Origin of the sequence: Achromobacter spanius, assembly GCF_029637605.1 — a bacterium.
Lineage (GTDB): Bacteria > Pseudomonadota > Gammaproteobacteria > Burkholderiales > Burkholderiaceae_B > Achromobacter > Achromobacter spanius_E.
Map to the genome: position 1 here is coordinate 1,311,001 of NZ_CP121261.1, position 115,343 is coordinate 1,426,343.

90 protein-coding genes and 2 pseudogenes (2 of these 92 only partly in view) are annotated in these 115,343 nt (G+C 61.9%); 43 read left to right on the forward strand and 49 right to left on the reverse strand.

All coding sequences use genetic code 11. The annotated features are described in order from the left end of the window. Positions 1 to 496, forward strand: partial view of a DMT family transporter gene (locus tag P8T11_RS05770; protein WP_268077837.1) — the 3' portion only. It extends 413 nt beyond the left edge of the window; only the last 496 of its 909 coding nucleotides appear in the window; its start codon lies beyond the left edge, outside the window; its stop codon occupies positions 494 to 496. 35 nt (positions 497 to 531) lie between these two features. On the opposite strand, the gene P8T11_RS05775 is transcribed toward P8T11_RS05770, so the two are convergent. Both P8T11_RS05775 and P8T11_RS05780 read right to left on the reverse strand, forming a co-directional pair. Continuing rightward, on the reverse strand, positions 532 to 1,170 hold the full coding sequence (locus tag P8T11_RS05775; protein ID WP_268077836.1) for a glutathione S-transferase family protein: 639 nt from the start codon (positions 1,168 to 1,170) through the stop codon (positions 532 to 534). 3 nt (positions 1,171 to 1,173) lie between these two features. Beyond that, complete coding sequence (locus P8T11_RS05780; protein WP_268077835.1) at positions 1,174 to 2,271, reverse strand: PQQ-dependent sugar dehydrogenase; 1,098 nt, start codon at positions 2,269 to 2,271, stop codon at positions 1,174 to 1,176. A 210-nt stretch (positions 2,272 to 2,481) separates the two neighbouring features. Between P8T11_RS05780 and P8T11_RS05785 the strand changes: the two genes are divergently transcribed. Beyond that, the gene (locus P8T11_RS05785) at positions 2,482 to 3,093 is read left to right on the forward strand and encodes a glutathione S-transferase family protein (protein WP_268077834.1); all 612 of its coding nucleotides are present in this window, start codon (positions 2,482 to 2,484) and stop codon (positions 3,091 to 3,093) included. 45 nt (positions 3,094 to 3,138) lie between these two features. On the opposite strand, the gene P8T11_RS05790 is transcribed toward P8T11_RS05785, so the two are convergent. Then, positions 3,139 to 4,113, reverse strand: coding sequence for a LysR family transcriptional regulator (locus P8T11_RS05790; protein ID WP_268077833.1), 975 nt, complete (start codon positions 4,111 to 4,113; stop codon positions 3,139 to 3,141). A gap of 120 nt (positions 4,114 to 4,233) precedes the next feature. On the opposite strand from P8T11_RS05790, the gene P8T11_RS05795 reads away from it, so the two are divergent. From P8T11_RS05795 to P8T11_RS05805, 3 genes are read left to right on the forward strand one after another with little or no spacing between them, the layout of a single operon-like run. Next, entirely contained in the window at positions 4,234 to 5,211 is a 978-nt protein-coding gene (locus P8T11_RS05795; RefSeq protein WP_268077832.1) for a Bug family tripartite tricarboxylate transporter substrate binding protein, read from the forward strand. Positions 5,212 to 5,247: 36 nt separating this feature from the next. Continuing rightward, positions 5,248 to 6,729 carry an N-acyl-D-amino-acid deacylase family protein gene (locus tag P8T11_RS05800; RefSeq protein ID WP_268082436.1) on the forward strand — a complete coding sequence of 494 codons (1,482 nt, stop codon included), beginning with the start codon at positions 5,248 to 5,250 and terminating at the stop codon, positions 6,727 to 6,729. 1 nt (position 6,730) lies between these two features. Beyond that, positions 6,731 to 7,474, forward strand: a complete 744-nt coding sequence (locus P8T11_RS05805) for an aspartate/glutamate racemase family protein (RefSeq protein WP_268077831.1) — start codon at positions 6,731 to 6,733, stop codon at positions 7,472 to 7,474. A gap of 94 nt (positions 7,475 to 7,568) precedes the next feature. On the opposite strand, the gene P8T11_RS05810 is transcribed toward P8T11_RS05805, so the two are convergent. The 7 genes from P8T11_RS05810 to proC all read right to left on the reverse strand — a co-directional run bounded on the left by P8T11_RS05810 (position 7,569) and on the right by proC (position 14,342). Then, entirely contained in the window at positions 7,569 to 8,270 is a 702-nt protein-coding gene (locus P8T11_RS05810) for an ABC transporter ATP-binding protein (RefSeq protein ID WP_268082435.1), read from the reverse strand. Further along, positions 8,270 to 9,037: a high-affinity branched-chain amino acid ABC transporter ATP-binding protein LivG gene (gene livG, locus P8T11_RS05815; RefSeq protein ID WP_268077830.1), complete on the reverse strand. Its 768-nt coding sequence runs from the start codon at positions 9,035 to 9,037 to the stop codon at positions 8,270 to 8,272. Before livG ends, P8T11_RS05810 begins: the two co-directional genes overlap by 1 nt. After that, a complete protein-coding gene (locus P8T11_RS05820) occupies positions 9,034 to 10,269 on the reverse strand; it encodes a high-affinity branched-chain amino acid ABC transporter permease LivM (protein WP_268077829.1) in 1,236 nt (411 codons plus the stop codon). Before P8T11_RS05820 ends, livG begins: the two co-directional genes overlap by 4 nt. Further along, positions 10,269 to 11,195, reverse strand: coding sequence for a high-affinity branched-chain amino acid ABC transporter permease LivH (livH, locus tag P8T11_RS05825; RefSeq protein ID WP_050444678.1), 927 nt, complete (start codon positions 11,193 to 11,195; stop codon positions 10,269 to 10,271). The genes P8T11_RS05820 and livH overlap by 1 nt, the downstream gene beginning before the upstream one ends. Positions 11,196 to 11,384: 189 nt before the next feature. After that, positions 11,385 to 12,500 (reverse strand): high-affinity branched-chain amino acid ABC transporter substrate-binding protein, encoded by a 1,116-nt coding sequence (locus tag P8T11_RS05830; protein WP_268077828.1) that lies wholly within the window; start codon positions 12,498 to 12,500, stop codon positions 11,385 to 11,387. Between the two features lie 457 nt (positions 12,501 to 12,957). Then, positions 12,958 to 13,512, reverse strand: a complete 555-nt coding sequence (locus tag P8T11_RS05835; protein ID WP_268077827.1) for a queuosine precursor transporter — start codon at positions 13,510 to 13,512, stop codon at positions 12,958 to 12,960. Further along, positions 13,509 to 14,342, reverse strand: a complete 834-nt coding sequence (proC, locus tag P8T11_RS05840) for a pyrroline-5-carboxylate reductase (RefSeq protein ID WP_268077826.1) — start codon at positions 14,340 to 14,342, stop codon at positions 13,509 to 13,511. Before proC ends, P8T11_RS05835 begins: the two co-directional genes overlap by 4 nt. 193 nt (positions 14,343 to 14,535) lie before the next feature. On the opposite strand from proC, the gene ugpB reads away from it, so the two are divergent. The 4 genes from ugpB (at position 14,536) to P8T11_RS05860 (ending at position 18,940) form a co-directional block, all read left to right on the forward strand. Continuing rightward, positions 14,536 to 15,849: a sn-glycerol-3-phosphate ABC transporter substrate-binding protein UgpB gene (ugpB, locus tag P8T11_RS05845; protein WP_268077825.1), complete on the forward strand. Its 1,314-nt coding sequence runs from the start codon at positions 14,536 to 14,538 to the stop codon at positions 15,847 to 15,849. A 198-nt stretch (positions 15,850 to 16,047) separates the two neighbouring features. Then, complete coding sequence (ugpA, locus tag P8T11_RS05850) at positions 16,048 to 16,929, forward strand: sn-glycerol-3-phosphate ABC transporter permease UgpA (RefSeq protein ID WP_050444673.1); 882 nt, start codon at positions 16,048 to 16,050, stop codon at positions 16,927 to 16,929. 21 nt (positions 16,930 to 16,950) lie between these two features. Next, positions 16,951 to 17,802, forward strand: a complete 852-nt coding sequence (gene ugpE / locus P8T11_RS05855) for a sn-glycerol-3-phosphate ABC transporter permease UgpE (protein ID WP_100855851.1) — start codon at positions 16,951 to 16,953, stop codon at positions 17,800 to 17,802. 49 nt (positions 17,803 to 17,851) lie between these two features. After that, positions 17,852 to 18,940, forward strand: coding sequence for a sn-glycerol-3-phosphate import ATP-binding protein UgpC (locus P8T11_RS05860; protein ID WP_268077824.1), 1,089 nt, complete (start codon positions 17,852 to 17,854; stop codon positions 18,938 to 18,940). Positions 18,941 to 19,087: 147 nt separating this feature from the next. Here P8T11_RS05860 and P8T11_RS05865 read toward each other — a convergent pair whose 3' ends face one another. Further along, complete coding sequence (locus P8T11_RS05865; protein WP_268077823.1) at positions 19,088 to 20,215, reverse strand: branched-chain amino acid ABC transporter substrate-binding protein; 1,128 nt, start codon at positions 20,213 to 20,215, stop codon at positions 19,088 to 19,090. Between the two features lie 268 nt (positions 20,216 to 20,483). Here P8T11_RS05865 and P8T11_RS05870 point away from each other — a divergent pair, with 268 nt between their 5' ends. The 7 genes from P8T11_RS05870 (at position 20,484) to P8T11_RS05900 (ending at position 36,484) form a co-directional block, all read left to right on the forward strand. Next, positions 20,484 to 21,080, forward strand: a complete 597-nt coding sequence (locus tag P8T11_RS05870; protein ID WP_268077822.1) for an RBBP9/YdeN family alpha/beta hydrolase — start codon at positions 20,484 to 20,486, stop codon at positions 21,078 to 21,080. A gap of 681 nt (positions 21,081 to 21,761) precedes the next feature. Next, entirely contained in the window at positions 21,762 to 29,441 is a 7,680-nt protein-coding gene (locus tag P8T11_RS05875) for a type I polyketide synthase (RefSeq protein ID WP_268077820.1), read from the forward strand. A gap of 20 nt (positions 29,442 to 29,461) precedes the next feature. Continuing rightward, the gene (locus P8T11_RS05880) at positions 29,462 to 30,793 is read left to right on the forward strand and encodes an aminotransferase class I/II-fold pyridoxal phosphate-dependent enzyme (protein ID WP_418910339.1); all 1,332 of its coding nucleotides are present in this window, start codon (positions 29,462 to 29,464) and stop codon (positions 30,791 to 30,793) included. Positions 30,794 to 30,889: 96 nt separating this feature from the next. Continuing rightward, positions 30,890 to 32,911 (forward strand): capsular polysaccharide biosynthesis protein, encoded by a 2,022-nt coding sequence (locus P8T11_RS05885; protein WP_268077816.1) that lies wholly within the window; start codon positions 30,890 to 30,892, stop codon positions 32,909 to 32,911. Then, complete coding sequence (locus P8T11_RS05890; RefSeq protein WP_268077814.1) at positions 32,908 to 34,143, forward strand: capsule biosynthesis protein; 1,236 nt, start codon at positions 32,908 to 32,910, stop codon at positions 34,141 to 34,143. Before P8T11_RS05885 ends, P8T11_RS05890 begins: the two co-directional genes overlap by 4 nt. Before the next feature lie 150 nt (positions 34,144 to 34,293). Further along, on the forward strand, positions 34,294 to 35,646 hold the full coding sequence (locus P8T11_RS05895; protein WP_268077813.1) for a glycosyltransferase family 2 protein: 1,353 nt from the start codon (positions 34,294 to 34,296) through the stop codon (positions 35,644 to 35,646). A gap of 193 nt (positions 35,647 to 35,839) precedes the next feature. Beyond that, entirely contained in the window at positions 35,840 to 36,484 is a 645-nt protein-coding gene (locus P8T11_RS05900; protein ID WP_268077812.1) for a CatB-related O-acetyltransferase, read from the forward strand. 98 nt (positions 36,485 to 36,582) lie between these two features. Here P8T11_RS05900 and P8T11_RS05905 read toward each other — a convergent pair whose 3' ends face one another. The 12 genes from P8T11_RS05905 to P8T11_RS05960 all read right to left on the reverse strand — a co-directional run bounded on the left by P8T11_RS05905 (position 36,583) and on the right by P8T11_RS05960 (position 52,279). After that, positions 36,583 to 40,449 carry an FkbM family methyltransferase gene (locus P8T11_RS05905; RefSeq protein ID WP_268077811.1) on the reverse strand — a complete coding sequence of 1,289 codons (3,867 nt, stop codon included), beginning with the start codon at positions 40,447 to 40,449 and terminating at the stop codon, positions 36,583 to 36,585. 57 nt (positions 40,450 to 40,506) lie between these two features. Then, positions 40,507 to 41,166, reverse strand: coding sequence for an ABC transporter ATP-binding protein (locus tag P8T11_RS05910; protein ID WP_268077809.1), 660 nt, complete (start codon positions 41,164 to 41,166; stop codon positions 40,507 to 40,509). Then, positions 41,163 to 41,987, reverse strand: a complete 825-nt coding sequence (locus P8T11_RS05915; protein WP_268077808.1) for an ABC transporter permease — start codon at positions 41,985 to 41,987, stop codon at positions 41,163 to 41,165. The genes P8T11_RS05910 and P8T11_RS05915 overlap by 4 nt, the downstream gene beginning before the upstream one ends. Continuing rightward, a complete protein-coding gene (locus tag P8T11_RS05920; RefSeq protein ID WP_268077807.1) occupies positions 41,974 to 43,077 on the reverse strand; it encodes a polysaccharide biosynthesis/export family protein in 1,104 nt (367 codons plus the stop codon). The genes P8T11_RS05915 and P8T11_RS05920 overlap by 14 nt, the downstream gene beginning before the upstream one ends. Before the next feature lie 16 nt (positions 43,078 to 43,093). Further along, complete coding sequence (locus P8T11_RS05925; RefSeq protein ID WP_268077806.1) at positions 43,094 to 44,200, reverse strand: ABC transporter permease; 1,107 nt, start codon at positions 44,198 to 44,200, stop codon at positions 43,094 to 43,096. A 186-nt stretch (positions 44,201 to 44,386) separates the two neighbouring features. Next, positions 44,387 to 46,012 carry an LTA synthase family protein gene (locus P8T11_RS05930; protein ID WP_268077805.1) on the reverse strand — a complete coding sequence of 542 codons (1,626 nt, stop codon included), beginning with the start codon at positions 46,010 to 46,012 and terminating at the stop codon, positions 44,387 to 44,389. Beyond that, a complete protein-coding gene (locus P8T11_RS05935; protein ID WP_268077804.1) occupies positions 46,005 to 46,799 on the reverse strand; it encodes an SDR family NAD(P)-dependent oxidoreductase in 795 nt (264 codons plus the stop codon). The genes P8T11_RS05930 and P8T11_RS05935 overlap by 8 nt, the downstream gene beginning before the upstream one ends. 249 nt (positions 46,800 to 47,048) lie before the next feature. Next, the gene (locus tag P8T11_RS05940) at positions 47,049 to 47,552 is read right to left on the reverse strand and encodes a Dps family protein (RefSeq protein WP_268077803.1); all 504 of its coding nucleotides are present in this window, start codon (positions 47,550 to 47,552) and stop codon (positions 47,049 to 47,051) included. Positions 47,553 to 47,706: 154 nt separating this feature from the next. Then, complete coding sequence (locus P8T11_RS05945; protein WP_268077802.1) at positions 47,707 to 48,657, reverse strand: LysR substrate-binding domain-containing protein; 951 nt, start codon at positions 48,655 to 48,657, stop codon at positions 47,707 to 47,709. 82 nt (positions 48,658 to 48,739) lie between these two features. After that, positions 48,740 to 50,830 carry an ATP-dependent DNA helicase RecG gene (recG, locus tag P8T11_RS05950; RefSeq protein WP_268077801.1) on the reverse strand — a complete coding sequence of 697 codons (2,091 nt, stop codon included), beginning with the start codon at positions 50,828 to 50,830 and terminating at the stop codon, positions 48,740 to 48,742. A 39-nt stretch (positions 50,831 to 50,869) separates the two neighbouring features. After that, the gene (locus P8T11_RS05955; protein ID WP_046804923.1) at positions 50,870 to 51,256 is read right to left on the reverse strand and encodes a Rid family detoxifying hydrolase; all 387 of its coding nucleotides are present in this window, start codon (positions 51,254 to 51,256) and stop codon (positions 50,870 to 50,872) included. 108 nt (positions 51,257 to 51,364) lie between these two features. Beyond that, the gene (locus P8T11_RS05960; RefSeq protein WP_268077800.1) at positions 51,365 to 52,279 is read right to left on the reverse strand and encodes a LysR family transcriptional regulator; all 915 of its coding nucleotides are present in this window, start codon (positions 52,277 to 52,279) and stop codon (positions 51,365 to 51,367) included. A 95-nt stretch (positions 52,280 to 52,374) separates the two neighbouring features. On the opposite strand from P8T11_RS05960, the gene P8T11_RS05965 reads away from it, so the two are divergent. Genes P8T11_RS05965 through P8T11_RS05975 form a run of 3 tightly spaced genes read left to right on the forward strand, consistent with a single transcriptional unit; the run spans position 52,375 to position 55,128 of the window. Then, positions 52,375 to 53,733 (forward strand): acyclic terpene utilization AtuA family protein, encoded by a 1,359-nt coding sequence (locus P8T11_RS05965; protein ID WP_268077799.1) that lies wholly within the window; start codon positions 52,375 to 52,377, stop codon positions 53,731 to 53,733. Beyond that, positions 53,730 to 54,119 (forward strand): AtuA-related protein, encoded by a 390-nt coding sequence (locus P8T11_RS05970; protein WP_268077798.1) that lies wholly within the window; start codon positions 53,730 to 53,732, stop codon positions 54,117 to 54,119. Before P8T11_RS05965 ends, P8T11_RS05970 begins: the two co-directional genes overlap by 4 nt. Before the next feature lie 43 nt (positions 54,120 to 54,162). Beyond that, positions 54,163 to 55,128, forward strand: coding sequence for a Bug family tripartite tricarboxylate transporter substrate binding protein (locus P8T11_RS05975; RefSeq protein ID WP_268077797.1), 966 nt, complete (start codon positions 54,163 to 54,165; stop codon positions 55,126 to 55,128). A gap of 104 nt (positions 55,129 to 55,232) precedes the next feature. Here the strand turns inward: P8T11_RS05975 and P8T11_RS05980 are convergent, their stop codons facing one another. After that, entirely contained in the window at positions 55,233 to 56,009 is a 777-nt protein-coding gene (locus P8T11_RS05980) for a ferredoxin--NADP reductase (RefSeq protein ID WP_268077796.1), read from the reverse strand. A 265-nt stretch (positions 56,010 to 56,274) separates the two neighbouring features. Here P8T11_RS05980 and P8T11_RS05985 point away from each other — a divergent pair, with 265 nt between their 5' ends. From P8T11_RS05985 to P8T11_RS05995, 3 genes are all read left to right on the forward strand, one after another. Next, the gene (locus tag P8T11_RS05985; protein ID WP_268077795.1) at positions 56,275 to 57,318 is read left to right on the forward strand and encodes a Fe(3+) ABC transporter substrate-binding protein; all 1,044 of its coding nucleotides are present in this window, start codon (positions 56,275 to 56,277) and stop codon (positions 57,316 to 57,318) included. Between the two features lie 113 nt (positions 57,319 to 57,431). Beyond that, positions 57,432 to 59,114, forward strand: coding sequence for an ABC transporter permease (locus P8T11_RS05990; RefSeq protein ID WP_268077794.1), 1,683 nt, complete (start codon positions 57,432 to 57,434; stop codon positions 59,112 to 59,114). 5 nt (positions 59,115 to 59,119) lie between these two features. Beyond that, positions 59,120 to 59,896 (forward strand): ABC transporter ATP-binding protein, encoded by a 777-nt coding sequence (locus P8T11_RS05995; RefSeq protein WP_268077793.1) that lies wholly within the window; start codon positions 59,120 to 59,122, stop codon positions 59,894 to 59,896. A 25-nt stretch (positions 59,897 to 59,921) separates the two neighbouring features. Here P8T11_RS05995 and P8T11_RS06000 read toward each other — a convergent pair whose 3' ends face one another. Both P8T11_RS06000 and P8T11_RS06005 read right to left on the reverse strand, forming a co-directional pair. Then, positions 59,922 to 60,827: a pirin family protein gene (locus P8T11_RS06000; protein ID WP_259247743.1), complete on the reverse strand. Its 906-nt coding sequence runs from the start codon at positions 60,825 to 60,827 to the stop codon at positions 59,922 to 59,924. Positions 60,828 to 60,928: 101 nt separating this feature from the next. Continuing rightward, positions 60,929 to 61,627, reverse strand: a complete 699-nt coding sequence (locus P8T11_RS06005; RefSeq protein ID WP_100855875.1) for a pirin family protein — start codon at positions 61,625 to 61,627, stop codon at positions 60,929 to 60,931. 178 nt (positions 61,628 to 61,805) lie between these two features. Here P8T11_RS06005 and P8T11_RS06010 point away from each other — a divergent pair. Beyond that, positions 61,806 to 62,719 (forward strand): annotated as a pseudogene (locus tag P8T11_RS06010) (LysR family transcriptional regulator). Positions 62,720 to 63,512: 793 nt separating this feature from the next. Next, positions 63,513 to 64,490, forward strand: coding sequence for an IS110 family transposase (locus P8T11_RS06015; RefSeq protein ID WP_268077791.1), 978 nt, complete (start codon positions 63,513 to 63,515; stop codon positions 64,488 to 64,490). Positions 64,491 to 64,783: 293 nt separating this feature from the next. On the opposite strand, the gene ntrC is transcribed toward P8T11_RS06015, so the two are convergent. From ntrC to rdgB, 5 genes are all read right to left on the reverse strand, one after another. Beyond that, positions 64,784 to 66,286 (reverse strand): nitrogen regulation protein NR(I), encoded by a 1,503-nt coding sequence (gene ntrC, locus P8T11_RS06020; RefSeq protein ID WP_268077790.1) that lies wholly within the window; start codon positions 66,284 to 66,286, stop codon positions 64,784 to 64,786. Then, a complete protein-coding gene (glnL, locus tag P8T11_RS06025) occupies positions 66,286 to 67,350 on the reverse strand; it encodes a nitrogen regulation protein NR(II) (protein WP_268077789.1) in 1,065 nt (354 codons plus the stop codon). The genes ntrC and glnL overlap by 1 nt, the downstream gene beginning before the upstream one ends. 191 nt (positions 67,351 to 67,541) lie before the next feature. Continuing rightward, the gene (gene glnA, locus P8T11_RS06030) at positions 67,542 to 68,954 is read right to left on the reverse strand and encodes a type I glutamate--ammonia ligase (protein WP_050446877.1); all 1,413 of its coding nucleotides are present in this window, start codon (positions 68,952 to 68,954) and stop codon (positions 67,542 to 67,544) included. Between the two features lie 185 nt (positions 68,955 to 69,139). Beyond that, positions 69,140 to 70,360, reverse strand: a complete 1,221-nt coding sequence (gene hemW / locus P8T11_RS06035; RefSeq protein WP_268077788.1) for a radical SAM family heme chaperone HemW — start codon at positions 70,358 to 70,360, stop codon at positions 69,140 to 69,142. Between the two features lie 5 nt (positions 70,361 to 70,365). Further along, entirely contained in the window at positions 70,366 to 70,989 is a 624-nt protein-coding gene (rdgB, locus tag P8T11_RS06040; RefSeq protein ID WP_268077787.1) for an RdgB/HAM1 family non-canonical purine NTP pyrophosphatase, read from the reverse strand. 188 nt (positions 70,990 to 71,177) lie between these two features. Between rdgB and P8T11_RS06045 the strand changes: the two genes are divergently transcribed. Then, the gene (locus tag P8T11_RS06045; protein WP_268077786.1) at positions 71,178 to 73,031 is read left to right on the forward strand and encodes an EAL domain-containing protein; all 1,854 of its coding nucleotides are present in this window, start codon (positions 71,178 to 71,180) and stop codon (positions 73,029 to 73,031) included. Between the two features lie 165 nt (positions 73,032 to 73,196). Here P8T11_RS06045 and P8T11_RS06050 read toward each other — a convergent pair. Next, a pseudogene (locus P8T11_RS06050) lies at positions 73,197 to 74,672 on the reverse strand (methyl-accepting chemotaxis protein); the annotation flags it as partial. Between the two features lie 187 nt (positions 74,673 to 74,859). On the opposite strand from P8T11_RS06050, the gene P8T11_RS06055 reads away from it, so the two are divergent. Continuing rightward, positions 74,860 to 76,020 (forward strand): acyl-CoA dehydrogenase family protein, encoded by a 1,161-nt coding sequence (locus tag P8T11_RS06055; protein ID WP_050446881.1) that lies wholly within the window; start codon positions 74,860 to 74,862, stop codon positions 76,018 to 76,020. Between the two features lie 16 nt (positions 76,021 to 76,036). After that, positions 76,037 to 77,410, forward strand: a complete 1,374-nt coding sequence (locus P8T11_RS06060; RefSeq protein ID WP_268077785.1) for an MmgE/PrpD family protein — start codon at positions 76,037 to 76,039, stop codon at positions 77,408 to 77,410. An 896-nt stretch (positions 77,411 to 78,306) separates the two neighbouring features. Here P8T11_RS06060 and rph read toward each other — a convergent pair. Further along, positions 78,307 to 79,041, reverse strand: a complete 735-nt coding sequence (gene rph, locus P8T11_RS06065) for a ribonuclease PH (RefSeq protein ID WP_277550765.1) — start codon at positions 79,039 to 79,041, stop codon at positions 78,307 to 78,309. A 181-nt stretch (positions 79,042 to 79,222) separates the two neighbouring features. On the opposite strand from rph, the gene P8T11_RS06070 reads away from it, so the two are divergent. Together P8T11_RS06070 and P8T11_RS06075 are read left to right on the forward strand one after the other, a co-directional pair. Further along, positions 79,223 to 80,155 (forward strand): YicC/YloC family endoribonuclease, encoded by a 933-nt coding sequence (locus P8T11_RS06070; RefSeq protein ID WP_277550763.1) that lies wholly within the window; start codon positions 79,223 to 79,225, stop codon positions 80,153 to 80,155. A gap of 135 nt (positions 80,156 to 80,290) precedes the next feature. After that, the gene (locus tag P8T11_RS06075) at positions 80,291 to 81,187 is read left to right on the forward strand and encodes a LysR family transcriptional regulator (RefSeq protein ID WP_268077784.1); all 897 of its coding nucleotides are present in this window, start codon (positions 80,291 to 80,293) and stop codon (positions 81,185 to 81,187) included. 52 nt (positions 81,188 to 81,239) lie between these two features. On the opposite strand, the gene P8T11_RS06080 is transcribed toward P8T11_RS06075, so the two are convergent. After that, positions 81,240 to 82,727 (reverse strand): amino acid permease, encoded by a 1,488-nt coding sequence (locus tag P8T11_RS06080; RefSeq protein WP_278072177.1) that lies wholly within the window; start codon positions 82,725 to 82,727, stop codon positions 81,240 to 81,242. Between the two features lie 203 nt (positions 82,728 to 82,930). After that, positions 82,931 to 84,430, reverse strand: a complete 1,500-nt coding sequence (locus P8T11_RS06085) for an AMP nucleosidase (RefSeq protein ID WP_418910248.1) — start codon at positions 84,428 to 84,430, stop codon at positions 82,931 to 82,933. A gap of 229 nt (positions 84,431 to 84,659) precedes the next feature. On the opposite strand from P8T11_RS06085, the gene P8T11_RS06090 reads away from it, so the two are divergent. The 3 genes from P8T11_RS06090 (at position 84,660) to P8T11_RS06100 (ending at position 88,019) form a co-directional block, all read left to right on the forward strand. Then, the gene (locus P8T11_RS06090) at positions 84,660 to 85,013 is read left to right on the forward strand and encodes a hypothetical protein (RefSeq protein ID WP_268077782.1); all 354 of its coding nucleotides are present in this window, start codon (positions 84,660 to 84,662) and stop codon (positions 85,011 to 85,013) included. A 66-nt stretch (positions 85,014 to 85,079) separates the two neighbouring features. Further along, positions 85,080 to 87,179, forward strand: coding sequence for a TonB-dependent receptor (locus P8T11_RS06095; protein WP_268077781.1), 2,100 nt, complete (start codon positions 85,080 to 85,082; stop codon positions 87,177 to 87,179). Between the two features lie 243 nt (positions 87,180 to 87,422). Continuing rightward, positions 87,423 to 88,019: a C40 family peptidase gene (locus tag P8T11_RS06100; protein WP_268077780.1), complete on the forward strand. Its 597-nt coding sequence runs from the start codon at positions 87,423 to 87,425 to the stop codon at positions 88,017 to 88,019. A gap of 132 nt (positions 88,020 to 88,151) precedes the next feature. Here the strand turns inward: P8T11_RS06100 and P8T11_RS06105 are convergent, their stop codons facing one another. Then, positions 88,152 to 88,922, reverse strand: a complete 771-nt coding sequence (locus P8T11_RS06105; RefSeq protein ID WP_050446890.1) for an SDR family oxidoreductase — start codon at positions 88,920 to 88,922, stop codon at positions 88,152 to 88,154. 231 nt (positions 88,923 to 89,153) lie between these two features. Here P8T11_RS06105 and P8T11_RS06110 point away from each other — a divergent pair, with 231 nt between their 5' ends. The 5 genes from P8T11_RS06110 to P8T11_RS06130 all read left to right on the forward strand — a co-directional run bounded on the left by P8T11_RS06110 (position 89,154) and on the right by P8T11_RS06130 (position 94,112). After that, positions 89,154 to 89,858 carry a c-type cytochrome gene (locus P8T11_RS06110; protein ID WP_268077779.1) on the forward strand — a complete coding sequence of 235 codons (705 nt, stop codon included), beginning with the start codon at positions 89,154 to 89,156 and terminating at the stop codon, positions 89,856 to 89,858. Then, on the forward strand, positions 89,855 to 90,799 hold the full coding sequence (locus tag P8T11_RS06115) for a c-type cytochrome (RefSeq protein WP_268077778.1): 945 nt from the start codon (positions 89,855 to 89,857) through the stop codon (positions 90,797 to 90,799). Before P8T11_RS06110 ends, P8T11_RS06115 begins: the two co-directional genes overlap by 4 nt. Before the next feature lie 114 nt (positions 90,800 to 90,913). Beyond that, a complete protein-coding gene (gmk, locus tag P8T11_RS06120) occupies positions 90,914 to 91,546 on the forward strand; it encodes a guanylate kinase (protein WP_268077777.1) in 633 nt (210 codons plus the stop codon). Between the two features lie 45 nt (positions 91,547 to 91,591). Further along, positions 91,592 to 91,795, forward strand: a complete 204-nt coding sequence (gene rpoZ, locus P8T11_RS06125; protein WP_006219679.1) for a DNA-directed RNA polymerase subunit omega — start codon at positions 91,592 to 91,594, stop codon at positions 91,793 to 91,795. Between the two features lie 22 nt (positions 91,796 to 91,817). Beyond that, positions 91,818 to 94,112, forward strand: coding sequence for a RelA/SpoT family protein (locus P8T11_RS06130; RefSeq protein ID WP_100855892.1), 2,295 nt, complete (start codon positions 91,818 to 91,820; stop codon positions 94,110 to 94,112). An 82-nt stretch (positions 94,113 to 94,194) separates the two neighbouring features. Here the strand turns inward: P8T11_RS06130 and glnQ are convergent, their stop codons facing one another. From glnQ to glnH, 3 genes are all read right to left on the reverse strand, one after another. Beyond that, positions 94,195 to 94,923 (reverse strand): glutamine ABC transporter ATP-binding protein GlnQ, encoded by a 729-nt coding sequence (glnQ, locus tag P8T11_RS06135; protein ID WP_268077776.1) that lies wholly within the window; start codon positions 94,921 to 94,923, stop codon positions 94,195 to 94,197. Further along, positions 94,920 to 95,576, reverse strand: a complete 657-nt coding sequence (glnP, locus tag P8T11_RS06140) for a glutamine ABC transporter permease GlnP (RefSeq protein ID WP_050446898.1) — start codon at positions 95,574 to 95,576, stop codon at positions 94,920 to 94,922. The genes glnQ and glnP overlap by 4 nt, the downstream gene beginning before the upstream one ends. Before the next feature lie 97 nt (positions 95,577 to 95,673). After that, a complete protein-coding gene (gene glnH, locus P8T11_RS06145) occupies positions 95,674 to 96,426 on the reverse strand; it encodes a glutamine ABC transporter substrate-binding protein GlnH (protein WP_268077775.1) in 753 nt (250 codons plus the stop codon). A gap of 167 nt (positions 96,427 to 96,593) precedes the next feature. Here glnH and P8T11_RS06150 point away from each other — a divergent pair, with 167 nt between their 5' ends. Continuing rightward, entirely contained in the window at positions 96,594 to 97,628 is a 1,035-nt protein-coding gene (locus P8T11_RS06150) for a C45 family autoproteolytic acyltransferase/hydolase (protein WP_268077774.1), read from the forward strand. A 245-nt stretch (positions 97,629 to 97,873) separates the two neighbouring features. Here P8T11_RS06150 and P8T11_RS06155 read toward each other — a convergent pair whose 3' ends face one another. From P8T11_RS06155 to nudC, 3 genes are all read right to left on the reverse strand, one after another. Beyond that, positions 97,874 to 101,500 (reverse strand): hydantoinase B/oxoprolinase family protein, encoded by a 3,627-nt coding sequence (locus P8T11_RS06155; RefSeq protein WP_268077773.1) that lies wholly within the window; start codon positions 101,498 to 101,500, stop codon positions 97,874 to 97,876. An 80-nt stretch (positions 101,501 to 101,580) separates the two neighbouring features. Further along, complete coding sequence (locus P8T11_RS06160; protein WP_268077772.1) at positions 101,581 to 102,090, reverse strand: winged helix DNA-binding protein; 510 nt, start codon at positions 102,088 to 102,090, stop codon at positions 101,581 to 101,583. Positions 102,091 to 102,247: 157 nt separating this feature from the next. Beyond that, positions 102,248 to 103,018, reverse strand: a complete 771-nt coding sequence (nudC, locus tag P8T11_RS06165) for an NAD(+) diphosphatase (protein WP_268077771.1) — start codon at positions 103,016 to 103,018, stop codon at positions 102,248 to 102,250. 280 nt (positions 103,019 to 103,298) lie between these two features. Here nudC and P8T11_RS06170 point away from each other — a divergent pair, with 280 nt between their 5' ends. From P8T11_RS06170 to P8T11_RS06185, 4 genes are all read left to right on the forward strand, one after another. After that, positions 103,299 to 104,273, forward strand: a complete 975-nt coding sequence (locus tag P8T11_RS06170; protein WP_268077770.1) for a TRAP transporter substrate-binding protein — start codon at positions 103,299 to 103,301, stop codon at positions 104,271 to 104,273. 7 nt (positions 104,274 to 104,280) lie between these two features. Beyond that, positions 104,281 to 104,781 (forward strand): TRAP transporter small permease, encoded by a 501-nt coding sequence (locus P8T11_RS06175; protein ID WP_268077769.1) that lies wholly within the window; start codon positions 104,281 to 104,283, stop codon positions 104,779 to 104,781. Further along, positions 104,774 to 106,075, forward strand: a complete 1,302-nt coding sequence (locus P8T11_RS06180; protein WP_268077768.1) for a TRAP transporter large permease — start codon at positions 104,774 to 104,776, stop codon at positions 106,073 to 106,075. Before P8T11_RS06175 ends, P8T11_RS06180 begins: the two co-directional genes overlap by 8 nt. Before the next feature lie 347 nt (positions 106,076 to 106,422). Then, on the forward strand, positions 106,423 to 107,496 hold the full coding sequence (locus tag P8T11_RS06185; RefSeq protein ID WP_268077767.1) for a porin: 1,074 nt from the start codon (positions 106,423 to 106,425) through the stop codon (positions 107,494 to 107,496). Positions 107,497 to 107,572: 76 nt separating this feature from the next. Here the strand turns inward: P8T11_RS06185 and P8T11_RS06190 are convergent, their stop codons facing one another. The 7 genes from P8T11_RS06190 to P8T11_RS06220 form a co-directional block, all read right to left on the reverse strand. Continuing rightward, positions 107,573 to 108,379, reverse strand: a complete 807-nt coding sequence (locus P8T11_RS06190; RefSeq protein ID WP_268077766.1) for a putative hydro-lyase — start codon at positions 108,377 to 108,379, stop codon at positions 107,573 to 107,575. Between the two features lie 39 nt (positions 108,380 to 108,418). After that, entirely contained in the window at positions 108,419 to 109,768 is a 1,350-nt protein-coding gene (locus tag P8T11_RS06195; RefSeq protein WP_268077765.1) for an amidase, read from the reverse strand. 99 nt (positions 109,769 to 109,867) lie between these two features. Next, positions 109,868 to 110,551 (reverse strand): DUF2848 domain-containing protein, encoded by a 684-nt coding sequence (locus tag P8T11_RS06200; protein ID WP_268077764.1) that lies wholly within the window; start codon positions 110,549 to 110,551, stop codon positions 109,868 to 109,870. Between the two features lie 72 nt (positions 110,552 to 110,623). After that, positions 110,624 to 111,907, reverse strand: coding sequence for a TRAP transporter large permease (locus P8T11_RS06205; protein WP_268077763.1), 1,284 nt, complete (start codon positions 111,905 to 111,907; stop codon positions 110,624 to 110,626). Further along, positions 111,904 to 112,524, reverse strand: coding sequence for a TRAP transporter small permease subunit (locus P8T11_RS06210; protein WP_268077762.1), 621 nt, complete (start codon positions 112,522 to 112,524; stop codon positions 111,904 to 111,906). Before P8T11_RS06210 ends, P8T11_RS06205 begins: the two co-directional genes overlap by 4 nt. An 82-nt stretch (positions 112,525 to 112,606) precedes the next feature. Next, a complete protein-coding gene (locus tag P8T11_RS06215; RefSeq protein ID WP_268077761.1) occupies positions 112,607 to 113,653 on the reverse strand; it encodes a TRAP transporter substrate-binding protein in 1,047 nt (348 codons plus the stop codon). A 411-nt stretch (positions 113,654 to 114,064) separates the two neighbouring features. Beyond that, positions 114,065 to 114,970 (reverse strand): LysR family transcriptional regulator, encoded by a 906-nt coding sequence (locus P8T11_RS06220; protein ID WP_268077760.1) that lies wholly within the window; start codon positions 114,968 to 114,970, stop codon positions 114,065 to 114,067. 67 nt (positions 114,971 to 115,037) lie between these two features. Between P8T11_RS06220 and P8T11_RS06225 the strand changes: the two genes are divergently transcribed. Next, positions 115,038 to 115,343: the 5' portion of a DMT family transporter gene (locus P8T11_RS06225; protein WP_268077759.1), read on the forward strand. 654 nt of this gene lie beyond the right edge of the window; only the first 306 of its 960 coding nucleotides appear in the window; it begins with the start codon at positions 115,038 to 115,040; its stop codon lies beyond the right edge, outside the window.

Below are 115,343 nucleotides of genomic sequence, written 5' to 3' on the forward strand. Positions count from 1 at the left end.
GCTGGCCGGTTTTATCGGCGTGCTGATCGTGGTGCGCCCGGGCTCGGCGGCATTCCAGGCGGCCACGCTGTATCCGCTGACCACGGCTCTGCTTTACGCGGTCATGATGATCACCGCGCGCGGCATCAGCCGGGGCGAAGGCATGTTGACGACCACGTTCTACATCGTGCTGGGCCAATTGCTGTGCAGCGCGGTGGGCTTGCCCTGGGTGTGGCAAACACCCACTGCCGAGCACCTGCCTTACTTTGGCGGCATCGCACTTTTCAGCACGCTGGGTCTGGCCTTGATCACGCAGGGCTTTCGAATCGGCCCCGCTTCGGTGGTGGCGCCGTTCGACTACACCGGCCTGATCTGGGCCACGATACTGGGCTGGATCTTCTGGCGTGAAGCGCCTGATGCGTACGCCTATCTGGGGGCGCTTTTCATCGCGGGCAGCGGCGTGTACATCGCCGTGCGCGAGGCCCGGGCAAAGGGCAAACGCCGCGGCAAGGCATAAGGCCGCGGGCCAGGCGTTGCGCCCAACGGGAATAGCTATTCGGTAGGCGCGGGAAAATTGCGGGCCAATACCCGTGCCACATTCGGTTCCAGCGCCGCCTGGCTGGCCACCGCCGCCAAGGCCGGGCATTCCGCCTGGAACCACGCCTGCCCCGGACGCCAACGTGTCATCACCGTCACATACAGGTCCAGCGCGGAAAATCGCCGGCCCAGCATATGGGGCGACCCGGCCTGCTGCTCAAGTTCCTTCCAGAGCTCCGCGCGCCGGGTATGGACGCGCTCGCGCAGCAGGTCCGCCGCCGCGCCCTCGCCCGCCCATTGCGACGGAATATCCCCGTACGTGAACGTCGGGTACACCGCGCCGACCAGACGCAGCAGCACGTTCAGAAAGTATGCCCGTTCAGGCTTGTCGGCTCCCGGCGCCAAGCCGGCCTGGGGCGCCACGTCGTGCAGGTGCAGGATCATCGCCGCGCTTTCTGTCATGACCTCGCCTTCGGGCGTGATCAGCGTCGGCACCTGCCCCAAGGGGTTCAGTTGCAGCAGGCGGTCGCGTTCGGGCCCGGGTTTCAGATAGGGCACGTCCGTCAGCGTGTGCGGCACGTTGGCCAGCACCAGCGCCATCTCGACAATGGCCGACCCGCACCCGGCCGATCCGATCAACTCGTAGGTCTTCATCGCTTACCCTCCAGATTCCGCCGGCGCCAGCCGCAGCAATTGGCCGGGCGAGGCGTCGGTCAGCACATACACATAGCCGTCCGGCCCTTGCCGCACGTCGCGTATTCGGCTCTTGCGGTCCACCAGCAGCCATTCCTGGCCCACGACACGGTTGCCGTCCAGCGTCAGGCGGATCAGGTTCTGATTACCCAAGGCACCGATGAACACCGAGTTTTTCCAAGCCGGAAAGCGGTCGGCATCGTAGAAAGCCATACCACTGATGGCGGGCGACTTTGCCCACCAGAACAGCGGCGGTTCCGTGCCCGGCGCGGTTTCGCCCTTGGCCTCGGGGATGCGCAGACCAGAATAATTGATGCCATGCGTGGCCAACGGCCAGCCGTAGTTCTTGCCCGGCTGAACCAGGTTGATCTCATCGCCGCCGCGTGGGCCGTGTTCGTTTTCCCAAAGATCTCCCGACCACGGGTTGATCGCCATGCCCTGCGGGTTGCGATGGCCGTAGGACCAGATCTCGGGCCGCGCGCCGGTCTTGCCCACAAAGGGGTTGTCTTCGGGCACCGAGCCATCCAGCTTCAGGCGCACGACCTTCCCTTGCAGTTTGTCCAGATCCTGCGCGGTGGGACGCTGGTTGTTTTCACCCAGGGCAATGAAAAGATGCCCCTTGCCGTCGAAGACCAGGCGCGAACCGAAATGCAGGCCGGACGACAGCTTCGGCATTTGCCGGAAAAGCACCTTGAAATCTTCCAGGCCACTGGCATCGTCGGACAGCCTGCCCCGGCCAACCGCGGTGCCGCTCTTGTCGCCATCGGATTCGGCGTAGGACAGATACACGTACCGGTCTTTCGCGAAGTCCGGCGACAGCGCCACATCCAGCAAGCCGCCCTGCCCGCGCGCCGCCACCTTCGGCACACCGGTCAGCGGCTTTGATAGCCCGCCCGGCGTGCGCAACAGGCGTAGCGTGCCGGGCCGCTCCGTGATCAGCACCCCGCCGTCAGGCAGGAACGCCATGGCCCAGGGATGGTCCAGCCCACCCACCACCGGCGTCACGCGCGCGGCCACCGAAGCGGGTTCCTCGGCCGCCTGCGCGGGCTTGGTCCACAACATGGCGCCCGCCATGAGCAGCGTTGAAACCGAAAAAAGTGAGATTGCGCGTGTGCTCGCGGCGGTGCTTGACTGCATGGACATCTCCGGCGGCAAAGGGCTGAATGCGAGTGCGGGGGCGATGACAAGCTGGCGCGTAGCGCCTGGCGGGTGGCGTACCATAGCGCCCAGGGACGGGAACCTTCCGTTCTTCCTTTCCGGAGACCCCATCGCATGAAACTGTACTACATGCCCGGCGCGTGCTCGCTCGCTTCCCACATCGTTCTTGAGTGGGTCGGCCAACCCTACGAAACGCACCAGCTCAGCCGCGAAGCCCTCAAGGCCCCTGAATTTCTGAAGGTGAATCCGCTAGGCGCCGTGCCCGCGCTGACCGATGGCGATTGGACCCTCACCCAGAACGTCGCCATCCTGGAATACATTGCCGAACAGGCGCCGCAAAGCAAGCTGCTGGGCGACGGCAGCGCGCGCTCGCGGGCCGATGTGCGCCGCTGGCTGGGCTTCATCAATTCCGACATCCACAAGACGTTCTCGATGATCTTCGGCGCGTCCCGCTTCCTGGGCGACGAAGGCGCGCAGAAGGAACTGGCCGGCTCGGCCTCCAAGCTGCTGACCAAGCTGTTCTCGCAACTGGATGCGCAACTGGCGGGCAAGTCGTACCTGGCGGGTGATGCGCCTTCCATCGCCGATGCGTATCTGTATGTGGTGCTGCGCTGGGCGCGCGCCAAGGAAGTGGACCTGGCCGGCCAAGACAATCTGGCGGCGTTCGAAAAGCGCATGGAAGCCGACAAGGGCGTCCAGGCCGCGCTGAAGGCCGAAGGGCTGTAAGACGGCCTAAGCCAAAACGGGGGGAAGCCCGGGCCGGACTCAGGCTCAGCCCTCCTCTGCTTCCCCTTCGAATGGCTTCCCGTCCACGCTATTCGCTTCCAGCGTCTTCTTCACCGCCGCCAGGAACCGCCGCGCCAGCAGCGGCGGTGCGCTCAGGTTCGAATACGTGGCCCATACCTCGACATTGGCTTCGGGCGCGATGGGCCGCAACACCATATGCGCCGACTGCTCGGTCGATACGCACCAGGTGTCCACCAAAGCCGGCCCCAGGCCTTGCTGCACGAACGAACACGCCGTGACCGGTGAATGCACTTCGATCGCCGCGGCATGGCGCGGCCCGTCGCCAAAAAACGCTTGCAGCGCGCGCCCCAATGGTGTGTCGCGGGGGTAGCCGATCCAGGCGGCGGACGAAAAATCCTCGGGCAGCACCACCTTGTGGCTGGTCAAGGGATGGGCTGGCGGCATCACGCACATCACGGGCACCTGCGCCAAGCGCACCGACGTCAGGTTGGGATGATCGGGCGGCTGCATCGAGATGCCGATATCCGCCTGCCCCGACAAGAAGTACGCCGCCAACTCGTCGAACGTGACGCTGCGGTAGTCCACCCGCGCGCCTGCGTTGCGGCCGCGAAAGCGTTCAAGCGCCATCGGAATCAAGCGCTGCCCGAAGCTGGCGCTGGCCACGATCTTCAACATGCCCGCGCCCGACTGCCCCAGGCTGGCGGCCAGATCGTTCACGCGCTGGATGCCGCCGTACACCTGCTCGACTTCCGCATACAGCCGACGCGCCTCTGCCGTGGGCGACAAACGGCTCTTGACCCGTTCAAACAAGCGATAGCCCAAGCGGCTTTCCGTCAACGCCAGCACCCGGCTGACCGCCGGCTGCGACACATGCAGCATGCGCCCCGCGCTGCTGATGGACCCCGACATCATGATGGCCCGAAAGACCTCGATCTGACGCAGGTTCAACGGCCGCCCCGCGCTGGGGCCGACCTCGTCGGCGTAGCCTTCCACATCCATTTTTATTCCCCTTGACCAATAACGGCGGATTATAGGATTGCCACATTTTTCGATGATGCAGTGCCGCAACGCGGGTGTAATCTGCGCCCGTCACCACAACAAAACAAGGGGAATACCACCATGCATCGCACCATCTTCCGCAGCGTATCCGCGCTGGCACTCAGCGCGGCCCTGATCGGCACGGCCTCGGCCGCCGCTTATCCCGACAAGCCCATCACCTTCGTGGTGCCGTCGGCCGCGGGCGGTTCGCCCGATGTGCTGTCGCGCCTGATCACCACCCAAATCGCCAAAGACACCGGCGCCACGATGGTGATTGAAAACCGTCCCGGCGCCGCCGGCAACATCGGCATCTCGCTGATCAAGCGCGCCGCCGCCGACGGCTATACCGTGGGCTACGGCAACATCAACACGCTGGCGGTAAACCGCTCGCTGTTCAAGCGCCTGCCCTACGACGTGGACCAGGACCTGACCCCGGTCGCGCACATGTTCGACCTGTACAACGCCCTGATCGTGCCGGCCGAATCGCCCGTCAAAAGCGTGCAAGACCTGATCGACCGCGCCAAGAAGGAACCCGGCCGCCTGTCCTACGGCGCCTCGGGCGTCGGCACCACCGGCCACATGGGCGGTGAACTCTTCAAGAGCATGGCCAAGGTGGACGTCATGTTCATCCCGTACAACGGCGGCCCCGCCGCCATCCAGGACCTGCTGGGCGGCCGCCTGGACTACCTGTTCGTCAACACCTCGGAAGCCGCGCCGCTGGTCGCCAGCGGCAAGGTGCGCGCCATTGGCGTCAGCAGCCTGAAGCGCCTGGCGCTGATGCCCGACGTGCCCACGCTGGATGAGTCCGGCCTGAAGGGCTACGAAACCGTGGCCTGGGGCGGCGTCGTCGCCCCCAAGGGCACGCCGCCGGAAGTGGTGACCACGCTGAACGCCGCCATCCAGAAAGCACTGCAGGCCCCCGAAGTGCGTACCGGCCTGGCCACGCTGGGCGCCGAACCCGCCACCGGCTCGCCGCAGGAATTCAAGCAATTGATCGACCGCGAAACCGCCAAGTGGAAGCACATCATCGACACCGCTGGCATCGAAAAGCTGGACTAAGCACTCATGACCTTGCCCACCTTGCAGGCTGACTTCATGCAGGCTGACTTAATGCAGGCTGACTTCATCGTGGCGGGCGCCACGCTTATCGACGGCTCGGGCGGCCCCGCCCAGCCGGGCGACCTGGCCGTGCTGGGGGATCGCATCGTGGCGATGGGCAGCTTTGCCCACCCCGCGGGCGTGCCGGTGATAGACGGGCGCGGCCAGGTGCTGGCGCCCGGCTTCATTGATTCCCACACCCACGATGACGGCTACCTGCTGGCGCATCCCGACATGCTGCCCAAGGTGTCGCAGGGCATTACCACTGTCGTTACCGGCAACTGCGGCATCAGCCTCGCGCCGCTTCAGCGCGACAACATTCCGCAGCCGCTGGACCTGCTCGGCCCCGCCGAGCTGTTCCGCTTCGCCACGTTCCGCGCCTGGATGGACGCGCTGCGCGGCACGCCCGCCGCGGTCAACGTGATTCCGCTGGTGGGCCACACCACCTTGCGGGTGGCCGTGATGGACGACACCTCACGCGCCGCCGACGCCGCCGAACGCGCCGCCATGCGTGGCCTGCTGCAAGAAGCGCTGGACGCGGGCGCCTTCGGCGTGTCCACCGGCACCTTCTACCCGCCCGCCAGCGCCGCGACCACCGATGAAATCATCGACGTTTGCCAACCCTTGAAAGCCGCCGGGCAATCGGGCCGCCCCGGCCTGTACGCCACCCACCTGCGCGACGAGGCCGATCACATCGTGCCCGCCATGGAAGAGGCGCTGCTGATTGGCCACGAACTCGATTGCCGCGTGGTGTTCTCGCACCACAAGCTGGCCGGCGAACGCAACCACGGCCGCACCCGTGAAACGCTGGACCTGATCACCCGCGCCGCCGCCGCCCAGCCCGTGTGCCTGGACTGCCACCCCTACCCCGCCACGTCCACCATGCTGCGGCTGGACCGCGCGCGCCTGGCCAGCCGCACGATGATCACGTGGTCCAAGGGCTACCCCGAGGCCACCGGCCGCGACTTCGCCGAGCTCATGCAGGAATTGGGCCTGGATGACGAAGCCACCGTCGCCCGCCTGGCGCCCGCCGGGGCCATCTACTTCCTGATGGACCCCGCCGACGTCAAGCGCATCTTCGCGCATCCGCTCACCATGGTCGGCTCTGACGGCCTGCCCTTTGACCCCCACCCGCACCCACGCCAATGGGGCACCTTCACCAATGTGCTGCGCACGATGGTGCGCGAACAGCAACTGCTGTCCCTGGAAGCGGCCATCCACAAGATGACCGGCCTGGCGGCTGACCAATATGGCATCGCCGGGCGCGGTCTGCTGCGCCAGGGTTATCATGCTGACCTGGTGCTGTTCGACCCCGCCACCGTGACGGATGTGGCGACGTTTTCAGCGCCCATTCAGGCAAGCCAGGGCATCCACGCAGTGTGGGTCAACGGCAAGCAGGTCTGGGACGGAAAACAAACCAGCACGCAACGCTCGGGCCATGTGTTGACGCCCGGTGATGCATTAGTTCGGAGTAATTAAAGTGAAGACGATTTCCCAGGGCTGCTACCTGGGTGTATTGGGCGGTATGGGCCCCATGGCCGGCGCGGCCTTTGCCCTACGCCTGGCGGCGCTGACGCCCGCCGCGATTGACCAGCAACACATCCCCACCTTGCTGCGCAACGACCCCCGCATTCCCGACCGCTCCAGCGCCTATATGGCCGGCGGTGAAAGCCCGCTGCCCCATATGGTCCAAGGCGTGCGTTTTCTGGAAGAGGCTGGCGCGCAGCTGATCGCCATCCCCTGCAACACCGCGCACCTTTGGTACGCCGATATCGCAGCCAGCACGGCCGTGCCGGTGCTGCACATCATTGACGCGGTCATCGATGACCTGCGCCGCCTTGGGCTGCCGCGCGGGCGCATCGGCCTGATGGGCACGTCCGCCACGCTGAAACTGGGCTTGTACCAGCAGCACCTTCAGGCGCAAGGCTACGAGTGCATCGTGCCCGACGACGACGAGGTCGAACGCTACTGCATGGGGTCCATACGCGCCGTCAAAGGCAACCGCCTGGAAGAGGCCTTAGCCCCCGCCGCCGAGTGCATCGCCCGCCTGAAAGCGCGCGGCGCCGACGCCGTGGTGCTGGGCTGCACCGAACTGCCGCTGGCCGTGCCGCATGCGCTGCGCCCCAGCCTGGGCGTGACGCTCACGGATTCGATCGACGCGCTTGCCCGCGCGGCCATCGCGCATTACGAAGCCGACCTGGCCAAGCAACGCATCGCCGCCTGACCGGCAACGCGCAACCCCTGGCCGAAGGCGAAAAAAAAGCGCATCTTTCGATGCGCCCGAATTTCCCTTCGCGGGGAAGCCGTCAACGTGATGCTTATCCGCCCAGGTAGGCCTTGCGGACTTGATCGTTGACCAGCAAATTGGCGCCCGTGTCTTGCAGCACGACGCGACCGTTTTCCAGCACATATCCGCGATCGGCCACGCCCAGCGCCTTGTTCGCGTTCTGTTCCACCAGGAACACCGTCACGCCTTGTTCGCGGATCTCGCGGATGATGTCGAAGATCTGCGCGATCACCAGCGGCGCCAGGCCCAAGGTGGGTTCGTCCAGCAACAACAAACGCGGCCGCGTCATCAGCGCGCGGCCGATGGCCAGCATCTGCTGCTCACCGCCCGACATCAGCCCGGCGCGTTGCGCCGCGCGCTCTTTCAAGCGCGGGAACAAGCCGTAGACGTGGTCGATGCCCGCCTCGATTTCCGAGCGCTTCGAAAAGAAGCCGCCCATCATCAGGTTTTCAGCCACCGTCAGGTCTTTGAACACCCGCCGGCCTTCAGGCGAAATGGCGATGCCACTGCGCATGATGTGGTGCGTGTCCTTCTGGGTGATGTCTTCGCCATCAAACGTGATCGTGCCTTCACGCGCGCGGGGGTTGCCGCACACCGTCATCAACAGCGTTGTCTTGCCGGCGCCGTTGGCCCCGATCAGCGTGACGATCTCGCCCTGGTTCACTTCCACCGACACGCCGTTCAATGCCTGGATGGCGCCGTAGTAGGTGTGTATGTTTTCCAGCTTAAGCATCATTCCTCCCCCAGGTACGCTTTGATCACGCGCTCGTCGTTGCGCACCGCATCGGGGGTGCCCGTCGTGATGGGCTTGCCGTGTTCCATGACGAGGATACGGTCCGAAATGCCCATGATCAGGCTCATGTCGTGCTCGATCAGCAGCACGGCCACGCCGAATTCGCGCCGAAGCTGGTCGATAAGCGCTTGCAGATCGCGCTTTTCCTGCGGGTTCAGGCCAGCCGCCGGCTCGTCCAGCATCAGCAGACGCGGCTTGGTGATCATGCAGCGCGCGATTTCCAGGCGTCGCTGGTGCCCGTACGCCAGGTTGCCCGCCTCGCGGTTGGCGAATTCACGCAGCCCCATGAAATCCAGCCACTGCGCCGCGCGCGCCAGCGCATCGGTTTCCGACTGCCGATAGCCCTTGAGCTTCAACAGGCCCGGCAGCAGCCGTGATTCCACCTGGGTGTGCTGGGCCACCAGCAGGTTTTCCAGCACGGTCAACTGCTTGAACAGCCGCACGTTCTGGAAGGTGCGCACCAGTCCGTGGCGGGCGACCTTGTGGCTGGGCAAACCGTTGATCGGCTTGCCGTCCATGATGATCTCGCCCGCGGTGGGCGCATAGAAGCCGCCCACGCAGTTGAACACGGTGGTCTTGCCGGCCCCGTTGGGGCCGATGATGGCGAACACCTCGTCGGATTTGACTTCGAACCCCACGCTGTCCACGGCCAAGAGGCCGCCGAACCGCATCGTGAGCCCGGATACTTTCAGCAATGCCTCGCTCATTTAGACAGCTCCACGTGGGGACGCTTCATGGGCAACAACCCCTGCGGACGCCACATCATCATCAACACCATCACCAGACCGAACATCAGCATCCGGTATTCGGCGAACTCGCGCGCCAGCTCGGGCAGGACGGTCAGCAAGATGGCCGCCAGAATCACGCCCACCTGCGAACCCATGCCGCCCAGCACCACAATGGCCAGAATCAGCGCCGATTCAATGAAGGTGAACGACTCCGGGTTCACCATGCCCTGGCGGGCCGCGAAGAACGCGCCTCCAAAACCGGCGAACGTGGCGCCCAGCGTGAATGCCGACAGCTTGATGCGCGTGGGATTCAGCCCCAGCGAGCGGCAGGCGATTTCGTCTTCGCGCAAGGCTTCCCAGGCGCGGCCGACCGGCATGCGGATCAGGCGCGTGGATACGGCAAGCGTGATCAGCGCCAGCAGCAAGGCCATCAGGTACAGATAGATCACCATGTGCTGGTTGTCGAACGTCAGGCCAAAGTAGTCATGGAACGTCGTGGCGCCTTCCGTGCTGGCGCGACGCGTCATTTCCAGGCCGAACACCGTGGGCTTCGGAATACCGGAAATGCCGTCAGGGCCACCCGTCAACGTGTTCAGGTTGATGAGCAGCAGGCGGATCATTTCGCCAAAGCCCAAGGTCACGATCGCCAGGTAGTCACCGCGCAGCCGCAACACCGGAAAGCCCAGCACGAAACCGAACAAGGCCGCCATCGCCCCCGAAAACGGCAGCGCTTCCCAGAAGCTCCAGCCACCCCAGTGATACAGCAAGGCATACGTGTACGCGCCCACCGCATAGAAGCCGACAAAGCCCAGGTCCAGCAGGCCGGCAAAACCCACCACGATGTTCAGCCCCAGGCCCAACATCACGTAGATCAGCACCAGCGTGGCAATGTCAACCGAGCTGCGGCCCGAGAAGAATGGCCACACGACCGCTATCGCTAGCAGCAACAGCATCAGCCCTTTGTGGGTCTTGGCGGGTGCGGCCGGCAAAGTCGGCAGCGACGTCTTCAGCTTGCGGAACGGCGCGGCAAGCCAGGGCCGCAGCATCTGGAAGGCGAACACCACGGCCGCGGCAAGCGCCACCAGCCCCCAGTTCGGTTCCATCGACGTGCGCGCGCCCTGACGGATCAGTTGCAGGCCGAACACCGGCGTAACGATCACTGCCGTCAGCACGGCAGCCATCGTGGCGTTTTTAAGATTGTTCTTAGACATCAGACTTTTTCCACCTCAGGTTTGCCCAGCAGCCCGGTGGGACGGAACAGCAGAATCAGGACCAGCAGCGAGAACGCCACGATGTCCTTGTACTGTGACGAGATATACGCGGCCGCGAAGGTTTCGGCCAGGCCCAGCAGCACGCCGCCCAGCATGGCGCCGGGGATGCTGCCAATGCCGCCCAGCACCGCCGCCGTAAAGGCCTTGATGCCGGCCAGGAAGCCGATGAAGGGATTCAGCTTGCCGATGGTGATGGCGATCAGCACGCCACCCACCGCCGCCAGGATCGCGCCCATCACGAACGTGAACGAGATCACGCGGTTGGTGTCGATGCCCAGCAGGTTGGCCATGTGCATGTCTTGCGAGCAGGCGCGCGAGGCGCGGCCCATGCGGGAATACTTGATGAACAGCGTCAGGGCGATCATCAGCACCACCGTCACCACGATGATCATGATGCGCGAATACGGCACCGTCACGTCGAAGTCGGTTCCCATGTGGAACTGCACGGCGCCGGATATCAGCGAGGGCACGGCCATGTCGCGCGCGCCCTGGCCCAGGGCCACCCAGTTCTGCAGGAAGATCGACATACCGATCGCCGAGATCAGCGCCACCAGGCGGGGGCTGCCTCGCACTGGCCGATACGCAACGCGCTCGACCGAAAAGCCATATACGCCGGTCACGGCAATGGCCACGAGCAACATGGAGGCAATGATGAACGGCATCGGCAAACCGCTGTTGGTGCCGATGGCTGTCAAGGTGACCAGGCCGACATAGGCGCCGATCATATAGATTTCGCCGTGGGCGAAGTTGATCATCCCGATGATGCCGTAGACCATTGTGTAGCCGATGGCGATCAACGCGTAGATCGCGCCCAGGGACAATCCGTTGAAGAATTGCTGGGTAAGTTGGGGTATGAGGTCAGACATTATCTAATGCTCCAAATGGTTCCGGCCCCGGTGAAGAGACCCGGAGCCGGAAACCTGGGCGTATTTTCTAAGGGCCTGTGGTCACCGCCTGCCGGCCGCACAGCGCTTTTGGCGCATCGCTACGCGGATTACGGCACAACGAAGACAACAGGCCCTACACGCCGGCACCGCGCCGGCGAGATCGCGAGTTTACAGCTGGGTCTTCTTACCGTCCTTGTCCCACTTGTAGACGGCGAATTCGAAGTCCTTCAAGTCGCCCTTGGCGTCATATTCGACCTTGCCGATACCGGTGTTGAACGTCGTCTTGTGCATGTAGTCCGCGACCTTGGCGGGGTCTTCGCCCACGGCGTTGATGCTGTCGGCCAGGATCTGCACCGCGGCATAAGCAGGCATCTGGAAAGCGCCGTCCGGATCGCGCTTGGCGTCCTTGAAGGCCTTCACAATGCCTTCGTTGCCAGGCAGCTTGGTGAAGTCAGCCGGCAGCGTGACCAGCAGGCCTTCGATGGCCGGACCGGCGATGGCCACCAGGTCCTGGTTGGCCGTGCCTTCCGGACCCATGAACTGAACGTTCAGGCCCTGTTCGCGCGATTGGCGCAGCAGCAGGCCGAGTTCGGGGTGGTAGCCGCCGAAGTAGACCAGGTCAACGCCTTCGGACTTCAGCTTGGTGATGATGGCCGAGTAATCGCTGTCGCCAACGTTGATGCCTTCAAACATCGACACATTGACGTTCTGCTTGGCCAGCGCGTCCTTGACCTGGGTGGCGACACCCGAGCCGTAGGTTTGCTTGTCGTGCAGGATGGCGACCTTCTTGGGCTTGAGCGTCTTGGCGATGTAGTTGGCGGCGTACGGGCCTTGCTGGTCGTCGCGGCCAATGGTGCGGAAGAAGAAATGCGGCTTGATGGTGTCAGTCACCAGCGGCGACGTGGCGCCCGGGGTGATGCCGACAATGCCCTCTTCCTCGTACACCTTCACGGCGGCCACGGTCACGCCCGAGCAAGCATGGGCCACGGCGAACTTGGCGCCGGAGTTGACCACGCGGTTGGCGGCCGGCACGGCCTGCTTGGGTTCGCAGCCGTCGTCGATCAGGATCGGCTCGAGCTTCTTGCCCTTGACGCCGCCCTTGGCGTTGATGGATTCGATGGCGGTCAAGGCGCCGGCCTGGATCTGGTCGCCATATTGGGTGTTGGGGCCGGTCATGGGCTGGGGAATGCCAATCTTGATGGTGTCGGCGGCGTGCGCGGCGCCAGCCAAGGCAAGTGCCCCAAGCGCCATGGCTACCGGGGTAAGGCGATTCAGAAACTTCATGCGGAGTTCTCCAGCGAGGTTTTGAGCGGCTCTGATTGAAACGGCTTGTTGGGTGGATACCCCGCCATCCGTATCTCGCGTCGCCGGCTTCTTGGGCAAAAACACGGTGTGGGCGGTATTCTGGGAGCAAGCCGACATACTGTCACTGCGTGTAATCCCCAATATTTCCCGGCAAACCTTTAATCGTGACGCATCAGCTTTGCAAGCCCATGAAAATACGGGAAATTTGCGGAGTTTGCCTTCGATTCCAGCTGGCGCGCCGCATGATTTTGTGCAGTGGCCGATATATGAATAATCATTAATACGGCGTTCGAATATGCATTTAAATACAGTGCTTACGCCGGACTTACGGTTAATGATTATTGGGTTAATGAATTCCGCATAATCTGCCGCCCAAGAAAAACGCGCATCGGGGCGTCTGCTACGCCGCGATGCGCGTCCATTTCAATGCCCGAGGTCAGGCGTTGGCCGGCTTGGCCAGGTTCCACATCAGCGCCCGGAACGGCGCCAGCATGCTGATGTTGACCACCAGCTTGACGGCCAGGTCGCCCAGCATCCACGTCGTCCATGGCGCGCCGGTGGCCGCGAAGGCCACGCTGAAGAACACCGCGGTGTCCAGCACGGCGCCCAACACGCCCGATACCAGCGGCGCGCGCCACCAGCGCTGGTCGCGCAAACGATCAAAGACCTGGATATCCACCAATTGCGCGCAGATATAGGCCAGACCCGAGGCCAGCGCAATACGCGGCGACGCCACCCAGAACGACACCACCAACGCTGCCGCAAAGCCGAACCAGACCACACGGCGCGCGGCCGACGGGCCAAAGCGCCGGTTCAACACATCGGTAACCAGGAAGGCGATCGGGTAAGACAGGCCGCCCCACGTCAACCAATCGTTAAGCGGCACCTGCACCAGAATGTTCGAGCCCACCACCACCAGCAGCATGCACAGCACGGCAATACCGAACTGCGCACGGCTCATCGGCGGAAAGAGCTGGCTTGCCTTGGTCATTGCCCGAATTCCTCGGCCAGCTCGCGAGACCGGCGCGCCGCGGCCGCCATGGCGTCTTCCACAATGCCGGCAAACCCCGCCGCGCCAAACGCAGCCAGCGCCGCGGCCGTGGTGCCGCCCTTGGACGTGACGCGCTCGCGCAGCACCGACAAGGGGTCTGACGATTCGGCCGCGAGCCGGGTTGCGCCCGCCAGCGTGCCCAAGGCCAGTTGCTTGGCCTGCGCCTCGGTCAGGCCGACCTTCACGCCGCCCGCCACCAAGGCTTCAAGGAACAGGAACACATACGCCGGGCCGCTGCCCGACAAGGCCGTCACGCCATCCAGCGCGGCGTCGTCCGCCACCCACACCACCTGCCCCACGCTTTCCAACAGGCTTGCCGCCAAGGCGCGATCGCCTTCGCTGACGCCATCCAGCGCCGCCAGGCCCGTCACGCCCGCGCCCACCAATGCGGGCGTATTGGGCATGCAGCGCACCAGACGCTTGAACGGCGCGTCGGCTGATCCCAGCCAGCCCGCCAGCGTGTCCGCCCGGATTCCCGCCGCCACGCTGACCACCAAGGTGTCGTCTTGGAGCCACTGACGCGCGGATGCCACAACATCTTTCATGTTCTGCGGCTTGACCGCGAACACCCAAACGCGGCATCGGGCCAAGGCCTCGTCCGGGGCCACTGCCGTGGTCATGCCACGCGCCTGCCAGGCTGCGTGGCTATCCTTATTAATGTCAATGACATGGATGCTCCCGGCGGGGCATACTTTGCCGGCCAGTCCGGAGGCCAAAGCGGCCGCCATATTGCCGCCGCCAATGAACGCAATCGAAAGTTCGTTTTTCATAGGCGGGCATTGTAGTCGGTCGGCTCCGCTGGGGAAAAAAAAGAAAATGTTCGTTCGCGCCTGAAACGCACAATTTGACAGGCGTTTGCAGTGGTGTGAAAGTCACGGTTTTGTCACAAACAATTCATAAGGTGTCGTGTTTTCCGTGTACGGACAACCCGTTCACAACACGCCCATCAGGAGCAACCTCATCATGCGATCCCACCGTATTGCTTTAACCTTCGCAGCCGTCATGGCCGCGTTCGCGGGCGCGTCCGCGCATGCCGCCACCGAGATCCAGTTCTGGCATTCGATGGAAGGCGCCCTGGGCGACCGCGTCAATGGCCTGGTCGAAGACTTCAACAAGAAGAACCCCGACTACCAGGTCAAGGCGATCTACAAGGGCAACTACGGCGAATCCATGAATGCCGGCATCGCCGCGTTCCGCGCCGGCAACGCCCCGGACATCCTGCAAGTGTTCGAAGTTGGCACCGCCACCATGATGTACGCCAAGGGCGCCATCAAGCCGGTGCAGCAGATGTCGGAAGAAGCCGGCAACCCGATCGATCCGAAGGCGTTCATCGGCGCCGTGGCTGGCTACTACTCGTCGGCCGACGGCAAGCTGGTGTCGATGCCGTTCAATAGCTCGACCGTGGTTTTCTACTACAACAAGGACGCCTTCAAGAAGGCAGGCCTGGACGCCGACAATCCGCCCAAGACCTGGGAAGAGCTGGCCGCCGCCGGCCAGAAGCTGAAGGCCGCTGGCCAGGAATGTGGCTACACCACCTCGTGGCCGTCGTGGACCCAGCTGGAAACGTTCTCGGCCTGGCATAACGTGCCCTACGCCACCAAGGACAACGGTTTCGGTGGCCTGGACGCCCGCATCGCCATCAACACCCCGCTGCACGTGCGCCACCTGGAAAACCTGGCCAAGCTGGGCAAGGAAGGCATCTTCATGTACGGCGGCCGCGGCGACGAGCCGAACTCGCTGTTCATCAGCGGCAAGTGCGCCATGATCACCGGCTCGTCCGGCCTGCGCGCCAACATCGCCAAGAACGCCAAGTTCGAATTCGGCACCTCGACCCTGCCTTACTACGCCGACGTGAAGGGCGCGCCGCAGAACACCATCATCGGCGGCGCATCGCTGTGGGTCTTCGCCAACAAGAAGCCGGAAGTCTACAAGGGCGTGACCGCCTTCTTCCAATACCTGGCCTCGCCTGAAGTCGCCGCGCGCTGGCACCAGCAGACCGGCTATGTGCCGGTCACCAAGGCCGCTTACGAGCTGACCAAGAAAGAAGGCTTCTACGACAAGAACCCGGGTACCGAAGTCGGCGTGAAGCAATTGAACGTGGAAACCACCGCGCAATCGCGTGGCCTGCGCCTGGGCTTCCTGCCGCAGATCCGTGAAATCGAAGACGCTGAAATCGAACGCATCGTGTCCGGCAAGGTTACGGCCAAGGACGGCACCGAGAACATCGTCAAGCGTGGCAATGAGTTGCTGGAAAAGTTCGAGAAGAGTGTAAAGTAGCGCCCTTTCCGGGATTCGGCCGGGTGATTGCTTCACGGCATTTCTCAAGCGTGACAATGACTTAACGGCCAATCCGGATACGAGCGCAAGGCTTGAAGCCCTGGTTATAAAGGGGCTTCAAGCCTGTCGTATTTTTATGAAGCGGTTTCAAGCGGCGGTTACTCCAACCGCCGCTTTTCTGTACCTTGGGTACCCCCTATGGAAAAACGCGTTGTCTTTGGGCATAAGACCCTGCCCTATCTGCTGCTGTTGCCGCAGCTGATCATTACCGTGGTCTTCTTTTTCCTGCCCGCCGGACAAGCCATGTGGCAGTCCATGCGGCTGGAAGATGCCTTCGGCCTGTCGTCCGAGTTCGTCGGGCTCGACAACTTCATGGAACTGTTCTCGCAACAGGCTTACCTCGATTCCTTCCGCGTCACCGCCGTCTTTTCGATACTGGTGGCTGCCGTGGGTCTGGGCGTGTCCTTGCTGCTGGCCGTCATGGCCGACCGCGTGATTCGCGGCGCGGGGCTCTACAAGACCCTGTTGATCTGGCCCTACGCCGTGGCGCCCGCCGTCGTCGGCGTATTGTGGCTGTTCATGTTTTCGCCTTCCGTGGGCATCCTGGCCGTGGCGCTGCGCAACTCCGGCGTCGACTGGAACCCGCGCCTGGACGGCAACCAGGCCATGATGCTGGTGCTGGCGGCCGCCGTCTGGAAGCAGATCTCGTACAACTTCCTGTTCTTCCTGGCCGGCCTGCAATCGATTCCGCGTTCGCTCATCGAAGCCGCCGCCATCGATGGCGCCAGCCCGGCGCGCCGCTTCTGGACCATTGTGTTCCCGCTGCTGTCGCCCACCTCGTTCTTCCTGCTGGTCGTCAACATCATCTATGCCTTCTTCGACACCTTCGCCATTGTGGACACCACGACGCAAGGCGGTCCGGGCACGGCAACGTCCATCCTGGTCTACAAGGTGTACAGCGACGGCTTCCGTGGGCTGGATCTGGGTTCGTCCGCGGCCCAGTCGGTCATTCTGATGTTCATTGTGGTTGCCTTGACGGTCGTACAGTTCCGCTACGTCGACCGCAAAGTGCAGTATTGATTTTGTTCGAGGCTAATAACAATGGTTGAACGCCGTCCCTGGCTGGATATTCTGGCCCACGTCATTCTGCTTTGCGGCGTGGCGATGGTGGCATTTCCGCTCTACATCACTTTCGTTGCGTCTACCCAGACCGCTCAGGAAGTGGCGCAGGCGCCGATGTCGCTGATCCCCGGTCCGCACTTTGTCGAAAACTACATGCAGGCGCTGTTTGGCGGCTCGTCCGGCGGTTCGTCGGGCGCCCCCGTCGGCCGCATGATGTACGTCAGCCTGATCATGGCGCTGTCGATTTCCATCGGCAAGATCGCGATCTCGCTGCTGTCGGCATTCGCGGTGGTGTATTTCCGCTTCCCCGGCCGCATGTTCTTTTTCTGGATGATCTTCGTCACGCTCATGCTGCCCGTCGAAGTCCGGATTGCGCCCACCTACAAGGTGGTAGCCGACCTGGGCATGCTCAACAGCTACGCCGGCCTGACCTTGCCGCTGATCGCCTCGGCCACCGCCACCTTCCTGTTCCGCCAGTTCTTCCTGACGGTGCCGGACGAGCTCATCGAGGCCGCGCGCATTGACGGCGCGGGTCCGGTGCGGTTCTTCTTCGACGTGCTGTTGCCGTTGTCCAAGACCAGCATCGCCGCCCTGTTCGTGATCCAGTTCATCTACGGCTGGAACCAATACCTGTGGCCCCTGCTCATCACCACGCAGGAAGACATGTACCCCGTCGTCATCGGCATCAAGCGGATGATCAGCGGCGGCGACAGCGTGACCGAATGGAACATCACCATGGCCACCGCCATGCTGGCCATGATTCCGCCGGCGCTGGTCGTCATCCTGATGCAGAAATGGTTCGTCAAGGGTCTGGTCGACACTGAAAAGTGACGCTTGCCCACCCGCACCCACCCGAACACGACTCCGAACACGAATAAACATGGCTACTCTCAGCTTCCGTAACGTCAAGAAAACCTATGCCGGCAACGTGCCGGTCATCCATGGCATCGACATGGAGGTGAAAGACGGTGAATTCATCGTCATCGTCGGGCCGTCCGGCTGCGGCAAGTCCACGCTGATGCGCATGGTCGCCGGCCTGGAAACCGTGACCAGCGGCGACATCGTCATCGACGACAAGGTCGTCAACAACCTGGAACCCGCCGAACGCGACATCGCGATGGTGTTCCAGAACTATGCGCTCTACCCGCACATGACCGTGTTTGAAAACATGGCCTATGGCTTGAAGATCCGCAAGTTCTCGAAGGACGAGATCAAAAAGCGCGTGGACATCGCCGCGCAGATCCTGGAACTGGGTCACCTGCTGGAGCGCCGCCCGCGCGCGCTGTCCGGCGGCCAGCGCCAGCGTGTGGCCATGGGCCGCGCCATCGTGCGTGAACCCAAGGTGTTCCTGTTCGACGAACCCTTGTCGAACCTGGACGCCAAGCTGCGCGTGGCGATGCGCCTTGAAATCATGAAGCTGCATCGCCGCCTGGGCACCACCAGCCTGTACGTGACGCACGACCAGGTTGAAGCCATGACGCTGGCGCATCGCATGATCGTCATGTATCAGGGCGTGCCCGAGCAGATCGGCACCCCCATGGAAGTCTTCGAAAAGCCCGCCTCGACCTTCGTGGCCGGCTTCATCGGGTCGCCCCCGATGAACCTGATGGAAGTGCAGGTGGCCGGCGACGGCACCGTGCAGACCACCGACGGCATGGCGCTGGAAATCTCGCCGCTGCAAGTGCCGTCCCAGGTGCGCGGCCGCAAGATCATCATGGGCATGCGCCCCGAGCACATGCTGCTGAACACGCAAGGCGTGCCAGCCGAAGTTGAAATGGTCGAAACGCTGGGTTCGGAACAACTGGTGCATTGCCGCTGCGGCAAAAGCACGCTGGTGGTGCGCTGCACGACGCGCCAATTGTCGGAAGCGTCAGCCAAGGTGGGCGATCGCGTCAACGTCGGCCCGGACGGCCGCCACCCGCTGCATTGGTTCGAGGCCGAAACCGGCCGCCGGGTGCAGGGTCTGTAAACCGTAGATCGTCACAGCGATCGCCTGGCGCAGGTGCCAGGCAAAAGAATCGGGCCGCAAGCCATGTCATTGGCTTGCGGCCCGATTCACATGCAGCGCCGGCGGCGCGCAAGCGCGCCACCGTGTCACTACATTACTGTCTCAGCATTACTTATAGACGGTCTTGGAACCGTCCTTGTGCCAGGTGAACACGTCGAACTTGAAGTTCGTCAGGTCGCCCTGCTTGTTCCACGACACCTTGCCGATCGGCGTGTCGAAGGAATTGGCGTGCAGGTACTTGGCCACCTTGGTCGGGTCATCGCTGCCCGCGCCCTTGATGCCGTCCGCAATGACCTGGGTGGCCGCGTAGGCCGTCATCTGGAAGGCGCCGCCGGGGTTGCGCTTCTTGGCTTCAAAGGCCTTCACGATGTCGGCGTTGGCGGCGTTCTGGGTGAAGTCAGCCGGCAAGGTCAGCAACATGCCTTCAACGGCGTCACCGGCAATGGCGTTGATGTCGGGGTTGCCCGTGCCTTCGGGACCCATCCACTTTGCCTTCACGCCCTGCTCGGCTGCCTGGCGCAGCAACAGGCCCATTTCGGGGTGGTAGCCGCCGTAGTAGACGAAGTCCACGCCTTGCGCCTTCAGCTTGGTGATCACGGCCGAATAGTCGCTGTCACCGGCGTTCACGCCTTCAAAGATCGCGACGGGCACGCCGCCCTTTTCCAGGTCATTCTTGACCGCCGTGGCGATGCCCTGGCCGTACGACTGCTTGTCGTGCAGCACGGCGGCCTTCTTCGGCTTGATCTTTTCCAGGATGAACTGCGCAGCGGCGGGGCCTTGCTGGTCGTCGCGGCCGATCGTGCGGAAGATGAACTCGTAGTTCTTGCCGTCGGTGACCGCTGGCGCCGTGGCCGACGGGGTCACCATCACCACGCCTTCGTTGTTGTAGATGTCGGCGGCGGCAATGGTTGCGCCCGAGCACACATGGCCCACCACGAAACCGATCTTGCTGTTGACGACGCGGTTGGCCGCAACCGGGCCTTGCTTGGGCTCGCAGCCGTCGTCAATCACCACCGCTTCAAGCTTCTTGCCGTTCACGCCGCCCGCGGCATTGATGCGTTCAATGGCGGTGTCCACGCCCTCGCGGACCATGTCGCCATATTGGGTAACGGCGCCCGTCGTGGGGCCGACGACGCCGATCTTGATGGTTTGCGCATGCGCGCCCGCGGCAAACGTCAGGCCGGCGGCAACGCCAAGTGCCGCAAAGACCGGGGTCAGACGAAATGTTGGCTTCATGAGTGGACTCCTCTGATGGCTTGTAATCGTTGGTTTTCGTATCGGGCGGACGCCGGAATTCAAAATAATCACGCCCCGTTACGGTGCTTTTGCACGGCAAGCATACACCGAAAAAAGCGGGCTTTTGGAGCCCATCCGGGCCGGTTTCCGATGCTTGAGCGCTGCGGGAGCCGTCTCGCGGCATGCGTTTGTTTTATATCCCGCAAGGCATATGCAATAGACGATTTATTCGTTTGAGTTACTAACGGCGCGCGGCATCATGGCCGCCATGAGACTCCAACCGATCATCGTCCCCGGATGGAAAAACTCCGGACCCGACCACTGGCAGTCACGCTGGGCCAGCGTGCTGCCCCATGCGGTGCGCCTTGAACAACGCGATTGGGAAAATCCGGAACCGGCCGAATGGGTGTCCACATTGGCGGGCGAAGTTGACCGCGCGCGTTGCCCGGTGCTGATCGTTGCCCACAGCCTTGGCTGCCTGATCACCGCCAGCCTGCCCGTGCCCTTGCGGGCCAAAGTCGCCGGCGCCCTGCTGGTGGCGCCCGCCGACGTTGAACGGCCCGACGCCCCATCCTGCCTGCGCGGCTTCGCACCCATTTCCCGCCATTCGCTGCCCTTTCAGAGCGTGGTCGTTGCCAGCGATGACGACCCCTATTGCGCCCTGGAACGCGCCCGCGCCTTTGCAGAAGACTGGGGTAGCCGCATCGTGGTCATGCACGGCGCCGGGCACATCAATGCAGCAAGCGGTTTGGCAGACTGGCCCGAGGGGCTGAAAATACTAGGCGCCCTGCGACGCCGCGCCGCGTGGCGCATCCCCTGCCCGGCCAAGCGCATCCCTCCCGTTCCCGTTTGCGGAGCACCTTGATTTATTAAGTAGCATTAAGTCACAAAGAACGGTTTTAAGAGCTTGGTGATCCATTACACTCCCGCAGCGTCGCCGGAACTTAGCCGAAATTAGGCACTTTGTGCCACGACTATTGCAAATTATGCGATTAATTGCTGAAGTGGCCCAAGGTTTCCCCCCACGTGAATCCTTTTGATTAATCTTGCCCAAAACAAGTTACAAATGATTGATATGCTACGCCCCGAGAAGCGCGGGGTCAGCGAAATGAAAGCTTGAGGATCGCTGTCCCGCATGGGGGGCCGTGGGGGTTCGAACCCGCGCCCGGGCGGGTCGTAAACCTCGGTATCCGGTAAAATCATTCAGTTCCAATCCAAATGTTTCTGCGGCCGAACCGCATACATGCCCCGCCCTTGCACAAGCGAGCGGTCGAGAAGGCATTGGTTCGGTGAAATAACACTAAACAATGAAAACTCAGAGCAATCCCATGGCGCGCCGGCAGCAGCGCCAACGCAGTGTCCACAGCAAGGGGGCCATCCTCGCGATGGCGGTACACCGGAGAATCAGCGTGTCGGGCCGTATCGGCGGCGCTTGAGGCGCCCGGCCATCTTGGCGTTCCAGCCATGATTGGCCTCTGTTCCCCCCGCGGCGCGACCGCGAATTCATATTCCTTGCCGGTGTACGGCCGGGTAAGAAGGACACTGCATGGCTAAGCGCGTTGCCGTAATCGGGCTTTCGTTCCGGTTCCCCAGCACTACCACGGACACTTACTGGCCGGATCTACTTGACGGCCGCGACCTGGTCACCCAGGTTGCCGAAGACCGCTGGTCCCCCGACGCCTACCTGCATCCCGCCAAAGACCACCCTGGGTCTGCCTACACTTTTGCCGCCGGCTCCATCGGCGACATATCCGGATTCGACGCGGGCTTCTTCGGTATTTCGCCGCGCGAAGCCGCGTTGATGGATCCGCAACAACGCCTGCTGCTGGAAATGAGCTGGGAGGCCATGGAGCAGGCCGGCGTCCGCCCTTCTACCCTGCGCGGATCCAACTGCGGTGTCTATATAGGTATTGCCAGTTCGGATTACGCCTACCGCATGGCCGAAGACCTGAACGCCGTCGACGCATCGATGGCAACGGGCAACACCGCCAGCATCGCCGCCAACCGCCTGTCGTACTTCTTCGACCTGCGTGGCCCCAGCATCGCCATGGACACGGCTTGCTCGTCGTCGCTGGTGGCCTTCCACCAGGCCTGCCGCGCCATCGCCTCCGGTGAATGCAGCCAAGCCCTTGCGGGCGGCGTCAGTCTGCACCTGCATCCTTACGGTTTCATTACCTTTTCCAAAGCATCCATGCTGTCGCCCCGCGGCCGCTGCAATGTCTTTGACGCGGCGGGCGACGGCTATGTGCGGTCGGAAGGCGGCGGCATCTTCCTGCTGAAAGACTATGACCAGGCCCTGGCCGATGGCGACAACATCCTGGCGGTTGTCGCCGGGTCCGCCGTCAACACCGACGGCCGCAAGTCTGGCCTGACCGTGCCCAGCGCCGATGCGCAGGCCACGTTGATGCGCCAGGCCTACGAACAGGCCGGCATCTCGCCAGCTGACATCGATTACCTGGAAGCCCACGGCACCGGTACCGCTGTTGGTGACCCCATTGAAACGCGCGCCATCGGCGCGGCGCTGGCCCAGCAACGCAGCAAAGACGCCCCGTTGCCCATCGGTTCCGTCAAAAGCAACCTGGGCCATCTGGAAGCCGCTTCCGGCGTGGCCGGCCTGGTCAAGGCGCTATATGTATTGCGCCACCGCGTCGTGCCGGCCACCATCGGCATCAAAACGCTGAACCCCAAGATTGAATTCCGGGAATGGAATCTGGACGTCGTCACCCAGAACCGCAAGCTGCGCCAGACGGGCAAGCTGGTGGTGGGCGTGAACTCGTTCGGCTTTGGCGGGGCCAACGCCCACGTCATTCTGGAAAGCCCGCCGCCACGCAACCCGGCCGCCGAAGGCAAGATGGCCAAGACCGCGCCGATTCCGGTGGTGGTCTCGGGTAAATCACCCCAGGCCCTGAAAGCCGCCGCCCGGCAAATGGCCGACGTATTGCGCGACCAGCCCGCCCGCTTCCTTTACAACGCCGCCTACCACGCCGCCATGCGCCGCGACTGGCACGGCGAACGCGCCGTCGTCTTCGGCACGCAATGCAATACCGTGGCTGAATTGCTCCTGCAATTCGCCGACGGCGCGGAATCCAAGCACGACGTGGTCACCGGCAGCGCGCTAAGCCAGGCGCGCGGCCCCGTCATGGTCTATTCCGGCAACGGATCGCAATGGGCCAACATGGGCCGCCGGCTGTTGTCCGACCCCGTCTTTGCCACCGCCATCGACGAGGTCGATGCGCTGTTCTCGCAGTACGCCGACTTTTCCCTGCACAAGGAACTGGCCGGTGAAAACGGCGACGACCGCTACCAACGCACCGAAATCGCGCAGCCCGCGTTGTTTGCCCTGCAAGTGGGCATCACGCGCATGCTGGCGCAGCGTGGCGTCGTGCCCCGCGCCGTCATTGGGCACAGCGTGGGCGAAGTGGCCGCCGCCTGGGCCTGCGGCGCGCTGAGCCTGCCGGACGCCGTGTGCGTCATCTTCCAGCGCAGCCGCCTGCAAGGCCAGACCAAGGGCCAAGGCCGCATGACTGCCGTTGGCATCAGTGGCGAAGCCGCGCAAGCCTTGATCGCCCTGCACAACCTGGGCGCCTCGGTCTGCGTGGCCGGCTACAACAGCCAGCGTGGCGCCACCGTTGCCGGCGCGCCGGAATCGTTAAGCATTCTTGAAGCCGCCTTGGCCGAAGAATCCCTTTTCTTCCGCCGGCTGGACCTGGACTACGCCTTCCACAGCCCCGCCATGGACGGCATCGAAGCCGATATCCGAGGCGCGCTGGCCAACATCCAGCCTCGGGCAAGCGATGTGCCCTTCTATTCCACGGTAACCGGCGCAGCCCTGGACGGCGCGTCGCTGACCGCCGAGTACTGGTGGCGCAACGTGCGCGAGCCCGTACGTTTCGAACAGGCCGCCAACCAGCTCGCCGCGCAAGGCAACAATATTTTTATGGAAGTGGGCCCGCACCCGCTGCTGCGTTCCTACCTGAACGACACGCTCAAGGCGGCCGACATGCAAGGGCGCGTGCTTAGCACGTCTACCCGTGGCGGCGACGACCCCGAGAAAATCTGGATGGCCGCGGGCCAGGTCATCGTCAGTGGCGGCCAGATCGACCTGCAATCGCTCTTCCCGTGGGAGGGTCCCGCCGTCGACCTGCCCACCTACCCCTGGCAGCGCGAACGCCACTGGCACCCCACCACCCCGGAATCCCTGGGCCTGCTGTCGCGCCGCCGCGTGCACCCGCTGCTGGGCTGCCCCATGCAGCAGCACGAGCACACCTGGGAAAACCAACTCGACACCCAATCCCATCCGGCCTTGGCCGACCACGTGGTGGGTGATGCCGTCGTATTCCCCGGCACCGGCTTTGCAGAAATTGCGCTGGCCGCCGCGCTGCAGTGGCAAACCAGCGACTACGCCGAACTTGAAGAACTGGAAATCCACGCGCCGCTGCTGCTGAATGCATCGCCCAGCAAGCTGACCCGCCTGCTGCTGGACGACGCCGACGGGCGCTTCCGCATCACCGCCAAAGACACCAACAGCACCGAGCCCTGGGTCAAGCACGCCAGCGGCCGCCTGCTGCGCGAGCCCGGCCGCGCCCGCCTGACGCAAAGCGAACTCAGCCTGCCCACCCGCGCACCGGATTTCACCGGCCAAACGCACAACGCACTGACGTGCGCGGTGGGGCTGGACTACGGCCCTGCCTTCCGCGCCGTATCCCACGGCTGGATTGAATCCGACACCAGCGTACTGGCGGTGCTGCAAGCCGACGCCAGCCTGGCCGCCGAACTGGGCGCCACGCACCTGCACCCGGCCCTGCTCGATTGCGCCTTCCAACTGATTATTCAATTGCTGCGCAACGACCCCGCCATGGGGCAAGGCATTGCCTTCGTGCCCGCCAAGATCGGACGCCTGACGCTGCGCGCCAACGCCGGCCAGCCCGCCGCCGCCCGAGTCCGCCTGGAACGCCGCGCGCCGCATTCGCTGACCGCCAGCTTCGAACTCTATAACGCCGCCGGCGAACAGATTGCCGCCGTCGAGCAAGCCCGTTTCCGCAGCATCCGCCTGCGCAAACCCGCCGCCGACAACCTTAGCTTTCTGGATGCCATCGCCACCCCGCGTCCGCACGCGCCCTTTGGCCCCAATCCGCTAGACCATGCATCGCTGCGCACCGCCCTGGCCGACGCCATTGCCGCCTGCGTGCAAGACGGCGCGCACGACCGCTACGCCCAAGAAGTCGACCCGCTTCTGGACAGCCTGTGTTACGGCTTTGCGCTGGACGCATTGCGCCAGATTGCGCCCGACGGCTTGCTGCTGCCGCAGGCGCTGGTGACCGAACTGCGCCGCCATGCGCCAGATACCGCGCTGCTGCTGGACCACACGATTGCCCGCTTGACGTCCGCCGGCTTCGCCGAGGCCAGCGCCGCCGGCATCCACCTGCCCGCACAAGACGACAGCGACAGCCGCACGTCTGACATCTGGAACACCCTGCTGCGCGAATACCCCGACTACGCGCAGATCGTCCACGCCGTTGGCCGCGTTGGCCTGCACCTGCCCGCCCTGTTGCGCGGCGAGGCTGCCTTGGACGACGTCTGCCCGCGCGCCAGTACCCCCGCCGCCATCAGCCGCAGCGCCTTGGGCGCGGCCAGCGGCCAACGCCTGGGCACCGCCCTGCGCGGCATCCTGGAACAGGCGCAAGCCAATCGCGTACCCGGCCAACGCCTGGCCATCATTGAAGTCGGCCAAGCCGCGCCGCTGTTCGCGTCCAACTGCTGCGACGCCCTGGACTTCAACGTGGCCGACTACTGCTACGCGTCGAACCAGGCCGACGTGCTGGACCACGTTGCCCATCAGCAAGCCGAACGCTATCCCAATGCGCAAACCGAACTGATCGCCGACAGCAGCGAAGGCGGCGCAAGCCCCACCGCCCGTTGCGACCTGGCCCTTTTCCATTGCGAATTCGACACACTGGAAGCCGCCCGCGCGGCCCTGCGCCACGCCCGCGCCAGCCTCCGGCCTGGCGGCCTGCTGGTGTTGTGCAGTGCGCACCCCACCGCCTGGGGCGACTTCGTCTTTGGTGGACGCCAAAACTGGTGGCAGACCGGCGAAAACGGCGAACAGCTCTCCACGCAGCAACCCGCCGATTTCTGGCTGGATGAACTGCAATCGCTGGGCCTGCATTGCGACAGCCCGCTGGCGTTTTCGGACTCCGTTGCCACCGGTGCGTACCTGCTGACCGCGCGCTTCGATGACGCTGACGCCGATATCGCCAATACCGCGAACGCCGTCGCCAACAACACCGCCATCGAGCCCGCCAACTGGCTCATCCTGGCGGACCGCAATCCTGAGCACGGCGCCGGCCTGGCCCAGTCGCTGGAAGCCGCCCTGACCCGCGCTGGCCACCACGTCCGCATGGCCGCCGGTGTCGCCGCCGACGCCCTGGACGACTTGCTGCGCAACGGCGGGGTCGGCCCCGTCAGCCATGTCGTGCATCTGGATGGGCTGGCCTGGGTTGATCGCCAAGACGCGAGCCCCGCAGCCGCTCAAGAAACCGCCCAAAATCTACTGACCAAGCAAACCCGCCGCTGCGCATTGGCCGCCGCCGTCATCCAGGCCTGCGAGCGCACGCAAACCAACGCAACGCTTTGGCTGGTTACCGCCGACGCCGCTCAGTACCTGCGTACCGCGCCAAGCGCCTCGGCCGGCATGCATGCGTTGAACGATGCCGCGCTGTGGGGCTACGGCCGCACGCTGGCCAACGAAGCATCCAACTTCCGCGTCCGCATGGTCGACCTGCCGCTGGCGCAAATGCAAACGCAGGCGAACCCGTTGGTGGACGCCCTGGCGCGCGAGTTCGTGCACCAGGACAACGAAGACGAAATCATTCTTGACGACTCCGGCGCCCGCTACGCGCCGCGCCTGCGTCAAGCCACGCGCCCGACGCAAGACGCGTCCGACCTGCGTGCGTCACAAGCCGTGCGCCTGGGCTTTGAATTCCCCGGCCAGTTGCGCAACCTGCGCTGGGAATCCTGCGCCGCGCCCGCCCCGGCTGACGACGAGCTTGAAGTCCGCATCGAAGCCACCGGCCTGAACTTCCGCGACGTCATGTACGCGCTGGGCCTGCTGTCCGACGAAGCCATCGAGAACGGCTTTGCCGGCCCCACGCTGGGCCTGGAGTTTTCGGGCACCGTCATCCGCGTGGGCTCGGACGTGGACGACTACGCCGTCGGCGACGCCGTCGTAGGCTTTGGCCCCGCCAGCTTTGGCGACCGCGTGCTGACCAAGCCCAGCGCCATCTCGCACATACCCGAAGGCTTCTCGTTTGAAGCCGCCGCCACCATTCCCAGCACCTTCTTCACCGTCTACTACGCGCTCCACCACCTGGCGCGCCTGGAAGAAGGCGAAAAGATCCTGATCCACGGCGCGGCTGGCGGCGTGGGCATTGCCGCCATCCAGTTCGCACAATGGCTGGGCGCGGAAATCTACGCCACCGCCGGCTCGGACGAAAAGCGTGACCTGCTGCGCCTCTTGGGTGTGCGTCACATCTATGACTCGCGGTCCTTGTCTTACGCCGATGAAATTCTGGCCGACACCGACGGCTGCGGCGTCGACGTCGTATTGAACTCGCTGGCGGGCGAAGCCATCAACCGCAACCTGCGGGTGCTCAAACCCTTTGGCCGCTTCCTGGAACTGGGCAAGCGCGACTTCTACGAGAACACCCGCATCGGCCTGCGCCCATTCCGCAACAACATCAGCTACTTCGGCATCGATGCCGATCAACTGATGAACGAGCGGCCCGACCTGACGCAACGCCTGTTCGCGCAGATGATGGCCTTGTTCCGCCAGGGCGCGCTGCATCCGCTGCCCTACTCCGTGTTTGACGCCAACGACATCGTCGACGCCTTCCGCTACATGCAGCAGGCACGCCAGATTGGCAAGATCGTCATCACGTATCGCAACGGCATCAGCGGCATCCACACGCCCGCCACCCCGCATCGTGCCGGCCTGACGCTGCCCGCCGACGCCACCTACCTGGTCACCGGCGGCCTGGGCGGTTTTGGCCTGCGCACCGCGCAATGGCTTGCCGACAAGGGCGCCCGCAACCTGGTCCTGATCAGCCGCAGCGGCCCCACCACCGACGCCGCGCAAGCCGCCATCGCCGCCTTCCAGGCCCAAGGCGTGCGCGTGCACGCCGCCGCCTGCGACGTCACCGACCGAAAGGCCCTGGCCCGACTGCTTGACGAAACAGCCACCACGCTGCCGCCCCTGAAAGGCGTCGTCCACGCCGCCGTTGTCATCGACGACGGCCTGGCCCGCAGCACCACCCCTGAACAAATTGAACGCACGCTTGCCGCCAAGGTGCTGGGTGCACAACACCTGCACGAGCTGACGCGCACGCTTCCGTTAGACCTGTTCATCTTCTATTCGTCGGCCACCACCTTGTTCGGCAACCCCGGACAAAGCAACTACGTCGCCGCCAACACCTGGCTGGAACGCCTGGCCGCGCAACGCCGTGCCGACGGGCTGCCGGCCACCTGCGTACGCTGGGGCGCCATCGACGACGTCGGCTTCCTGGCCCGCAACCAGAAGATCAAAGACGCCCTGCAAGGCCGCATGGGCGGCGGCGCGCTGGCGTCCCAGATCGCCCTGGATGCGCTGGAAGACATGCTGGTGGCCGACGTGTCCGGCCTGGGCGTGCTGGAACTGGACTGGCGCGCGCTTAGCCGCTTCCTGCCCACCGCCGGCCTGCCCAAGTTCTCGGACATCGCCCGCCGCGCCGGCGATGCCGGTGACGACGACGGCGGCGCCGACGACATCGCGCACATGATCGCGACCCTGGACGACGCTACGCTGCACGAACGCTTCACCGACATGCTCAAGACAGAAATCGGTGAAATCCTGCGCGTGTCGCCCGACAAGATCGAAGCCACCCGGTCCGTCTACGACATGGGCCTGGACTCGTTGATGGGCGTTGAACTGGTCGTGGCCCTGGAGAACCGCTTTGGCATCCGCCTGCCCGTGATGGCGCTCAACGAAAGCCCCACGCCCGCCAAACTGGCGGAACGCCTGGTGCTGCTGCTGCGCGACGAACACAGCGACGCCCAATGCGATGCCCTGGCCGCCAGCGTGCAGCAAGTGGTTGCCAGCCACGCCGCCGAAGTCGGCTCCAGCACCGTGTCTGACTTCGTCGACGAAATCAAGATGAACGGCAGTCTTCCCAAGCAACGCATGATCCAGTAGGCCAGAATTAATTGAGCACCGTGAAGAAGCTGCCGGGCCTTGCCGCCGGCATCAAGGACAAGATCATCCAGCAAGCGCTGGAGCGCAAACTGCGCCAGGCCTCGGCACCCGCCGGCCAGGCGCCCGCGCGCCCCGCCGAGAAAAAGGCCGAGATCCCGGAAGAGCACTACCGCTTCCATCTACACCCCGGCTACCAGCAACTGCGCATCATCAACGACGGCGCGCAACGGCTGGGCGTGAAGAACCCCTTCTTCAAACTGCACGAAGGCAAGGCCGGCGCCGACACCCAGATCAACGGCCGCGAGTACGTCAACTACGCCAGCTACAACTACCTGAACATGTCCGGCGACCCGGTCGTGGCCGCCGCCGCCAAAGCCGCCATCGACCGCTACGGCACGTCCGTTTCCGCCAGCCGCCTGGTATCGGGCGAACGCCCCATACACCGCGAACTGGAAATGGAAATTGCCGCGCTGTACGGCGTGGACGACGCCATTTCATTCGTCAGCGGCCACGCTACCAACGTATCCACCATCGGCTACCTGTTCGGCCCGCGCGACCTGGTGCTGCACGACGAACTGATCCACAACAGCGTCCTGCAAGGCATCCAGCTGTCAGGCGCCCGCCGCCTGCCCTTCCCCCACAACGACTGGGAATCGCTGGACTCCATCCTGAACGAACAACGCCACCAGTTTGAACGCGTGCTGATCGTGCTGGAAGGCATCTACAGCATGGACGGCGATTTTCCGGATCTGCCCCGCTTCATTGAGATCAAGCAACGCCATCGCGCGTTCTTGATGGTGGATGAAGCGCATTCACTAGGCGTGATGGGCGCGCGCGGGTATGGCATCCGCGAGCACTTCGGCGTGGATGGGAAAGACGTGGACATCTGGATGGGCACGCTGAGCAAGACGCTGGCGGGCTGCGGAGGGTATATCGCCGGTGAGACGGCGCTGGTGGAGCACTTGAAGTTTCTGGCGCCGGGGTTTCTGTATAGCGTCGGGATGCCGCCTAGTGTGGCGGCGGCGTCATTGGCGGCGTTGCGGCGGATGAAGGAAGTGCCGGAAAGAGTGACTGCGCTGCAGGCGCGCGGGAAGTTCTTTCTGGAGCAGGCGAAGGCCGCGGGGATTGATACGGGAACGAGCACCGGGCTGGCGGTCGTGCCAGCGATTATGGGGAGCTCGTTGAAGGCGACCCGGGTGTCAGCGGCGCTGTTTAAGCAAGGGATTAATGTCCAGCCGATTCTGTATCCGGCGGTGCCGGAGAAGTCGGCAAGGTTGAGATTTTTTATTTCTTGTATGCATACGGAGGGGCAGATCGTGGAGACGATTGCCGCTTTCTCGAGACTATCTTGAATCACATGTGCAGATAAACCAACGCCCGAATATCGATCACCCATTTTATTTGTGACTATTGGAACCTACTCCCGCCGGTTGTCCCAACAACCTGGAATGGACGCCCTGCTTGGACAGTCAATAGCATATTTGCGTCCAGGCTCGCGTCCATCCACTCGTAATCTGAGCGCACTGGCCGGCTGGGGATTCCGCCCGTCTACGAACCGCCCTCGCGCGATTGCTCAGAGTTGTGGCCTGCCCTTTATAGGTTTAGAGGACGGATTCTTGCGCTCGTACGGCACGGGTCCTGACTATCCCGCCCTATCCCTAGTGGTGGACGACCGGGGAATCTACTACGCGGCTGACCGTAGTTCCGCTCTGGAAGCGCTCCTTGAGTCGGACACCGACGTATTGAAAGGGCCGGGCCTGGAGTATGCAAGCGCGCGCGATCAGATCTTGGCAAAAGGTCTCAGTAAATACAATCTCGCGCCAGACCTTCAAACGCTACCCGGCCCCACTGTTGCCAAACGCGTGCTTATCATCGATCAGACTGTCGGGGACGCCAGCATCAAATATGGACTGGCCAATGACAAGTCTTTTGAAGAAATGCTCCAAGCGGCGCGTGAAGCGCATCCGGACGCGGTTCTGTACATAAAAACGCATCCTGAGGTAAGCGGAGGGGCGAAACAAGGTTACCTATCCAACACCCCCGAGGACAGTCACACCATCCTGCTGCGGGATCCTGTCTCGCCGGCTAGCCTGTTGCCGATGATGGATCACGTCTATGTCGTGACTTCCCATTTCGGCTTTGAAGCGTTACTGCGCGGCATCCCCGTCACTTGTTTTGGCCTTCCTTGGTTTGCTGGCTGGGGGGCAACCACAGACCGCATAAGCTGCCATAGACGTACCCGAACACGAACCGTAGACGAACTATTTGCGGCTGCCTATCTTCATTACACCCGCTACTTGAATCCTGAAACCTTAGAACGGGGTTCAATTTTTGACGTGATTGATTGGCTGGACCTTCAGCGGAGGATGCAGCGGGCTCTGCCCGGTCGCAGCATCGCAGTTGGCTATCGACGATGGAAAGCGGAGAACGTCCGTTCATTCCTTAGCCCCAATCGCGATTGCGTGCACTTCGCCCCAGATGCTCAAGCGGTCCGGAAGCTAAATCCCAATGCAAACGACCGGCTGATCGTCTGGGGAGCATCTACGCCGAATGCGATTGACGCTGTAGCCCATGAAACGGGAGCCAGACTGCTTCGCATGGAAGATGGTTTCATCCGATCCGTCGGGTTGGGATCGGATTTTGTGGCTCCACATGCGTTGGTCATGGACGGGCACGGATTATATTTCGATGCGCGCCAGAGCAGCGACCTCGAGACCCTTTTGAATACTAGGCAGTTTACCGAGCGAGATAATCTTCGGGCGGAAAAGGTGCGTGCATTGATCGTTGAAAACCAACTGACAAAGTACAACATCGAACCTACAGAGTCCCCCTCTTGGGCAGGAGCGGGTCAGCGAGTCATCCTTGTTCCCGGCCAAGTTGAAGATGACGCTTCCATCCGGTACGGCTGCGGAACGGTCCGCGATAACCTTTCTCTGCTCCAAGCCGCGCGTCGAGCCAATCCCGATTCCTTTCTTGTGTACAAACCGCATCCCGATGTGGCCGTTAGGAACCGCAAAGGCAAGATACACGCCCATGACGCCCTGCAATACGCCAACCACATCGAGACCAAGGTATCCATCGTCAGCTGCATAAATTCGAGCGACGAGGTCCACACGATGACTTCATTAAGCGGCTTTGACGCATTACTACGCGGCAAAGCAGTGGTCACCTATGGAATGCCATTCTACGCAGGCTGGGGCTTGACCACAGACCACATGGATGCGCCGCGCCGCGAACGGTCATTGACACTGAACGAGCTGATTGCAGGTGTGATGCTTCACTACCCCGTCTATTGGGATTGGGTGTTGAACGGATACACCACCTGCGAAACCTCGCTTCGCAGGATCATTCAGCAACGATCAGAATTGCTGGCAACCAATCGGTTGTCGAGCGTCAGAAAATCCTACATACAACGACAGCTCCACAAACTTCGTTTGTGGGCTAAAGCCGGATTTTTAGTACAGCGATGAGCAGCAAGCAGCGATTTCTGTTCTTGCAAGGAGTTTGTTCGCCATTCTTCCCAGCTTTGGCAAAGGGGCTGCAACAGGCGGGATGCTCGGTCCGCAAAGTAAATTTCACAGTCGGTGATCGCGTCTATTGGCGTCAGGGTCTCGCCACATCGTTCCAGGGGGCGATGAGCAGCCTGACCGAGTTTTATCGTAAAGAATTTGAGCGTTACGGCATTAGCGATGTAGTGCTATTCGGCGACTGCCGCCCCGTGCATCAACCTGCGGTAGCGCTTGCCAAGCAAACCGGCGTACGCGTTCATGTCTTCGAAGAAGGCTACTTCCGCCCATACTGGATAACGCTTGAACGAGGTGGAGTAAACGGCCATTCCAGTATGCCAAAAGATCCGATGTGGTATCGAGAAGAAGCACGGTCACTGCCTCAGTTTGATAATGGCTCTCCGTTTTCCTCCCCCTTTTGGAAGCGCGCTGCATACGATGTTGGATATAATTTTTGGGCTGGTATCAACCCAATCCTTCACCGAGGAGTGAGAAGTCACATCCCCTACTCTCCGTTGACTGAGTATATTGGGTACGCCAAACGAGGAATTAGAGTCAAATGTTATGAAATGCCGTCTCGTAAGATTGAGGCGATGCTCATTTCAGAATCCAAAAATTCACCGTTCTTTTTAATGCCTCTTCAACTGGCGACGGATGCGCAAATCGTCCACCATTCTCCATTTGCAGACATGCTCGAAGCAATGTACGTAGCATTGGCTTCCTTTGCTCGACACGCGCCATCGCACAGTCGCTTTGCAGTAAAAATACACCCATTGGATCCTGGCCTTGTGAATTATAAAAAGCATCTGTACCGCTGGGCCAAGGAATTTGATTTGACCCAGAGAGTCTTCTACTTGGAGAGTGGCAATTTACCTGCTTTACTGACACATACTGCCGGGCTTGTAACCGTGAACAGTACCGTAGGCGGATCGTCACTGCTGCATGCCCGCCCCACTATTGCGCTGGGCTCGGCCATATACAACATCGCGGGCCTTACATTTCAAACCGGGTTAAATGAATTTTGGAGAGATGCAGATGCGCCTGACACCAACCTCTTCAAGTGCTTTAGAAACGTAGTCATTGCCAAAACACAAATCAATGGGGGATTCTATTCGGCTCCCGCAATTAAACTAGCCGTCGAGAACTCCGTACCTAGACTCCTGAAGAAGCCGGAACTCCTAGATACACCAAGTTAACGAGAAAAAAACCCTCTTTCTTACTCCAAAGAAAAGCCGAGAGACATCGCATAGGTCCATTCTCGCAAAATCCGGTTAGTCGAGACTTATTAAAACAATGATAAGAATAGAGCGATATATCTCGAATCGGATTAGTGAATAAGGCTATTGATGAACGAAAATATAAAATTTCTTTACAATAACTGGCTATTGCAGGGTGGGAAATGGAAATCCCCTTATCACGATATAGCCTTTTCTACTAGCAAGCGCCCCCGTTCGAACATGGCAAACTTATTGCTCGACTGTGGGTTGATAAGCCGAGCAGCAGACCTGATAGAGGAAGCATCTGCGCATGAAATCCTTCTTGCGAAAGCGAAACTAGAATTTCTCCGAGGAAATCATGTGAAGTCCACCAATTATCTTCTCGAAGTCCTTGACGAGAAAAATAATTCAGCGCAGAAGCGTCGGGCAATCCGATTGCTTACGCGGGTTTCACCGGAAGATATGATCGCGTGGCTCGAACGCCATGATGAGCAACAGTTGCTATGCCGTATTAACGCGGTAACTCAGCAGGTGAGCAATGCCGAAATATTACTAACTTCGCGCTCAGGCGATGACCATCTGCTCGTATCGAACAGTCTGCTTCGCTCTACCGAAAAGCTATACAGACTAAACGATCTTTGGCGGGAAATGCACCTCGCTCCTTTACCAATACCTTCGAACGAAAGCGCTTTCGACATAAATTACTTTCCCGTGTCCGAGCGCGTGCTCGCATCAGATGATAGCCATAACAACAACGTTTCAGTTGTAATGACGGTTCATAATGGAGCGGCATACCTGAAATCGTCGATTCTTTCCATACTGAACCAACTTAACGTGGAGATTGAGTTGATAGTAGTTGACGATGGGAGCACCGATGACACTTGGAAAATAATCGAGAAAATTAAAAATCTGCACCCTAAGCGAGTGCGTTGCATACGATTAGCAAATAATGTCGGCACATACAGAGCAAAAAATTTGGCACTCCCGATGTGTCGCTACGAATATATGGCATTCCAAGATGCAGACGATTGGTCCCATCCTGAACGGCTGTTTCGTGCAATCTCATGGCTGCGAGCGAGCAAGAGCAATGTCGCCGTAACGTGTCGCTATGTGCGTTTAAGTGAAGAAGGTAGCTTTTATTCACCGGCAGTGTGGCCGATTCGCCAATGGTCACCCAATACACTGGTCATGCGAAGAAAAGAAATATTAGATAATATCGGAGGCTTTGATACTGTCGCAGTGGGAGCCGATACGGACTATTTTGAGAGAATTCGAGCAGTATTCGGGGACAGCAGAATAAAATTTCAGCAAGAAGTAATGCTTGTAGCAATGGGACTATCAACTTCATTGATGCACAATAAATTCACCGGGGTAAGCGCCAATGGATACTCTTCAAAACGAATTGCATACAGGGAAGAAAGTGCGGAGCGGATACTAAGCGCGGTGCGCGGCTCTCCCCAACTTATCCGACTTCCCTATTAATTCTCACAGACAAATTGACCGCGAGCGGGAGGCATGAAAAATACCGCGATCGGCCATATAAAGATGCATCATAAAAATTCGCACTACAGTTTATTCTGTTAAGCATGTAATCCAGGGTTTGCACACCCTACGAATTCCAGAATTAACGTCAAAATCTATCGAACGAGTCTTTCGATTATTTTAGAAGCCCACCATGAAGAATAAAAAATACGTCGAACTAGGGTTAACCGTTCTTGAGGGTTACGTGCCTCAAAAATTTAGATTCGAAAGAGGGGTAAACCTTGGAAAATGTGAAATTCTAGCAGGATCGGCCTTCGGTCTTTATTCCTACATGAATAGTGGATTCGTCAGAAGCGCCGTGATTGTCGGCCGCTATTGCTCGATCGGAAGAAATGTAACGATCGGCTCAGGGGTTCATGACCACGCTGCGCTATCGACCAGCCCCTTCTTCACCACCAACAGCAATCCGTCATTGCTAAAACTAGCCGACGTACCCAAGAGAATTCGCGTATTGATAGGACACGATGTCTGGATCGGCGATAACGCTTACATCATGTCAGGCGTAAACATCGGAGATGGTGCGATCATCGCGGCAGGTGCAATAGTTACACGCGACGTGGCACCATATTCCATCGTCGTCGGAACGCCGGCGAGGCATCTCAAATGGCGCTTCGATGAGAGGATGAGGCAGAGATTGACCGCGCTAAGATGGCACGAATTCTCACCAGACATCTTAAAAAAAATTGATATTGGAAATTTGGAGCAGTCAGTATCGGCAATGGAATCTTGGCCTGAATCATCAAGGACACATAAGTTAATCAACTACCATTCAACTTAAAAATTACGCCCGTGAAAATTAACTATACTAGTCGGTATATTAAAAATCCCGGGCGTGGCTCATAGAATATGCAGAACGAATATTCTTTGTGCCTGTGATTAATGCAACTTCCCCAAAGTCAGTTGCATATGAAGAGACGCCGCCACATGACTGATGTGCGTGCTTCGTGCCCTTGCGGCAGCAGCACGGCTATACATCGTCCATAAAGTATGGTCATGGTATATAGCAGCGCAAGCGGCAGCAAACTCCTTAGGCGAATGGACCTGTATCCCAGCGGTGGACAAGTTTTCCGAATGAGACTGCGGCATAGGCCGATATATCGACGGAACCCCGAAGCCCCCAGCTTCTATAGGTATCATTTCATATGTTGCGTGAGGAGTAAGGCAGCATACGATCCGTTTAGAAGCCAACCATTCTTCCCACGCCCGACCTTGCGTATAGGGAACCACCGTAAGACCTAATTCCCTATCAATCTTCCCGCCGTACTGCCGGACCGCATATAAGGGTACGCCAGGCAGAGCTTCACGAAGTGGATTGATCCAGTCCTCAATTTCCCCATCCACCAAATTCCTGTTCAACAGTTTTTGGAGATCACCAATAAATATTCCTTCAGTTTGCATAAAACTAGCTCGAATATCGTCGCTAAAGTCGATCGATTTCGGGATGCAAATCAAATTCTGACGAATATTGTGAAATGCCGGCTCATTCATAGCCGCATAGGTAAACACGCAAGCCTTGACTCGGTTACCGAATAGACGATTCCAATCCGTCAACTTTCCTTGTATCCAACGAGTACGCGATTCGATGAGGTTATATGAGAGGTTTACATATACCTGCTTGCCGACCTTAGCAACTCTTTCGATTAGCGCTTCAACGGGAGCAAAGTCAGGCCGTTCTGGATCTCCCGGATATATCCACACGATATCGGCAGTCTTCACTTGCTCTAGGATTGCATCAAGTGGCTGTGAAATTTCAATATCGACAACACGATGCCCAATAGCACGCAATGCTTGCGTGATCAGTCCTCCCGACTTAAGGATTCCTCCCTTTTTCCAGCGGTCAGTGTCCACCCGCCCCACGTATGCGATCGTATAGGAAGCGCGAGAATAGATTGTGGAGGCTGGCTTCTCAGCACGCCAATCCTGCCAATCCTTCACACAACGATTTTGGATCTCTCGCGTATCTGCTCGAGATCCCGTCTTTTGCATAGATTCTCGATGAATGGGTTTATCGTCGGGAATGTCCAGAGGAAGCGCTTCGGCTGGGTCATGCTTGATCACAACAAATGGCACACGTTGCTTTTGGCCCAGCAAAGCGAAATACACATCTGCCATATTAGGCGTTAAAAAATCGGCGTAACGAACTTTCAGTGTTTCCGTGTGGAACGACGAACATCCAGTCCCCAAAATATGTACTGCAGTATCTTCTGGGCGTCCAGATCTGAAAGAAAAAACGCGACGAGATTCAGAGCTGTAGTAATCGACAAAGGGTGTCTTGAGTAAGGATCCATGCCAACCGACGACAGCTTTTCTACCGTATCGCTCAATGGCATCTACACAATGTTGAACGTAATACGGCGGGTACTCGATATCATCGTCGCAAGTGAAAAAATAGCCCGAGAAATTATCTATATCGAAAAACTTTCCTCGATCCCCCACGTCGCCCATTTTGTGGATTACCTGAATTTTCTCTCGATTAAGAAATTTTGGAATCTCGGAATAATCATTGAGATACACAAATATCTCATCGGCTTGATCATAAAGACAATCAATAACGCGGGACAGCGCCGTCCGCCTGATTTCAATCGACGCGATCCCTATGCGAACTCGATCTCGATACTGCGTAGGGTGTGCCCCTGAAGCCGTAGATATTGCGAACTTTACCTTTCCCTCGCCTTCCACCAGCTCATCGGAAGGCGAAATGAAGGTCGGCGAGCTACGGCGCAAAGAGCTGGCATGCAGCTTCTTGAAGTCTTGCACCTCTCGCGATACTCTCGCCTCCATTCGCTTCTCAAATCCTACCCAGGTCTCGTAGGGCTTTACCAACCCAAAGGTAAGCGGAGAAAGAAGCCTTCTAATCTTTCCGACCGCCGCTCTTACCCCTGTTGAGTACAAAACACCAAGTCGGCGGGCAGCATATCGCGCTCGAACACGCTCCGTTTGAACAGCGACAACTAGTCGATTAACTTCGTTATTTAGATAATCGCACTCCGACAGGGCGTGCTCCAAATCTCTATCCCTAAGCGCTCGCAGCTTCTCACTTTCCGTACGCAGTGTGTCTATAGCCTTTCGTTGAAGATTCTCCACATTTGACGAAATAGCATTCGAAACATGCGCCTCCAATTCAGTCAGACGCTGGAGCACTTTCGATGCCGTAGCTTCAGGGGAAGCATGCGCCGCTATAGATGTGCCCAGGCGCACGAGTTCCGTCCGAACCGAATCCACACCATTGTCGACTGATGTTGAAATATCCAACTTCATGGCCTTGGAAATCTCATTCGGCAGCGAGGCCGACATGCTCGAAATGCGGGCCTCCAGAGCATTCATTACTGAAGCAAAAGATTCCAGATCGGAGCTTACTTGGCCGCCCAAGGCTTGTAATGAAAGATCACTGCGTGCCAACAAGGCCCGTTGAGTCGTTGAAGAGGCCTCGCGCATTTGGGCCACGACGGCGGAGGCCATATCATTTGCCGCCGCCTTGAACTTTTCCGCTTCTTCTTTGACCAAACTCTCTATAACTTGAATAGCGCTCTGCTGCTGCTCCATCCCGTGAGTCTGGAGCGACATGTTTGCTGCCACACTCTCGGCCAGATTGCGAGAAAGCTCCTCTAGACGCGAGGTGCGCTCGTGCCCATCTACAATCAGCCGCTCTGCGATGTGCTCGCCTGAATCTTGGATTTTCTGTACCAGGTCCTCAACGAGCTTTGACTTCTTCTCACTTTCCAAAACCAGATCGTGAGTGAGCACACGAAATCTATGTTCAATTACATCAGATAGCAATTGTGCTTTCTGCCCCTGCTCGTTTATTAAGCCACCGAGCGCGAGCTTGATATCTTCGGCTGCTCTGTCGAAGTGTTGAGGCTGGGGCAACGACCCGACTAAAGCTTTATTTATCAGTTCTTTCTGGCGGACCTCTAGTACAGCACTCAGCTTCTCAAACTCCGCCTTCGTCAGCGCTGCGCGGAGATTGGTCTCGATTCTGGCGAGATAGCTTTGCAATATTCGTCTGTTGTGATCGACATCATTTCTAATGTAAAAAATAGATCGATCTTGCACATCGCTCAACCGTGAGCGATGCACGAAAAAATATGTTGGCGTGATGCCCCGAATTGAAATCGGAATATAGTCCTTACTACTTAGAAATTCGCAGATTTGACCAAACGCTCTATCCGTTTGCCCTTCCACAATCAGCAACGGCGCATCTCGCTCAAGCACTTTGACCGCGCCGCGAAGCACTTCAACTTCCAACCCTTCGACATCTATCTTGATTAACGCAATTGACCGATTCTGTTCGTAGAGAAGCGAATCGAGCGTTTCCAGTTGTACACCGCCTCCATCATCGGCAGTGAAATGGGATGCACCCAAATTACCGGAGACTATATTCATGTGCCCCCTGCCTTGCGCCGCGCCCAAAGCAATTCGATAGCACGTTACCAAATTTTCTGCTCTATTTAGCCGAATGTTCTGAACGAGCTGCGAGAACGCCTCCTCTGCAGGTTCAAACGCGACTACTTCCCTGTCGAGAATTATCGAAAAAAACAGAGAGTGGTTGCCAATATTCGCACCTACATCAACAAACAATCCGTTGCCGACACCCAAACTCGAGATCTCTTCTAAAACATCGAGCTCATAGAATACCTTTGAGTCAATAATTTTCTTGGCGATGTATTCATTGGGATCAGGGAACCTAAATGTGACAGACCTGCCCGCATGCGCGATGCCATACAGATTTCCGGGATTGTTCATTTTTCGCTAGATCGGAAGAATATTTCGAATATTTCGAATGTTGAAATTATTGATGTTTTAGAGGCTTTGGTAGGCGGCAATACCCTTCTCCACATCTTCATACTGCTCGACCTCTCCCCCGGTCTTAAGCAACACGACGTAATCACACATTTTTCTGACTTGGCCCATCCCGTGGGTGACAAGAATCAAGTTGGAAGTGCCCGTCCTCTCCGAAAACAGATGTTGAGCCTTTTCTCGGAAGTGAGCGTCTCCAACTGATATTGCCTCATCCACCAAGTAATAATCAAAATTGAACGCCAGACTCAAACCGAACGCCACCCGCCCGCGCATGCCGGAGGAATACGTATTTACGGGCAAGTCAAAGTACTCCCCAATCTCGGCGAAATCTTCCACGAACTTGACTACTTTTCGAAGATCATCACCGAGAGTTCCTTGCACACGTGCAACGAACTTCACATTCTGTCTACCAGTCAACGACCCCTGGAATCCACCTGACAATCCCACGGGCCAAGATATCGACTTATTGGATCTGATTTTTCCACTATCAGGAACGTCTTGCCCACCAAGCAGCCTCATTAACGTAGACTTACCTGCGCCGTTGCGGCCAATGAGCGCTATGTTTTTATTTGAAGGCAGCGAAACACTTAAATTTCTGAAGACAAACTTCCTTCCCTTATTTGTCAAATACGACTTTGTGACGTTCTCGATGCTAATCATACAGCCACCAAATTCAAACGACGCATGCGATATAGCGCCAAGCCGACAAACAACGTGACTAAGGAAATAAAGAATGCATACCAAATACTAATACCTAGCGTTTTTGGATACTCCAAAAACACGTTTTCACGAAGCAAGTCTATAAGATGTAGGTAGGGGTTCCACAGCATGAACTTCTGAAATCGTTCCGGAATCATCCAAATAGGCACGATAATTCCCGACAGAAAGTACAAAGGCATGTACGAAAGCCTAATGAAGGTCTTTGCCTCAGGCAAAGCTTCGGCAATTATGCAAAATATCAAACCCAGTCCAAACGAAAACAATATTCCAACCGCTAATACAAACGCCCATTGAAGTGGTTGATGTATCGATACGTCACTGCCCACCCACATTCCCAAACCGAATAGAATCATTCCATATACACAAGCCATCAGCGCACACTCTACGATAACTCTCGAGACGATCGTATCGATAGGCTTAATCTGTCGATATGCAAACAGGCCTTTATTCGCGTTGACGGCCTCCATCCCTTTCAGCGCAATGTTCTTAAAAAGAATAAAGGGAATGATGCCCGTCACGAGAAAAACGGATAAATCTAAGCCATTGCTCGCGCGTCCACGCAATAGCGCATATATAGCCATCAACGCAACGATATGAGCCAATGGTTCGAACAGTATCCAAAATGCACCGAACCGATGCGAACCAAATCGCCCTCGCATTTCACGTAAGACCAGCGCAAAAATTACGGCACGAACGATCCCGATTGGGCCGCGGCGCGTTACAGCGGCAGGTGGTTGCGATTGAATATCAGAAGTTCTCAATGGTCCGTCCCAGCACCAATACCTGAACGATCGGAGAAATAATCTTCTGCCACTCGTATACTGCGGCATTCGTTACATATACAGCATCCTCCGGATGAACAAGAAACTGTCTTGCCAAGAACATTGAAGCCGGCTCTTTTAAATTCAATCTAAAAACTTGCGCCATCGGCGTCTGGTCGCCAGTAGTGGAGTCGTGCCGTTCGACTAAGCGGAAAACGAAAACACCAGCAGCGTCTGCCTTTACTTCGCTCAACCCTTTCACACTGCCTAGGACCTCAAGCAGGCTGGGGTTGTTGGAAGGTAGGTCATGAAGCCCGGGATCACCGACCGCCCCCATCGCCACAAAGCGTTTGCGTGCGCGTTCCAAAACGACCTCTGCGCCAGGAGGCAAAACTTGATTGTTCCCAGCGAGCAGCTCTTCGTAGTTGAAATGATACGAGTCCTTCCCAGTGCGCACGATCACCTTGATCAGGTGCGGTTCCAGTACTGGCCCACCCGCTCTATTTATTGCGTCAAGTAACGTTAAGGGCCCCTGTAAGGCCGAAAACCTCCCAGGGGTCTTCACCGCGCCTGCGACTAATACCGAACCCGAAAGATCCCCAGTCAATGTCACTTGAACTTGTACATCACTGGTTATTCCTCTAAGTTTTTTTCTAATCAATAGCTCAACTTCTTCAGGCGTTTTCCCGGACACGCGCTCGCGTCCAACATACGGAAGCGATATAGTCCCTTTGCTATCAACGCGTGTGTTCTCGAACACAGTACCGCCCGTGATGAGCGGGGCAAAAATCGCACCATCTGTCACTGAGTCCGCAATCATCACCCTCAAGACATCGCCAGGGACAAGCTTGATATCGGGAACGGTCGGCAATGCAACTGCGCTGTTGGCCTCCGCCTCAGCAGGGCGCATATACGGACCAATTGTCTCCGCAGATAAATCAACCAGAAGATAATTTTCCGACTGCTCGCTGTTCATGACCGCATACCGTGAAGGCCCTGCGGATGAAAGAAGACTCCCGCACCCTCCAAGCATTAACGGCAATATAAGTGCTGCCATACGAACCGATAAAAATCGGAATTTCTTATTCATTTTCATCGCCACAAAATTAGTCTCGATGGTCTTCGATCGTCGCGATGACAAATCGAGCAATACCATAAAACAGGAGTAAACCCACAAACAGCGTGATGAGGTTATAAATCCGACTGGGATAACTTGCCCGATCCGGTTTATTCGGAGATACGACAGTGACCAGGCTGCGGAGCTTCTTGCTTGCTTCGATACGGGAAGACTCTACCGAACTAACAGCAAATTTATATGCCTCTTCCGCAATTGCCGCATCAATGGTTAGGTTGCGATATCGTGAAGCCACCACGTTCAGCTTGTCTCCCCCCTTTTGCGACACCAAGCGCTGCACTTCTGATGACAGTTGTTGCTCAAGCGCATGAATTCTATTTCTCTGTTGTCGAACCTGCGGAGTATCAGGACGTAACGTTGCTAACAACCCTTTTAGCGCCGTACGCTCCTTCGTCAGATTGGACTCCAATTCCGTAATAATTTCGGCTCTGGCTTTTGCTGTCGCTTCCGCGTCAAGCAAGTTATTCGTGCTTTGGAACGCGAGCATGTCATCGCGTCGCTCCTCGTACATAGCACGCGCCTTAGCCAATTCGCCTTGGGCAAAAGCCATTTGCTCTCGCGCCATGCGATGAGAAAGTTCATTGACGAATCGCTCGCTCTCGCCGAGCATAACTTTTAAAACGTTTTCCGCGAAAACCGGGTCGAAGGCCTCTACGCTAACACTCAGCAATCCAGTTTGTTCATCGAAATGCGCGACAACCAGGCGTCGATAGTAATCGAGCACATCTTCTTGATGCGCATCTTCCGCTAAGAAATACAGCGGATCGCGCCATCTGCCAGCGTAATGAGATGACCAGCCCAACTTCTGCTGCAGGACATTGAGCATATCCTGCGATGTCAAAAACTCGCGAAGATAGAGCGTCTCCTCTCTTGAAGTCGGATTTAGTCCGCTGAGCATGACCGCTAATCCAGGAATCTGTGGCGCTTCATTATTACCAACTTGTCGAACCGCTACCTGAGTGGTGCTGACATAGCGGTCCAATGCGAAGATGCCGTAATAGACAACCGCCAAAAGCATCGGAATTCCGACTAGCCAAAAAAACAGGCGTTTCGATTTTAGGTTTTCAAAGTTAATCATCTAGAGTCACAAACCCTACAAATTGCATCAAATGTTCCGCCATTTCTCAGCTATTGGCTCGCGTAAAATATTACATTTATCGGGACGGAATTGTACCGATATTTAGCAGAGAAGCTGTTACGTGATTCCTTATGGGCAATGAATATTTTACTAAAACCATCTATTCGTAAATTTATGTTAGCCCGATTATGCGTGAAGGCTTGCTAATCTTATGCAGCTAGCCCCAAGAAGCTCGCTCTCTCTTAGCATGAGGTCGCCTAACACTGTGACGTCCTCCATGCACTCTTCCCCTTTTCCTGGGCGGTCGGAACGCCAAACCAAATAATCAGTCGTGCCCTCGACCTCGCCCAAGTTGCTATAAACACTGGGCATGATCGGCACATGATCACCAAAAATGCACATCGAGGCTGGGCGGTCGCGAGTTATCAGCGTATTCCTTAATATCCCGAACATGGCGTCAGCATTACGTAGATGGCGTGCGTATACCACTAGATCATTGCAACCTTGCGGCATTGGGCCGGTGATCACGTCGGCGACGTTACCTGGCACAACACTTTCCCAATGCAGCGGCCCATGGTTTTCCATTGAGATCACATGCACGTACAAGGGCGTTTCCGAGCCCTCTAGCAACATGCCTGCGACGTAATCAGCAAGAGCTCGGTCCCCAACATAATGCCCGTCTCGAGGCGCGCCCATGAAAGCTTCAATACCAATGAACTCATCGAATCCCAAGACTGGTAGAACTTTATCTCTGCGATAGAAGCTTCGATGATAAGGATGCACGCAGATGGTTCGGTAGCCCAGCGTCTTAAGGTAGGAAGCTATCGTCTGAATGCCCTTGCCAGCCAGCTTCCGATACGGGTTGTATTGATGGACGCCCAAAGTCTTTCTCGCCAACCCAGTGAGAAAGGCGAATTCGGTGCGCACAGTGTTTGCCCCCCTGGCCGCCACTTTCAGTTGGCCATGGGCGACTGCCTCGGACTTGAGTAAGTCGAAGTTGCCCAGTATGTCCTGATGCAGCAACTGTGGGTACGCGCGGCGCGCATCAAAGAAGGATTCACTCTGTATAACGACTAGATCGGGCAAAGGGTCGGGAAGGGTACTTGGAGGCTTGACGCTCGCGAACGGAGCCCGACTACTCAGATCTTCGATAGGGAGTCGTTCGCAGCTGCCATAAGCCCAGAGTGCCGCAATTAGGCCTAAGCGCTCCAGATCTTCCGACGCATCAAAGTTAACTAAATTTCGCCCAGGAGAGCGGATAGCCAAGCCGAAACCTGCCATTGCCAAGCCGCTTGTACATGCTAGGAACGGCACCACGGGGGCCGTGGGATCAAACATATGCTCCTGATGCAATTCAAGGAACGACACCAGCCAAATCCCCGCGCCGGCCGTGACCGAATCTTCCAGTGCCAACCCCACCCACAAGGCGGTCGCATATCCGCCTCCCGCTGCCAAGGCACGGGTCAGGCCAAAAAACGGCAAATACAACCGAGGATGCTTCACAGCATCCAAAAAATACTCAAAATCCGGATAAACGAACGGCTCTTTCAGCGCCTTAAACTTCGCATTACTCACCAGCACGATCAACAGCTCAATCGCCAACACATTAGCCACCGCAAAGTACGGCCGCCGAAACAGCATCAGCTCCAGCGCAAACGCCAGCGTCCACACCCCCACATGCACGCCCACCGCCGCCATCGGTCGCCGCCAAGGCGCCACCGGCCGTGGCGTCAGCAACGCCTCCACGGCAAACGACAACACCAACCCAATCAAATACGGCGGCAGCAACGGAATCCAGAACGCCTCAATCACCGTAGCCCATCCTCTTCAGGATCCACCCCGACACGGCCGGATGTATCACCGACAGCAAGAAGCACCCCAGATTCAACGGAAACGGAAAACTAATCCTTGCCCGATTCCGCTGCAATCCACGGCGAATCACCCGGGCCGCCCTATCCGCCTTCCACAGAAACGGCTTCGGGCCAGGCATGTCGAAGCACATCTGCGACTCCACGTACCCCGGCATAACCACGTTGAACTTGATGCCTTCATCGGCAAGCGCGTCGCGCATGGCTTCGCCGTACACCTTCACCGCGGCCTTGCTGGCGCTATAGCTGGGGGTTTCCGGCAAGCCTCTCCAGGCAGCCAATGAGCTGATCAATGCAATCTGTCCATGCCCCAAGCGTCGCATGGCGGGCAGCACGCCGTGGACGGTGGCGAAGACGGCTTTGACGTTTACGTCCACAAGGCGATGGACGTCTTGCCAGTCCTCGCCCTGCCCGTCTGGCCCTGTGTTGATGTTGACGCCTGCGTTGGCAACCACCAAGGTGGGCATTTCGGTTTCGCAGACGCGGGCCAACCACGCCATCAAAGCGTCGTGGTCGCGGACGTCAAGCTCGTGGGTAATGACACGCGCGCCCAGCGCGCCGCAACGGTCGGCCAGTTCTTGCAGACGTGCGGCGTTGCGGCCTTGCAGGATCAGGGTTTTGGCGCCGGCGCTGGCGTATTCCAGCGCAAGCGCGCCGCCGATGCCTCCGGTTGCGCCGGTGATGAGAACGCAGCGCGGAAATCCGGGCTCTTGGCTATCGGTGGTGTGCATGCTTGGGGGACTGAGTTGGCGCGGTGGCCAGGGGGGTTGCGGCAAGGCCGCAGGGCACGCGAAGCCGGCGCGACAAAGGCGCGGCGATGGGGGGCAAAGCTAGACGTCGAGTGAGTATGGGCGTTGTCTGTGGCACGGATACATGGACATGGCCGCCTTGCGGCGGCCATTATCTGGGTGTTCACAAAGTTGCGGCCATCTTTCCGCCTGGAAAGATGGCCGGCCATTGTAAGCGATCAAACGCCTAAGTTATTGCAACAGGCTACGCAGCATCCATGCATTCTTCTCATGCACGTCCAGGCGCTGGGTCAACAGGTCAGCGGTGGGTTGGTCGTTGGCGGCGTCGGCCTTTTCGAAGGCGGAACGCGCGGTCTTGGCGACGGATTCATTTGCGCTGACCAGCAGACGCACCATTTCCAGCGCTTCCGGCACCGATTCGGGTTCGGCAATGGACGACAGCTTGGAATATTCGCGGTAGGTGCCGGGCGCGTAGTGGCCCAGGGCGCGGATGCGTTCGGCGATGCTGTCCAGGGCGTTCCACTCTTCCGTGTACTGCGTCATGAACATCAGGTGCAGCGTGTTGAACATGGGCCCCGTGACGTTCCAGTGGAAGTTGTGCGTCATCAGGTACAGCGTGTACGAGTCGGCAAGCAGCTTGGACAATTCGCCGGCGACAGCGGCGCGGTCCTTGTCCGAAATGCCGATGTTGATGCGCGGGGCGCTGCTCGGGGTCTTCTTGGGGGACTTGGCCATTGTTAGCTCCTATTAGGAAAAGTACGAAGGAAGGATACCACTGCAAACATGCTGAATTGACGCAATCGCGGCACAAAACCACGGTGGCAAGGCCTGGCATTGATACGGCGCAAAGGTAGCGCGCGTTGCGACATGCCTAGCCTTGCATACGCGTTTAGTCCTGCACCGCTGCCACCTCGTCGGCAAGCATTTTGACGCCAGGCAGTTCGCAGTCGTAGACAGCTTGGGCCAGGGCTTCGATGGCGGCCAGCCGGGGGAAACTGCGGCGCCACGCCAGGACGACGCGTCGTTCGGGCACATGGCCGTCGAACGGCACGTAGCGCAGCAGGCTATTGCTGGGCGGGTGTTCGGGCACGGCGGTGATGGGCAGAACGGTTACGCCGATGCCGGCGGCGACCATGTGGCGGATGGTTTCCAGGGACGAGCCTTCGAAGGTGCGCTGGATACCGTCGCTGGCCGCTGAAAAGCGTGACAGTTCAGGGCAAACCTCAAGCACCTGGTCGCGAAAGCAATGGCCGCTGCCCAAGAGCAGCATGGTTTGCTGCTTCAGGTCCTGGGCGTCGATGGATTTTCTTTGGGCCAGTTCGTGGTCGTTGGGCACGGCAACGATGAAGGGTTCGTCGTACAGCGGCTGCATGACCAGGCCCGCTTCGGGCAGGGGCAGCGCCATGATGGCGCAGTCGATTTCGCCCTGGCGCAGCAGTTCCACCAGGCGCACGGTGAAGTTCTCTTGCAGCAGCAGCGGCATTTGCGGGGTGCGGCCGATTTGCACGGGAACCAGTTTGGGCAGCAGGTACGGCCCGATGGTGTGGATGACGCCCACGCGCAATGGGCCGGCCAGCGGGTCATGGCCCTGTCGTGCAATTTCTTTGATGCTGGCGCTTTCTTCCAGTACCTTCTGCGCCTGCGCGACGATGCGCTGGCCGATGGGGGTAACGCCCACCTCGGCGCCGCCGCGTTCGAACAGCGTCACGCCCAGTTCGTCTTCCAGCTTGCGTATCGCGACCGACAGCGTCGGCTGGCTGACGAAACAGGCTTCGGCGGCGCGGCCAAAGTGGCGTTCGCGCGCGACGGCAACGATGTACTTGAGTTCGGTGAGAGTCATGGTGGACTACGCCCCCGGGGGTTGCGCGCGGGCCTTGGGGCCTGCGCTGAAGTGATTCAGGTTAAGAGCGGGCCGCATGGCATCAGGTCCGCAGGAAGTCTTCGCGGCCACGCATCCAGCGCGCCAGATGCGCCTCGACCGCGGCGGGGTGCTCGGCCCGCAGCCACACGGCGGCATCGCGCGCGTCTTCCGCAATGGCGGCATCGGTTTCCAGGTCGGCAAAACGCAGCAGCGCCATGCCGGATTGCCGCGTGCCCAGGAATTCACCGGGACCGCGCTGTTCCAGGTCGCGCCGGGCAATCTCGAAGCCATCCGACGTTTCAAACATGGCGCGCAGGCGTTCGCGCGCCACTTGCGATAGCGGCGTCTGGTAGAGCAGCACACAGACCGATTCGGCGGTGCCGCGCCCTACTCGCCCGCGCAACTGATGCAATTGCGCCAGCCCAAAACGCTCGGCGTGTTCGATGACCATCAGCGATGCATTGGGCACGTCCACGCCCACTTCGATGACGGTGGTGGCTACCAAGAGGTCTACCTCGCCTTCGCGGAAGGCCTGCATGACGGCGGCTTTCTCTGCTTGGGGCAGGCGGCCGTGGACCAGGCCGATGCGCAGGTCGGGCAGGTCAACCCGCATGCCTTCGTAGGTGTCCACGGCCGTTTGCAGTTCCAGGGCCTCGCTTTCTTCCACCAGCGGACAGACCCAATACACTTGCTGCCCGCCGCGCGCTGCCTGGGCAACGTGGGCGATGACTTCTTCACGCCGGGCGTCCGAGACCAGCTTGGTCAGCACGGGGGTGCGGCCGGGCGGCAGTTCGTCGATGACCGACACGTCCAGGTCCGCGAAGAAGGTCATGGCCAGCGTGCGCGGAATGGGGGTGGCGCTCATGTTCAATTGGTGCGGGACGATGCGTCCGCGCACGGTTTCGCCCTTTTTGGTCAGGGCCAGGCGCTGGCCGACGCCAAAGCGGTGCTGCTCGTCAACAATGGACAGCCCCAGGCGATGAAATTCAACGTGGTCCTGGATCAGTGCCTGCGTGCCCACCACCAGTTGCACGCTGCCATCAGCGGCGGCAGCGGCGGCTTCGCGGCGGGCCTTGGCGGTAAGGCTGCCGCTTAGCCAGGCAATGTTCACCCCCAGGGGTTGCAGCCAAGAAACGAGCTTGCGAAAGTGTTGTTCGGCCAAAATTTCGGTGGGCGCCATCAAGGCCACTTGCGCGCCGCTGGCAATGGCCTGGGCGGCGGCAATGGCGGCGACCACGGTTTTGCCGCTGCCTACGTCGCCTTGCAGCAGGCGGTGCATGGGATACGGCTTGGCCAGGTCCGCCGAAATTTCCTGCACCACGCGCTCTTGGGCGGCGGTCAGTTTGAACGGCAGGTTGGCGTAGAGCTTGGCAACCAGACCGCCCGATTCATTGCGCACCGGCAGCGATTCCGCTTCCTTAATGCGGCGGGCGGCGCGCGCGGCGGCCAACGACAGTTGTTGCGCCAGCAGCTCGTCGAACTTGATGCGGCGCCAGGCGGGATGCACGCGGTCCAGCAGCGCTTGTTCGGACTCGCCCTGCGCGGGGGTGTGCAAGGCGCGGATGGCGGGTTCGAAGGGCGGCAGGTCGTAGCGTTGAAGGGCTTCCGGTGGCAGCGTGTCGGACAGGTCGGCACGGTCCAGCGCCTGGGCGATGGCGCGACGCAACGTCAGTTGCGGCAGGCCTTCGGTGGTGGGGTAGACCGGGGTCAGCGCGGTGGGCAATGGCGCATCGGCATTGGTCATGCGCGGGTGCACCATCTGGCGGCCGAACAGATTGCTGCGGACTTCACCGCGCGCGCGCAGGCGCTTACCCACGCTGATCTGCTTTTGCTGGCTGGGATAAAAATTCAACCAGCGCAGTTGGATCTCGCCGGTGTCATCCGCCAGCGTGGCGGTGAGTTGGCGCCGAGGCCGGTACTGCACTTCGGACTTTGTGATCTCGCCTTCCACCTGCCCGGCATAGCCGGGCCGCAAGGCGCTGATCGGAATGACGCGGGTTTCGTCTTCGTAGCGCAGCGGCAGGTGCAGCACGAAGTCCTCGGGCAACACCAGACCCAGATTACGAAGCTTGCGCTCGGTATCCGTCATGGGTTTGCCGGCGCCGTTTTTATCGGCGCCGGGTCGCTTGGATGCCACGGCCGCGGCCGGCATGGTGGAACGAACCCCTGGAATGCTGCGTGCGGGTACGCCTTACAGAACCATGATGGCTTCGACTTCGAACTGCGCGCCCTTGGGCAGGCTGGCCACGCCAATGGTCGAGCGCGCCGGGAACGGCTGCGGAATGATCTCGGCCATGATGGAGTTGGCGGCGGTGAACTTGCCCAGGTCGGTCAGGAACAGGGTCAGCTTGACGACGTTGTCCAGCGTGCCACCGGCTTCGGTGATCACGGCCTGCATGTTGGCGAAGGCCTGACGCACTTGTGCGTCGAAATTCTCGGAGACCAGATCACCGGTGCCCGGCTCCAGGCCGATCTGACCCGACAGGTAGACAGTCTTGGTGCCGGTAACGGCAACCGCTTGCGAGTAAGGGCCAACGGCGGCGGGTGCGGCGTCGGTATGGATGATTTGCTTGCTCATGGGCGGAATCCTTCAGGTGACGGATAGAAGCTACAACTATCGAAGTTTATCTAGCAATAGACGTTTGCGAAAGTGGCCGAATGCCGCAGGGATGATCGAAGCCCTGTTTCATGACTCTGCCTGATGGCCGGCGCCGCCGATATCGCCCCGGTGGGCGATCAACAAGTCCGCCAGCGCCTGCGCGGCCACCGATAAGCTGCGGCCTTTGCGCTGCACCAGATAAAGCGGCCGGGTCAGCGCGCGCCCGGCCAGCGGCACCACGCGCAGGTCTTTGCTGGCGAAATGAAAAAGGGTCATGGCGGGTACGACAGATACCCCCAAGCCGGCTCGAACCAGCCCGGTCACGGTGGCCAGATGCTCCACTTCAAACACGGGCAAAGGCGCATCGGCGCCGAAGGCCACGTCCAGATGTTTGCGCACACTGCTGCCGCGCGCAAGCTGGATGACGGGGTAGCGGGCAATGTCCCGAAGCCGCACCTTGGGCTGTTGCGCCAAGGGATGATCCGCGCGGCACACCAAAAAATAGCGATCGGCATGCAGGAATTCGCTGTCCAGGTCCGTCATGTCGGGCCGGCGCGAGGCCACGGCGAAATCCACCTGCCCGCTTTGCACCATGTCCAGGCAAGGGTCCAGCAAGGCGTCGCGCAAGTCCACCACGATGCCGGGGTGCGCTTGCCCAAAGCGGGCCAACAGGCCAGGCAGCCAGCCCGCCGCCAACGACGGCAGCGCGGCCAGCGCCACGCGGCCACGGCGGCGGGCGGCGTGGTCGCGCATGTCTTCCATGACCAGGTCCATGTCTGCCAGCAGGCGGCGCGCGGACGCATCCAGCACCCTGCCCTCGGCGGTCAGCTCCACGTGCCGGGTGTTGCGGTCAAACAGCCGTAACCCAGCGCTGTCTTCCAGTTGCCGGATCAGTGCGCTGAAGGCGGGCTGCGTCAGGTGGCAGCGTTGCGCGGCCCGCGTGAAATGGCGTTCGTCGGCAAGCGCAACAAAGGCGCGCAATTGCCGGGCAGATAGATTCATGGCTTTTCTCTATCAATTAATCCGATCTTTCTATTTTACGGATGATCCGCGCATGCCTATAGTGGCCTGAAACCGCAAGGCCGACTGGACCTCTCATGCCTCAATCTCCCCTGCTTATCGGCTGCGCCTCTGGCTTTTCGGGCGACCGAAGCGATGGCGCCGCCGCCGTGGTGCGCACCCTGGCCGCCCAGGGCGGCGGCACGCTTATCTTCGAAACGCTTGCCGAACGCACGCTGGCGCTGGCGCAACTGGCGCGCAACGACGACCCCAATCGCGGCTATGAACCGCTGCTGGACGAGTTGGTGTCGCCGGTGCTGGCCGACTGCCTGCGCCACGGCATCAACATCGTCAGCAACTTCGGCGCGGCCAACCCCCAGGCCGCCGCCCGGCGCATTGCCGCCATCGCGCGCGAACAGGGCTTGCCCGTGCCGCGCATTGCGGTCATCCATGGTGACGCCCTGAACACGCCCGAGCAACGCGCCCTGCTGCAAGAACGGCTGGGCGCCGAGCTGGCCGGACACGACGTGGTCAGCGCAACGGCCTATCTGGGCGCTACGGAAATCGCAGAGGCCTTGGCGGCGGGCGCGCAGGTGGTAGTGGCAGGCCGCGTGGCCGACCCATCGCTCACGCTGGGTCCGGCATTGGGTCACTTTGGTTGGGACGCGGCAGACTGGCCCCGCCTGGGCCGCGCCACGATGGCCGGCCACATGCTGGAATGCGGCTTGCAGGTGACGGGGGGCTACTTCTGCGTGCCGGGCCTGAAAGAGGTGCCGGACGTGCATGCGGCGGGCTTTCCCATTGCGCAGATTGATGCCGACGGCGAATTCATCATCGGCAAGGCCGACGCCACCGGCGGCGCGGTGGATGCCCGCACGGTGAAGGAACAGCTTCTGTACGAAGTCCACGACCCCGCGCGCTATCTCACGCCCGATGTCGTGGCTGACTTAAGCCAGGCGCGCGTCGTGGAATTGGGCGGCAACCGCGTTGCGGTACACGGTATCACAGGCCACGCGCGGCCGTCCGAATTGAAGGTCAACGTCTGCTATCGCGGCGGCTGGCTGGCCGAAGCCGAGATCTCTTATGCCGGCGTGCAGGCGGAAGCGCGCGCCCGCCTGGCCGCGGACATCGTGCAGAAGCGGCTGGGATCCGCCTTTACCTTGCGGGCCGACCTGATCGGCGCCATCAGCATCCTGGGCGACGACGCAGGCGAAATGCGCCGCGCGCTGCCCGATTCCCATGCGCGCGATGTGCGCCTGCGCCTGGCGGGCGAACACGCAGATCGCGCCCAGGCCGAACGCATCCTGCGCGAAGTGACGGCGCTGTACACCTGCGGCCCCGCGGGCGGCGGCGGCGTGCGCACGGCGTTGCGGCCCCGGCTGAACATGCTGTCGTGCACTATCCCCCGCGACGCCGTACACAGCGGCTGGAACTTCCTGGAGGCCATCGCGCCATGAGCCATTCGTCAAACCCGCAGGCCGTGCCGCTGTATCGCCTGGCTCACAGCCGCTCTGGCGACAAGGGCAACATTTCCAACCTGAGCCTGATTGCCTGGGACCCGGAGTGCTACGAGGTGCTGGCGGCGCAGGTAACCGAAGCGCGCGTGGCCGACTGGTTCGCGTACCGCCATCCCGCGCGTGTCACGCGCTATTTGCTGCCGACCCTGCACGCCATGAACTTCGTGCTGGAAGGCGTGTTGGACGGCGGCGTGAACGACGCGCTGAACCTGGACACGCACGGCAAAAGCCTGTCTTTTCGATTGCTGGACCTGACGGTGGAGGTCAGTGCTGAACTGGCGCGCCGGCTGCCAGATGTACCCGGCGACCGTCCCCCGGCCGCCTGATTCTTTTCACCCCCCTATAAAAAAACACCACAGGAGACACAACATGCGCATTTCATCCAAGGGCCGCCTGGCCCTGTTGCTGGCCGCGGCCCTGCCCTTGACCGCCCTGGCCCAATCGTTCCCCACCAAACCCATCACCTTCATCGTGCCGTTCGCGGCCGGCAGCGCCACCGACCAGATCGGCCGCGCTATCGGTCAGGGCGTCACCGAGCAGACCGGCCAGGCCGTGGTCATTGAAAACAAGCCGGGCGCCAGCGCGATGATCGGCGCCGCCGCCGGTGCACGCGCCACGCCGGATGGCTATACGGTGTTGATCACCACAAACACCACCCACGCCGCCAATGAGCACCTGTACAAGTCGCTGACCTATCACCCGGTGAAGGACTTCGCGCCGATCACGTTGTTGGGCAAAGGCGGCCAGATCATGGTGGTGAACCCCAGTTCGCCGGCCAAGACCGTGGGCGAATTCCTGGCGCAAGCCAAGAAGCAGCCTGGCAAGCTGAGCTTTGGCAGCGGCAGTTCCAGCAGCCGCATCGCGGGTGAACTCTTGCAGCAGATGGCCGGTGTGCAACTGCTGCACGTGCCGTACAAGAGCAATCCGCTGGCAGTCACTGACCTGCTGGGCGGCCAGATCGACATGATGATTACCGACACGGCAACGGGCCTGCCGCAAGTCAAATCCGGCAAGCTGCGCGCGCTGGGCGTGACGGGCACGGCGCGCTCGCCGTTGGCCCCAGACGTACCGACGATTGCCGAAGCGGGCGTGCCCGGCTACGAAATGGGTTACTGGTTCGCGGCCTACGCGCCGGCCGGCACGCCGCCGGACGTGGTCAAGCGTCTGAATGAATTGTTGGTCAATGCCACCAAGGCCAAGCCAGCCCAGCAGTTCTATGCCCAGACAGGCACCGACGCCGCCAGCTCCACGCCGGACGAATTGGCCAAGTTCCAACAAGCCGAAGCAAAGAAGTGGGGCGAAATCATCAAGAAGGCGGGCATCAAGCCCGAATGATGCGAGCGGAGTTTGGCCGCCATGGCTGGTGGCCTGCCCCATAGCAAAAAACCCATCGCATGCGATGGGTTTTTTGCTTGAAGGTGTTGACGCGTCGTTATCGATTATTTATCAACAAACGCGCGTTCAACCACGTAGTCGCCCGGCTGGCCCACGCCCGGCGACACGGTGAAGCCGCGCTTGTCGAGCATGGCGCTGATGTCAGCCAGCATATGCGGGCTACCGCAGATCATGGCGCGGTCGGTTTCCGGGTTGATTTGCGGAATGCCGATGTCGCTGCACAGCTTGCCGTTTTCCATCAGTTCCGTAATGCGGCCCTGGTTGCGGAACGGTTCACGCGTGACGGTGGGGTAGTACACGAGTTTGTCGCGGACGACGTCACCGAAGAACTCGTTGTTTGGCAGTTCTTTCTCGATGAAGTCGGCGTAGGCCAGTTCGCTGACCCAACGCACGCCGTGAACAAGAATGACCTTGTCGAAACGTTCGTAGATATCCGGGTCTTTGATGATGCTCATGAAGGGCGCCAAGCCCGTGCCCGTGCCGAACAGGAACAGATGCTTGCCGGGCTTCAGGTCGTCGACAACCAAGGTGCCAACCGGCTTGCGGCTGACCAGAATGGTGTCGCCCTCTTTCAGGTGCTGCAGCCGCGACGTAAGCGGGCCGTTCTGCACCTTGATGCTGAGGAATTCGAGGTTTTCTTCGTAGTTGGCGCTGGCGATGCTGTAGGCCCGCAGCAGCGGTTTGCCTTCAACTTCCAGGCCGATCATGACGAAGTGGCCGTTGTGGAACCGCAAGGCCGCGTCACGCGTCGTGGTGAAGGAAAACAGGGTGTCGTTCCAGTGGTGCACGCTAAGTACGCGCTCAGTGTTGAAAGCAGCCATGTCGGATTCGTTGTATTAGGGTTGACCCTATTCTACAGGTCTTGTTGGGAACTTGTCTCATTATTCCGTAATACGCTTATGCCGTATTGATAGGGATCAAGCCTTGAACAGCCACCCCTTACGAATAGTTGAATGCGCCTTTGCTTCCTGTTATCGTCGCGTTCTCAGTTGATAATCATTTTCGTTAGCAGACTGTTTTAAGCAGGGGAACGGCCAGGCTTTCGCCCTGCCCTTTCCTCTAGCAGCCCTAGCCGGAGTTCCCGACATGACCAAGCGTCCCCAATTGAATTCACTGCTGCGCGCCCTCGCGCTGGCAGGCGCCGCCGCCTTCACCGTTTCAGCCAACGCCGCCGAAGAAGTCAGCCTGTACACCACTCGGGAACCCAAGCTGATCCAGCCTCTGCTGGACGCCTTCACCAAAGAAAGCGGCATCAAGGTCAACACCGTATTCGTCAAGGACGGCCTGCTCGAGCGCGTCAAGGCCGAAGGCGCCAAGTCGCCCGCCGACGTGCTGATGACCGTGGACATCGGCAACCTGCTGGACCTGGTTGACGGCGGTGTGACGCAAGCGATCAAGTCGCAAACCCTGGAATCGGTGATTCCCGCCAACCTGCGTGGCGCTGACGGCAAGTGGTACGCCCTGTCGCTGCGCGACCGCGTGCTGTATGTGGAAAAGGACCTGAAGCTGGAATCCTTCCGCTACGAAGACCTGGCCGACCCCAAGTGGAAAGGCAAGGTCTGCATCCGTTCGGGCCAGCACCCCTACAACACCGCCATGATCGCGTCCATGATTGCGCATGACGGCGCCGAAGCCACTGAAAAATGGCTGCGCGGCGTCAAGGCCAACCTGGCCCGCAAGGCCGCTGGCGGCGACCGCGACGTGGCGCGCGACATCCTCGGCGGCATCTGCGACATCGGCCTGGCCAATGCCTACTACGTGGGCCACATGAAGAACGCCCAACCCGGCACCGACGCGCGCAAGTGGGGGGATGCCATCAAGGTCATCCGCCCGACGTTCGCCAACGAGAAAAGCGGCGGCACGCACGTGAACGTCAGCGGCGCCGCCGTGGCCGCGCACGCGCCCCACAAGGAAAACGCAATCAAGCTGCTGGACTTCCTGGTGTCGGAGCCTGCCCAGGCGCTGTACGCCCAGGCCAACTACGAATACCCCGTGCGCAAGGGTGTGAAGCTGGATCCGGTCATTGCCAGCTTTGGTGAATTGAAGGTTGATCCGCTGCCCCTGACTGAAATCGCCAAGCATCGCAAACAAGCCAGCGAACTGGTCGACAAGGTCGGCTTCGACAACTGATCTTTCGATAGCCGTATGACGCTTATGGCGTGATGCGGCCGTCTGACAGTATTGGGCCTGTTCCCTTTTTTGAAGGGAACAGGCCTTGCCATTGATGCCATCGACTTTGAAGTATGCACACTGAATCTTTGCCCCGGCCCCTGCCCCGGCCGATGCGCCTGCGCTGGACAGAACGCGGCGCCGGCTGGCTGGCGGGCGCCGGGCTGATCGCCCTGGCCGTTCTGGCCCCCGTGCTGACGTTGGGCTGGTGGGCGTTGGGTGGTGACCTGGCGCATTGGCAGCACCTGGCCAGCTACGTGCTGCCGCAAGCGCTTGCAAACACCGCGATGCTGCTGGCAGGCGTGGGCGTGGTCGTCACACTGCTGGGTACGGGCGCGGCCTGGCTGGTGACCGCCTACGACTTTCCCACGCGCCGCATTCTGACCTGGGCGCTATTGCTGCCGCTGGCGGTACCCACTTACATCATTGCGTTTGCCTACCTGGACCTGCTGCACCCCATCGGCCCCATCCAGACCGCCATCCGCGCGCTGCTGGGCTACGACAGCCCGCGCGATTTCCGCTTGCCTGACCTGCGGTCGATCTACGGCGCCATCTTCGTGCTGGGTTTCGTGCTGTACCCCTACGTCTACCTGAGCACCCGCGTGATGTTCATGACGCAGGCGGCCAGCCTGTTGGAAGCCGCGCGTACCTTGGGCGCGGGCCGCGTGGCCGTGTTTTGCCGGGTGGCCCTGCCGTTGGCGCGCCCCGCCATCGTGGTGGGCGTCAGCCTGGCCTTGCTGGAAACCTTGAATGACATTGGCGCGTCTGAATTCCTGGGGGTGCAGACGTTGACGGTGTCGGTCTACACCACCTGGGTGACGCGGTCCGACCTGGCCGGCGCGGCGCAGATTGCGCTGACGATGCTGGCCATCGTGATTGGGCTGATCCTGCTGGAACGCCACGGCCGCAAGCGGCAACGCTATGCCAACACGCAGCGCATGCGGCCGATGCAGGCGCGCCGGCTGCACGGGCCGGCCGCCGCCATCGCCGCCGTGCTGGGCTGGATTCCCGTGGTGCTGGGCTTTGTGGCGCCTGCCTTGTACCTGGTCGTGGAAACCTACAAGCGCCTGCATTTGGTGGGCGGCGTGTCCGAGCAACTGATCAATGGCCTGAGCAATACACTGATCGTGGCGTTCAGTGCCACCATCGTCACGCTGCTTTGCGGCTTGATCGTGGCGTGGGCCGGCCGCACCTTGCGTGAAAGCGCGGGATTCAATCCCGGCCGCGCGTGCGCGCGCATAGCCAGCCTGGGCTACGCGGTGCCCGGCACCGTCCTGGCGATCGGGCTGCTGACACCTTTCGTGTGGATAGACACCGCGGTCGCCAAGGTCTTTGGCGGAACCGGGCTGTTCCTGATGGGATCCATGGCCGCGCTGGTATGTGCCTACGTGATCCGATTCCTGGCCATTTCCACCGGCGCACTGGAAGCCGGACTTGCGCGCATTCCGCCTTCGCTTGAGCAAGCATCGCGCCTGTTGGGCGAAAGCGCTGGCGGCACCTTGCGCCGCGTCCACCTGCCCTTGCTGCGGCCCGCGCTGGCGGCCAGTGCCCTGTTGGTGTTCGTGGATGCCATGAAGGAGCTGCCCGCCACCCTGCTACTGCGCCCCATGAATTTCGACACGCTGGCAACCTGGCTGTACGCTGAAGCCGCCCGCGGCACGTACGAGGAAGGCGCCGTGGCGGCGCTGGCGATCGTGCTGGCCGGCCTTCTGCCCGTCATCCTGCTGGCGCGCACCAATCTGAAAATGGGACATTGATCATCGTGCCCGATCTCTTAGAAATCGAACATCTTTCCCTGGCTTACGACACGCCCAAGGGCTTGAAACCCGTTGTGCAGGATCTGTCGCTGGGTCTGCCCGTGGGTCATATCGGCTGCTTGCTGGGGGAATCCGGCTGCGGCAAGACGACGGTGCTGCGCGCCATTGCCGGCTTTGAACCCGTACGCGCCGGTCGCATCCTGCTGGACGGTACGGTGATCTCGTCGCCTACCGAACAAGTCGCGCCCGAACACCGCCGCGTCGGCATGATGTTCCAGGATTACGCGCTGTTTCCCCACCTGACGGTGGCGCTGAACGTCGCTTTCGGCCTGCGCAAGCTGCCGCGCGCCGAGCGCGCCCGCCGTGTCGAAGAAATGCTGACCTTGGTGGGCCTGGCCCATGCCGCCAACAGCTATCCGCACGAGATCTCGGGAGGCCAGCAACAGCGCGTGGCGCTGGCGCGCGCGCTGGCGCCCTCGCCCGACCTGCTGTTGCTGGACGAGCCGTTTTCCAACCTGGACGTGGACACGCGCGAGCGCCTGGCATTCGAAGTGCGCGATATCCTCAAGACGACCGGCCACACGGCCATGCTCGTCACGCACAACCAGGCCGAAGCCTTCGCCATCGCGGACCGCATCGGGGTAATGAGCCAGGGCAGCATCGCGCAGTGGGACACCCCCTATAACCTGCACCATCGCCCCAGCAACGACTTCGTGCGCGACTTCATCCGCCGCGAAGCCTTGGAAGAACAGCGAGAGCAGGCTTTTGCCCGCGGGCGCTGAACGTTACGCGATGCGCCGCCGGTAATCAGGCGCGCGGTTCGGGCAGCGGGATGAATTCCGTTTCGTCGCCCGGCACAACCTGATCGAAACGCGTGCGCTGCCAATCCTGCTTGGCTTGTTCGATACGGTCCTTGTTGCTGGATACGAAGTTCCACCAGACGTAGCGCGGGCCATCCAGGGGCTCGCCGCCGATCACGGCGAAACGGGCGGCGGTAATGGCGCGAATCTGCACCGGGCGGCCGGGAGCAAAGACGACCAGCCTGCCGCTTTCAAAGACTTGCCCGTCGACTTCGACGGTGCCTTGCGCCAGGTAGGCGGCGCGCTCTTCGTATTCCGCCGGCAGTACCGTGGTGGCGCCGGCTTGCAACTGCAGGTCGCCATAAAAGAGTGGTGACAGCGTCTTGACGGACGACGTTTTGCCGAACAGCGAGCCCGCCACGACCTGGGCGCGCACGCCCTCGCCTTCAATCACCGGCTGCGCGTCCAACCCGTAGTGCGTGAAGCCGGGATCCGTTTCTTCGTACTTGGTGGGCAGGCCCACCCAAATTTGCAGGCCACAGAGGCGTTGCGGCGACAGGCGGGCTTCGGGCGACGAACGCTCGGAGTGCACGATGCCGCGCCCCGCCGTCATCCAGTTCACTTCGCCAGGAAGAATGGTCTGGGTATGGCCGGCACCGTCGCGATGCACCATTGACCCTTCATACAGATAGGTCACCGTGGACAGGCCGATATGCGGATGCGGCCGCACGTCGATGCCGGCGCCCACGTCAAAATCGGCGGGACCCATGTGGTCCAGGAATACGAACGGCCCAACCGTGCGACGCTGCGCCGACGGAATGGCGCGCCGGACGGAAAAGCCGCCCAGGTCGCTGGTGCGCGGCACGACGATGGTTTCGATCTGGCTTTCGCCTGCTTCGGACAAGGTGGACATGGTGTAGAGCTCCGCATGAATTGGCCAACGGCCATCTTAAGGCCCATTGGCCTCATCAATAACAAGCCGGGCGGAAACTGCTTCCGCCCGGCGCCCGTGGCTTACGCCAGGTCAAACACCAGCACTTCGGCCTTCTTGCCGGCCGACAATTCGACACGGGTTTCATCCGTGATGGCCGCCGCGTCGCCACCCGACAGCTCAACGCCGTTGACCGTCAAGCTGCCGCGCGCCACGTGGACCCAGGCCCGACGACCCGCTGCCAGCTTCAGCGTGGCGGATTCGTCGCCATCAAACAGGCCACCATAAAGCCGCGCGTCTTGATGGATCTTCATCGAACCGTCTTCGCCATCGGGCGACACCAGGGCTTGCAGACGGCCACGCTTTTGCGCATCGCTGAATTCGCGCTCTTCGTATTCCGGCGCAATACCGGTCACGTCGGGCTCGATCCAGATTTGCAGCATGTGCGTTTCGGTGTCGGGCAGCGGGTTGAATTCGGAGTGCATCACGCCACGCCCCGCGCTCATCCGCTGCACATTGCCCGGCTTGATGGTCGAGCCGCTGCCCATGCTGTCCTTGTGGGCGATGGCACCGTCCAGCACATAGGTAATGATCTCCATGTCGCGATGGCCGTGGGTGCCAAAACCGCGTCCGGCGGCAATGCGGTCGTCGTTGATGACGCGCAGCGAGCCAAAGCCCATGTGAGCCGGGTCGTAGTAGTTGGCAAAGGAAAAGGTATGAAACGAATCCAGCCATCCGTGGTTGGCGTGACCCCGTTCGTTAGCGCGGCGAATCGTAAGCATTGTGGACTCCTGTTTCAATAATATGAATGGTTGTCGGGGTGCGCTGGCAGCTCTGTTTCGTTGCCGTTTCGCTGCACCCCTGGCATGAGTGATATTCTGCGCGCGCCAGATAGGCGTTTCGGCGCTATATTTTGACGAGTTTGTTCAAATATTTTGAATGCCCACTTTTCGACCTGACATGCAGCCTATTACGCCTGAATTACTCATCCTGGTAGACGCCATCGCCCGGCACGGCAGCTTTGCCAAGGCGGCCCGCGAATTGGGCAAGGTGCCATCGGCCGTGACCTATTCCATACGCAAGCTGGAAGACGGCCTGGACGTCTTGCTGTTCGACCGCTCCGGACATCGCGCGCTACTTACGCCTGCGGGCGAGGCGCTGCTGAAGGACGGGCGGTATGTGTTGCAATCGTTGGATGATTTGGCGTGCCGCGTCAAGCGCATTGCCACGGGTTGGGAGGTGGAACTGCGCATTGCCGTCAGCGCGGTGCTGCCGTGGCGGCCGCTTTATGACCTGATCGCTGAATTCCAGACGCTGGAAAGCGCGACGACGCTGCGGTTTTCCAGCGAGGTACTAAGCGGCAATTGGGATGCGCTGACGTCCAATCGCGCGGACCTGGTCATCGGCGCAGGAGCCAATGCAGAGCCCACCGGGCCATATCGATCGCAAACCATCGGCACGACCCAGTTTGGTTTCTGCGTGGCGGCGCATCACCCTTTGGCGTCCTTGGCGCAACCCCTTAGCCGCGCGGACATCACGAAGTATTGCGCGGTGGTGGTGGCGGATACGTCGCGGAACCTGCCGCCGCAATCACGCGGCATCCTGGCGGATCAGTCCACGCTGGTCATGCCGTCAATGCAGGCGAAGATCGACGCGCAGGTGCGGGGTTTGGGTTGCGGTTATTTGCCGCTGACCATGGCCGCGCCGTATTTGGCGCAGGGCTTGTTGGTGGTGTGTGAGACGGATGAAGGGATGTCTCTGACGGAACACGTGGCTTACGCCTGGCGGGCGGAAGCGCCGGGGAAGCGCTGAAATGGTGGCTGCAGAAGCTGAAATCGCCTAGGCTGTGTGAGAGTTTGCTGGGGATGGGGTGATGGGTTTCGCGCGAATTACGGCGGTGTTCTTGCGACGGTTGGTGCGCGCTGCACCCATCCTACGGACGTGCCTTGTGTGGGGTGATGGGTGTCGCGCGAATTGCGGCGGTGTTCTTGCGACGGTTGGTGCGCGCTGCACCCATCCTACGGACGTGCCTTGTGCGGGGTGATGGGTTTCGCGCGAATTACGGCGGTGTTCTTGCGGCGGCTGGTGCGCGCTGCACCCATCCTACGGACGTGCCTTGTGCGGGGTGATGGGTTTCGCGCGAATTACGGCGGTGTTCTCGCGACGGTTGGTGCGCGCTGCACCCATCCTACGGACGTGCCTTGTGCGGGGTGATGGGTTTCGCGCGAATTACGGCGATGTTCTTGCGACGGTTGGTGCGCGCTGCACCCATCCTACGGACGTGCCTTGTGCGGGGTGATGGGTTTCGCGCGAATTACGGCGGTGTTCTTGCGACGGCTGGTGCGCGCTGCACCCATCCTACGGACGTGCCTTGTGCGGGGGTGATGGGTTTCGCGCGGATTACGGCGGTGTTCTTGCGACGGCTGGTGCGCGCTGCACCCATCCTTGTATGTTTTCATAGCACTTACCGATCTTGCTTCGGGGGTGCTGGGGATCGGGACGCACCCATCCATCAGCCGTCACCAGCGGACTGACGTCGGTAGATATCCCACCCCGCCCAAATACGTCGATTAAGAATCTAGCGGCCGTGACCGCCGATTGATCGCAAGGTAACGAATCGGGCGTGGCTTCCCCAGCAGACACAACGCTATCGCAGGGAGTCTAGAGATGCAAACGTCTCAATCTTTCTTTGGTGTGGATGTGGGGAAATCCGAGGTTGTTGTGGCGATGCACGGGGCGGCCAAGCCGTTGACCCGAGCCGTCAAAAACTCAACGACTGGCTTGGAAAAATGGTTGCAAACGCTGCCGTCCGGAAGCGTTCTTGCCATGGAGTCCACCGGTGGCTACGAGCGCCTGTTGGCCGACCTGGCATATGAGCGTGGACTGCGCGTCTATGTGCTGAACCCCAAGGCCTTGCACCATTACGCCAAGTCGCAGGCTCAACGGGGCAAGACCGACCGACTCGACGCTGTCATGATTGCGCGTTACGTGGCGCTCGAGCACGAGCGGTTGCATAGCTACGAACCTTGCCCGGAGCACATCGAGCGCCTGAGTCAGATCCAACGCTTACGCAAGGTGGCGGTCACGACGCGCACGAGGCTGCGCCTGTCCAGCGATCGGCACAAACACGTGGGCTCGCAAGCTCAGGTCCAGCAAGCGTTGGATGCCTTGGCGCAGTTGGCAGATGCTCTTGAGCGCGAAATGCTCGATCAGATCGCTGCCGAACCCGCCTTGACCGACGACTTCAACTTAATCACCAGCATTACCGGCGTGGGAAAGCTGACTGGGGCCGCACTGGTGACGGCCTTCGCCCGCATCCCGTTCGCCTCCTCGGACGCAGTGGTGGCCTACGCGGGGCTGGACCCCAGGCCCAAGGAGTCTGGCGCCTACAAAGGCCTGCGTAAACTCAGCAAGCAAGGCGATGCGGCCCTGAGAAGCCTTGCCTACAACGCGGCATCCTCAGCAAGCCGAACAGCTGCCTTCAAACCCCTCTACGCAGCGTTACGAGCCAAGGGCTGGGCCTCAACGCAGGCATTAAACATCATCGCCAGAAAACTCCTACGCATCGCCTTCGGCGTATGGAAATCGCGCAAACCCTTCGATGTAAACCTCTTTATGGTCAGCCAAGCTTGCGCCAAACCATAGAATCTACGGACGTGCCTTGTGCGGGGTGATGGGTTTCGCGCGAATTACGGCGATGTTCTTGCGACGGCTGGTGCGCGCTGCACCCATCCTACGGACGTGCCTTGTGCGGGGTGATGGGTTTCGCGCGAATTGCGGCGGTTTTCTTGCGACGGGTGGTGCGCGCTGCACCCATCCTACCGGGTGACGTGCGTTGGATGCGTAGGATGGGTGGAGCGCGCCATGCCGTTCAGAAGAATCTGGACGCCGATCGCGCGCAACCCATCACATCCCCACACCACCACATCACCACGCCATCACTCGTCCTCAATCCCCAATTCACGCAATTTTCGCGTGATGGTGTTGCGCCCAATCCCCAATCGTGATGCCGCTTCCACGCGGCGGCCACGGCTGGCGTCCAGGGCGCTTTGCAGCAGGATCTTTTCAAACTGACGGGTCAGCGTGGCCATTACAGCGGGTTCACCGCGTTCCAGCCTGTACTGCGCGTCGCGCAGCAGGGAATCTTGCCAATTGCGCGGCGCGCCGTCGTCCACCGCCTGCCCCTGCCCCGCCTGCACCACCGTGCCGATGCCTGAAATCGGCGCGGCCGGACGCAAGGGCGCCGACGCGGGTTGATGCTGTTGGTGTTCCAATGCGCGGATTTCCGGCGGAAGATCGGCGCGGTCCACCGTCTGACCGGGCGCCATGACCGTCAACCAGTGGCAGAAGTTTTCCAACTGCCGCACGTTGCCCGGAAAGTCGAACTTGGTCAGCACGGCCAGCGCGTCCGGCGTCAGGCGCTTGACCGGCACGCCCAGCGTGCGGGCGCTGGCGGTCAGAAAGTGCTGGGCCAGCGCGGGAATGTCTTCCACGCGCTCACGCAAGGGCGGCAGGCGCAGCCGGATCACGTTCAGGCGGTGGAACAAGTCTTCGCGGAACAGGCCCTGCTCTACACGCTGTTCCAGCGGCTGGTGGGTGGCCGCCACGATGCGCACGTCCACGCGCACCGGCTGTGCACCGCCCACGCGATAGAAGCTGCCTTCGGCCAGCACACGCAGCAAGCGGGTTTGAAGTTCGATCGGCATGTCGCCGATTTCGTCCAGGAACAGCGTGCCGCCATGCGCTTCCTCGAAGCGGCCCCGGCGCAAATTATTGGCGCCCGTGAACGCGCCGCGTTCGTGCCCGAACAATTCGGCTTCAAGCAGGTCACGCGGGATGGCCGCCGCGTTCAAGGCCACAAACGGCCCGCTGGCACGCACGCCGTGGCCGTGCAGCGCACGGGCCACCAATTCCTTGCCCGTGCCCGACTCGCCCGTGATCAACACCGTGACCTTGGACTGAGCCAGCCGGCCAATGGCGCGGAACACTTCCTGCATGGCGGTGGAAGACGACTGCGTCATCATCCAGCGCTCGTTGTTCTGCGCGCCCTCGCCTTGGCCTTCCGGGCTTTCGGGCTGTGCGGATTCCTGCATGGCGCGCTGGATCAGCGCCACCGCTTCGTTCACGTCGAACGGCTTGGCCAGGTAATCAAACGCGCCGCCCTGGAAGGCGGACACGGTGCTGTCCAGGTCGGCGAACGCGGTCATCACAATCACCGGCAAGCCAGGATGGCGTTCTTTCAACTGGCGCAACAGCTCCAAGCCATTGCCGCCAGGCATGCGGATATCGGACACCAAGGCGACGGGCGTTTCGCGCGACAGCGCTTCCAGCACGTCGGCCGATTGGGAAAAACTACGGGTGGGGACACCAGCGCGGGCCAGGGCCTTTTCGAGGACCCAGCGGATGGCCTGGTCGTCGTCGACGATCCATACGGGTTTCATCAGTGTGCGGGCTCCATCGGTAGGACCAGGCGAAACTCGGTACGCCCGGGTCGGGATTCAAATTCGATGATGCCGCCGTGCTGCTGCACGAAGTCCTGGGCCAGGCTCAAGCCCAGCCCGGTACCGCCGGCCCTGGCCGTGACCAGCGGGTGGAAAATGCGGTCGCGGATGTGGTCCGGCACGCCCGGACCGTTGTCGATGATGGACAGCACCAGCGCAAGCCGGTGTTGCCGATGGGCCAGCATGACCTGCCGGGCCACGCGGGTGCGCAGCGTCACCACGCCGGGTTCCGTCTGCGGGCCTTGCGGCCGCGCAACCAGTTCCTGCGCCGCGTTGCGCGCCACGTTCAGCACCGCCTGCATCAGGCGGGCGGCATCGCCCTTCAAATCTGGCACCGAGGCGTCGTAGTCGCGCAGGATGGAGACGTCGTTGCGGAACTCGGCCTGAATCAGCGCGCAGACGCGCTCGCAGATTTCATGGATGTTCACCGGCCGCGCGTTCAGCGGCACACGTTGCGGGCCGCTCAAGCGGTCCACCAGCGCCTGCAGGCGGTCGGCTTCGGAAATAATGACTTGGGTATATTCAGCCAGCGCCGCACTGGGCAGCTCGGCTTCGAGCAATTGCGCGGCGCCGCGCAAACCGCCCAGGGGATTCTTCACTTCGTGCGCCAGATTGCGCAACAGCTCGCGGTGCGCTTCGATTTCATCCACCAGCCGATGATTACGGTCGGCCAGCACGCGCTGTTCGATCTCGCGCGTTTCGATCAATACCGGCCAGCGTTGGCCCGTCAGCCCCACCGTGGTGACCGCGACTTCAACGGATTCGGCGGCGCGGCGCAACGAGGCCAATTGCCTGACGTCGGCGTACCTGCCGGCCGCGGCGCGGTCGATGGAGGACTGGATGTTTTCTGGGGTGTCGAACAGCGTGGCAGCGGAGTGCCCGCAGAGTTGCTTGCGCGAGCGACCGAACAGATCTTCGGCGGCGGCGTTGGCGTATTCAATGTGGCCGCGCTCGTTGACCAGGAAAACGGACGTGGCAAGCAGGTCGAGAGCTTCTACATTCATTTTTCAACGTACCCGAATGACAGGGGAAAAGCGGAACGCGCCCGCGACGGCGGCGCCGGAACCCGGCGCCCTGCCCGCCAGGCGTGGTGCCTGGCGAACAAACCGTCGAGCCGCGACCTGGTGGTGCGCGATGTGTGGGCCCTGGTTTCTGCCACCATCATCGCGCTCCCCCCGCCACAGCCTCTAAACGATCAGAGGCTGTAGTACATGTCGAATTCGACCGGGTGCGTCGTCATGCGCAGACGATTCACATCGGCCATCTTCAGATCGATGTAGGCGTTGAGCATGTCGTTGCTGAACACGCCACCACGGGTCAGGAATTCGCGATCGGCGTCCAGGGCTTCCAGCGCTTGTTCCAGCGAGGAGCACACGGTCGGGATCTTTGCGTCTTCTTCCGGCGGCAGGTCGTACAGGTTCTTGTCGGCCGGATCGCCCGGGTGGATCTTGTTCTGCACGCCGTCCAGGCCGGCCATCATCAGGGCCGAGAAAGCCAGGTACGGGTTGGCCAGGGGGTCCGGGAAACGCGCTTCGACGCGGCGGCCCTTCGGGTTGCCGACGTACGGAATGCGGATCGAGGCCGAACGGTTGCGGGCCGAGTAAGCCAGCTTGACCGGGGCTTCGTAGTGCGGAACCAGACGCTTGTACGAGTTGGTGCCCGGGTTGGTGATGGCGTTCAGGGCGCGGGCGTGCTTGATGATGCCGCCGATGTAGTACAGCGCGAATTCCGACAGGCCGGCGTAGCCGTTACCCGCGAACAGGTTTTGGCCATCCTTCCAGATGGATTGGTGCACGTGCATGCCGGAACCGTTGTCGCCGACGACGGGCTTGGGCATGAACGTGGCGGTCTTGCCGTAGGCGTGGGCCACGTTGTGCACCACGTACTTGACGATCTGCGTCCAGTCGGCGCGCTGAACCAGCGTGCTGAACTTGGTGCCGATTTCCAGCTGGCCGGCGCCGGCCACTTCATGGTGGTGCACTTCAACCGGCACGCCCATTTGTTCCATCAGCAGGCACATTTCCGAACGCATGTCCTGGAACGAATCAACCGGGGGAACGGGGAAGTAGCCGCCCTTGACAGCGGGACGATGGCCGGTGTTGCCGCCTTCGAATTCCAGGCCGGTCGACCACGAGGCTTCTTCGGACTTGATCTTGACGAACGTGCCCGACATGTCGGTGTTCCAGGTCACGCCGTCGAACACGAAGAATTCGGGTTCCGGACCAAAGTAGGCGGTGTCGCCCAGGCCGGAGGACTTCAGGTAGGCTTCGGCGCGCTTGGCCAGCGAACGCGGGTCGCGGTCATAGCCCTTCAGGTCGGACGGTTCAACGACGTCGCACGACAGGATCAGGGTGGGCTCTTCGCGGAACGGGTCCAGGTTGGCGGACGAGCAGTCGGGGATGAGCAGCATGTCGGACGCTTCAATGCCCTTCCAACCCGGGATCGACGAACCGTCGAAAGCCTGCCCGCTTTCCAGCTTGTCTTCGTCGATCGCGGAGGTGGGCACGGAAACGTGGTGCTCACGGCCAACCGTATCGGTAAAGCGGAAATCCACGAATTTGACTTCGTTATCGGCGATCTGTTTCAGGACGTCTTTCGGGCTTGCCATGTCATCTCCATTAGATAAAAGGGTCGAGGGCTTTGCCGCTCGACTGGCATAAAAGAGGGAAGCAATAAGCGTGCCAGGTTTTCCCCTAGGGAATCCCGGGGGAAGAGCGCACGCTTATGGAAACACGAAGCACCAACCTGGTGCAAAAGATGGAGCATGATTGCTCCGTTTTGGTGCAAAAGCAACTACAGGAACATTTCCTGCAAGTCATTCAAAAACCGCCAGCCCAAGGGCGTGGCCTTCAGGCGCGTCGGATCCGCGTCCAGCAAGCCCCGTTTCGATGCTGCCTCCAATTGGTGCGCGATGGCCGCAAGCGACAAACCGGTGCGTTCGTTAAAGGCCGTGGCGGGTACGCCGTCCTTCAGGCGCAGCGCGTTGAGCATGAATTCAAAGGGCAATTCATCAGGGCCGACCTGGCGGCTTTCGGCCAGGTGGCTACCGTCGCGCGCCATGGCTGCCTGCATCCAGGAGTCCGGACTGCGCAGCCGGGCTTCGCGCACGATACGGTCATGAAATGACAGCTTGCCATGCGCGCCGGGGCCGATGCCCAGGTAGTCGCCAAATTCCCAGTAATTCAGGTTGTGGCGGCAGCGCGCGCCCGCTTTGGCATAGGCGGACACCTCGTAGCGCGCCAAGCCGGCTGCCGCCAGTTCGGCCTCGACCGCGTCTTGCATGGCCGCGCTGGTGTCGTCGTCGGGCAGTTCCGCGGGCGGGAACTTGGCGAAGACGGTGTTGGGTTCCATCGTCAGGTGATACAGCGACAGATGCTCGGTGCCGAACGAGATGGCCTGGCGCAGGTCCGCCACACAGGCGTCCAGGCTTTGGCCGGGCAAGGCGAACATCATGTCCAGGTTCACGCGCGAGACGGCGCGTTGCGCCATGTCGATCGCGGCGCGGGCCTGCGCGGCGTCGTGGATGCGGCCCAGCTTTTGCAGTTGCGCATCGTCAAAGCTCTGGATGCCTAGCGAGAACCGCGTAACGCCGCTTGCCGCATAGTCGCGAAAGCGGCTGGCCTCGGCGGTGCCAGGGTTGGCTTCCATGGTGATCTCGGCGTCTGGCCAAAGATTCAAACAGGCGCGCAGCATGGCCAGCAGTTCATCCAAGCCGGCCGACGACAGCAGACTGGGCGTGCCGCCGCCAATAAAGACGGACACTACCTGCCTGCCCCAAATGGACGGCAGCGCCTGTTCAAGATCGCTGCGCAAGGCGTCCAGATACGCGCGTTCCGGGATCTCTCCCGGCGCGGCGTGGGAATTGAAGTCGCAATACGGGCATTTGCGCACGCACCACGGCACGTGCACATAAATAGACAGCGGCGGCAGGCTGGTCAGCGTGGCGCCGGGGGGAAGGCGCACACGCGACGGCGATGCGCCCATGTCGTTGCGGATGGGAATGGTGATGGACATGCGGGTTAAGCGTGGCTGAGCTTGCTCAGCAGTTCGCGCAAGGCGCGGGCGCGATGGCTGACGCGGTTCTTTTCTTCGGGGTCGAGCGAGGCGGCCGTCAGCGCCATGTCGGGCAGGTAGAAGTGGGGGTCGTAGCCAAAGCCGTTCGCGCCTTCGGGCTGGTCGATGATCTCGCCGTGCCACAGGCCTTCGCCAATGATGGGACACGGGTCGTTCTCCGAACGCACCAGGGCCAGCACCGCCACATACCAGGCGTGGCGGTCGGCAACGCCCGCCAGGTTGCGCACCAACAGCGCGTTATTGGCCTGGTCGGATTTTTCGCCGCCGTGCATCTTGGCGTAACGGGCCGAATACACGCCGGGCGCAGCGTCCAGCGCGGCCACGCACAGGCCGGAGTCGTCGGCCAGGGCTGGCAGGCCAGTCAAGCGGCTGGCATGACGGGCCTTGGCCAGCGCGTTTTCAACAAAGGTTACGTGCGGCTCTTCGGCTTCGGGCACGCCAAGCTCGCCTTGCGGCACAAGTTCAACACCCAGAGGCGCAAACAGGGCGGAAAACTCACGCAATTTGCCAGCATTGTTGGACGCCAGAACGATGCGGCGCAGGGATTCGGGAATCTTGGGGGATGTCATGGGGCAAATTGTATAGGGCGCGGACTGGCGGGCGGCCGCTGCCCCCGCTCCTAGCAAGGGGAAACCTCGGTTGACACCCATGTAACAGCGCTTGAAGATTGCGCGTCGCGTGCGCCGGCAACAACGCCGACATATTTTCTTGTCAACATGTCCAATCTTGTCACTGATCGTATCTGAACGCCTAGGCGATGACATCCCTACACGCTCTGCCTCGGCCGATTGCGGCCCGCACGCCTCTCACTCTGTCGGGCGATGCGCCCGCAACCGTCGGCTTGGCCGGCATCTTGCAAGATCGTTTGCTGCGACCCCGCTTTCAGCCGGTGGTTGACCTGTCTCACACGCGCATCTACGGGCATGAAAGCCTGATACGCGGTCCCGCCGACACCGCCCTGCACTTCCCGGACGCGCTTTTTGCCGAAGCCCGGCGCCGAGGCCTGCACCCGCAACTGGAGTTGGCCAGCTTTCGGGCCGGGGCCCAGGGGTTCCACGACAACGAGGCTTCCGGCAAGCTGTTCCTGAACCTGTCCGGCTCGGCGCTGATCCATTTCTGGACGCTGTGGGGCGGCGACATGCCTGGGCACCTGCTTGAAGGTTGCGCACTGCCGGCTTCCAGCATCATCGTTGAGCTGACCGAACAAGACCCGTTGTCCGACCACATCGGCGAACTGACCAATGCCTTTGCCTGCCTGCGCGAGCACGGCATGCGCATCGCGCTGGATGACTACGGCGTGGGCAACTCGAATTTGCAGCTATGGGCCGAAATGCAGCCCGACCTGGTCAAGATCGACCGCTACTTCTTCGACGGCATCGGGCACGACGACCGCAAGCAAAGCATGGTGCGCGCCATTTTGAAGGTGGCCCAGCACCTGGGCACCTCCATCGTGGCCGAAGGCATCGAGACCGCCGAAGACCTGGCCGTGGTGCGCGAACTGGACATCCGCTACGCGCAAGGCTGGTTCCTGGGGCGGCCCGAAGAAACCTTGCTGACCGAGCTGACCGCGCCGGTGCGCGATTCGCTGCGCGTGCGCAGCACCGGCCCCCTGTCGCAACGCGCGGCGGGCGGCACGGCGGCCAGCCTGCGCGTGGAAGCGCCGGCCGCCTTGCTGGACAAGCACACCAACGATGACGTGCACCGGCTTTTTATCGAACACAAAGCCATGCACGCCGTGGCGGTGGTCGACGCCGATAACCGGCCGGTGGGCATCATCAACCGGCGCGACTTCTCGGAACACTACGCGCAGCGCTACACGCGCGAACTGTTCGGCCGCGACCGCTGTTCAACCTTCATGAACGCCGAACCGGTGCTGGTGGACCTGAACGTGTCCATCGACCAGCTCAGCCACGTGCTGATATCGGAAGACCAGCGCTACCTGATGGACGGCCTGATCATCACGCGGGATGGCCGTTACGACGGCTTGGCAACCGGCGAAACGCTGGTGCGTTCCGTGACCGAAATGCGGATCGAGGCGGCGCGCTACGCCAACCCGCTGACGTCCCTGCCCGGCAACATTCCCATCAGCCGCCACATTGCAACGCTACTGGAAGACGCGGCCGACTTCACCGTTTGCTATGGCGATCTGAACAACTTCAAGCCCTTCAACGACGTCTACGGCTACTGGCGCGGCGACGACATGATCATGTTGACCGCCGAGGTCATCAAGCACCACTGCGACCCCTTGCGCGACTTTGTCGGCCATGTAGGCGGCGATGATTTCGTGGTGCTGTTCCGCAGCCCGGACTGGACCGAGCGCGTGCAGCGCATCATCGTGGAATTCAACGAACAGGCCACGGCCCTGTACGACGACCTGGGCCGCAAGAATGGCGGCATCGAAGCGGAAGACCGCTACGGTGTGCCGCGCTTCTTTCCCTTCGTCACGCTGGGCGTGGGCGCGCTGACCGTCACCCCCTCGCTATGCGAGCGCATCCGCCCGGAGGACATCGCGTCGGCTGCCGCGAACGTCAAGCACAAGGTCAAGCATGGGAACCTGTCGCTGGTGATCGAGCGCTACACCGGCGGCGTCCTGCCCGACCTGGCCGCGTAGCTGGCCAATCGAGGCCTGCACGGCCGAGGCGTTTTGCGCCGCCTGGGCAATCTGAAATACGGCCACCGCCCGCCGCAGGCCTTGCGCCTGGATTTCCAGGGCGGCGGCGGCGGCAGCGGTTTGCTCGACCATGGCGGCGTTTTCCTGTGTGGACCGTTCAATGTCGGCCACCGCGTCGTTCACCGACGCAATGCCAGCGGCCTGCTCGGCCGTCGCGTTTGAGATTTCGGCCACGATCTGCGTCACCCGGTCCACCGACACCACCATGTCGCGCATGGTGTCGCCGGCCAGGTTCACTTGACGCACGCCGGCCTGCACGCGCTCGGCGGAGTCTTCGATCAGCCCCTTGATTTCCTTGGCGGCCTGCGCGCTGCGTTGCGCCAGCGAGCGCACTTCGCCCGCCACCACCGCGAAACCCTTGCCCTGCTCGCCCGCACGGGCCGCCTCGACAGCGGCGTTCAAGGCCAGGATGTTGGTCTGAAAGGCAATGCTGTCCACCACGCCCACAATTTCACCGATACGGCGCGCGCTGTCGGCAATGCCCTGCATGCTTTGCACCACCTCGTCCACCGCGCGCCCGCCGCGCTGGGCCAGTTGCGTGGCGCTTTCCGCCTGGCGGCTGGCCAGGTCGGCATTACCCGCCGTGAGCTGGACGGTGTGGGCCAACTGCGTCATGTTGGCGGCGGCTTCCTGCAAGGACCCGGCCTGGCGCGCGGTGCGGTCGGACATGTCCGCACCGCCTGCCGCGATCTCGCCCGAGCCGGTGTGAATTTCCTCGACACCATGGCGCACCGACGCAACTGCCGCAGACAACCCCGTCTGCATGCGGCGCATGGCCGAATACAGCACGCCGATTTCGTTGTCGCCGCGCATGGCGATGGCACCGGTCAGGTCGCCATCGGCAATACGGTCGAAGTGCGCGCCGGCCTCATTCAGCGGGCGCAGAATGCCGCGCCGAAACGCCAGCCGGATCAGCACGGCCAGCAACAGCACCACCGCCAGCACCACGCCGGCCACCATGATGACGCGCTGCAGGGTTTGGCTGGCGCTGGCAACGGCGGCCTGGCCCTGCTCGCGTGCGTAGGTCTGATAGGCGTCCGCCTGCTTCACATAGGCCGCGCCACTGGCCGGCAGCACCTTGTCCACCAGCCGGTTCACTTCAATGCCGTTCCAGGCTTGCGTCGCTTGCAGCATGGGCGTCATGGTCTGGTCCGCGAAGGCGGTGTAGGCCGCCAGCAGTTGTTCAAACAGCGGGCCGCCTTGCGCGCTGGTGTCCGGGTTGGCGCGCAGTTGCGCCAGGCTTTCGCCCGCCTGTTTGAGCAGCGCCTCGGCATGAGCTAACGATTGGTTGCGCGCGTCTTCCAGCCCGCCCTCCATGCTGGTCTTGGCGTCGGCCAGCGCGGCGCGCGCCTGGAACAGCCGGCTGGTCATGTCGGCCAGGTCGCTGGCGCGCTCGATACTGCCCTGGCCCAGCGCTTCGATGTCCGCGCGGTTATCGCGCAATACCGCGATGCCCGCCGCCGCCGCTATCGCAAACAACAAGACAAACAACGCCAGAATGGCCGATACCGCCGTGGTGACCCTGAGATTTTTCCGCATATCCATCCGTATGAAACCGGGCGCCGTAAGGCGCAGTGCCATGGATTATGGACAGGCAGTTTGGCAATTTCTTGACACAACTGCCCTGAACACGGACCAACGCCCGTCATGAAAGTGCGCTTTTGCGAACAGGAACCCCGTATTAAGGAATTGTGAATTGGCACGGCCGCGCCCATGCGGCACATTCGATGCTGTACCGATCCATCCTCTTGTCTCTCACCACACCCCTATGCCCCACGCCTCACACGACTATCAGGACATCCGCGAAGCCGTGCGCGATCTTTGCGCGCAATTTCCCGGCGAGTATTTCCGCAAGGTTGATGAAGAACGCGGCTACCCCGAAGACTTTGTCCGCGCACTGACCGAGGCCGGTTGGCTGGCCGCGCTGATTCCCCAGGAATACGGCGGCTCGGGGCTGGGCTTGACCGAAGCGTCGGTCATCATGGAAGAAATCAACCGCAGCGGCGGCAATTCCGGCGCCTGCCACGGCCAGATGTACAACATGGGCACCTTGCTGCGCCACGGCTCGGAAGCGCAGAAGCGCGAGTACCTGCCGCGCATCGCCGCGGGCGAACTGCGGTTGCAGTCGATGGGCGTTACCGAACCCACCACCGGCACCGACACCACCAAGATCAAGACCACCGCCGTGCGCCGTGGCGACCGCTACGTCATCAATGGCCAGAAGGTCTGGATTTCGCGCGTGCAGCATTCGGACTTGATGATCCTGCTGGCGCGCACCACGCCACTGGACCAGGTCACGCGCAAATCCGAAGGCATGTCGATCTTCTTGGTGGACCTGCACCACGCCGTCAAGCACGGCATGACGATCCGCCCCATTCCCAACATGGTCAATCACGAGACCAATGAATTGTTTTTCGACAACCTGGAAATTCCCGTCGAAAACCTGATCGGTGAAGAAGGCAAAGGCTTCAAGTACATCCTGGATGGCCTGAATGCCGAACGCACGTTGATTGCCGCCGAGTGCATCGGCGACGGCTACTGGTTCGTGGACAAGGTCACCGCGTATGCGAAGGAACGCATGGTGTTCGGCCGCCCCATCGGCCAGAACCAGGGCGTGCAATTCCCCATCGCGCGCGCCCACATCAACGTGGAAGCCGCCAGCCTGATGCGTTACGAAGCCTGCCGGCTGTTCGACGCGCACCAGCCCTGCGGCGCGCAGGCAAACATGGCCAAGCTGCTGGCGGCGGATGCGTCTTGGGAAGCCGCCAACGCCTGCCTGCAGTTTCACGGCGGATTCGGCTTTGCCACCGAATACGACGTGGAACGCAAATTCCGTGAGACGCGGCTTTATCAGGTGGCGCCGATTTCGACGAACCTGATTCTGTCTTACGTCGCCGAACACATCCTGGGCTTGCCCCGTTCCTTCTGACCCGACGCCAATGCTCATGACTGCAACCAAAGATACCTCTGATCTAAGCGCCGAACTGGCCGCCTTCGCCGCCAACCTGCGCTACGAAGACATCCCAGCGCCGGTATTGCGCCGCGCCGAAGACCTGCTGCTGGATTGCCTGGCGTCGATACTCGCCGGCGCGTCGGCGCGCGCGGTACTGGCCATGGATCGCTATGCCGCTGCAATGGGGCCGACCGATGGCCCCAGCGAAGTGCTGATCAACCGCCGCCGGACCACGCCGCTGTTTGCCGCCATGGTGAACGCGGCAGCGGCCCACGTGGTGGAGCAGGACGACGTCCACAACGGCTCGGTGTTTCATCCGGCCGCCGTGGTGTTTCCGCCCGCGCTAGCGGTTGCGCAGGCGCTGGGAAGTTCGGGGCGTGATCTGTTGGTGGCGTCCGTGGCGGGCTACGAAGTGGGCATCCGGGTGGGAGAATTCCTGGGCCGCTCGCACTACAAGATTTTCCACACGACGGGCACGGCCGGCACTTTGGCCGCCGCCGTCACCACCGGCCGTTTGCTCAAGCTCACACCCGAACAGATGCTGCACGCCTTGGGCTCGGCCGGCACGCAGGCGGCGGGTCTGTGGGAATTTCTGCGCGATGCGGCCGACTCCAAGCAACTGCATACGGCCAAGGCCGCGGCCGATGGCATGACCGCCGCCTACCTGGCGCAAGAAGGCTTTACCGGCGCGCGCCACATCCTGGAAGGCCCGCAAGGCATGGCGGCGGGCATGTCCACGGATGCGGATCCGTCCAAGCTTTGCGACCGCCTGGGCGAACGTTGGGCCTTGGCGGAAACATCATTCAAGTTCCATGCTTCATGCCGTCACACGCACCCGGCGGCGGACGCCTTGCAACAGGCGCTGCGGGACAACAAGCTGACGGAGGCGGATGTAGAGCGCGTGGTGGCGCATGTGCACCAGGGCGCGATTGATGTGCTGGGGCCGGTGGTCAACCCGCAAACGGTGCATCAGTCCAAGTTTTCGATGGGCACGGTGCTGGCGCTGATCGCCCGCCAAGGGCGCGCGGGCTTGGCGGAATTTGATGCGGGGCTGGATGATCCGGCCGTGGCCGCTTTCCGTGGGAAAGTGGAGATGGTGCTGGATGCCGAGGTCGACAATGCCTATCCGCAGCGTTGGATCGGCAAGGTCACCGTCACCACGCGCGACGGCCGCACGCTGCACGGCCGCGTCGACGAACCCAAGGGCGACCCCGGCAACACCCTGAGCCGCCCCGAAATCGAAGACAAGACACTAAGCCTGGGCCGCTACGCCGATGCGGCGACGGAACAAGAGCTACGCAGCCTGATCGATAAAATCTGGGGCTTGGAACAGGCAGACAAGGTAGGCGAATTACTGCCCACGTAGGATGGGTGCAGCGCGAAGATTTCATCAAAAAGAAAGATGAAATCAAACGCGCGAAACCCATCAAGCAGCGCTGAAGCCCAAGCCAATTCAGCCAAAGAACCAGCAAGGCCAGTAGTCACCGCCGAACGATGGGTTACGCGCGTTTCTCAGCCGAATTCTTGCCAGCCGCCTCCCGCGCTGCACCCATCCTACGTGGCAAGCAGCCACGTATCTCCCCGTAGGATGGGTGTAGCGCGAAGATTTCATCAAAAAGAAAGATGAAATCAAACGCGCGAAACCCATCAAGCAGCGCTGAAGCCCAAGCCAATTCAGCCAAAGAACCAGCAAGGCCAGTAGTCATCGCCGAACAATGGGTTACGCGCGTTTCCCAGCCGAATTCTTGCCCGCCGCTTGCCGCGCTGCACCCATCCTACGTGGCAAGCAGCCACATGTCTCCCCGTAGGATGGGTGCAGCGCGAAGATTTCATCAAAAAGAAAGATAAAATCAAACGCGCGAAACCCATCAAGCAGCGGTGAAGCCCGAGCCAATTCAGCCAAAGAACCAGCAAGGCCAGTAGTCACCGCCGAACGATGGGTTACGCGCGTTTCCCGGCAGAGTTCTTGCCAGCCGCCTCCCGCGCTGCACCCATCCTACGTGGCAAGCAGCCACATGTCTCCCCGTAGGATGGGTGCAGCGCGAAGATTTCATCAAAAAGAAAGATGAAATCAAACGCGCGAAACCCATCAAGCAGCGCTGAAGCCCAAGCCAATTCAGCCAAAGAACCAGCAAGGCCAGTAGTCATCGCCGAACGATGGGTTACGCGCGTTTCCCAGCCGAATTCTTGCCAGCCGCCTCCCGCGCTTCACCCATCCTACAAGGTCAGGCCAGCGCAGCGCGTTTAGGCGGACCAATCAGGTCACACCAGTGCAGCCCGCTGCGCCCTGACCAGGCTTGCAATCCCGCCTTCCGCCAATACCAGCATGGTGTCCAACTCGGCGCGGGTGAAGGTTGCGCCTTCGCCAGTGCCTTGCACTTCCACGAACGCTCCGCTGCCCGTCATGATGACGTTGACGTCGGCGTCGCAGGCGGAATCTTCCTGGTAGTCCAGATCCAGCACCGAACGCCCTTGCACCAAGCCCACGGACACGGCGGCGACTGCATCGCGGATCGGGTTTACCGCCAGGTCGCCGCGCTTCATCAGCAAGGCCACGGCGTCGGCCGCCGCTACCCAGGCGCCAGTGATGCTGGCGCAACGGGTGCCGCCGTCAGCCTGGAGCACATCGCAATCCAAATGCAAGGTGCGTTCGCCCAGTGCGCGCATGTCGAACACGGCACGCAAGCTGCGGCCGATCAGGCGTTGGATTTCCTGCGTGCGGCCGCTTTGCTTGCCGCGCGCGGCTTCGCGGTCACCGCGCGTGTGCGTCGCGCGCGGCAGCATGCCGTATTCCGCCGTGACCCAGCCTTCGCCCTTGCCCTTCAGAAACGGCGGCACCTTTTCCAGCACGCTGGCGGTGCACAGCACGTGCGTGTCGCCCGCCTTCACCAGTACCGACCCTTCGGCGTAGCGCGTGAATCCGCGCTCCAGGCTGAACGGGCGCAGTTCGTCGACGGCGCGGCCAGACGGACGGGCGATGGTGGGCGTATTGGTCACAGGCAGACTCCAGACAGAAATAGGGTTCGCGGCATTGTACGGGCAGCGGCCGCAGGAAATCCCGGCTTGGAGTATCCTGCCGCGATATATCCGGTTCAATAAACAGACCCGCCGCCTTTACCAGGATGCCGCGGGTCCCGGCGCAACCGGCTCTTACCCCAAGCTTCACCAGGACACGCCCATGATTCGCAGCATGACCGCCTTCGGCAACGCCCGAGCAGACCTAGAACAAGGCACGCTTGCCATTGAACTGCGCAGCGTCAACAGCCGCTTCCTTGATTTGTATTTCCGCTTGCCCGACGAATTGCGCCACGTTGAAACGCCGCTGCGCGAACTGCTGACGGCCAATCTGGCGCGCGGCAAGGTCGAGATTCGTGTGTCGTTCACCCGCAATGCCAGCACCGACCTGTCCAAGCTGGACCCGACCTGGCTGGAAAGCCTGGCCGAGCAGCTCCAGGCTGCCCGCCGCATTCTTCCCGACATCGCGCCCCCCCGGCTGGTGGAACTGTTCAACTGGCCCGGTCAACGCGGCAATGATGCGCTGGACCCGCAGATCTGGGGCGCCGCTTGTTTGCAAGCCGCACAACAGGCCCTGACCCAATTGCAGGAAGGCCGCGCGCGCGAAGGCGAACGCCTGGCCGGCATGATGCGCGAATGCGCCGATGGGGTCGCCCGCGTGGTTGACATCGTTCAGGCGCATTTGCCGCAATTGCTGGCCGACCACCGCGAGAAGCTGGCCGCCAAGCTGCGCGAAAGCGTGGAGTCGGCCTTTCCGGGCGGTTTCACGCACATCTCGGGCACGGAGTTGTCCGAACGCCTGTCACAGGAAGCCAACCTGTTTGCGCTGCGCATTGATGTCGCGGAAGAATTGTCGCGGTTGCGTTCGCACCTTGAGGAATTGCGTCACCTGCTGACCGACGGCGGCGGCAAAGCGGCGTCGGGCAAGAAGAATGCCGGCAGCGCGGGCAAGCGCCTGGATTTCCTGTTCCAGGAAATGAACCGCGAGGCCAACACCCTGGGCTCCAAGGCCGGCAGCATGGATGTGACGCGCGCCGCCATGGATCTGAAATTGCTTATCGAGCAAATGCGCGAACAAGCGCAGAACATCGAATAACGCCGCGCGCGTTACCCAAGCTCAAGGCCGCGATAACGCGGCCTTTTTGCATTCCAGACTTTTCCTATTCGGGCGCCCACGCGGGCGTGTTGTCATGGCGGGTTTACTTTCAGGACGTACCGATTAGGAATCGCCATGTTCCGCAAGACCTTTCTGCCGCCCGTCGCCAACCTGCTGGCTTTCGAAGCAGTCGCCCGGCGCAACAGCGTGTCGCGCGCGGCGGATGAGCTCCACCTGACGCAAAGCGCGGTATCGCGCCAGATTCACCAGCTTGAAACGCAATTGGGCGTCACGCTGTTCCATCGTGTGCGCCAACGGGTGGTGTTAAGCGATGCGGGCCGCGCCTATGCCTCCGAAGTGCGCATACTGTTGCACCAGCTTTCCGACGCCACGCGCCGCACCATGGCGTGCACACGGCGCGACCAGCTCAATCTGGCGGTGCTGCCCACGCTGGGCACCCGATGGCTCATCCCCCGCCTGGGGGACTTCATGGCGCGCAAGCCCGAGGTCACCATCAACTTCACCTCGCGCACCCTGCCCTTCGAGTTTTCGCAAGAACCCTTTGACGCAGCCATCCACTTTGGCGCGCCTTACTGGGCCGGCGCCGTGTGCGAATACCTGATGCCCGAGGAAGTCATCGCGGTATGCAGCCCCAGCTATCAACGGCGCCACGGCATCCGACATATCGCGGACCTGGCCCAAGTGGTGCTGCTGCACCAGACCTCACGCCCCGCGCAATGGGCCACGTGGTTCGACCAGCACGGCGCCAGTTCAGCGCGCGCCATGCAGGGCCCACATTTCGAGCAGGCATCCATGCTGGCGCAAGCCGCCGCTTCAAGCCTGGGCGCAGCGCTGCTTCCCCGTTTTCTGGTTGAACGCGAGATCGACTCGGGCGAGCTGATCCAACTGTTTCCGCAAGTGCTGAGCAGCACCGATGCCTACTATTTCGTCTACCCGCAAGCGCAGGCGGACACGCCGCTGGTGCGCGAATTTGGCGCATGGATGCTTGAGCAGTGCCGGCCCACGCCCTGAACTCGGCGTGGCGCTGGATCGTCCTTGCCGGACCATCCAGCGCCTGAAATTCCTAACGCGCCTCGCCCGCCGCGGGCTCTCCGCGCAAGGCTGAATCCAGGTATTCGCTGCGCGCCCGAGGCTCCGGAAAACGCATGTCCCGGTAGCTGATGAAACGCGAACCCCGCGCCAAGCGGTAACCCAGCCAGATCAGCAGGAACAGCGGAATGCCGATGTAGGTGGCCACCACGCCGCCCCAATCAATGCGGTCTTGCAGGAAGGCCTGGTAGTTCTGGCCCAGCGTGATCACCAGGCACAGCACGAAGGCGAAGATCGGGCCAAAGGGAAAGAACGGCGATACATAAGGCAGGTCGGCCAGGCTGTGGCCTTGCTTCACATACCCGCGCCGGAATCGATAGTGGCTGATGGCAATGCCCAGCCACGCGATAAAGCCGGTCATGCCGGACGTATTCAGCAGCCAGATGTACACCGCGTTAGGGCTGAAGATAAAGGTGAAGAAGCACAAGGCCGCCACCACGGTCGTGGCCAGCAACGCCCACAGCGGCACGCCATGGCGCGAAATACGGCCAAAAATGCGCGGTGCCTTGCCTTCGCGGGCCAGGCTGTACAGCATGCGGGTGGCCGCGTACATGCCCGAATTACCCGCCGACAACACCGACGTCAGCACCACGGCGTTCATCACGGACGCCGCCCCCAGCAGACCGGCGCGTTCGAAGATCAGCGCAAACGGGCTGACGCTGATGTCTTCGACGTCGTTGCGCAGCAGATGCGGGTCGGTATACGGGATCAGCAGGCCGATCACCAGAATCGCCATCACATAGAACAGCAGAATGCGCCAGAACACCTGGCGAACCGCTCGCGGCAGGTTGCGTGCCGGGTCCTTGGATTCGCCCGCGGCGATGCCGATAAGCTCGGTGCCCTGGAAAGAAAACCCCACCACCATCGCCACGCCGATCAAGGCGGCGAAACCTCCGGCGAAAGGCGCATCGCCCACCGTCCAGTTGGCCACGCCACCTGTTTCACCGCCCCGGATAATGCCCAGCAGCATCATCACGCCCATGGCCACGAAACCCAGCACGGCCACGACCTTGATCAGCGCAAACCAGAACTCCGCTTCGCCGAAGCCGCGCGCCGACATCGCGTTCAACCCGAAGGTAATCGCCAGGAACAAGGCGCTCCAGTAAAAGCCCGGCACGTCGGGAAACCAGTACGCCATGACGAGCTGCGCGGCCACCAGGTCCACCGCCACGGTTACCGCCCAGTTGTACCAATAGTTCCAACCCAGCGCGAAGCCGAAGCCGTCTTCGACGTAGCGCGCACCGTAGGTGGAAAACGAGCCGGACACGGGCATGGCAGCAGCCAATTCACCCAGGCTGGTCATCAGGAAATAGACCATCACGCCGATCAGCACGTAGCCCAACAACGCGCCGCCCGGGCCCGCGGTGGCGATGGTCGCGCCCGAGGCCACGAACAGCCCCGTGCCAATGGAGCCACCTACCGCGATCATTGTCAGGTGGCGCGCGGACAAGGTGCGCCGCAACTCCGAAGGCGCGCCCGCCTGCGCCGCGCGCTTACCGCCGGAGCGGCGTTCATCGTGTTCCGAGGGGGCCAAAGTGCATTCCTTCACGTCTTGAAAGCGTCCGCGCATTTGCCGCGCGAAAGCCGGGGATTACCGAGCAACGCGCGAGAATAGCGCAAACCCGCTCGCCGCAAAAACGGCGAGGGTTTGGGGACGGATCAGATCTACTGGAAGGCCGTTTCCATGAAGGTGCGCAGCTTGCGCGAATGCAGGCGTTCAGGCGGCATGTCGCGCAGGCGTTCCAGCGCGCGGATGCCAATTTCCAGATGCTGGTTGACCTGCCGTCGATAGAACACGCTGGCCATTCCGGGCAGTTTCAATTCACCGTGCAGGGGCTTGTCGGATACACATAGCAACGTGCCATAAGGCACCCGGAATCGAAAACCATTGGCCGCGATGGTGGCCGATTCCATGTCCAGCGCAATGGCTCTGGACTGCGCAAAGCGCTCGACCAGTTCAACGTGGTCGCGCAGTTCCCAGTTGCGGTTGTCGATGGTGGCAACGGTGCCCGTGCGCATGATGCGTTTCAGGTCCCAGCCCGACAAGCCGGCCACCTCTTCCACCGCCTGCTCCAAGGCGACCTGCACCTCGGCCAGGGCGGGCACCGGCACCCAGGTGGGCAGGTCGTCGTCCAGGACGTGGTCTTCGCGCACATAGCCGTGCGCCAGCACGTAGTCGCCCAGGCGCTGGGAATCTCGCAGGCCGGCGCAATGGCCCAGCATCAACCAGGCGTGCGGGCGCAGCACGGCGATGTGATCGGTGATGGTCTTGGCGTTGGACGGCCCCACGCCGATATTCACCAACGTAATGCCGGAGTGGTCGCCACGCACCAGGTGATAGGCGGGCATTTGCGGCAGGCGCACGCCCTGGCCTTCGTCGCCAGGCCCGTTTTCGCCGCGCCGCGTGATGCGGTTGCCCGGCTCGACCAGCATGTCGTAGTCTTCGTTGCCGCTGGCCATCAGCGCGCGAGCGCGGGCGCAGAATTCGTCGACATAGAACTGGTAATTGGTGAACAGCACAAAATTCTGAAAGTGCGCCGGCGCGGTGGACGTGTAGTGCTGCAAGCGGTGCAGCGAATAGTCGACGCGTTGCGCGGTAAATGGCGCCAGCGGCTTGGGCTCACCTTCTTTGCCGCGCCAGGAGCCATTCACGATGGCGTCGTCGGTGACGGCCAGGTCAGGCACGTCGAACAGGTCGCGAAGCGGACGCTTCAACGCCTCAAGGTGCTCGCCTTCCACATAAGCGCCTTCCGGGAAGGCGAAATGCAACGGGATGGGGGAATCGGATTCGCCCACTTCCACCGCCACGCGGTGATTCTGCAGCAACTGCCCTACCTGTTCGATCAGGTAATCGCGGAACAATTCGGGTTGGGTGATGGTGGTTTGATACACGCCGGGTTCGGCCACATGGCCGTAGGACAAGCGTGTGTCGATCGGGTCGTAGGTTTCAACCACGATACGGATGGCCGGGTAATACGCGCGGGCACGCTCGGGGCTGTTGCCGGGGCCTTTGAGCACCTCGCGGAAAGCGGCGCGCAGGAATGCCGTGTTGCGCGCGTAGATTTCGGCCAGCCGGTCGACGGCGGCCCGCGCATCCTGAAAGGGTTCAAAGGGCAAGGCGTCGGGCCGGTTCATGGAAGACAAAGGGTGTACTGCGTTCATCATTGAGCTCTACTCCGCTTCTTATCTGTCTTATCGGTTTGCACGCCATCAGGTTGCACGCCCATTGGGTTGAACGTCTGGTGCGTGTCATTCCCTAAAGCGCCGATGTGGACGATTATGCCCGAGCCCTTCGCGCCTGAAGTGACACATTCAGCCCTGTCACGACCAGGCAGGCATCGCGCACGCGATCGAAACGATATATCATTCCGTACTTTATTTTTGCCGCCGACGGATGCATTTGCAGCTTTCCCCACCCCGCAACGCCCCGCCGCTATTCACGCGGTGGGCGGTACTCTGCTGGGTGTGCGCCTGCCTGCTGCTGGCGCCCGTCGGCAACCTTCGCCACGCGCTTACCCACCTGGGCGAGCCGCCCGCCGCCAGCCACGACGACGCCCCCCCGCAACACAAGCAAGGCCATTGCGACCTATGCGATCTATGGGATCTGCTGGATGCGCCGCTGCCGTCGTCGTTTCATTGGAATGCGGCCCCTACCGCCACTTCCACGCCCGCGTTCGCAGCGCCGACCAGCGCCATCGCCGTCAGCGGCACGTGGTTCCAATCCCGCGCGCCGCCCGTCCAGGGCTGAAATCCGCAAACCTCCCCTGTTCTGATTTCATCCGCCGGCCCTTGCGCCGGCTTCTGGATTGCCACCATGAGTTTCCCGACCTATTCCGCCGGGGCGCGCGCCGCGCTGCGCGCTGTTGCCATGCGCCCGTTAACGCTGGCCTGCCTGGCCGCCTTGCCCTATGCCCTTCCCACCGCCGTGCAGGCGCAAACGTCATCAGACGCCGCCACGCTGGCGCCCGTCGTCATTACCGCCAATCCCCTGGGCAGCGACGCGCTGACCACGCCCGCCAGCGCGCTGGAAGGCCAAGGCCTGGCGTTGCGCCGCGCCTCGAACCTGGGTGAAACGTTGAACGGGCTGCCCGGCGTATCCACCACCAGCTACGGCCCCATGGTGGGCCGGCCCATCATCCGAGGGCTGGACGGCGACCGGATCCGCCTGTTGAACAACGGCGTCGGCATGCTGGATGCGTCATCGCTGTCGTTCGACCACGCCGTGCCGCAGGACCCGCTGTCGATGAACCGGGTGGAGGTGCTGCGCGGCCCCGCCGCCCTGCTCTACGGGGGCAACGCCATTGGCGGTGTCGTCAACACCGTGGACAACCGTATTCCCACTGAACCCATCGACGGCGTGCACGGCGAAGTGGGCGGCAGCTACGGCGGCGCCAACAATGACCGCAACGGCGCCGTGCAACTGGAAGGCGGCGACGGCACTTTTGCCATCCACGCCGATGTGTTCGGGCGCAAGACCGACACGCTGCGCATTCCGGGCTATGCCCGCACGGCGCAGCAACGCGCGGCCGACGGGCCAGACACCGATCAAGCGCGTGGGCGGCTGCCCAACAGCGACGGCGAAGCCAGCGGCGGCGCTTTAGGCATGTCATGGACGAGCGATCACGGCTATGCAGGCCTGTCCTACAGCGGTTACGACGCCAACTATGGGTCGGTCGCCGAAGAAGACGTGCGCATCAAGATGCACCAGGAACGCTTCGGCGCGGCCGGCGAGCTGCGCGACCTGGACGGGCCGTTCAAAAGCATCAAGCTCAACTTCGCCTACACCGACTACCAGCACAAGGAAGTGGAAGACGGCGAAACCGGCACGGTTTTCAAGAACCGCGGCTATGAGGCTCGCATCGAGGCGCGCCACGCCGACATCGGCCCGTTGCACGGTGTGCTGGGCCTGCAATTCGGGCAAACACGCTTCTCGGCGCTGGGCGATGAAGCACTGGTGCCCACCACCGACACCGATTCCGCCGCGCTTTTTGCGCTGGAGGAATGGGACCTGACCGACCGGTTCACGCTGTCAGCCGGCGCTCGTATCGATCACACGCGATTGACCCCGACGGCGGGCGGCAACGACCGTTTCGACGGATCCTCGCGTCGCGACTTCAACGCGGGCAGCTTTTCGGTGGGCGGCATCTACAAGCTGGACAGCCGCTGGTCGGTCGCCGCCAACGGCGCCTATACCGAGCGCGCGCCCACCTTCTACGAGCTATACGCCAACGGCCCCCACGCCGCCACCGGCCAATACCTGGTCGGCGACCAGAACCTGGGCAAGGAACGCGCGTGGTCGGGCGACCTGTCGTTGCGCTACAAAAACGACACCGACCACGGCAGCATCGGGGTGTTCTACAGCAGCTTTTCCAACTATCTGGCGGAAACGAACACCGGGCGCTACCGCAATGACGACGGCGACGTGGTCGCGGCGGGCGACGACGACGCACTGCCCGAGGCGCGCTACCAAGGCGTACCCGCCCGCCTGTACGGCCTGGAAGCCGAAAACGTGACGCGGGTGTTGCAGCGCGACGGCCACACGCTGGACTTGGGCTTGTCCGGCGACTACACCCTCTCGCGCAATCGGGATACGGGGCGTTCGCTGCCACGCATTCCGCCGCTGCGCCTGCGCGTGGCGCTGGACTACGGCTACGGGCCCTACAGCGCGGGGGTGAGCGTGTCCAAAGCCTTCGCCCAGCACGACCATCCGGCCAATGACACCTCTACCGCCGGGTACTACAGCCTGGACGCCAACGCCGGCTACCGCTTCAAGACCACCGGCGTGCAATGGGAGGCCTACCTGCGCGGCTTGAACCTGACCAATCAAGACATCCGCTATGCCACGTCGGTACTGCGCGATGTGGCGCCCGAAGGCGGACGCGCCGTCATGGTGGGCTTGCGCGGCAGCTTCTGACGCGAGGCCGGCCAACCCGCCGCATTGGACGTGCGAAATGCTGCGACCGTTACGCCGTTCCCCCTGAAGGGCGTAACGGATCCCCTCAAATTTTGCGGCATTGCACTACAAATGTAATGAAACTTTATTCCACTATAATTCAACAGCTTCCGGGCCTTCTGCGTCCCGAAGCGGCCCCTTTCCGCCGGCTTGCCATCCTCCAGGCAAAGCCATGCCGCCTACTCCGATTTCTGAAGTGACGTAATGACGCCGCCCACGCGAAAAGTCCGAATTGCCAATTTCCGCATTCCCGTTTTCCTGTCAGCCCCCCTGCTTGCCCTGAGCCTCTCGTGGATACCAGGCGCCGCCCAGGCCTCCCTGCCCACCGAGCAAGCCCGCCCCACGCTCAGCGGCCTGCGCCTGGCGCAAGAGCCCACCGTGCCCACCTTGCGTGAACGCGTCGTGCAAGCAGGCCTGGACGCAATCGGCACCCCGTACAGCTGGGGTGGCGACGACGCCGAAGGCTTCGACTGCAGCGGTTTGGTGCTGTATGTCTACCGCGAGATCGCCGGGCTTGAACTTCCCCGCACCGCGCGCGCCCAGCGCAGCGAAGGGAAGTCCGTACCCAACAAGAAAGAACTGCGTCCCGGCGACCTGGTCTTTTTTGCCACTCGTGGCCGCGGCGTCACGTCGCATGTGGGCATCTACATTGGCCAGAACAAATTCGTCCATGCGCCCCGGCGCGGCACCAAGGTGCGTATCGATGAGATGAAGAATCCCTACTGGACCAAGCGCTACGTGGGCGCGCGGCGCTATCTGGACACCACGCAGGGCCAGATGCTGGCGCAGGCGTCGCGCTAAGGCCTCGCCTTAAGGCTGCGCGTCAAGGCATCTGGGGCCTATCGGACCGGCGCAAAAAAAGGCGCCCGCCGGGCGCCTAGTACGTCAGGGGCATCGAAGCCTGCCAGGCGATAGCCGGCAGGCTTCGTGCATTCAGCCCCGGCCCACGAAGGGCATGTTCGTTGCCATGATGGTCATGAACTGCACATTGGCATCCAGAGGCAGGCGCGCCATCGCGGCGACGGCTTGCGCCACGTGCGCCACGTCCATGCGCGGCTCGACCTTCGTGCTGCCGTCGGCCTGCAGGATGCCGGCAGCCATGCGCTCGGTCATGTCGGTGGCGGCGTTGCCGATGTCGATCTGCCCGCAGGCAATGCCGTAGGGGCGGCAATCGAGCGAGATGGATTTGGTCAGGCCGGTCACGGCGTGCTTCGTGGCCGTATAGGCAATCGAAAACGGGCGTGGCGCGTGGGCGGAAATAGACCCGTTATTGATGATGCGGCCGCCTTGCGGGGACTGCGCCTTCATGACGCGGATGGCGGCTTGCGCGCACAGGAACATGCCGGTCAGGTTGGTGTCGACAACTTCGCGCCACACCGACACGGGCAGTTCTTCGATGGGCATGGCCGGCGCGCCGCGCCCCGCGTTATTGAACAGCACGTCCAGGCGGCCATATTCACGCTGTGCCGTGTCGAATAGATCACGCACGGCATGCTCGTCCGAGACATCGGTGGGCACCACCAAGGCACGCACCCCGTCTTCGCCCGCCGCCGTGCGGGTGGCTTCAAGCGGGTCGCGTCGGCGGCCCGCCAGCACCACCCGATAGCCTTGAGCCAGAAATTCCAGCGCTACCGCACGCCCAATTCCTGTCCCGGCACCGGTTACCAGGGCTACGCGCGGCGGTTCGATCTCGTTCGCATGCATCGAATTCTCCTTGTTATCAATCGGCGAGATGCTACCGCAATCATTCTTGCGAAGCTGCAAGCAAAGTTTCCAATGCAGACACAATGCGGCGCGTCCGCTTGCAAGCAGAAGAAACGCGGGATGCTCGACATCAGGTCACAAAACGCGCGCGATCTGTCACAAGTCTTTATATAATTCCTGGAAATTAGCTTATTACCCAAAATCCAATAACGAGCTACGGAGCAGGCAGCCATGACCCCACGGTCCTTTCGCGCCACGCTGCTGTCAGGTCTGCTGTGCGCGACGCTTGCGCACGCGCAGGACGCGCCTGACGGCAAACAAATCAGCATTCAAGGCGCGAACGGCGCCCCCGCCTGTATCACCTGTCACGGCGCGCACGGCGAAGGCAACCCCGCCGCGGGCTTTCCGCAACTGGCGGGTATCGGCGCCCGGTACCTGGCGGAACAACTGGAAGCCATGGCAAATGGCTCGCGCGTAAGCCCCATCATGGCCGCGACAGCCAAGGCCCTGAGTCCCGCGCAGCAAGACGCCGTGGCCCGCTATTACGCAGGGCTGCCCTCGCCGCTCAATACCGACCGCCTGGCCGCGACGGCCATGCACCCCGTCAAGCCGGCCGACACCGGCGCCTGGCTGGCCACGCGCGGCGCCTGGGACAAGAACGTACCCGCCTGTAATCAGTGCCACGGGCCAGGAGGAATCGGCGTAGGCGAAAACTTTCCAAGCCTGGCGGGCCAACCGGCCGCCTATATCGCCGGCCAGTTGCGCGCATGGCAACAAGGCCAGCGCCCGCCCGGCCCCTTGGGCTTGATGCCCGCCGTGGCTACCCGCCTGACCGATGCGGAAATCGACGCCGTGTCGGCGTACTACGCCGGCCTGCCCGCCGCCGCGGACCTCGTCGCCACGCAATCGCCCGCCAACCAGGGGAAGAAGCCATGAAGCGCTATTCGATTTCCCGCGCGGTGCGTGGGGCCGGGTTCGCCAGCGCCCTGTTCACGTTGTTCTTCGCGCCTTTCGCCACCCACGCGGCCGACACTCGCCCCACCTTCACGCCACCGTCCGCGGCCTCGTTGCCGGACACCGAATTCGGCAAGATCGTGCGCCAGGGCGAACAGATCTTTCTGCATACCCCGCAAATGGCGGGCAAGTTCGTAGGCAATAACTTGAACTGCGTGAGTTGCCACCTGGATGCCGGACGCAGGCCCGATTCCGCGCCGATGTGGGCAGCCTACGTGCTCTATCCGGCCTATCGCGCCAAGAACGAACACGTCAACACGCTGGCTGAACGCCTGCAGGGCTGTTTTCGTTTCAGCATGAACGGCAAGGCCCCGGCGGCGGACGATCCGGTCCTGACGGCATTGCAAAGCTATATGTTCTGGCTGGCCAGCAAGGCGCCAACGGGCGTGGCGTTGCAAGGCCAGGGTTACCGCAAACTACCCGCGCCCGCACAAAAGGCGGACTACGTGCGCGGCAGCGAAGTCTATGCGCAGTACTGCGCGGTATGCCACGGGGCCCAAGGCCAGGGGCAGAAGAACGGCAAGCACTGGGTCTTTCCGGCGCTATGGGGCGCCGACTCGTTCAATTGGGGGGCTGGCATGCACCAGATCGGCAACGCCGCCGGCTTCATCAAGGCCAACATGCCCTTGGGCCAGGGGGGCATGCTGAGCGATCAGGAAGCCTGGGACGTGGCCTACTTCATGAATGCGCACGAGCGTCCACAAGACCCGCGCTACACCGAATCGGTTGCGGCAACACGCGCCAAATACCATGACTCGGACGATTCCCTATACGGCATCGAAGTCAATGGCCATCTGTTGGGTAGCGACGCTCCCCCGCCGGGCGGCACGCTGATCCAGGCGAAAGCCAAACCCGCGGGTTGAGTCACATCAACCCGAAGGACATGAAAAAACATGCGGCGCGGCATCGGGTTTTCCCCTGCCGCGCCGCGTGATTTGCTAGACTTCCGGTCTTAGCATCACACGCCGGTCATATTCATGCACGCCAACCCCGGAAACGTCTTCATGGTCGTCGCGCCCAGCGGCGCGGGCAAGTCCAGCCTGGTGAAGGCCTTGCTTCAGCAAGACCCTTCCATCGAACTTTCCATCTCCTGCACCACGCGCGCGCCCCGGCCCGGCGAAGAAGATGGCCGTGAATACCGCTTCGTTTCCACCGAAGACTTCAGGCAGATGCGCGACGCGCAGAATTTGCTGGAATGGGCCGAAGTGCATGGCAATTTCTACGGCACGCCGCGCGACCGCATCGACACCGCCACGCGCGAAGGGCGCGACGTTCTGCTTGAAATCGATTGGCAAGGCGCACGCCAGGTAAAACAGCGTTTCCCGGGGGCAATCGGCATTTTCGTGCTGCCGCCGTCGATTGATGAACTGGAAAACCGTTTGAAGGCGCGCGGCCAGGATGAACCACAGGTGATCGCGCGCCGGCTGATGGCCGCGGGCGGTGAAATCGCCCACGCGCCAGAATGCGAATATGTTATTATTAATCAAGAATTTAGCGTAGCCTTGTCGGAACTGATACAAATAGTCAGTGCCGCGCGGCTGCGTTTTTCGTCTCAGGCCGCCCGGCACGCTCAGTTGTTCTCGCAACTTGGCATCCCCGCCGAGCACTGAGCCGACTGCATTCTCTCCAATAATCCATCAGCACCAGGTGTCCTAATGGCTCGCATTACCGTTGAAGACTGTCTGAATCAAATCCCCAACCGTTTCAAGCTCACGCTGGCCGCGACGTATCGCGCCCGCGAGTTGGCGCAAGGCCATGCCCCGCGCCTGGACAGCAAAGACAAGCCCACGGTCACTGCTCTGCGCGAAATCGCGGGCGGCCTAACCGGCGTGGAAATGCTGCGTAAAGTTCCCACCTGATACTCTCCGGGGGGCGGCAAGTATGGCTTTTCCCGGGCTGAAGTACGCTTCATCTGGTCTGCTTGCCGCGCTACGTGCCGGCTCCCGTCTTGGGCGCCGCACGGGTAAGAAAAGCAAGAACCTCGCTACGCCACCGTCCGTCGCTGCACAAGAAGCGGCGGACGCAACTGCTTCGCCGGTTGCTTCGCTGGCGCCGCTGACCGAAATCATCGGCAGCTATCTCGATCCCAAAGATGTAGAACGTGTGCGCGAAGCCTATCGCTTCGCAGATCAGGCGCACCTGGGCCAGTTCCGCGCCAGCGGTTCACCCTACATCTCGCACCCCATCGCCGTCACCGAAATCTGCGCAGGCTGGAAGCTCGACGTCAACGCGTTGTCGGCCGCCCTGCTGCATGACGTGATGGAAGACCAGGGCATCGCCAAGCACGAGCTTGCCGAACGCTTTGGTCCTGAAGTCGCCGAGCTGGTTGACGGCCTGTCCAAACTGGACCGCCTGGACTTCGCCACGAAGGCCGAACAACAAGCTGAAAGTTTCCGCAAGATGCTGCTGGCGATGGCGCGCGACGTGCGCGTCATTCTCATCAAGCTGGCCGACCGCTTGCACAACATGCGCACGCTGGACGCGGTCAACCCCGAAAAGCGCCGGCGCATCGCCCGCGAAACGCTTGACATCTATGCGCCCATTGCACATCGCCTGGGCCTGAACCTGCTGTTCCGCGAACTGCAAGACCTGTGCTTCGCGGCCATGTACCCGAACCGCTATCAGGTGCTGTACAAGGCCGTGCTGGCCGCGCGCGGCAATCGCCGCGAAGTCATCACCAAGATTGCCGATTCAGTGCGGGCGTCTCTGCCCGCCGCCGGTATTGAAGCCGAAGTCACGGGCCGCGAGAAAACGCTTTATGGCATCTACCGCAAGATGGTGGACCAGAAGAAGTCGTTTTCCGACGTGCTCGACATCTATGGCTTTCGGGTCATCGTTCATACCCTGCCCGAGTGCTATCTGGCGCTGGGCACGCTGCACCAACTGTATCGACCCGTACCCGGCAAGTTCAAGGACTACATCGCCATTCCCAAGGTGAACGGCTATCAGTCCTTGCACACCACGCTGGTCGGCCCCTACGGCACGCCGGTGGAATTCCAGTTTCGCACGCGCGACATGCATCACGTGGCCGAAGAAGGCGTGGCCTCGCACTGGCTGTACAAGGGCGCGGACCTGACGCTGAACGACCTGCAAAAGCGTACCCATCAATGGCTGCAGTCGCTGCTGGACATTCAAAGCCAGACGGGCGATTCCGGCGAATTCCTTGAACACGTCAAGGTCGATCTGTTCCCGGATGCCGTCTACGTGTTCACCCCACGCGGCAAGATCATTTCGCTGCCACGCGGCGCTACGCCCGTGGACTTTGCCTACGCCATCCACACCGACATCGGCAACCAGGCCGTGGCGGCCAAGGTAAATGGCGAGTTCGTTCCGCTGCGCACCGAGCTCAACAGCGGCGATACGGTGGAAATCGTCACCTCGCCCGCCTCGCGCCCGAACGCGCAGTGGCTCAATTACGTACGCACCGGCCGCGCGCGCTCTGAAATCCGGCACTACCTGCGCACCGTCAAGTACGAAGAATCGGTGGCGTTCGGTGAACGCTTGCTAAGCCAGGCCTTGCAAGAACTGCACATGCCGATGCCTGCCACCGATGACCCCGCCTGGCAGAAGTTGGCGCGCAGCACCGGCGCCAGCTCGCGCGAGGAAATCCTGGCCGATATCGGTCTGGGCAAACGCCTGGCCGCCGTGGTTGCCCGCCGGTTTGCGCCCGAACACCAATTGGTCGCCACTACGGCGGCGGCGGTGGACGAGCTGACTTCCGCGCGCAGCGCCCCCATTCTGATCCAAGGCAACGAAGGCCAGGCCGTGCAGTTGGCGCCCTGCTGCGGTCCGTTGCCGGGCGACCCGATCGTGGCGGGCATGCGCATGGGCCACGGCCTGGTGGTACACACCGCCGACTGCCCGGTGGCCATGCGCCAACGCCTGCGCGAACCCGAGCGTTGGATCAACGTGGCCTGGGACGCTCACACCGCCAAGCACCTGGCCACGCGCCTGGACATCATCACCCGCAACGAACGCGGCGTGCTGGGCCGGCTGGCCGCGGAAGTTACCGCGGCCGACGCCAACATCATGCACGTGACGATGCACGACGATGCGGTGTCCACGGTGTCCTTGCACCTGACCATTCAGGTCGACAGCCGCAAGCATCTGGCTCAGGTCATCCGCGCCATTCGCCATGTGCCGCAGGTGCAGAAGATCGTTCGGGTGAAAGGCTGACGCCATTGCTTCACAACCCGCCGCAGGGCACAAAAAAAACCAGCAACATGCTGGTTTTTTTACGCCATGACTGAATCGCGCCTCAGGTCACGTGCTGCAGGAAATCCTTCAAACGCTGGCTGGGCGGGTTGCTCAGTAGTTCAGCTGGCGGTCCATCGTGCGCGATTATTCCCGCGTCGATGAAGATAAGCCGGCTGCCGACCTTGCGCGCGAATTCCATTTCGTGGGTCACGACCACCATCGTCATGCCCTCTTCCGCCAAGTCCCGCATCACCTTCAGCACTTCGTGACGCAGTTCGGGGTCGAGCGCCGAGGTGGGCTCGTCGAACAACATCAGCTTGGGCTTGATGGCCAGGGCGCGGGCAATGGCCACGCGCTGTTGCTGGCCGCCGGACAGCTCCGCCGGGTAGTGGTGCATGCGTTCCGCCAAGCCCACCTTGTCCAGCAATTCCTCAGCCAGCTTGCGCGCTTCGCGACGCGGCTGGCCGCGCGTATGCACGGGGCCGAACATCACGTTTTCCAACGCGGTCATCTGCGGGAACAGGTTGAACTGCTGGAACACCATGCCGGCTTCGCGGCGGATCTCGCGCACCTGCGCCGTATCGCCCTTGACGCTCAAACCATCCACCAGCAGGTCACCGCCATTGATGGTTTCCAGCACATTGATGCATCGCAGGAAGGTGGATTTGCCAGAGCCCGACGGGCCGACCACCACCACGACCTCGCCCGCGTCGATATTCAGCGAAATGCCGTTCAGCACCATGGATTCGCCGAAGTTCTTGGTGACGTTATGAAATTCGACCATGCTCATAGTATGCGCATCCTTCTTTCCACCAGGTGCAGGCTCAGCGCCATCAGGCCGGTCAGGATCAGGTAGACGATCGCCACAGCGGACCAGATTTCAACAGCGCGGAAGTTACTGGCCATGATTTCTTGGCCCTGGCGTGTGAGTTCAGCCACGCCAATCACGATGAATAGCGACGAATCCTTCAAGCTGATGATGCACTGGTTGCCCAGCGGCGGGATCATGCGGCGAAACGCCACCGGTCCGATGATGTGGAACAAGATCTTGTGAAACGGCAAGCCCATTGCTTGCCCGGCTTCCTTCAGCCCCTTATGCACGGACAGCAGCGCACCCCGCACGATTTCAGAGATGTAGGCACCCGAGTTGATGATCAGGGTGACGATGGCCGCCCACTCGGCATCCACCCGGATATTGGCCAGCAGCGGCAAGGCGAAGTAGATGAACATCACCTGCACGACGATCGGCGTGCCGCGAATGACCGCCACATAAACTTGCGCAATCGCCGACAGGACGGGGTGCCCATAAGCCCGGGTCACGCCCGACAACGCCCCCAGCAGGAAACCGCCGACCAATCCCCAGAACGTGATCTTGATGGTCATCAGCGTACCCTCAAGCAGATTGGGTATCGCGTCTTGGATTACAGCCCAGTCAAATTCCACGGTAGTCCCCCCAAGGCGCCGTCATGCGCCGCATCATCGCGGCGCCGCCCGCTCACTTCATTGCGGACGGCGCCTGAAGCAATGCTATGCCCGGTGCTTACGGCTTCTTGCCGAACCACTTTTCATAGATGGCGTCGTACTGGCCGTTGGCTTTCAGCGTGGCCAAGGCCTTGTTCACCTGCGGGACAAGCTCGCTGCCCTTGGGGAAGGCGATGCCGTAGAAGTCGCCGCTCTTGACCGAACCGATCACCCTGACGCGGCCCTTGCCCGCCGTGTTGGCGTAGTACTGCACGTTGGGCGTGTCATGCACGGCGGCATCCACGCGGCCCGTGGCCAGTTCAAGATAGGCGTTGTCGATGTTGGGGAACAGCTTGAGCTTGGCGTCCGGCACCTGCGCTCTCAGGAAATCCACGGTAGCCGTACCGGTCTTGACGGCAACGGTCTTGCCCGCGAGGGACTTGGCGTCTTTGATGTCGGTGTTCTTGTCGCTGACCAGAATGGCCAGGCCGCTTTCATAGTACGGATCCGAGAAGTCGATGACCTTCTTGCGGTCGTCCCGGATCGTGATGCCCGCGAGCGCGGCGTCGATGTTCTTCGTTTGCAGGCCCGGAATGATGCCGTTGAAATCCATCGGCTGAAGCTTGTACTTCAGGTTGAGTTCCTTGGCGATGGCGGCCCAGAGATCCACATCAAAGCCCACATAGGTATTACCCTGCTTGAACTCGAACGGCACGAAAGCGGTATCGGTGGCCACCACCAATTCCTTGCCCTGGGCTTGCGCGCCGGACACGGCGCCGAACATGGCCACGGACAGGCCGACCAAGGCGGCGGCGACTTTACGTTTGATCATGAAACTCTCCTCGTGGGGACCGTCGGCTCCCCGGGTTGTTGTAGGGGCATGATTCCTTGGCGGCCCCGGGGTCTCCGGCAACCGCTTATCGGCGATCTTAACGCATGCGTCCCCACCCGGCAGAGCTTAGAAAAATTACAATCCGCATGACACCCCGGAGAATCCCCATGCCCTACAAATATGGACGCATTGCCGGAAACCGGCGCGAAGTTGGCCAGGCGCTGGGCAAACTGGCGCGCCCCATGATGTCGGCGTACCTGAATCAAAGCAGCACTTGGGAAGCGCTGCGGCGCTGGCGTGAGCACCCCTACGTGGATGAGCTGGGGCAGCAGGCCCAGGCGGCGCTACCGGAGATATGGGAAGAGCTCGAAGGGCTTGCCGACGGCCTGCGCATGCCCGTGAAAGACGTGCTGCTTTGGAATTGCCGTGGCGACTTGCTGCACAGCACCACCGACGGCTGCACGTCCGTTGCACTGAAAGGCGCGGACGGCACCCGCTGGATCGGGCATAACGAAGACGGCGACCCCTACTTGTATGGACGCTGCCATTTGGTTGATGTGGCCCTGGACGACGCGCCCGGCTATGTCAGCTTCTATTACCCGGGTTCGTTGCCCGGTCATACATTCGGCGCCAATCGGGCCGGCTTGGTGCAAACCATCAATAATCTGCGCACCCGCCTGCGCCAACCGGGCGTACCACGCATGTTCCTGGCGCGCGCGGTGCTGGACTGCGCGACGTTGGATGACGCCGTCGCCCTGCTTCAAGATCTGCCGCATTCCGGCGGCTTCCACCACATGCTGGGCAGCGCAACGGACCCACGCCTGATCAGCGCCGAGGCGGCGCCAGGATCGGTGTCCGTGATGGACATCGGCACGCGCTACGGCCACGCCAACCACATGGTCCACGCCAAAGCGCGCGAGCAGCCGCAAGTGATCACGGAATCATCGCGCGACCGCCAAAACCGGATCGAGGGCATCGTGGATGGCTGGTCGCCTGAAACCGGCAGCGCGGACATGCTGACCGCGCTGCACGACACGCTGGGCGCCCTGCCGATCTTGCGCACCGACGCGGCTGACCCGGACGGTGAAAATACCTTGGCGACCGCAATGTTTGAAATCCGCGACGACGAGGTCACGTTGCGGGTCTATGACCGCAGGAAAATAGCGGACATCGCGCTGGATGTGATGTCGGACCCGGAATAGCCGGTGATGGGTAGGATGGGTGTAGCGCGCACCGCCCTGAAACAGGGAATTGATGTTGAACGCGCGCAACCCATCAAGCGGTGATTGAGCTGTGGCTGAATCGGCCACAATCTCTGTGCCTGAATCCGCCACAAGCTCCATGGCTGATTTGGCCACACGGCCACCGCCGCCTGATGGGTTGCGCGCGTTGTGCGTCGGGGTTCTTGCCTAGAAGCTATCGCGCTTCACCCATCCTACGTACACCGTCACGCCTTGCCGTATCCTCCGCCGCCTGGGGTTTCAACCACGAATACGTCGCCCGGCTGCAATTGGGCGCTGTCTTGCGGGCCGAGTTCATCGATGGTGCCATCAACGCGCTCGATCGAGTTTCGGCCCATCGCGCCAGGCAGCCCGCCAGCCAGGCCGAACGGCGCGTAGCGGCGGTTGTTGGACAGGATGGCCGCCGTCATGGCTTCCAGGAAACGGATGCGGCGTACACCGCCCTCGCCGCCCAGGTACCGCCCGGCGCCGCCGGAACCCTTGCGGATTTCGTAGGACTCCAGTCGAACCGGGAAGCGGAACTCCAGCACCTCGGGGTCCGTCAAGCGCGAATTCGTCATGTGCGCCTGCACCACCGACGTGCCGGCGAAACCCTCGTCGTGCGGGCCCGCCGCGTCGATGCGTACCGGGCCCGCGCCCGTGCCGCCCGAGATGGTCTCGTAGTACTGATGGCGCGCGTTGCCGAAGGTGAAGTTGTTCATCGTGCCCTGGCTGGCCGCCAGCACGCCCAACGCGCCATACAAGGCGTTGACGATGCACATGGACGTTTCCACGTTGCCCGCCACCACCGACGCCGGCGGATTGGGCCGCAGCATCGAACCTTCCGGCAAGATGATCGATAGCGGCGCCAGGCAGCCGTCGTTCAGCGGGATGTCGTCATTGACCATGGTGCGGAACACATACAGCACCGCAGCCACGGCGATCGCACCAGGCGCGTTGAAGTTGTTGTCCAGCTGCGGTGACGTACCAGTGAAATCGACCACCGCGCTACGCGCCTGCGTATCCACCTTGACCGCCACGCGTATCACCGCGCCGTTGTCCAACGGGTATTCGTAGCTGCCATCCTTCAGCACCGAGATCACGCGGCGCACCGCTTCTTCGGCGTTGTCCTGCACGTGGCCCATATAGGCGCGCACAACGTCCAAGCCGAAGTGGTCGCACATGCGCAGCAACTCTTGCACGCCCTTCTCGTTGGCGGCTATCTGCGCGTGCATGTCGGCGATGTTCTGATCCGGATTGCGCGCGGGCCAGCGGCCCGAGCCCAGGATGTCGCGCGCGGCCTGCTCGCGGAATTCACCGTTCTTCACCAACTGGAAGTTGGTGAAGAGCACGCCCTCGTCTTCCACCGTTTTGGAATCGGGCGGCATCGAACCCGGCGTCGTGCCGCCGATATCCGCGTGGTGCCCACGCGAACCGACGTAGAACAGGATTTCGCGGCCAGCGTGATCGAACACCGGTGTAATGACCGTCACGTCGGGCAAGTGCGTGCCACCGTGATAAGGGTCGTTCACCACATAGGCGTCGCCCGGCATCATGCGGCCGGCGTTGGCGTTCATCACCGTGCGCACCGATTCACCCATGGACCCCAGGTGCACCGGCATGTGCGGCGCATTGGCGATCAAACGAGCTTGCGCATCAAAAATGGCGCACGAGAAATCCAGGCGCTCCTTGATGTTGACGGAGTACGCCGTGTTCTGCAGGCGGTAGCCCATCTGCTCGGCAATCGACATGAAGAGGTTGTTGAACACCTCCAGCATGACCGGATCCGCCTGCGTACCAATGCGACGCCGGTCCGCGCGCGCCTCGACACGCCGGATCACAAAATGGTCCTGCGCCGTCAGTTCGGCCTGCCAGCCGGGTTCCACCACGGTCGTCTGGTTGGGCTCTGAGATGATGGCGGGACCCGCCACCACGTCGCCGCCCGCCATGTCTTCGCGAACGTACAAGGGCGTGTCGCGCCATTCGCCCGCGCTGTACATGCTGACCACGCGGCGGGCCGCCAAGGCGCCCTCGCGGGTGCGCGACACCGACGCTTCGCCGACGCGCTCGCCGCCACCGGTGGCTTCCACCGAAATGGTTTCGACGACGAGTTCGCGGTTGGGCATCAGGAAGGAATAGCGCTGCCGATACGCGGCTTCGAAATCGCCACGCGCCTGCTCCAGGGTGGAAAAGGCAACTTCCAGCGCCGTATCCGTGCCCCGGTATTTCAAATGCAGGCGGCGCTGCACGCTGATGTCGCCATCCGGCACATGCTGGCGGCGAAGCTCGCCCACCGCCTGCCCGGCCAGCACATCCAGCTCGTCCTTCAACTCGCCCATCAGGTCGGCGTCCAGCACCTTTTCAACCGTCTTCTGGCGCATGTCGGTCTGGTCGGCCAAGCCCATGCCATAGGCCGATAGCACGCCGCCCAGGGGATGCGCGAACACCGTCGTCATGCCCAGCGCATCGGCCACCAGGCAGGCATGCTGCCCGCCCGCGCCGCCGAATACCGTCAAGGCGTATTCCGTCACGTCGTGGCCGCGCTGCACCGAGATGCGCTTGATGGCTTCCGCCATATTGCCGACGGCAATCTCCAGAAAACCTTCGGCCAATTGCTCCGGTGTCATCTCGCGGCCGGTGGCGGCGCGCACGTCGTCCGCCATGGCCGTGAAGCGCGCAACCACGGCGTCGCGATCCAGGGCTTCATTGGCCTCGGGGCCGAACACATTGGGGAAAAAGTCGGGCTGGATCTTGCCCAGCAGCACATTGCAGTCCGTCACTGCCAGCGGACCGCCACGGCGGTAGCAAGCGGGCCCGGGGTTGGCGCCCGCCGAATCCGGGCCGACGCGCAGGCGCGCGCCGTCGAAATGCAGGATGGAACCGCCGCCCGCCGCCACGGTGTGGATGCTCATCATGGGCGCGCGCATGCGCACGCCCGCCACCTGGGTTTCGAACTCGCGTTCGAACTCGCCCGCGTAGTGCGATACGTCGGTGGAGGTACCGCCCATGTCAAAGCCGATGACCTTGGGAAAGCCCGCGATTTCGCTGGTGCGCACCATGCCGACGATGCCGCCGGCCGGGCCGGACAGAATGGCGTCCTTGCCTCGGAAACGATGCGCGTCGGTCAGGCCGCCGCTGGATTGCATGAACATCAGGCGGATGCCCGGCAGTTCGCCCGCCACCTGATCCACGTAGCGCTTCAGGATCGGCGACAGATAGGCGTCAACCACCGTGGTGTCGCCGCGCGATACGAACTTGATCAGCGGGCTGACTTCGTGCGAAGCCGACACCTGCGTGAAGCCCACTTCGCGGGCGATGCGCGCTGCGCGCTGCTCATGGCCGGTGGCGTGCCAGGCGTGCATGAACACAATGGCCACCGCGCGGATGCCGCTGTCGTAGGCGGCTTGCATGCCCGCGCGCAAACCGGCTTCGTCCAGGTCGCGGATGACTTCGCCATCGGCTGCCACGCGCTCGTCGGCTTCGACGACGGATTCATAGAGCATTTCGGGCAGCACGACGTTGCGGTCGAACAGCCGCGGCCGATTCTGATACGCGATGCGCAACGCATCGCGAAACCCGCGCGTCGTCACAAGCAGCGTGCGCTCGCCCTTGCGTTCCAGCAAGGCGTTGGTGGCAACGGTGGTGCCCATCTTCACGCACTCAACCTGTTCGACCGGCACGGGCTGGCCGGGCGCCACGCCCAGCAGCTTGCGGATGCCGGCCACGGCCGCATCGCGGTACTGCTCGGGATTTTCCGACAGCATTTTCGCCGTGGTGGTCGTGCCATCGGGGCGGCGCGCCACGATGTCGGTGAAGGTGCCCCCACGATCGATCCAGAATTGCCACTTCTTCATGCGTGATCCTTGAAAACAAACGGCCACGGCGCGTGCCGCCGCGGTCGGGTTGCGGTGTGCCGGGCCATGCCCGAACAGATTCAGAGTGAGGTTGCCGCCCGCGCGGCCTGGTCGTACAGGCCCGATAGCGAGCGCAGGGCGTGCGCCAGTTGGCGGCTGAAATCCAGCCCGCCCCCACCCGGCCCGTCCAGGCCGGCGGTCAGGCATTGCTCGCGGATCTCGCCATAGCGTTTGAGGATGGTCGCGCCGTCCGGCGTGACGCTGTAGAACACTTCCTTGCTGCTGCGTTCGCCCTTGACCACGCCCAGGCGCTCCAGCTTCTTCAGCGCGTAGCTGACGATGTGGGTGTCTTCGACGTTGAGCGTGAAGCAGATGTCGGCAAGCTTCTTGGCGCGTTGCCGGTGGTAAACATGGTGGAACACCATCACGTCGGTAGGCGTCAGGTCGGGTAGCCCGGCCGCCGCCATGCAGCGCACCGTCCAGCGGTCAAAGGCATGGCTGGCGATCATCAGGCCGAATTCAACTTCGGACAGATCGGGCGCGCTACCGCCGGCAAGGTGGGCCGACGACGCTATCAACGTGGAGCTCATGGGACGCTTGAACCAAGTTTATCTGGTTGAAATACTAATAATTTATGGGCATTTCATCCATAAAAAATAAGCATTGAACGGCCGAAAGCGGCCATTTCAAGGGAATACCCCTAGCACCATGGCGACTGCAATGCCGCCTGATGCGGCAGGATGTTGTCTAGGGCGCGGCCCAGCCCATGGGCAGATTGGCGCGGATGAGCCAGCCCGCAATCGAAATGCGCGGCGCGATATCGGGCATGGGGTCGCCCGGACCAAACCAGCGCGCATCGGCGATCTCGTCTTCCTGCACGCGGATATCGCCCGAGACGTAGTCGGCGGTAAACGCCACCATCAGCGAATGCGGAAACGGCCAGGGCTGGCTGCCGAAGTACTGCAGATTGCCGACCTTCAAGCCGACTTCCTCGTAAACCTCGCGGTGCACGGTTTCTTCGATGCTCTCGCCCGGCTCGACGAACCCAGCCAACGCCGTGTAGCGGGCCGTGGCGGTAGTGGTGTGCCGTGCCAGCAGGATGCTGTCGCCCTTGCGGATCAGCACCATCATGGCCGGCGATATGCGCGGGTAGGCTGAAAAACCACAGGACGGGCAGCGCAGGCAGAATTCGTGCGCCACGCGCTCGGCGGGGGTTCCGCAGGCGCCACAGAACCGGTGCGTGCGCGCCCATTCGGCGATCTGGTAGGCGCGGCCCGCCAGCGCCATGCGCTCGTCGTCCAGCACGCCAAACAGCGACCGCAACTTCTTGAAGGCATAGCCTTCGGGCGCCTCCAGCGTGGGGTCCACATGCATCGTCCGATACGGGGAATCGGGCGTCGTCCAGATCGGCTGCAAGGCCGGCAGGGCCAGGCCGATGCGTTCGCACAATGCCAGATCCGGCAACAAGCTGGACGCTTCTTCAACCAGCAACTCATCTCGACGGAAAACGAAATTCACAAGGGGCCTCTGCAGCTTGCATACACAGCCGCAATCTTAGAAGAAAAACGGGGGCATGAATTCGAGGTGTCCACGGCGTGCACAACGATTTAACCTTCAACGAACTGGCACGCCGAAGCCTAGGATTAACCCGTAAACCGGCGTATTTTCTGCGCGATGGTGCCGCGCAGCACCATAGAATGGCACGGCTTTTAGGCCGCGCACCATCCGCGCAGCAGTCTCTTTCAAGAATGCCTATCGGGCACAACCCGTCTTCACCATTCGCACAGAAGGACCATCCATGTACAAGAAAATCTCAATGCTGGCCGGCAGCATCATCCTGGCATTCAGCGCCGGCGCACAGGCCGAAACCAAGTGGGATTTGCCCAGTGCCTACCCGGCCAGCAACTTCCATGTTGAAAACCTGACCAGCTTCATCAAGGAAGTGGATACGCTGTCGCAAGGCAAGCTGAAGATTCAGCTGCACAACAATGCGTCGCTGTACAAGGCGCCGGAAATCAAGCGCGCCGTGCAAGGCAACCAGGCGCAGATCGGCGAAATCCTGCTGACCAACTTCGCCAACGAAGACCCGATCTACGAACTGGACGGCCTGCCCTTCCTGGCCACCGGCTACGACGCTTCGTTCAAGCTGTACCAGGCGCAAAAGCCCTTCCTGGAAAAGAAGCTTGAGTCGCAAGGCATGATGCTGCTGTACGCCGTGGCATGGCCGCCCCAAGGCATCTTCGCCAACAAGGAAATCAAGCAGATCAGCGACATGAAGGGCCTGAAGTGGCGCGCGTACAGCCCGGTCACGGCCAAGATCGCTGAACTGGTGGGCGCGCAACCCGTCACGGTGCAGCAGGCTGAACTGGCGCAAGCGCTGGCCACCGGCGTGATCGATTCCTACATGTCGTCGGCTTCCACCGGCTACGACACCAAGACGTACGAATACATCAAGAAGTTCTACGACACGCAGGCCTGGTTGCCCAAGAACGCCATCATAGTGAACAAGAAGGCCTTCGACGCGCTGGACCCCGCCTCGCAAGAAGCCTTGAAGAAGGCCGGCGCGGATGCCGAAGCACGCGGCTGGAAGCTGTCGCAAGAAAAGAATAAGTGGTATCAGGAACAGCTGGCCAAGAACGGCATGGAAACCATCCAGCCCACCGTCGAGCTGAAGGAAGGCCTGTCGGTGATTGGCAAGCGCATGCTGGATGACTGGCTGAAGAAGTCCGGCGCGGACGGCAAAACCATGATCGACACCTACAAGAAGCAGTGATATTTCCATGCGCCGCTTTTTAGATGGTCTTTACGGCGCGGCCGGCCTGTTGGCCGGCTTGTGCACGATCGGCGTCCTGGCGTCCGTGCTGGCGGCGATCATCGCCCGCCAGCTCGGCTTGAACATTCCGGGCACCGATGCGTATGCAGGCTATTTCATGGCCGCGGCGGGTTTTCTGGCGTTGGCCAGCACGTTCAAGCACGGCGAACACATCCGTGTGACGCTATTGCTGAATTCGTTGGCGCCGGCCGGCAGCCGCCGGCTGGATATTTTTGCGCTGGCCGTCGGCTCGCTCCTGGCGTCCGCCTTTGCGTTCTTCAGTATCAAGCTGACCTACGACTCCTGGCTGTACAACGACATCTCCACCTCCAACGACGCCACGCCGCTCTGGATTCCGCAGATCAGCATGGCGGTGGGCACGGTGTTGTTCCTGGTCGCCCTTGTCGACGAGTTGATCCGTCGCTCACGCGGCGTGCCCGCCGCTACTTCGCAGCAATCCCATGAATGAACTTCTTGTCATTACCCTATTGGTCGTTTCGATCTTCGCGCTGTTGGGCTGCGGAGTCTGGGTCGGCCTGACGCTGGCGGGTACGGCCTGGATCGGCATGGAGATTTTCTCCAGCCGCCCCGCGGGCGACGCCATGGCCGTCACCATCTGGGGCGCCTCGTCCAGTTGGACGCTGACCGCCCTGCCCTTGTTTCTGTGGATGGGCGAGATCCTGTTCCGCACCCGGTTGTCCGAAGACCTGTTCAGGGGCTTGGCGCCGTGGCTGAACCGCCTGCCGGGCCGGCTGCTGCACACGAACGTGATCGGTTGCGCGATTTTTGCCGCCGTGTCGGGCTCGTCTGCCGCTACCTGCGCCACCGTCGGCAAGATGACCATTCCCGAGCTGAAGCGCCGTGGCTACCCCGAGGACAAGATCCTGGGCACGCTGTCGGGCGCGGGCACGCTGGGCCTCTTGATTCCGCCGTCCATCATCATGATCGTGTACGGCGTGGCGGCCGACGTGTCGATCGCCAAGCTGTTCATCGCGGGGATTCTGCCAGGGCTTCTGCTGGCCGTGCTGTTCATGGGCTATATCGGTTGGTGGGCAATACGCAATCCCAAGCAAGTGCCGGCGGCGGATCCCGGCATGCCATTCATGCAGAAGCTGTCGCAGTCGCGGCACTTGATTCCGGTCATGGTGCTGATCGGCGCGGTGCTGGGCTCCATCTACAGCGGCATCGCCACGGCCACGGAAGCGGCGGCGGTGGGTGTGGTGGGCGCCTTGATCCTGTCGGCGCTGCAGGGCTCGTTGAACCGGTCAACCTTCAAGCAATCGCTCTTGGGCGCCACCCGCCTGTATTGCATGATTGCGCTGATTCTGGCGGGTGCGCAGTTCCTGACGCTGGCAATGGGCTATATCGGCCTGCCGCGCGCGCTGGCCGAATGGATCGGCGGGCTGGGCTTGTCGCAATTTGGCCTGATCATGGCGCTGATGGTGTTCTTCATCGTGCTGGGATGCTTCCTGGACGGCATTTCGATCGTGGTGCTGACTATGGGTGTGCTGCTGCCGACCGTGCAGGCGGCGGGCATTGACCTGATCTGGTTCGGCATCTTCATCGTCTTCGTGGTGGAAATGGCACAGATCACGCCGCCGGTGGGCTTCAACCTGTTCGTGCTGTCCGGCATGAGCGGACGCGAATTGCCCTACATTGCGCGCGCTTCAATGCCCATGTTCCTGCTGATGGCCATGGCGGTACTGCTGCTGTATTTCGTACCCGGTATCGCGACCTGGCTGCCGCTGCACATGAAACTGTGACGCCTTGGCGCTGCACGCAAAACCGGTCGCCCAGGCGGCCGGTTTTTTTTGCCTGTTCGTCACCGATTTGACGGGCCGCGCGTTTCGATTTCTGTAAACCAGGGAAAACGCCAGATCCGATTGGGCACCACGCAGGTGCCAACTTTCCTAGAATCCCCTGGCGCCAATCGGCTGCACCAACTTGGCGCAGCCGATTGGCTTGCACCCTTGGGCTTATGCTCCGGACCCGCGCTGCATCCAAAGCGTCGGTGCACGGGCCCAACGTCGGACGACCCTTCCGGCGCAAACACCTCCGGCCACAAGCCGGAAGCAATCAAAATAAATCAGCTACACAGGAGGACTTCTCAGTGAAACGCATCACCCTTACGCTCGCCGCAGCAGGCCTGGGCCTGGCCACCGGCACCGCTTCGGCGGAAACCAGCGTCACCCTGTACGGCATCGCCGACGTCAGCATCCGCTACCTGAGCACCAGCGCCGGCAGCGTTGGCGAGGACGGCAGCCGGGTGTCGATGGAAAACGGCGCCATCTCGAACAGCCGCTGGGGCCTGCGCGGCTCTGAAGACCTGGGCAATGGCAACCGCGCCTTCTTCCGCCTGGAAAACGGCTTCAACATGCAGAACGGCAATTCGTCGGCCACGGGCAAGGCGTTTGGCCGGCTGGCCTACGTGGGCCTGGATGGCGGCGGCATCGGCCAACTGACCTTGGGCTTGCAGAACACGCCGATGTTCGATTTGCTGGCCGATCACTTCGACCCGCTGACCGTGGGCAACTACGATCAGAACGCCTGGTTGCCCGCCGCCATGTCGCGCGTGCGCACCAACAACATGACCAAGTATTCCAACACCATTGGCGACCTGTCATTGGCGTTGTCGTGGGCTAACGGCGAAAGCTGGGAAGACCACAAGGCCGGCCAACAATACGGCGCCAGCCTGCGCTACATGGTCGGCAAGCTGGGCCTGGGCGCGGCGTATCAGCAAACCTACGACGGCCTGGATTCCGATCTGCGCCAACGCGTCTGGAACCTGAACGCGTCCTACCAGTTCGACAGCGCCAAGGTGTTCGTCGGCTACTTCAACGGCCGCGACGAAACCGGCTGGGTCAATGCCGTCATGGGCGGCGCCACCAGCACCGCCGGTCTGAACCGCAAGGACAACGGCTATTTCGCGGGCGTCACCTGGCAAGCCACGCCGCGCTGGGCCATTACCGGCGCCGGCTATTACGACCAAAGCAAGAACGTGGTTGAAGACGGCGACAAGGGCAAGCGCTATGCGCTGGTGGCCGTGGCGGAATACGCGCTGTCCAAGCGTTCGCAGGTCTACGGCACCGTGGACTGGAACAAGGTCAGCGACGCCGCCAGCAATGAAATCGCCGGCAAGAACCACCAGGTGGGCGCGGCCGTGGGCTTCCGCCACATTTTCTAAGCGGCACGCGAATCGGGCGTTTTAAGAACGTCCACGTAAAAACCCCATCGCACGAACATGCTGCGATGGGGTTTTTTTACAGCATCGCCATGCGGCTGTTGACCAGGTCGGTCACCAGCATATGCCCTGGGGCGTGCGTAATGCAGAACTCCGGGCGCACGGACGACACCACGGACTGCGGCGTGACGCCGCAAGCCCAGAACACCGGCATTTCGCCGGGGCGGATCTCGACGGCGTCACCGTAATCCGGCCGGTTGATGTCCGCGATGCCGATCAACGCGGGGTCGCCGATGTGCACCGGCGCACCATGCACGGACGGAAAGCGCGACGTGACCTGGATGGCGCGGATGGCGTCGGCCGCCTTCAATGGGCGCATGGACACTACCAGCGGCCCGCTGAACGAGCCGGCCGGTTGCGTGGGGATGTTGGTGCGGTACATGGGCACGTTGCAACCCTGCTCGATGTGGCGCACCGGCAAGCCGTTGTCCAGCATGGCTTCTTCGAACGAAAACGAGCAGCCGATCAGGAACGACACCAGATCATCGCGCCAGATATCGCGCACGTCGGTGGGTTCGGCCACCAGCTCGCCGTTCTTCCAGACGCGATAGCGCGGGATGTCGGTGCGGATGTCGATGTCCGCCCCCAGTTCCGGCAACGCGGGGTTGCCGGGTTCGGACATGGCCAGCAAGGGGCAAGGCTTGGGGTTGCGTTGGCAGAAATGCAGAAACTCGGCCGCCAGCGCGCGCGGCAGGATGGCCAGGTTGGCCTGCACATGCCCCGGCGCCAGGTTGGCCGTGGGGCCGGTCAGGCGCCCGCTGCGGGCATCCAGCCGGGCCTGGCGGGCCAGTTCGACACTATTGCGTACTACGTCGACGGGCGACATGGAAAATCCTCTTGATGCGGGTTGTGAGGCGACGGCCGATCAACGCCCGGCCAGCAGCGCTTCAACCGCCAGGCCCACGGCCAGGATGCGGCGGTCGGCGCCGTTGCTGCCGGAGATCATCAAGCCCACCGGCGCGGTGCCCGGCGCGTGGCAAGGCAGGGACAATGCGCAGCCGTCCAGGAAGTTGATCAGCGTGGGGTTGCGCAGGATCAGGCCGTTGGCCGCGTAGTAGGCTTCGTCCGACGCCACCAGGTCCGCTACCGCCGGCGCCACAATGGGCGTGGTGGGCATGATGAGCGCGTCGTAGCCGGCAATGCGGTGGTCCACGGCGGCCACCCAGGCCTCACGCGCGTCCAGCAGGTCCAGGTAGTCGGCGGCGCTCATGTCCTGGCCGCGCATGATGCGCGACACCACGCGCGGGTCGTAGCGCTTGCCGGCGCGCGCGATCAGGTCGCGGTGCCAGGCCCAGGCTTCGGCCGCCGTGAAGCCGCCCTTGCTGTTGATGTTGCCCAGCTCGGCGAATTCGGGAATGGCGATTTCCTCGACCAGCGCGCCCGCGGCCTTCAGCTTGGCCACGGCGGCGGCGAAGCTGTCGGCAACGTGCTTTTCCATGGCATCCAGCGCCAGCGTGGTCGGCACGGCCAGGCGCAAGCCGCGCAGGGCCATGGCCTCGGGCACCGGGCCGCCGTCGCCGGACAGGATGGCGTCCAGCTCGGCGCAGCAGCGCACGCTGCCCGCGATGGGGCCGATGGAATCCAGGTTAGCCGACAGCGGCAGCACGCCCGTCATGGACACACGCCACGCGCTGGGCTTGAAGCCCGTGAGGCCGCACAGCGCGGCCGGGATGCGCACCGAACCGCCGGTGTCGGAACCGACGCCGGCCACGGCCATGCCATCGGCCACCGACACCGCCGCGCCCGACGAAGAACCACCCGGAATGCGGCCGGTGCCACGGTCATACGGGTTCAGCGGCGTGCCGTAGTGCGGGTTGATGCCCAGGCCCGAATAGGCGAATTCGGTCATGTTGGTACGGCCAATGATGACGGCGCCCGCGGCGATCAAACGCTGCACGACTTCGGCGTTGGCGTCAGCCGCCGGCTCGCCTTCGCGCGCGACGGAACCAGCCATGGTGGTTTCGCCTTCGATGTCGAACAGGTCCTTGATGCTGATGGGCAGCCCTTCCACCGCCGAGCGCACGATGCCTGCGGCACGCAGGGTGTCGGATGCGCGCGCCTGGGCCAGCGCCGATTCGGCATACAGCTTGGTGAACACGCGCGCGCCCTCGCCCGCCGCATCCTGGGCGCGTGCCAGCGCCAGTTCGGTCAGCGCGACCGACGTGGTACGGCCTTCACTCAGGGCCAAGGTCAGTTCATTCAAGGTCGAAACCATCTTTGTCCTCGTGCCGACTTGCGGCGTAAAAGTGCGGACAGGCGCAACCTTGAGAAAAGGCGCGCCTGGCGTTCAATGCCATCCCATCAGGAACCGGAATCAGGCCACCACGGGCAGCGATTCAACATGATAGCGGTGGCTGATCGTGCGCTGGCGGCGCGGGTCGAACAGTTCCATGGTGAAGTCGGCCGCGGCGCGGATGCCGCCAATGGCGCCCACCGTGCCGCAAGTCATGCCCGCGCCTTGCGGCAGCGCGGCCGCGCCGCCGGTGTAGCCCGCGATCAGGTCTTGCGGCGTGCGCAGCGTGGACAGCGGGCCTTCCTGGTACAGCACCTTTTCGCCGTTCTCGACGATGTACGAACGGATAACCAGTTCGTCCCAGTAGTCGGCCACGTCGGCCAGGCGCCAGGCAACGGTGGCGACAGGCTTCACGCAGACCTGCTTGGACATGGCGACGCTGACGGTCTCCAGCTTGCGGTCGGTATGGTCGGACGCGATGCTGACGTACATTTCGCCGTCCACGGCGAACACAAAGGTTTCCACTTCGCCCGAGGAATCCTCGCCCACGGCCTGCACGCGTTCAGCCTGCGTGAGTTGGTTATCGGCAATGCGGTAGTACAGCGGCACGCTGGTCGGGCGCGGCACGCCAATGGCGGCCAGTTCTTCGATGTGGTGCTCAATGGCGGCCATGTCGCGTCCGGCCCAGCCGGCCACGATCAGGGTGTTGAAGTCCACTTCCACCTGGCGGGGATTGGCGTCGTCGATGTTGAATACGGCTTTCATATCAGTCCTGCGGAAATAACGGGTGGAAAACGGTGCGGCCACCCATGGGCCGCACCCGGTTCAAACAAGCTGTCAACCAAAGGCGCGCGGCAACCACAGCGCCAGATCGGGCCAAAACGCCAGCAGCGCCAGCATCAGGAACATGGCGGCCACGAACGGTAGGCTGCCGACAATGACGGCGCCCATGGAACCGCTCTTGCGCAAGCTTTGCACCACGAACAGGTTCAGGCCCACGGGCGGCGTGATCAGCGCGGCTTCGACCAGGATGATGATGACGATGCCCAGCCAGATCGGGTCGTAACCCAGCGCAATCATGATGGGCGCCACGATGGGGATGGTCGTGATCATCATGGACAGCGTTTCCATGAAGCAGCCCAGCACCAGGTAGAAGATCACCACGATCAACAGCATCCAGCCGGGCGACAGCCCTAGCCCGGTGATCGACTTGGTCAAGGCATCGGTCAGGCCGGTGGCCGACATGACGAAGTTCAGGAAGCTGGCCGCGATGACGATCAGCATGATCATCGCCGTGGACCGCATCGTGCCTTCCATCACTTCGCGCAGCATCTTCCAGCTCAGGCGGCGGAACCAGGCGGCCAGGATGAACGCACCCAGCACGCCCAGCGCGGCGGCTTCGGTTGGCGTGGCCAGGCCCGCGTAGATGGAACCCACCACCAGGAAGAAGATGCCCATGGGCGGCGCCAGGTGCACCAGGCTGCCCAGGCGCTGTCCCCAGGTCGCATGGATCTTCTTGCCGCCCCAGGACGGCTTGGCCACGCACGCCACCACAATCATCAGCATGAACAGCGCGGCCATCGCGAAACCGGGGATGATGCCGGCCAGGTACAGCTTGGGCACCGACGAATTGGTCAGCACGCCATAGATCACCAGGTTGATGGACGGCGGAATCAAGATGCCCAACGTTCCGCCCGCGGCCAGGCTGCCCAGGAACAGCGGTTCGTTGTAGCCGTACTTGCGGATTTGCGGAATGGCAACGGTGCCCACGGTGGCCGCGGTGGCCACGCTGGAACCAGACGTGGCCGAAAACAAGGTGGATGCGCCGATGTTGGCGTGCATCAAGCCGCCCGGCAGCCACGACAACCACAGGCTCATGGCGCCGTACATGCGTTCCGCGAAGCCCGCGCGCAGCAGCACTTCGCCCAGCATGATGAACAGCGGAATCGCCACCAGCAGGAACTCATTGTTCGAGCTCCAGGAAATTTCACCGATGGCGCGCGACAGCGGGAGCATCGAGAACAGCGGGTCCAGAATCAGGCCCAGCACACCAAGCGCCGCGCCCACCGGAATGGACAGGCCGATCAGCACCAGCAACAACGTCAATGCGGTGGAAATCATGCCGCGTCTCCTTTCACCATGCGCTCGCCCGCGGCGGCTTCTTCTTCGGCTTCTTCCTGCGCCGAACGTACGCCACAAATCTGCTTGACCAGGTCAATATCGCCCGTGACCAGCGCGGCTGACGCGCGCGTCAGCATCAGCGCAACGGTGATGCACATCCAGGCCAGACCCAACAACCACAGGCCCTGCGGGATCCACAAGGGGGTGGCCAGCGGCGTGTTGGCCGTGGACTTCTGCGCCCACGAGGTCTGCACCACGTCGTAGGCGTAATACGTCAGGAACACCATGAAGACGGCCATCGCCACCATGGAAATCCAATCCAGCACAGCCGACAGGCGCACCGGTAAATATTGATAGAGCACATCAACGCGCACGTTGGCGCGCTGCAAGGTGGCGAACGCCAACGCCCAGGACGTGCTGATGGCGAAAGCGTAGCTGGAGAGCTCGTCGGCGCCACCGGTGTTGAAGCCCAGGAATTTGCGGGCCAGCACGTCGAAGGAGATCAGCAGCACGCTGGCCACCGTCAACGCACCGCCGGCCCAGACGGCGACGCGCGACAAGCTCTCGGCGCGCCGCAACAGGCCGCCCAGCAGGCGGAAGTGTTCGGTTTGGGTCATGGATAGCACCTCTGCGGGCATGCGCCCGGTATGTCTGGCAAAAAAACGCGCCGCCGCGCGATGCGGCGGCGCGGTCCAGCGCTTACTTGCTGGCGGTCAGGCCCAGCGTCTTGCCGATGGTGGCGTTGAAGTCCTTCACGCACTGCGCCGAGCAGCGGGCGGCCCACTTGGGCAGCACGGCTTCTTCGGCAACCTTCTTCAGCAGCGCGCGGTCGGCGTCGGACGGCTGAACCAGGACCATCTTGCCCTTGACCGGGAACGGGCAGGCAGCGGCGCCCGTGTTGCAGTCATAGCCTTCCTGCGTCTGGCGCGCGGCGGCGTCCCAGATGTTGTCGACCAGCGTCTTCACGTTGGTTTGCAGGAACGTGCGCACGGCGGGGTCCAGCTTGTCCCAGGCCTTTTGGTTGACGGCGTGGATTTGCTGGTTCCAGTTAATCGGCAGCGCAACCAGGTGCGTGGACACTTCATACCACTTGGCCGAGTAGCCCGACAGCGAACCCGTGATGGCGCAATCGACCACCTTGTTCTGCAGGGCCGGAACCACTTCGCCGAACGCCATCGTCACGCTGGAACCGCCCAGCGCTTCGACGAATTCAGCCGTGGTGCGGCTGCTGGTGCGGACCTTCTTGCCCTTGATGTCGGCCAGGCCCTTGATATCGGCGTTGCAGAACAGCACTTGCGCGGGATAGGTGGAAATGCCCAGCAGCTTGACGTTGCTACCTTCGCCGTAAAGCTTGGCGTAGACGGGTTCGAACGCATCGGTCACGGCGCGGGCGGTCTTGACGTCAGGCGCCAGGCCGGCCAGGTCGATGGCTTCGTTGATGGGGTTGTCGCTGGCGAAGTACGACAGCGTGGCGGTGCCGAATTCAATCACGCCTTGCGACATCAGGCGCAGCAACTCGGGACCCTTCAGGCCCATTTCGTTGAAGCCCTTGATTTCCGCCGTGACCTGGCCCTTGGACAGCTCGGGAATGGTCTTGGTCCAGAACGGCTTTTCGTAGTCGTTATAGGCGGTCAGGTTGGACAGGCCTCCCACGACCTTCAACTGGGTTTTGGGCAGGTCCTGCGCGTGAACGGCGCCGGTCAGCAAACTGGCGGCGACGGCGGCGAAAACAAGAGACTTCTTCATGGACAAAACTCCTGGCTGGCGGGATGGTCTGCGCACGCGGGATCCCGTTACCCCGGTCACGTGCGGTTTGGGTTCAGGTAATCAGGCGCGATGAACGCGCGCGGCGCGTGGCCAAGGACGTGGCGCCAGGGTCTGCAATTGGATCGAGTGACTATTCATGCTTTTCCCCCGCACTGTGTATCCAGGCGTTGCATTCTTGATGTTTCGCCATTGCATCCGCCGGGGCAGGAAGCGTCCAATCGTATGTTGCGATGTGGGGGTATAAATATTTCTTGGGTCTCGTCCGCGGGTGCCGATGGGATTCGCGCAAATGACGGCCTGGCGCGGGCTTGCAGGCCGTTGCAGGCCTGTCTGCGCATGGCTGACGATACCCCCGGCGACCCCGTGCCAACCGGCGACCGGGGAAAACACCTAGATCGGAATTCCGTCCCCGGCCTGCGCCGCGACCTTTTGCGCCATCTGCGCAATGACCCTGACGGCGTGGCTGTCCGGCCCCTGCACCCAGCTTGCGGTGAAGCTCAGCTCGGGCAAGGGGTCGGCCTGCACGCGCAGGATGCGGAGTTCGCCGCGCGCCAATTCCTTGCCCAGGAACACCGGCGCGATCACGCTGGTGCCGATGCCATCCTGCGTCATCCGCACCACCATGGACATGGATGCGCTGCCATACATGCGCGGCGAGGCCACGCCGGCGCGCGTCAGCATGTCGCGCACGACTCGATACGGCGAACTATTGGATGGGTACGTGATGATGGGCAGCTTGCCGATGCGCTCAAGCGTCAGCGGCTCGGGGCCCAGGTCCAGCGTGGGGCTGGCCACCCAGGCCAGCGGATAGCTGCACAGCGCCAGGTTTTCAACACGCGCCTCAAGCACGGGCCCCATCAGGAAGGCCAGGTCGATCTGGCGCGACATCAGGTGCGGGCGCAGCACGTGGGTGGTGTCCACCTCGATTTCCAGCACCAACGCTGGATAGGTCGAATGGATCAGTTCGATGAGTGTGGGCAGCCAGGTCTGCACAATGGTCTCGGCCACGCCGATGCGCACCGTGCCGGTCATCACGTTCTGTTCGCGCGCGGCCTCGAACATGTCGCGCCGCACTTGCAGCATGCGTTCGGCATGCGACAGCAATTCGTGGCCCTTGGCGGTGAGCTTGACGCCGCGCGCGTCGCGCTCGAAGAGCCGCACGCCCAAGTCCGCCTCAAGCGAGGCGATGCGCTGCGAGACGGCAGGCTGTGTGGTGTTGAGCTTGTCGGACGCGGCACGAAAGCTGCCCAGCGTGGCGACCCAAAAAAAAGTTTCGACGTTACGTAGTTCGATCATTGGCCTGTTCCCCCGGCGCGATGAGCGTATCATGGCAGCCGCCCATTTCCCCATCAGGAGCCCGTCCATGCCCCCGGCCGATCCAGGTCGCCCACAAGCCCCCGCGCCTGCCTCGCGCGGCCCGCTCGTCGGTATCTTGCTGCTGGTGCTATCGATGTGGACGCTTTCCTGTCTGGACGCCAGTGGCAAATGGGTCATGAATGCGGGCGTGCCGCTACTGGTGCTGTCTTGGTTCCGCTACGTGGTGCACCTGATCCTGGTGTTGGCGCTGGTATTGCCGGCCCGCGGGCTGCGGGTGCTGCGCAGCAACAAGCCGCGCGAACAACTGATACGCGGCGGCTCCATGTTCCTGGCCACGCTGATGTTCTTCACG

Excerpts from the sequence above, each read along its gene's own strand:
- P8T11_RS05775 (WP_268077836.1), bottom strand. The coding sequence starts at position 1,170 with ATGAAGACCTACGAGTTGATCGGATCGGCCGGGTGCGGGTCGGCCATT.
- P8T11_RS05780 (WP_268077835.1), bottom strand. The coding sequence starts at position 2,271 with ATGTTGTGGACCAAGCCCGCGCAGGCGGCCGAGGAACCCGCTTCGGTG.
- P8T11_RS05785 (WP_268077834.1), top strand. The coding sequence starts at position 2,482 with ATGAAACTGTACTACATGCCCGGCGCGTGCTCGCTCGCTTCCCACATC.
- P8T11_RS05790 (WP_268077833.1), bottom strand. The coding sequence starts at position 4,113 with ATGGATGTGGAAGGCTACGCCGACGAGGTCGGCCCCAGCGCGGGGCGG.
- P8T11_RS05795 (WP_268077832.1), top strand. The coding sequence starts at position 4,234 with ATGCATCGCACCATCTTCCGCAGCGTATCCGCGCTGGCACTCAGCGCG.
- P8T11_RS05800 (WP_268082436.1), top strand. The coding sequence starts at position 5,248 with ATGCAGGCTGACTTAATGCAGGCTGACTTCATCGTGGCGGGCGCCACG.
- P8T11_RS05810 (WP_268082435.1), bottom strand. The coding sequence starts at position 8,270 with ATGCTTAAGCTGGAAAACATACACACCTACTACGGCGCCATCCAGGCA.
- livG (WP_268077830.1), bottom strand. The coding sequence starts at position 9,037 with ATGAGCGAGGCATTGCTGAAAGTATCCGGGCTCACGATGCGGTTCGGC.
- P8T11_RS05820 (WP_268077829.1), bottom strand. The coding sequence starts at position 10,269 with ATGTCTAAGAACAATCTTAAAAACGCCACGATGGCTGCCGTGCTGACG.
- livH (WP_050444678.1), bottom strand. The coding sequence starts at position 11,195 with ATGTCTGACCTCATACCCCAACTTACCCAGCAATTCTTCAACGGATTG.
- P8T11_RS05830 (WP_268077828.1), bottom strand. The coding sequence starts at position 12,500 with ATGAAGTTTCTGAATCGCCTTACCCCGGTAGCCATGGCGCTTGGGGCA.
- P8T11_RS05835 (WP_268077827.1), bottom strand. The coding sequence starts at position 13,512 with ATGACCAAGGCAAGCCAGCTCTTTCCGCCGATGAGCCGTGCGCAGTTC.
- proC (WP_268077826.1), bottom strand. The coding sequence starts at position 14,342 with ATGAAAAACGAACTTTCGATTGCGTTCATTGGCGGCGGCAATATGGCG.
- ugpB (WP_268077825.1), top strand. The coding sequence starts at position 14,536 with ATGCGATCCCACCGTATTGCTTTAACCTTCGCAGCCGTCATGGCCGCG.
- ugpA (WP_050444673.1), top strand. The coding sequence starts at position 16,048 with ATGGAAAAACGCGTTGTCTTTGGGCATAAGACCCTGCCCTATCTGCTG.
- ugpE (WP_100855851.1), top strand. The coding sequence starts at position 16,951 with ATGGTTGAACGCCGTCCCTGGCTGGATATTCTGGCCCACGTCATTCTG.
- P8T11_RS05860 (WP_268077824.1), top strand. The coding sequence starts at position 17,852 with ATGGCTACTCTCAGCTTCCGTAACGTCAAGAAAACCTATGCCGGCAAC.
- P8T11_RS05865 (WP_268077823.1), bottom strand. The coding sequence starts at position 20,215 with ATGAAGCCAACATTTCGTCTGACCCCGGTCTTTGCGGCACTTGGCGTT.
- P8T11_RS05870 (WP_268077822.1), top strand. The coding sequence starts at position 20,484 with ATGAGACTCCAACCGATCATCGTCCCCGGATGGAAAAACTCCGGACCC.
- P8T11_RS05875 (WP_268077820.1), top strand. The coding sequence starts at position 21,762 with ATGGCTAAGCGCGTTGCCGTAATCGGGCTTTCGTTCCGGTTCCCCAGC.
- P8T11_RS05885 (WP_268077816.1), top strand. The coding sequence starts at position 30,890 with ATGGACGCCCTGCTTGGACAGTCAATAGCATATTTGCGTCCAGGCTCG.
- P8T11_RS05890 (WP_268077814.1), top strand. The coding sequence starts at position 32,908 with ATGAGCAGCAAGCAGCGATTTCTGTTCTTGCAAGGAGTTTGTTCGCCA.
- P8T11_RS05895 (WP_268077813.1), top strand. The coding sequence starts at position 34,294 with ATGAACGAAAATATAAAATTTCTTTACAATAACTGGCTATTGCAGGGT.
- P8T11_RS05900 (WP_268077812.1), top strand. The coding sequence starts at position 35,840 with ATGAAGAATAAAAAATACGTCGAACTAGGGTTAACCGTTCTTGAGGGT.
- P8T11_RS05905 (WP_268077811.1), bottom strand. The coding sequence starts at position 40,449 with ATGAACAATCCCGGAAATCTGTATGGCATCGCGCATGCGGGCAGGTCT.
- P8T11_RS05910 (WP_268077809.1), bottom strand. The coding sequence starts at position 41,166 with ATGATTAGCATCGAGAACGTCACAAAGTCGTATTTGACAAATAAGGGA.
- P8T11_RS05920 (WP_268077807.1), bottom strand. The coding sequence starts at position 43,077 with ATGAATAAGAAATTCCGATTTTTATCGGTTCGTATGGCAGCACTTATA.
- P8T11_RS05925 (WP_268077806.1), bottom strand. The coding sequence starts at position 44,200 with ATGATTAACTTTGAAAACCTAAAATCGAAACGCCTGTTTTTTTGGCTA.
- P8T11_RS05935 (WP_268077804.1), bottom strand. The coding sequence starts at position 46,799 with ATGCACACCACCGATAGCCAAGAGCCCGGATTTCCGCGCTGCGTTCTC.
- P8T11_RS05940 (WP_268077803.1), bottom strand. The coding sequence starts at position 47,552 with ATGGCCAAGTCCCCCAAGAAGACCCCGAGCAGCGCCCCGCGCATCAAC.
- P8T11_RS05945 (WP_268077802.1), bottom strand. The coding sequence starts at position 48,657 with ATGACTCTCACCGAACTCAAGTACATCGTTGCCGTCGCGCGCGAACGC.
- recG (WP_268077801.1), bottom strand. The coding sequence starts at position 50,830 with ATGCCGGCCGCGGCCGTGGCATCCAAGCGACCCGGCGCCGATAAAAAC.
- P8T11_RS05955 (WP_046804923.1), bottom strand. The coding sequence starts at position 51,256 with ATGAGCAAGCAAATCATCCATACCGACGCCGCACCCGCCGCCGTTGGC.
- P8T11_RS05960 (WP_268077800.1), bottom strand. The coding sequence starts at position 52,279 with ATGAATCTATCTGCCCGGCAATTGCGCGCCTTTGTTGCGCTTGCCGAC.
- P8T11_RS05965 (WP_268077799.1), top strand. The coding sequence starts at position 52,375 with ATGCCTCAATCTCCCCTGCTTATCGGCTGCGCCTCTGGCTTTTCGGGC.
- P8T11_RS05970 (WP_268077798.1), top strand. The coding sequence starts at position 53,730 with ATGAGCCATTCGTCAAACCCGCAGGCCGTGCCGCTGTATCGCCTGGCT.
- P8T11_RS05975 (WP_268077797.1), top strand. The coding sequence starts at position 54,163 with ATGCGCATTTCATCCAAGGGCCGCCTGGCCCTGTTGCTGGCCGCGGCC.
- P8T11_RS05980 (WP_268077796.1), bottom strand. The coding sequence starts at position 56,009 with ATGGCTGCTTTCAACACTGAGCGCGTACTTAGCGTGCACCACTGGAAC.
- P8T11_RS05985 (WP_268077795.1), top strand. The coding sequence starts at position 56,275 with ATGACCAAGCGTCCCCAATTGAATTCACTGCTGCGCGCCCTCGCGCTG.
- P8T11_RS05990 (WP_268077794.1), top strand. The coding sequence starts at position 57,432 with ATGCACACTGAATCTTTGCCCCGGCCCCTGCCCCGGCCGATGCGCCTG.
- P8T11_RS06000 (WP_259247743.1), bottom strand. The coding sequence starts at position 60,827 with ATGTCCACCTTGTCCGAAGCAGGCGAAAGCCAGATCGAAACCATCGTC.
- P8T11_RS06005 (WP_100855875.1), bottom strand. The coding sequence starts at position 61,627 with ATGCTTACGATTCGCCGCGCTAACGAACGGGGTCACGCCAACCACGGA.
- P8T11_RS06015 (WP_268077791.1), top strand. The coding sequence starts at position 63,513 with ATGCAAACGTCTCAATCTTTCTTTGGTGTGGATGTGGGGAAATCCGAG.
- ntrC (WP_268077790.1), bottom strand. The coding sequence starts at position 66,286 with ATGAAACCCGTATGGATCGTCGACGACGACCAGGCCATCCGCTGGGTC.
- glnL (WP_268077789.1), bottom strand. The coding sequence starts at position 67,350 with ATGAATGTAGAAGCTCTCGACCTGCTTGCCACGTCCGTTTTCCTGGTC.
- glnA (WP_050446877.1), bottom strand. The coding sequence starts at position 68,954 with ATGGCAAGCCCGAAAGACGTCCTGAAACAGATCGCCGATAACGAAGTC.
- hemW (WP_268077788.1), bottom strand. The coding sequence starts at position 70,360 with ATGTCCATCACCATTCCCATCCGCAACGACATGGGCGCATCGCCGTCG.
- rdgB (WP_268077787.1), bottom strand. The coding sequence starts at position 70,989 with ATGACATCCCCCAAGATTCCCGAATCCCTGCGCCGCATCGTTCTGGCG.
- P8T11_RS06045 (WP_268077786.1), top strand. The coding sequence starts at position 71,178 with ATGACATCCCTACACGCTCTGCCTCGGCCGATTGCGGCCCGCACGCCT.
- P8T11_RS06055 (WP_050446881.1), top strand. The coding sequence starts at position 74,860 with ATGCCCCACGCCTCACACGACTATCAGGACATCCGCGAAGCCGTGCGC.
- P8T11_RS06060 (WP_268077785.1), top strand. The coding sequence starts at position 76,037 with ATGACTGCAACCAAAGATACCTCTGATCTAAGCGCCGAACTGGCCGCC.
- P8T11_RS06070 (WP_277550763.1), top strand. The coding sequence starts at position 79,223 with ATGATTCGCAGCATGACCGCCTTCGGCAACGCCCGAGCAGACCTAGAA.
- P8T11_RS06075 (WP_268077784.1), top strand. The coding sequence starts at position 80,291 with ATGTTCCGCAAGACCTTTCTGCCGCCCGTCGCCAACCTGCTGGCTTTC.
- P8T11_RS06085 (WP_418910248.1), bottom strand. The coding sequence starts at position 84,430 with ATGATGAACGCAGTACACCCTTTGTCTTCCATGAACCGGCCCGACGCC.
- P8T11_RS06090 (WP_268077782.1), top strand. The coding sequence starts at position 84,660 with ATGCATTTGCAGCTTTCCCCACCCCGCAACGCCCCGCCGCTATTCACG.
- P8T11_RS06095 (WP_268077781.1), top strand. The coding sequence starts at position 85,080 with ATGAGTTTCCCGACCTATTCCGCCGGGGCGCGCGCCGCGCTGCGCGCT.
- P8T11_RS06100 (WP_268077780.1), top strand. The coding sequence starts at position 87,423 with ATGACGCCGCCCACGCGAAAAGTCCGAATTGCCAATTTCCGCATTCCC.
- P8T11_RS06105 (WP_050446890.1), bottom strand. The coding sequence starts at position 88,922 with ATGCATGCGAACGAGATCGAACCGCCGCGCGTAGCCCTGGTAACCGGT.
- P8T11_RS06110 (WP_268077779.1), top strand. The coding sequence starts at position 89,154 with ATGACCCCACGGTCCTTTCGCGCCACGCTGCTGTCAGGTCTGCTGTGC.
- P8T11_RS06115 (WP_268077778.1), top strand. The coding sequence starts at position 89,855 with ATGAAGCGCTATTCGATTTCCCGCGCGGTGCGTGGGGCCGGGTTCGCC.
- gmk (WP_268077777.1), top strand. The coding sequence starts at position 90,914 with ATGCACGCCAACCCCGGAAACGTCTTCATGGTCGTCGCGCCCAGCGGC.
- rpoZ (WP_006219679.1), top strand. The coding sequence starts at position 91,592 with ATGGCTCGCATTACCGTTGAAGACTGTCTGAATCAAATCCCCAACCGT.
- P8T11_RS06130 (WP_100855892.1), top strand. The coding sequence starts at position 91,818 with ATGGCTTTTCCCGGGCTGAAGTACGCTTCATCTGGTCTGCTTGCCGCG.
- glnQ (WP_268077776.1), bottom strand. The coding sequence starts at position 94,923 with ATGAGCATGGTCGAATTTCATAACGTCACCAAGAACTTCGGCGAATCC.
- glnH (WP_268077775.1), bottom strand. The coding sequence starts at position 96,426 with ATGATCAAACGTAAAGTCGCCGCCGCCTTGGTCGGCCTGTCCGTGGCC.
- P8T11_RS06150 (WP_268077774.1), top strand. The coding sequence starts at position 96,594 with ATGCCCTACAAATATGGACGCATTGCCGGAAACCGGCGCGAAGTTGGC.
- P8T11_RS06155 (WP_268077773.1), bottom strand. The coding sequence starts at position 101,500 with ATGAAGAAGTGGCAATTCTGGATCGATCGTGGGGGCACCTTCACCGAC.
- P8T11_RS06160 (WP_268077772.1), bottom strand. The coding sequence starts at position 102,090 with ATGAGCTCCACGTTGATAGCGTCGTCGGCCCACCTTGCCGGCGGTAGC.
- P8T11_RS06170 (WP_268077770.1), top strand. The coding sequence starts at position 103,299 with ATGTACAAGAAAATCTCAATGCTGGCCGGCAGCATCATCCTGGCATTC.
- P8T11_RS06175 (WP_268077769.1), top strand. The coding sequence starts at position 104,281 with ATGCGCCGCTTTTTAGATGGTCTTTACGGCGCGGCCGGCCTGTTGGCC.
- P8T11_RS06180 (WP_268077768.1), top strand. The coding sequence starts at position 104,774 with ATGAATGAACTTCTTGTCATTACCCTATTGGTCGTTTCGATCTTCGCG.
- P8T11_RS06190 (WP_268077766.1), bottom strand. The coding sequence starts at position 108,379 with ATGTCGCCCGTCGACGTAGTACGCAATAGTGTCGAACTGGCCCGCCAG.
- P8T11_RS06195 (WP_268077765.1), bottom strand. The coding sequence starts at position 109,768 with ATGGTTTCGACCTTGAATGAACTGACCTTGGCCCTGAGTGAAGGCCGT.
- P8T11_RS06200 (WP_268077764.1), bottom strand. The coding sequence starts at position 110,551 with ATGAAAGCCGTATTCAACATCGACGACGCCAATCCCCGCCAGGTGGAA.
- P8T11_RS06205 (WP_268077763.1), bottom strand. The coding sequence starts at position 111,907 with ATGATTTCCACCGCATTGACGTTGTTGCTGGTGCTGATCGGCCTGTCC.
- P8T11_RS06210 (WP_268077762.1), bottom strand. The coding sequence starts at position 112,524 with ATGACCCAAACCGAACACTTCCGCCTGCTGGGCGGCCTGTTGCGGCGC.
- P8T11_RS06215 (WP_268077761.1), bottom strand. The coding sequence starts at position 113,653 with ATGAAGAAGTCTCTTGTTTTCGCCGCCGTCGCCGCCAGTTTGCTGACC.
- P8T11_RS06220 (WP_268077760.1), bottom strand. The coding sequence starts at position 114,970 with ATGATCGAACTACGTAACGTCGAAACTTTTTTTTGGGTCGCCACGCTG.